Genomic DNA, 98858 nt, shown 5'->3' with positions numbered 1-98858 from the left:
GGCTCAAATCCGGGATCCCCTGGTTCATCCCGCCACCCCACCTCGACCCCCGCCAACACCCCAGACGCAACCACTACTTCCGACCCACAAATCCAGTCGCTGCGGCCTGACAGGGCGCCGCAGAACATGACGGCAGCATGACAGGCGCCGCAAGATAAGATGCCGCGGGACACGGTGGCGGGGGGATATGACGGCAGCGGGTCAGGGTGCAGCCGCCCAGGTGCCGCAAGGCAAGGTGGCGCAAAACAAGTTGGCGGGTGCATGACGGCAGCGAGCCAGACCGCCGCAGGACCGGCGCGGCGAATCACGCGGCGACGGCGACGGCGACGGCGATGGCCGAACGGCCCCGGGACCGCCGCAACCATTGCTTCCGGCCCGACGGCCTCATGACGGCCGTGTGTCTGCAGCCAGGGCTGCGACTGCGGCGCCCGCGGCATCACAACGTGGTTTCACAACGGCTACACGACTGCGGCCCCGGTCAGAGCCCGTGCATCCCGGAAAACGGCCCGCCCGCGCCGCCGGCCACCAGGAGAAACGCTCCTTGAGTTTCTCAGGTACGTGGGGCATATGGAGGAGTATTATTCCTTCCGGGGGGCGGGCCTGGAAAGAGAATAGCCATGCTCAAGGACAAGCAAGTCGGCGCAGTGCTACCGGCAGCGGACATCGCCCGTGCACGGGATTTCTACCGGGATAAGCTCGGACTCGAACCCGAAAACCCGGACGCCGACGACAACCTGCAGTACAAATGCGGCGGAGGAACCGCGTTCCTCCTTTACCAAACGTCCAATGCCGGAACAGCCAAGAACACGCAGATGGCCTGGTTGGTCGATGACCTTCCCGGAGCTGTTGCGGAATACCGTGCCAAGGGAGTCGTCTTCGAGGAATACGATTTCCCGGGTCTAAAAACCGAGGGCGGCATCGCCACCACTCCGGACGGAAGCTCGGCCGCATGGTTCCTGGACTCGGAGGGCAACATCCTGACGCTCGTCAACATGCCCTAGTGCCAACCGCTGGATGGGGGGCACGGCGTTGCCGGGGACTGAGTTGCCGGACACGGTGCCAGGCCACAAGCCCACGGCGGGGAACGGACCCAAACTCCCGACAAGGAGCCCAAACACAAAGCCCGAACACAAAGCCCGAACAGAAGGCACAAACACGAAGCCCGGCCGGATTGCGAAAACGCCTCCGGCCGGGCTTTGTGCGTCCCGGGCTTCGTAAGTCCCGGAGCTACGGGTCCGTGCGGGCTTCCGGTTCTTCTGACCACGCCATGCTGGGTCCAATCGCGTCGATCGCCTGGGACAGCGGGATTCCGGAGCCGTCGCGTCGGCCATGCTCGCCGGGGAGTGAGCGCGCCACGCCGGCCAGGGAGGAAGCCTTGGCCGGACCGTGGCCGGCCCAGCCAAGGAGCAGCATGTCCTCGCCCTTGAGGAAGCGGTGGGCGCGTACCCCGGCAGTGGCCCGGCCCTTGATCGGGTATTCGGCCAGCGCGGTGACCTTCGCAGCCCCGGGGGCCGTGCCCGGCAGGGCGCCGTCCGTCCCCGCGATGGTCACGACGACGGCGGCGTCGTCAGCAGGGCTGGCGGTCCCGAAGAACATCACCCGGTCGCCGGCGGCCAGCTTGATCCCGGCCATGCCGCCCGCGGTCCGTCCCTGCGGGCGGACGGCGGAGGCACTGAAGCGCAGCAGTTGGGCTTGGCGCGTGATGAAGACGAGGTCGTCGTCGTCGGACCCGGCGGGGGCAACGCCAACCACGGTGTCCTTGTCCTTGAGCGCGATCACTTCCCAGTCCTCGCGGTTCAGCGGATAGTCCGGTTGCACCCGCTTGACCACGCCTTGGGCGGTTCCAATTGCGAGGACCTGGTCAAGCGGCGCGAAGGCCACCAGAGACTCGCCCTTTAGCAGCGTGATGAAGTCCTTGGCCGCGACGCCGCCGGCCATATTCGGGGTACCCGATGTCGGGGGCAGCACGGGCATGTCCATGACCTGCAAGCGCAGCATGCGGCCCTGCGAGGTCACGGCTGCGATCTCGCCGCGGGCGGTGGTCTTGACCACGGAGGAGAAGACATCGTGCCGGGTCCGCGGACCGGCCTCGGCCAGGCTGTCCTGGTTGGCGGTGCGGGCGATCTGCCCGGACGCGGTGAGGATGGCCCAGCAGGGATCGTCCGCGATCTCAAGGGCAAGCGGTGCGGCTTTTCCCTTGGTGCCGTTGGCTGCGCCCACTGCGGCTGCCACGGTGGGGGAGACGGCCTCCGATTCCAGCAGTACGGTCCGGCGCGGCGTGCCGTACTTTTCCGCGATCTCGCCGAGTTCGTCCGACACCAGGGCGCGGAGCAGCACGGGAGAGCCCAGGATAGCCTCAAGCTCCGCGATCTCACGCCGGAGCTCCTCCTGCTCCTTCTCCAGCTCGACCCGGGAATACTTGGTCAGCTGCCGCAGGCGCAGTTCCAGGATGTAGTTGGCCTGGATCTCGGTGAGATCGTAAATGGACATCAGCCGTGTCCGGGCCGCGGCGACCTCGTCGGAGGACCGGATGATCTGGATGACCTCATCGATGTCCACGATCGCTACCAGCAGGCCCTCGACCAGGTGCAGGCGGTCTTTCTTCTTGCCCAGCCGGAAGGCGGTGCGGCGCCTGACGACATTGATCCGGTGGTCCACGTAGACCGTGAGCAGCTGGAGCAGCCCGAGGGTCTGCGGCTGACCGTCGACAAGCGTGACGTTGTTGATCCCGAAGGAGTCTTCCATCGGGGTGTAGCGGTAGAGCTGCTGGAGCACGGCGGTGGGGTTGAAGCCGTTCTTGAGCTCAATGACCAGCCGCAGGCCGTGTTTGCGGTCCGTGAGGTCCACGACGTCGCTGATGCCGGTGAGCTTCTTGCCGTTGACGGCGTCCTTGATTTTCTCGATCACCTTCTCCGGCCCCACCATGTAGGGCAGTTCCGTCACCACCAGGCCGGTGCGGCGGGCCGAGAGCTGCTCGATGTCCACCTTCGCCCGGGTCTTGAAGGAGCCGCGGCCGGTGGCGTAGGCGTCGCGGATGCCGTCCAGGCCTACGATCCGGCCGCCGGTGGGCAGGTCCGGGCCGGGGACGAACCTCATGACGTCCTCAAGGGTGGCGTCCGGGTTGTCGATCAGGTGCCGGGCGGCGGCGATGACTTCCACGAGGTTGTGCGGGGCCATGTTGGTGGCCATGCCGACGGCGATGCCCGTGGCGCCGTTGACCAGCAGGTTGGGGAACGCGGCCGGCAGCACCTCCGGCTGGGTCAGCTGGTTGTCGTAGTTGGGAACGAAGTCGACGACGTCCTCGTCGAGATGGTCCGTGAGGGTCAAGGCCGCGGCTGCCAGCCGGGCCTCCGTGTAGCGGGGGGCCGCGGGGCCGTCGTCGAGCGAGCCGAAGTTGCCGTGCCCGTCGATCAGCGGCAGCCGCAGGGAGAAGTCCTGGGCCATGCGCACCATGGCGTCGTAGATGGCGGCGTCGCCGTGCGGGTGCAGCTTGCCCATGACCTCGCCCACCACGCGGGCGCTCTTGACGTGGCCGCGGTCCGGGCGCAGCCCCATGTCGGACATCATGTAGAGAATTCGCCGCTGGACGGGCTTCAGTCCGTCGCGGGCGTCCGGGAGGGCCCGGGAGTAGATCACCGAATAGGCATACTCGAGGAACGAGCCTTCCATTTCGGAGGTGACATCGATATCGACGATGTTCTCTACGAATATTCCTGCGGAATCCGGGCTGGTTTCCCCTGCCGGGGGCGTTGTTTGGCGGCGTGCCATAAGGCTGGTGGATCCTTCTGAGGGGTGCTGAACGGGTACTTCGTAAGTTTATGACTAGGCTAAGCCTATGGTGGATCAGCCGGCGGACGGCGTATATCCGGAATATTGGGAAGCCGATGTTGTCCTGCGCGACGGCGGCACAGCGCATGTTCGCCCCATCCACCCCTCCGATGCAGATGCGGTCCAGGCTTTCCACGTGGGCCAGTCCCAGAAGTCCATCTACATGCGTTTCTTCGCCTTCAAATCCAAGCTTTCCAGCAAGGAACTCAAGCGCTTCACCGAGGTGGACTTCAAGGACCGGGTGGCCCTGGTGATCACCATCGGCGGCGAAATCCTGGGCATCGGCCGCTATGACCGGCTCGACGAACCCTCAGAGGCAGAAGTCGCCTTCAATATTGCCGACGCCCACCAGGGCCGCGGCATCGGCTCGATCCTGCTCGAACACCTCGCCGCCGCCGCCCGCGAAAACGGGATCCGCAAATTCAGCGCCGAAGTGCTCCCCGAGAACCGCAAGATGCTCATGGTCTTCTCCGATGCCGGCTACGACGTCAAACGGCACTTCGACGACGGCGTGATCAGCCTTGAGTTCAACATCGACCCCACCGACAAGTCCCGCGCCGTGATGGAATCCCGCGAGCACCGCGCCGAGGCCCGCAGCATCCAGGAACTGCTCGCCCCGTCCTCCGTGGCGGTGATTGGCGCCAGCCGCAAGTGGGGCACCGTGGGCTACCAGCTCCTCGAACACGTCATCGAAGGCGGGTTCAGCGGTCCGGTCTATGCAATCAACCCGGAGGCCCTGGAACTCGCCGGCATGCTCTCCTTCGCCCGGCTCTCCGAGGTCCCCGGCCCGGTCACCCTCGCCATCATCGCGGTCCCGTACGACGAGGTCCCTAAAGTGGTCCAGGAATGCGCCGCCGCCGGCGTCAAGGGGATCGTCGTGGCCAGTGCCGGTTACGCGGACGACGGCGAACGCGGCCTGGCGCGCCAGCGCGAGCTGGTGCGGCAGGCCCGCGCCAACGGGATGCGCGTGATCGGCCCGGCGTCGCTGGGCATCGTCAACACCAACCCGGCCGTGTCCCTCAACGCCTCGATGGCGCCCGCTTTGGCCCGCCGCGGCGGCCTGGGGCTGTTCAGCCAGTCTGCCGCGATCGGCGTCTCCCTCTACGCGGCCTCCAGTCGCCGTCGGGTGGGCATCTCGACCTTCCTCTCTGCCGGCAACCGGGCGGACGTCTCCGGCAACGACATGATGCAGTACTGGGAGGACGACGCCGACACCACGGCGGTGGGCCTGTACCTGGAATCGATCGGCAATCCGCGCAAGTTCTCCCGGCTGGCCCGCCGCCTGGCCCGGACCAAGCCCGTGATCGTGGCCAAGTCCGACGCCATGGGTCTGAACCTCCCGCCCGGGCACGCCGTCCGCACCACCCAGGCACCCCCGGAGGCGCTGGACGCCATGATGAGGCAGGCCGGGGTGATCCGGGTTGAGACGATCGAAGAGCTCATGGACGTCGCGCAGATCGTGTCGAGCCAGCCGCTGCCCAAGGGCGCCGGGATCGCCGTTTTCAGCAACTCGCGCGCCCTTGGCAAGGTGGTCGCGGACAGTTCCGCCCGTCAGGGGCTCGGGGTAGAGCGGATTGTTGCCGACGTCGACCTCGAAACCGGCATGTCCCGGGCGCTGCCAGCCCTGCGGCGGAGCCTGCAAGAAACCCTCACCCCGGACACCGTGCATGCGGCGGTGGTGGCGTTGCTTCCGGCACGCGGCCTCACCGTCGAAAAGATCGCCGGAGTGCTGGCGGAATGTTCCGCTGCGGCCGGCAAACCGGTCGTTGCCGCCTTTAGCGGAATCCTTGATCCCTCCATATACGTGGAAGGCATGGTCGGCGCGGAACCGGATCAGCCACACCAGCCGCCGCTTGCTCCGCCTGTTCCGTGCTACTCCAACCCGGGAGCGGCGGTGGCGGCCCTGGCCGCCGTCGTGCGTTACGCCCAGTGGCTGGACCGGGACCAGGGCCTATTTGTGGAACCCGAAGGTTGCCACCCGGAGGCTGCCCGGGCGGACCTGGAGCAGCTGCTGCACAATGTGGGCGGCGAGCAGCTCGTCCGGCTGGACCAGGACACGGCCGCGCGGCTGCTGGGCCACTACGGCATCCGGCTGGTTCCGTCCGTCGGGTTCGAGACGGCGGAGGAGGCCGTGGCAGCGGCGGAGCAGCTCAGCTGGCCTGTGGCTCTGAAGACCACGGATCCCGCGCTGCGGCACCGGCTGGACCTGGGCGGTGTGCGGCTGGACATCCAAGACGCTGATTCGCTGCGGCGCAACGTGCTGGAGATGCGCAAGTCGCTGGAGAGGTACGGCTCCCCGTCCCTCGAAGTGCAAACAATGGTGCCCGTGGGGCAGGCCTGCACATTCCGTGCCATCGAAGACCCGCTGCTGGGCCCGGTGATCTCCTTCGGCCTGGCCGGCGACGCCGTGAACCTGCTCGATGACTGGGCCCACCGCGTGCCGCCGCTCTCCGGTTCCGACGTCCAGGACTTTATCCGAGCGCCCCGGGCCTCGCGGAAACTCTTTGGGTATCAGGGCCTGCCCGCCGTAGACGTCGCGGCCCTGGAGGATCTCGCCGCCCGCCTCACGAGGCTGAAGGACAACCATCCGGAGATCGCGCTGGTGCACTTCAATCCAGTCCTCGCCGGGCCCGACGGCGCCTCGATCCTTGCCGCCGACGTCAGGATCGCGAACGCCGCCCAGCGGACGGACAGTGCGCGCCGGGCGATGCGCAGCTAGGCTCCCTGCTTGCGGTGTACCGCAGGCCGCCGCAGCCGGCGTCCGTTTCCGGGCCGGCAGTTAGCAAGTCCCCTACCGATCTGTGAAAATGGAGACTATGAGCTCCCAGCCTCCAACACCCAAGCCCCTGGCGACCGCCCCCGCACGCCAGACCGCGCACCACCACGGCCTCCATGACCACAGTGCGCAGGGCCAGAGCCTGGAAGGGGCCCTCCAGCAGGCCGGTTTCTACCCCCGGCTCGTGGCTGACGTCGTCGCCGATGCCCTGGACGGCCGCGACTGCGTGGCCCACCTGGTCCATCTTGAGACCCACTTTGATCGCGCCGAGGTCCGTCGCCACATCACTGTCCTGGTGTTGACCGATGACATGCTGGTCATCACCCATGTCGATGACCAGCAGCTCGACGACGCCGGTGAGCAGACCGTCGCCCAGGTGTCCACCGAGTCCGTCCCCGTGACCCAGATCCGCTCGGTGGTCCTGAGCTATGTCTATGCCCAGCCGCAGGACTATAAGCCCTCCGACCCTGTCCGGGAGCTGACTCTGTCCATCGCATGGTCCGGCGGCCAGCGCCTGGACATGGGCCCGGCCAGCTGCGGGGACCCGCAGTGCGAGGCCGATCACGGCTACAGCGGCACCATTGCGCAGGAAGACATCGTCCTGCGGATCAGCGCCGAAGCGGACGGTCTGCAGGCCGTGCAGGACGCCAAGCTGTTCGCCCGCGCCTTGCGTGCAGTGAACACCGGCTCCGCGGCCCCGGTCCCGCACAACGGGCCCGGTTTGCCGCCCCGACCGCGGATGGGTGTGTTTGGAAACCGCCTCAGCCGCGGCCACCAACGCTGACATGGCTCGCGTCCGCCAGCCTGAAGCCGCCCAAGATCAGCTGCCAGATCCGGTGCTAAGGCCCTCCCTTGCCGGCACCGGTGCCGCCTTGCCCGTCCCGGTGGCCGCTGGCGCCGGCCCCTCCCCGCTCCCTGCGGCCCCGGCGTTCGGACAGCGGTCCATCGCCGAGGTAATGACCAGCGCCGCGGCAAGCCTGGGCGTCCCCGGATTCGAGAACAAGCTGAATCTTCCGCCCGCCAAACGCGTGTGCGTGGTGCTGGCCGACGGACTGGGTCGGAACCTGTTGAAGCAGAAGATCGCCCACACCCCGTTCCTGCGGACTGTCCTGCAAGCCGGCCAAGGCCAGGTGCCCGTCTCGCTGGACTCCGCATTCCCGTCCACCACCGCGGCTTCCCTCGCCAGCTTTGGCACCGGACTGTCGGCGGGCCAGCACGGCATGGTGGGCTACGACGTCCTGGACCCGGATCAGGACCGCGTAGTGAACATGCTGAGCAACTGGGACGCCGGCGTGGACCCGCGGACGTGGCAGCCGTTCCCCACCGTGTTCGAAAGAGCCGCTGAGCACGTCGATGTCACCACCGTCAGCCTCCCGCAGTTCAGCACGTCGGCCATGACGGAGGCGGCGCTCCGCGGAGGCCGTTTCATCACCGGAACCACCTCGCATGCCCGGACCGAAGCGGCCGCCGAGGCCATGGCCGGCGCCGGGCCCTCGCTGATGTACTTCTATGTCAATGAGCTCGACAAGGCCGGGCACCGCCATGGCTGCCAGTCACCTCAATGGGAGTACCAGCTCGAAGAACTCGATGCCACGGTGCGGCGGCTCAGCGCCACACTGCCCGCCGGCACCACTGTGCTGCTCACGGCGGACCACGGAATGGTGGATGTGCCCGAGTCGCAGCGGATCGATTACTCCGCGGAGCCGGCACTCCTCGTGGGGGTCCGGCACACCGCGGGCGAGCCGCGGATGGTCCATCTGTACCTCGAGGATAGAAGGGACGACGCCGCCCGCGCCGGCCTGCTGGCGAACTGGCGGGCCCGATTCGGGGACAGGATATGGGCTTTCACCCGTGAGGAAGCGATCGCGGGCGGGCTTTTCGGCGACGTGCGGGCCGAGGCCGCCTTGCGGATCGGTGACATCATGATCGCCGCCCGGGACTCGCTGGCGCTCTACGATACGCGCAGGGTCCGGCCCACTGCCTTGGAGGTGGTGGGCCAACACGGGTCCCTGACGAAAGCCGAGCGGGAAGTCCCGCTGCTCTACTTCCAGGCAGACGGTAAGAGAGCGCCGCGCCGCTGACGTACCGGGCCCGAAATTCATGCCGTAAATTCTGGCCTAACACGGGCGGCTCAAACCCTGCAACGGTTCGCGGCTGGCGCCCTGACTATTGCTCTTACTGGTCGTTGCGGGTTCCGAAGACGATTTCGTCCCAGCTCGGAACGCTCGACCGCTTCGGCTTGGTGGGCTGGCGCTCCGGCTGCTCTGTGCTGGCGTCGATCCGGCCGGCGTCGTTCCGGCTGGCGCCGTGTGACTCGCGGTGCTGCCGTCGGGACGATCCGCCGCCGATCAATTCATCCAGGCCGGGACTGGGCGTGGGGGATTTGGCCACAGGGCGCAGTTGCGAGGCCGCGATGGTGACTTCCCGTGTCTCAGTGCTGACGCCGTCGTGCAGTTTCAGTGCATCGTCCTCCTCCTGGAGGCGCGGTGCGAGGGTTAGCCGGGAAAGCATTGACGGCCTGCCATCGCGGCGTCGCGTGAAGGCATCGGTTTCCGGGGCTGCGGCCTCGAGAGCCGGAACCTCCCGCTGCCCTGCATCTGATGTGGCGGAGTCGGATTCGGCGGGGACGGCTTCGGCGGAGTCGAGATCGTCAGCCGTAGCGGCTTCGGGGAAGGACTCCGGTTCCGACGCTTGTGGAACCTCGGGCACCTCAGACGGACGGGGGTGGGCCGCGGGAACGCCGGTGGTCAGGAGCGTGGCCAGGGCGTCGTCCGCGTCCTCGTCCACTCCGATCCGCTGTCCGCGGCGGGACCGCAGCATATCCAGCAGCCCGTCGGCGTCCTGCTCCTGGTGGATCCGGTCCTGCTGAAGCAGCATCTGGTGAATAATGCTGTGCTGGCCGGTCGCCGTGCGGGCCGCGGCCTCAGCATCAGTTTCAAAGTCGAAGGGCCGGTCGGAGACGGCCGTGAGGCGCCGCGTCGGCACGGGGCCTTCAAGCGGCTCGAGTTCGCTCAGCTGCTGCGCCCAGCGGTTGGCGTTCTGCAGGGACTTCCGGGCGGGATGGAAGGTCCACATTGCCGGCGGCTCCTCGCCGATCCCGGCGGGGCCGCCAGGCTTGGGCTCGAAGCGAGCCACAACGTTCCAGCTGCCGTCGGGACGTCGCCAGGAATCCCACTCCAGTGTTGAGGGTTCCACGCCGTAAGCCCTGAGGCGGTGCTCCACCATGTCGCTGAGGGATGCCGGGTTTTCGCCGAACACGGACCGGTAGACGTCTTGGCCAGGGGCGGGGGATGCCACCTCCACCTTGCGGGCCTGCTGGGCGATGTACTCGCGCTCAGCCAGGACCGGGCCCTCATAGCGCTGGACTTTCTCCAATGGAATTCCGGACAGCTCCGCCACCTCGGCGGCGGTGGCTCCGTTGCGAATCCTGGTCTGGATGTCGCGCGGAGACATGGCAATAGGAGGCGCGGCCGCGCTGGACGCGGTCTTCGCCGACATCCGGCTGGCTGCCACCCTAAGTGCTTCATCGATCGGCAGCTGGAACATCTCGCCGCCGGTGCCACTCAACAGGAGATGCTCTCCGTCGTCGTGGACGCCTACAAGCCGTAGATCCTGCATACAAATCCTCCACCCTGGCATTACTAACAATCGAAACTCTGCCACCAGCGGGACACATTTCGGGTTAGGACAGCAGGCGCGCCGTGATTTTCCGCGACTTTCCGCGACTTTTCGCCGAATTTTTCCCGTCTGCGGAAGAGATCGTGGAAGGGACACCGGCGGGCTCTGGCATTCGGGAGGCGCTTAAGCAAAAATGACCCGACACCGGGCACAAAAACCGCATGTCCGGTGTTGTCAACGGTGAACCGCTCCCGGAGCCCAGGGTTACCATCCCGGCGGGCCATCCTGAAACGGCGAATCAACCGAACGAATGCGGAGTGTGAGCAACAAATAATGGCGACTGATTACGATGCGCCGCGCAAGACCGAAGAGGACCTCAGTGAGGATTCGATTGAGGCCCTGAAGGCGCGGCGTACGGAGAAGCCTTCCGCCGTGGTGGATGAAGATGAGTCCGACCTTGCCGAAGGCTACGAGCTCCCCGGCGCTGATTTGTCCGGGGAGGAACTGCTGGTCCGGGTCCTGCCCGCCCAGGCAGATGAATTCACCTGTGCCTCCTGCTTCCTCGTTCGCCACCGTTCGCAGATTGCCCGCGAAAGAGACGGCCTTAAGTACTGCAAGGATTGCGAGGGGTAGGCAGGCGGCAGCCCTGATTGTGAAACCCGACGGTTTAAGGGCGGTGAGGAAACGGGCAGGAACTAGGAGTTGAGCGCGGCGATCAGTTGCTCCGGGTGCCGGGTGGACGTGAGCCAGTACGGGGTGCGATCCGAGGGGTCCTCGATCTCGATCCGGACCACCGGATCCACCCAGCCGCGGATACACAGGAACGCCAGCCCGTTGAGCCGCGTGCCCCGTTCCGCCGTCGCTTCCTTGCCGCGGAACGCCGTGATTTTGCCCAGGAACCCGCGTTCAATCGAGGCCCTGCCCACCTTCAGGGTGGTCCTGGTGACAGTGATTGACGGTGTGGACAGCACCAGCAGTACGGCGATGACGATGAAGATCACGATGGCCGCGGTAATGCCGGCCCAGATGCTGATGGGCGCCAGCATGAGGATCCCTGCGCTGGCGAACAACGCCGACACCAGCCAGATCCAGAAGTTCGGCCAGAGCTTCTCGGCGTAAAGGACAATGGAGTCGCTCGGGGCGCTCTTCGGGGCAGGCGCAGCTGCGCTGGATTCGGGCATAAGCACAGCTTTTCATCTTTCCCTGGCTATTTCACCTCGGCGCCGCTCCGGCGCCCACGCCCTACCATCCCGCATCAGGGCCCGCTGGAATCGCGCGGGCGGCGGGCGCGGGAAGGCCGGCGGCGGCTAGGACGAAGTTCCGTGCGGGCGTTAGAGTGAGGGACTGTGACTGAAGAAAACACCGCCGTCGCCAGTGCCGCCTTGACGGCCAGCGACGCAGCCTACGGAACGCCCACCTTGACGGTACAGCTGAAAATGCTCGACGACGGGCTCGAGCCGCCGTCGTACGCGCACCCGGGCGACGCCGGAGCCGACCTTCGCGCCCGTGAGGACGTGGTCCTCGCACCGGGGGAGCGCCGCCTCGTTCCCACCGGTGTATCGATTGCGCTCCCGGATGGCTTCGTAGCGCTGATTCACCCCCGGTCCGGCCTCGCCACCAAGCACGGACTGACGGTTGTGAATGCTCCCGGCACGGTGGACGCCGGCTACCGCGGAGAAATCGCGGTGACACTGCTCAATACGGACCGGGACGAGGCGATCGAGCTCCGTCGCGGCGATAGAATTGCACAAATGGTCATTCAGCGTGTGGAGTATGCCAGGTTCCTCCCGGTCGATCAGCTCGACGGCTCGGTTCGCGGCGGGGGAGGCTTCGGCTCTACCGGCGGTTTCGGCGGACCGGCCTGAGCGCAGGCCCCGGCCTGGCCACGGGAGCCATTCGGGATTTTCAGCGCCGCACGGGCACTGAAGCAACACGGGCACTGAAGCAACACGGACTTGAAGCAAGATGGGCACTGAAGCAGGACAGGCGCTGAAGCAAGATCAGCGGTGCAGGAAAAATGAGCAGGCGGCCGCAGGGTAGCGGGCGGTCACGCGGACAGGCGCCAGGATGGCGCCGGGCGGCGGCACAGGATCACAACTGAAGGAGACACCCCATGGTTTTTGGGCGCGGCAAGAAAGCCAAGCAGGAGCAGCCGACGGAGCCGGGCGAGGCCACGGAAGCTGCCGTTGACGCCGCCGCGACGCCGGCCGGGAACGCAGCCAAAAGCGCCGGCCGGGCCGCGACTGGTCCCTTCGACGTCTCGGAAATCGATGACCAGGACGGGTACGTGGACCTCGGTGCGTTGCTGATCGCACCCCGTGAGGGCCTCCAGCTCCGCCTGGAAGTTGAAGAGGCGAGCCAGCGCGTCGTCGCCGTCACCATGGACCTGGAAGGCTCGAGCCTGCAGCTGCAGGCCTTCGCCGCACCCCGTTCCGAGGGCCTGTGGGATGAAATCCGTGAGCAGATCGGCCAGTCGGTCGGCAGCCAGGGAGGCCAGGTCGAGGAGGTCGAGGGCAGCTTCGGCACCGAGCTCGTGGCGAAGCTCCCCGCCGGCGGCGGCGACGGCAGCCAGGGGTACCGCGTGGCCCGCTTCATCGGCGTCGACGGCCCGCGCTGGTTCCTCCGTGGCGTCTTCGGCGGCGAGGCGGCACTGGACCGCGACGCCGCGGCCGGGCTGGAAGGGCTTTTCCGGCAGATCGTCGTGGTCCGCGGCGAGAATCCGATGCCGCCGCGTGATCTGCTGCAGCTTCGCCTGCCCAAGGACACCTCGCCCGCCCCGTCGCCGCAGGCGGCGCCCGAATTCGAACAGCCGGAACGCGGACCGGAGATAACCCAGATTGGCTGATGCCGCCGGCAGGAAAGCCGCCGCCGCTATGTCGGTCCGGGACCTGCCGGACCGTGGGCGGGTGCTGTGCCACGGCTTCATCGAGTCCGTCACATACGTGCCCGCCACCCAGGTGGCATCCTTCATCGCGATCCTGATCGATCGCGATACCCCTGCTCCCGTCACCCGCTTCCCGGGTCTTGGTGCCAAGGCCGGAGCCGCAGCGGCCAGCAGCGTGCCCGCGAACGGCGTGTCCACCCACCGGGTGCGTCCGGGCGCGCAGCGCCAGCGGCCCACTGGCCCCAAAGAGCGGCTGCGCGTTGTTTGGCTGGGCCGGCGCCGGATCCCCGGTGTCGATGCCGGCACGGAGCTCAGGCTCGAGGGCATGGTCACCATGCGCGACGGGCTGCCCACGATCTTCAATCCCCGTTACGAAATACTGTCCCGCCAGGAGGAGCAATGACCTTGCCCGAACACCCCGAGCGGGCCCGCCCGGACTGGACACAACCGGACGGGACACACCAGGACGGGACAGGAGAGAACCGGACACAACAGGACGGGACACAACAGAACCCAGGCCAGCAGGAACCGCGGGAAACCACAGGCGGTAACCGGGACATGTCCCCACCTGTTGCTTCCCAGCCCTCCCAGCCCACGGTCGCCCGGCCCACAGTCTCGCAGCCAAGCGTCGCCCAACTTGCCGAAGACTATGCGGCCAAGGCCGGTCTGCACCGCTCAAGCAACGGCAACATCGACGTGCTCAAGAGCGCCGGCGGCATCCAGGGCATCGCCGAGAGCATCCTGCCGGGCCTCGTCTTCCTGATTGCCTTCACCATCGACAGGGAAAACCTGACCCTGGCCGTCATTGCTTCCCTGACGGTGGCCGCCGTCTTCACCGTGGCACGGCTGGTGCAGCGCAAGCCGCTGACACAGGCGCTGGCGGGGTTCATCGGCGTCGGACTCTCCGCATGGCTTGCCACCTCGACCGGCAAGGCAGAGAACTTCTACGTGCTGGGGTTCTTCACAAATGTCGGCTACATCCTGGCCATGTCCATCTCCGTGGCCGTGCGCTGGCCGATCGCCGGACTGCTCTTCGGCTTCATCCGCAACGAGGGCGTGGAATGGCGCAAGGACCCGAAGCGGGTCAGGGCCTACAGCGTCGGCACCTGGGTGATTGTTGCCGTGCTGGTCCTGCGGCTCGTGGTGCAGGTGCCCCTGTACTTCATGGGGGAGCAGGGCCTGGCCGCCCTCGCCACCACCCGGCTCATCATGGGCGCACCGCTCTACATCCTGGGGATCTGGATTGCCTGGCTGCTCACCCGGCCGGCCCCGGTGCCCGCCGGCGCAAAAGAGCCCAACTGACCCGGTGCTCTATCAGATATGGCCGTCCCCAGCTCTGGGAACGGCCATATCTGATAGAGCAACTGTGGAGCGGACGGCCCTAGCCGTCGAAGCCGTCGTCCCCGGCCGGCTGGGTGCCGTGGCCGTGCTGGTCCGAGGTCACCGGGTGCTGATCCTCGAGCGGGGATTCGGGTGCCAGCAAAGCGCGGAGTTCGTCCTCGGCCGCGATCGTGGTGACGAAGAACAGTTCGTCGCCGCCGTCGATCACGTCATCGCGGCTCGGCGTGATGGGCGCCTGGTCCCGTAGGATCGCCACGAGCGTGGAGTCCTCGGGCCACTCGACGTCGCCCACGGTCAGGCCGATCACGTGGGAGTCGTGCGGGACCGTGAACTCCACCAATGAGGACACCCCGGTCTGGAGCGTCAGGAGCCGGACAAGGTCACCGATTTCCACCGCTTCCTCCACCAGCGCGGTCATGAGCTGCGGGGTGTTAACCGCGACGTCGACGCCCCAGGAGTCGTCGAACATCCAGTCGTTCTTGGGGTTGTTGACCCGGCCGACGGTGCGCCCGACGCCGAATTCCGTCTTGGCCAGCAGCGAGACCACCAGGTTGACCTTGTCGTCACCGGTGGCGGAGACCACGACGTCGGCGTCCTCGAGTTTGGCGTCCTGCAGGGTGCTCAGCTCGCAGGCATCACCGACCAGCCAGTGCGCGCCGCGCAGGCCGCTGCGGCCGATTACTTCCGGCTTCTCGTCGATCAGCAGGATTTCGTGCTTGTGGGCCAGCAGCTCGCGGGCGATCGAGGAACCGACGCTTCCGGCACCGACGATGACGACTTTCACTCAGGACTCCTTGGCGGGGGATTTGGCGAGAACATGGCCGATCTCGGAGCTGCGGTCCACGTTCAGCATGGCGTGGACGGTGTCGCCGTCCTGATAGGACGTGCCGGCAGCGGGCAGCATGCCCTCGCCGAACCGGGTCAGATACGCGATCCGGATGCCGGCCGCCTTCTCGATCGAGGAGATCGGGTGCCCGATCCAGTCGGGGTTGAGGTCAACCTCGGCGAGGACCAGCCGGCCCGAGGGCTCCCGGTAGTCGCCGGCGATGTGCTGTTCGGGCAGGATGCGGCGCAGCACCTGGTCGGCGCTCCAGCGGACCGCGGCGACCGTGGGAATGCCTAGACGCTGGTAGATTTCGGCGCGGCCCGGGTCATAGATCCTGGCCACCACATGAGGAACGTGGAAGGTCTCCCGCGCCACCCGGGTGGCGAGGATGTTTGAGTTGTCGCCGCTGGAAACGGCGGCGAAGGCATAAGCTTCCTCGACGCCAGCCCGCTTCATCGTCTCGCGGTCAAACCCGACCCCGGTGACCTTCCGTCCGGAAAACCCTGTGCGGAGCCGCCGGAAGGCGCGGTCATCCTGGTCGATGATGGCCACCGAATGGCCGGCGTCCTCGAGCGTGTGTGCCAGGGTTGACCCAACTCGGCCACAACCCATGATCACGAAGTGCGCCACATGGGCCTCCTCTTGGTTCTGCGTCTGATACTGGGTAAAACTCTACCGGCCAGACGGCGTCGGGAGACCAAGGCCACGGGGCGCCGGGCAGCGTGCTTGCGGACGCCAACATCGCCGTCATGACATCGCGTCCGAATCAGACTAGTTTTGTCTGGTGCTGACAATTTTCAATGCCGTGAAGCGGGTGCTGGTAGGCAAGCCCTTCCGGAACGACCGTCTGGCCCACACGCTCTTGCCGAAGCGCATCGCGTTGCCCATTTTCGCCTCGGACGCCCTGTCTTCGGTGGCTTATGCCCCGGATGAAATCCTCCTGACCCTGGCCTTGGCCGGCGTGAGCGCGGTGGCCATCGCGCCGTGGGTGGGCCTCGCCGTCATAGTGGTGCTCCTGACCGTTGTGGCCTCCTACCGCCAGAACGTCCACGCCTACCCCTCCGGCGGCGGCGACTACGAGATCGCCAACGTCAACCTCGGCAAGTATGCAGGCCTCACCGTAGCCTCGGCGCTACTGGTTGACTATGTGCTGACCGTGGCCGTGTCCATGTCGTCGGCCGCGACGTACCTGACCACCGCCGTGCCCTCCCTGCACGGGAAGCAGGCAGCGATTGCCACGATCGGCGTCGTGATCCTGGCCCTCGTGAACCTGCGCGGCATCAGGGAGGCCGGCAGTGTCTTCGCCGTCCCGACCTACATCTTCATGGCCTCGATCCTCGGCATGACCGCCGTCGGTGTCTTCCAGGCCGTCACCGGCCAGCTGGGGCAGGCGCCGTCGGCAGCGTTCGAGATCGTGCCTGAGCCCGGCTTCGACGAAGGCCTCGTCGGGCTGGCCGGCGCGTTCCTGCTGCTGCGCGCTTTCTCCTCCGGCGCCGCGGCCCTGACGGGCGTCGAGGCCATCAGCAACGGTGTGCCCAACTTCCAGAAGCCCAAGAGCAAGAACGCGGCCACCACGCTGCTGCTGCTCGGCGTGATTGCTTCCGCCATGCTCGCCGGCATCATCTACCTGGCCAACGCCACCAAGGTGCACATCGTGCTGGATCCGGCCACGGAGTTCCTCCTGAACGGCAATCCGCTGCCAGAGGGGTATATCCAGAACCCGGCCATCAGCCAGATCGCGCAGACCGTCTTCGGTGCGGGCTCCATCCCTTTCTATATCGTGGTCGCCGCCACCGGTGTCATCCTGGTGTTCGCCTCCAACACGGCGTTCAATGGCTTCCCGGTGCTCGGCTCCATTCTGGCCCAGGACGGCTACCTGCCGCGCCAGCTGCGCACCCGTGGCGACCGGCTGGCCTTCAGCAACGGCGTCCTGGCTCTGGCCGCAGGCGCCCTCGTCCTGATCATCGCGTTCAACGCGGACGTCACGAAGCTCATCCAGCTCTACATCGTGGGCGTCTTCATCTCCTTCACGATGAGCCAGCTGGGCATGATCCGGCACTGGGGCCGGGAACTGAAACTGTCCAAGGAACCTGCCGTGCGGCTGCGCATCATCAAGTCCCGGACTATCAACACCCTGGGCTTCTGCATGACCGCCCTGGTTCTGGTCATCGTCTTGATCACCAAGTTCTCCCAGGGCGCCTGGATCGCGCTGCTGGCCATGTTCGTGCTGTTCCTGATCATGTGGAGCATCCGGGCACACTATGACAACGTGGCCAAGGAACTCGCCGTGGACGAGGACTCCTCGCCGCGCGCCCTGCCCACCCGCGTGCACGCCGTGCTGCTTGTCTCGCACGTGCGCAAACCGGTCCTGCGTGCCCTCGCCTACGCCCGCGCCTCCCGCCCGTCGCGGCTGGACGCCATCACCGTGGACATCAGCTCCGAGGAGACCGAGGCGGCTGTGGCGGACTGGGAAAAACTTGAAATCCCGGTACCCCTGACCGTGCTTGCCAGCCCGTTCCGCGAAACGGTGACACCGATCATGGAGTACATCAAGAACATGCGCCGGGATTCGCCCCGCGACCTGATCGTGGTTTACATCCCGGAGTACGTCGTGGGCAAATGGTGGGAGCAACTGGTCCACAACCAGACCGCGCTGCGCATCAAGACCCGGCTGCACTTCGAGCCTGGCGTCATGGTGTGCAGTGTGCCGTGGCAGCTGAAATCGTCCGAAGAAGCCCAGAAACTGCAGGATATCCAATGACCCCCGACACCCAGACGCCCACCCACACCGATCTCGTCGTCGACGTCGGGCCCGTCGCCCACGGCGGGCACTGCGTGGCCCGGCATGAAGGACGCGTCGTGTTCGTCCGGCACGGCATTCCCGGCGAAAAGGTCCGGGTCAGGCTCACCGACGACGGCCCCGCCGCCAAGTTCTGGCGGGCCGATGTGGTGGAGGTCCTGGAGCCCTCACCGGACCGCGTGCCGCACTTCTGGGACATCGCCGATTCCGCGCGCTCCTGGTCGCACCGGCATCCACCCGTCGGCGGCGCCGAACTCGGCCACATTTCACTGGCCCGGCAGCGCAGCCTCAAGGCCGACGTCCTGGCCGAACAGCTCAAGCGGCTGGCTGGCGTCGAACTTCGCCCCGACGTGGAAGCTGTCGGCCTGGCCGCCCACCACGGCACCACTGACGACGCGCCCGAGAGCGGCGCTGCCGTGTCCGGCCTGGGCTGGCGGACACGTGCCGGCTTCGCCGTGACACCGGCCGGCAAGCTGGGCATGCACGCCCACCGCTCCGATGCCATCCTGCCCGTGCGCGAAATGCCGCTGGCCGTGGCGGGCATCAACGCGCTCCGGCTCTGGGAAATCGACTTGCAGGGCATCGACCGCGTTGAGGTCGCCGCCCCGGCGAACGGGTCCAGGCCGCTGGTGCTGCTGGTCCCCGCCCCGGGCACCCGGTCCAAGCGGCTAAGCGGGATCCTGGCCCAGTTGCCGGACGACGTCTCGGTGGCCAGCTTGGACCCGGCCACCGGCGAGGTGCTGCAGCTGCGCGGCCGCACCTACGTCCAGGAGACCGCGGCGGGCCACGACTACCGGGTTACCGGCGACGGCTTCTGGCAGATCCACCGGGATGGCCCGGAGACGCTGGTCGGGGCCGTCACCAGTTTCCTGCACGACGGCGGCTTCCTCGCCCCGGGCTCGGTGGTGGCCGACCTGTACGCCGGTGCCGGGCTGTTCACGGCACCGCTGGCCGATGCCGTGGGCGTGACCGGGTCCGTGCTCTCGGTGGAGGGGGCGCCCGGTACCAGCCGTGACGCACGCAAGAACCTGCACGACGCCGCCCAGGTGGAGATCGTGCAGGGTCGCGTGGAACGGGTGCTGCGGCAGAAACCGCGCAACTTCGACGCCCTGATCCTGGACCCGCCGCGCGCCGGAGCCGGCAAGGCGGTAGTCAAACAGCTGATCGACGCCGGCCCGCGGGCCGTCGCGTATGTCTCCTGCGATCCGGCGTCGTTCGCCCGCGACCTCGGCTACTTCCGGCAGGGCGGCTGGGGGATGGCCGGGCTGCGTGCCTTCGACCTGTACCCGCACACCCATCACATGGAGACTGTGGCGTTACTGACTCCCCAACCGTGATGCCACTAGGATGGGCCTAGTAGTCCGTCGTCGCGCTCCATCTCCACTGGCGTATTAGCGGCCGTTCCCTGCGTTTCGTACCTGCATTGCGTACCACGATGTACTGATGCCTGTATTAGTTAGGCCGACCTAACTAGCAAGGGTCCTGCGGCGCGACAAAGATGAAACTGTTGCGAGAGGAGTCCTGCGAATGAGCATTGTGGACAGTTTCGGTTCAAAAGGCAAACTTAATGTAGCCGGAACCGAATATGAAATTTTCCGGTTGAACTCCGTCGAAGGTGCAGAAAACCTTCCGTTCAGCCTCAAGGTATTGCTTGAAAACCTGTTGAGGACCGAGGACGGTGCCAACATCACGGCCGACCACGTCCGTGCGCTGGCAGGCTGGGATCCCAGCGCCGAGCCCGACACTGAGATCCAGTTCACGCCGGCGCGTGTGATCATGCAGGACTTCACCGGCGTGCCCTGCATCGTCGACCTCGCCACCATGCGTGAGGCCGTCAAGGAGCTCGGGGGAGACCCCAAGCGGGTCAACCCGCTGGCACCGGCCGAAATGGTCATTGACCACTCGGTCCAGATTGACGCCTTCGGCAACTCCGGCGCACTGGAGCGCAACATGGAGATCGAATACCAGCGCAACGGTGAGCGTTACCAGTTCCTGCGCTGGGGCCAGACGGCATTCGATGACTTCAAGGTCGTCCCGCCGGGCACCGGCATCGTGCACCAGGTCAACATTGAGTACTTGGCCCGCACCGTCATGACCCGCGAAATTGACGGCGTTCTCCGCGCTTACCCGGACACCTGCGTCGGCACCGACTCGCACACCACCATGGTCAACGGCCTGGGCGTGCTGGGCTGGGGCGTCGGCGGCATCGAGGCCGAGGCTGCCATGCTCGGCCAGCCCGTCTCCATGCTCATCCCGCGCGTCGTGGGCTTCAAGCTCACCGGCTCCATCCCGGCCGGCGCCACCGCCACGGACGTCGTCCTGACCATCACCGAGCAGCTGCGCAAGCACGGTGTGGTCGGCAAGTTCGTCGAGTTCTACGGTGAAGGCGTTGCGGCTGTGCCGCTGGCCAACCGTGCAACTATCGGCAACATGAGCCCGGAGTTCGGCTCCACTGCCGCGATGTTCCCGATCGACGATGTCACACTCGACTACCTGCGCCTCACCGGCCGGTCCGACGAGAACGTCGCCCTCGTGGAGTCCTACGCGAAGGAACAGGGCCTCTGGCACGATCCCTCCCACGAGATCAAGTTCTCCGAGTACCTCGAGCTGGACCTGTCCACGGTTGTTCCGTCGATCTCCGGCCCGAAGCGCCCGCAGGACCGCATCATCCTCACCGAGTCCAAGGCCCAGTTCCGCGAGGACCTGCGCAACTACGTGAAGGAAGACCTGGCCGACGGAACCCTCGACGAAGCGATCGACGAAAGCTTCCCTGCTTCGGACTCGCCCTCGTTCACCGCCTCGGCGTCGCACCTCAGTGACGTGGCCCCGCACGCGCATGGCCCGAAGTCCAACGGCCGCCCGTCCAACACGGTCAGCGTCAAGACCGCGGACGGACGCGAGTTCGAGCTGGACCACGGCGCAGTGTCGATCGCCTCGATCACCTCCTGCACCAACACGTCCAACCCGTCCGTGATGCTGGCCGCCGCACTGCTGGCCCGCAACGCCGTCGACAAGGGCCTGACGTCCAAGCCGTGGGTCAAGACCTCGGTGGCGCCCGGTTCCAAGGTAGTCACCGACTACTACAACAAGTCGGGCCTGACCCCGTACCTGGAGAAGCTCGGCTTCTACATCGTGGGCTACGGGTGCGCCACCTGCATCGGCAACTCCGGTCCGCTCGACGCGGAGATCTCCGAGGCCATCCAGGCCAACGATCTCTCCGTCACCGCCGTGCTCTCCGGTAACCGCAACTTCGAAGGCCGGATCAACCCGGACGTGAAGATGAACTACCTGGCCTCCCCGCCGCTGGTCATCGCCTACGCCCTGGCCGGCTCCATGGACTTCGACTTCGACAACGACGCCCTGGGCCAGGACGAGGCCGGCAACGACGTCTTCCTGAAGGACATCTGGCCGAACCCGGTCGAGGTCCAGCAGGTCATCGATTCCTCGATCGACAAGGAAATGTTCGCCCGCGGCTACGAAGGCGTCTTTGAGGGTGACGATCGCTGGAAGGCGCTCGACACCCCCGCCGGCGACACTTTCGCCTGGGACGAGAAGTCCACGTACGTCCGTAAGCCCCCGTACTTCGAGGGTATGAAGGCCCAGCCGGAGCCGGTCCAGGACATCACCGGTGCGCGCGTGCTGCTCAAGCTCGGCGACTCCGTCACCACGGACCACATCTCCCCGGCCGGTTCCTTCAAGTCGGATACCCCCGCCGGCCAGTACCTGCTGGCCAATGGTGTGGAGCGCAAGGACTTCAACTCCTACGGCTCACGCCGTGGCAACCACGAGGTCATGATCCGCGGCACGTTCGCGAACATCCGCATCAAGAACCAGCTCCTGGACGGCGTGGAGGGCGGCTTCACCCGCGACTTCAGCCAGGCTGACGGCCCGCAGGCCTACGTCTACGACGCCGCCCAGAACTATCAGGCCGCCGGCACCCCGCTGGTGGTCCTGGCAGGCAAGGAGTACGGCTCCGGTTCGTCCCGTGACTGGGCTGCCAAGGGCACGGCGCTCCTGGGCGTCAAGGCTGTGGTGGCAGAGAGCTACGAGCGTATCCACCGCTCCAACCTGATTGGCATGGGCGTCCTGCCGCTGCAGTACCCGGCCGGCCAGAACGCTGCCAGCCTGGGCCTGACCGGCACGGAAACCTACGCAGTTGAGGGCGTCACCGCCCTGAACGACGGCACCACGCCGAAGACCCTCAAGGTCACAGCCACGGCCGAGGACGGCACCGTCACGTCCTTCGACGCCGTGCTGCGCATCGATACCCCGGGCGAGGCGGACTACTACCGCAACGGTGGCATCCTGCAGTACGTCCTGCGCCAGATCTCCGCGCACTAGGCGGAGCCGCCGGCAAGGTCCGGCAACGCATGCGAAGGCCCCGGCCGGTCACTGACCGGCCGGGGCCTTCGCGTTCCCGGTTCACGGACCGGTTCCGGGACACCGGGACGGGTGGGGCAGGGCTCCGGCGCGGCGGCCCGCCCGGAGGCGTTAGAGTTAAAAGGATGTCTACCACCCGAAGGAGGGGCCGTTGGGAATCTTGGACACCATCCGGAATCCGCAGGACCTGAATAAGTTGTCCGGGGCGCAGCTGGATCAGCTGGCAGCCGAGGTCAGGGATTTCCTGATCGGCAACGTCTCCCAGACGGGAGGGCACCTGGGCCCCAATCTCGGCGTCGTCGAGCTCACCATCGCGGTGCACCGGATCTTCGATTCCCCCCGCGACAGCATCGTCTTCGACACCGGTCACCAGTCCTACGTGCACAAGCTCCTCACCGGGCGGCAGGATTTCAGCACGCTCCGCCAGCAGGGCGGCCTCTCCGGCTACCCCGACCGCGCCGAATCCGAGCACGACATCGTCGAAAGCTCGCACGCGTCCTCGTCCCTGTCCTGGGCCGACGGCATCTCGCGCGCCCGGCAACTGACCGGCGACGGCGACCGCTTCGTCGTCGCGGTGGTGGGCGACGGCGCCCTGACTGGCGGCATGGCCTGGGAGGCCATCAACAACATCGCCGCGGACAAGAAACGTCGCGTCGTGATTGTGGTCAACGACAACGGCCGCTCCTACGCCGCGACAGTGGGCGGTTTCGCTGACTACCTCGCCTCCCTGCGCCCCACCATCGATTCCCTCCGCGCCGCCCCCTCCTACGAGGGCACGCTGGAGTGGTGGAAGCGCAAACTGCAGAACGGCGGCCCCGCGGGCCAGTTCACCTACAAGAGCCTGCACGCCATGAAGAAGGGCCTCAAGGACTGGTGGGCCCCGCAGGGCATGTTCGAGGACCTCGGCATGAAGTACATCGGTCCCGTCGATGGCCATGACCTCCAGGCCATGGAAAACGCGCTCTCCACGGCTAAAAACTACGCCGGCCCCGTGATCGTGCACGCCATGACGGAAAAGGGCCACGGCTACGCGCCGGCCCGCGCCCATGAGGCGGACCAGTTCCACGCCGTGGGGATCATCGATCCGGAGACCGGCGCACCCACCGAGGCTGGCGGCGCCAAATCCTGGACCGCCGTGTTCGCCGACGAGATCGCCGACATCGCCGACGAGCGCAAGGACATCGTTGGTATTACCGGGGCCATGCTGATTCCGGTTGGGCTGCACAAGTTCGCCGCCCGGCACCCGGAGCGCGTGTTCGACGTCGGCATCGCCGAGCAGCACGCCCTCACCTCAGCTGCCGGCATGGCGTTCGGGGGACTGCATCCGGTGGTCGCGGTCTACGCGACGTTCCTGAACCGTGCCTTCGACCAGTTGCTGATGGATGTGGCCCTGCACAAAGCCGGCGTCACGATCGTGCTGGACCGGGCCGGCGTCACCGGACCCGACGGCGCGAGCCACCACGGCATGTGGGACATGGCCATGGTCCAAATCGTCCCGGGGCTTCACCTCGCGGCACCGCGCGACGCCACCCGGCTGCGGGAGGAACTTCGCGAGGCCGTGGCCATCGAAAACGCCCCCAGCGTGCTCCGCTACTCCAAGGGCAGCGTCGGCGCCGAAGTCGAGGCGGTCGAACGCCTGGACGACGGCGTGGACGTGCTGGCCCGCCGGCCCGCGGGATCCAGCGAGAACGACGTCCTGATCGTCAGCGTGGGCGCCATGTCCGAGCTCGCGCTGGACGTCTCCAACCGGCTCGGGGCTCAGGGCATCAGTTCCACGGTGGTGGATCCCCGCTGGCTCCTCCCGGTCCGGCGGTCCATCATCGATCTCGCCGCACGCCACCGCCTCGTCATCTGCATCGAGGACGGTGTGCGGGCCGGCGGTGTCGGCTCCCGGATCCGCCAGGAGATGCGGGCCGCGGGTGTGGACACCGCCCTCAACGAGGTCGGGCTCCCGGTGGAGTTCCTCGATCACGGCACCCGCAACCAGGTGCTCGAACGCGTCGGGCTGACCGCACAGCAGATCACCCACGACGTCGTCGCCCAGGTCCTGGGCACCAAGGTGCCGTTTGCGCGCCCCTTGCCCGGCCAGGAACACCCCAGCACCGGCAGCCTGCCGCTGCTGTAGCCAGCACATCTTTGAGCAATACCCCGTCCTGCGCCGCTCTTTGGGCACCGGACGGTCCCAGGAAGGAACTGGCATATGAGTGGAATTATCCGGGTTTACAAGCGCGACGAAGAGGGCACCCTGCAGTTCAGGGAAGCCTGGTTTGATGAGGACTACAGCCAGTTCGTGATGAACCACGGCGTCGTCGGACATCAGAGCAGCACAGACGAGACCGACGTCGAAAACGCCGAAGCCGCCGAGCGCCTCATGGACGCGTTCGCCGTGCAGTGCGCCGAGGACGGGTACGCCGAAATCCCCGAGCAGGAACAGTTCTGGGTGGTGGCCCAATACGCGCTGAAGACCAAGGACGGGACCAGCCGGGACCGGTACCTCGAGGAAAAGGCCAAGGACGCCCTGATCAGCCACCTCGCCTGGCGTGGCCTGGGGATTGTGGACCGCAGCGAGTTTTCCGACGCTAAGCTCAATATCTTCTGCCTCACCCCGGACGTTAACAAGACGGTCGGCGCCATCAAGGTCTGTATCCGCGGCGAGGACCTGGACTTTACCAAGCTGAGCATTGGCGCCGCGCCGTTTGGCGAGGACACTTTTAAGCTCAAGCACTCACCGAAACCGGCCAACAGCTTCACGCTCTAGGCAACACCGGTAAGGAGCCGGGGGACGGCTCACATCAGTTTGGGGGAATCCGACTGGAAGGCAACGCAGTGACGCGAAAATCCTCTCGACCAGGCAGCACTCCACTCCCCGCAGGACTGGCGGCGCCCGCGCGCAAGTCACTTGCACACGCAGGGGTCGAAACCCTCGAACACCTCGTGCAGCTTGGCCGGCGCCGGCTTGCCGGAATGCCGGGCGTCTGCCCGCGCACCATGGCGCAACTCCAGGACGCCATGGACGAGCACGGGCTGGAACTGCCCGCAGGCTAGCTGCAGTCGCCGGCGGCAGGCTTGGACGGGACGCGCGGGCGGGCTTGGACGGGCCGCAGGCCGGGGCGATATAGGCTGAATCCATGACTGAATACCGCCGCGTAGGAAATTCCGGACTGTCCGTCTCGGTTGTGGGACTTGGCTGCAACAACCTGGGCCGTTCCGGGACCGTGACCGAATCGCAGGAAGGCACCGACGCCGTCGTCCATGCGGCCCTCGACGCCGGGATTACCTTCTTTGACGTCGCGGACACCTACGGCCGGGAGCCGGGCCTCAGCGAGACCATGCTCGGCAAAGCCCTGGGCGCCCGCCGCGGCGACGCGGTCATCGGCACCAAGTTCGGCATGGACATGCGCGGCGCCAATGGCGAGGACTTTGGGGCGCGCGGATCCCGCCGCTACATCATCAAGGCAGCGGAAGCCTCGCTGCGCCGGCTCGGCACGGACTGGATCGACCTCTACCAGTTCCACACCCCGGACCCGCTCACGCCCGTCGAGGAGACGCTCTCGGCCCTCGATGACCTCGTCACCAGCGGCAAGGTCCGCTACATCGGCCACTCCAACCGCGCCGGCTGGCAGATCGCCGAGGCCGAATACGTGGCCCGCGCCCGCGGGGGAGCCCGCTTCATCTCCAGCCAGAACCACTACAACCTGCTGGACCGCCGCGCCGAGCTCGAGGTAACACCCGCGGCCGAGGCTTACGGCCTGGGCGTCCTGCCGTACTTCCCGCTCGCCAACGGCCTGCTGACCGGCAAATACTCGGCAGGCAAGGCCCCTGAGGGATCCCGACTCAGCCACACCCGCACCAACCTGGTCCACGACGCCGACTGGGAGCAGTTGGGTGCCTTCGGCGAGTTCGCCGCCGCGCGGGGGCTCAACGAAGTCCAGGTGGCGTTCTCCTGGCTTGCCGCCCAGCCGTCCGTCAGCAGTGTCATCGCCGGTGCCACCACGCCGGAGCAGGTGCGCCAGAATGCCGCTGCCGTGGCCTGGATCCCCAGCCAGGCCGACCTGGCCGAGCTGAATGATCTCTTCCCGCGCACGCCCAAGGTGGCACTGTTCTGAACGAGCGGGCCCTGAACGGTCCGGCCCTGAACGGTCAGGCTGTGGGCGCCCCCGCGGCCGGCCCGGCCGTCACGCACTCGATCCTGATGGACGTCGACACCGGGATTGACGATGCCCTGGCGCTGGTCTATCTGCTGTCCAGGCCCGAGGTCCACCTCCAGGCAATCACGTGCACCGCCGGGAACGTCGGGGCCAGCCAGGTGGCGCTGAACAACCTGGCCCTGCTTCAGTTGTGCGGCCGCGAGGGCATCGAGGTGGCCACTGGCGCCGAAATCCCACTGGAGATCCCGCTGGTCACCACCGAGGAGACCCACGGGCCGCAGGGGATTGGCTACGCTGAGCTGCCGCCGCCGCGCCAGCAGATCTCGGCGCGGCACGCCGTCGACGTCTGGGTGGAGGAGGTGCGGGCGCACCCGGGCGAGATCACCGGGCTGATCACCGGCCCGCTGACCAACTTCGCCCTGGCCCTTCGCCGCGAGCCGGAGTTGCCCCGGCTGCTCAAGGGACTCGTCATCATGGGCGGCAGCTTCTACTACCAGGGCAACACGACCCCGACGGCCGAATGGAACACCTCGGTGGACCCGCATGCCGCCAAGGAGGTGTTTGCCGCCTACCGGGGGATGCCCGAGGACAAACTGCCGGTGCTGTGTGCCCTGGAAATGACCGAGCGCATCGAGATGCACCCGGAGCACCTGCGCCGCCTCGGCGAGGCCGCGGGTGCGGCGCCGGAACTCGTCCTCCCGGAGCAGCCCGAAGGCCAGCGCAGCCAGTCCCGCAACCCCCTCGTCGCGTGCCTCTCCGATGCACTGCGCTTCTATATGGAATTTCACCGGCTCTACGACCAGGGCTACGTGGCGCACGTGCACGACGCCTTCGCGGCCTGCGCGGCCGCGGGACGCACACCGTTCGCCACCCGGCTGGCCACTGTCGACGTCGAAACGGACTCCCCGCTGCTGATGGGCACCACAGTGGCCGACTACCGCGGGCTGTGGGGGATGCCGCCGAACGCGTGGATTGTCTCTGACAACAACCCCGAACACTGCTTCGACGAACTGATTTCCTCGGTCGGCGCCCTCGCCCGCGCTGTAGGCCCCAGTTCCTCGACGCCCTGACGCCGGGCATCTTTGTTCAGTCACGGCGGGGAGTTCCCGGGCGGGTCCGCAGATCGCCAGAAAGGGCAGCTGCTCGCTAGAATGGTAGCTGCGCCGAGGTGACATGAGGCGGAACTTGTTGCACCCAGCCAAAGGAACAACCCCCATGTCACAGCCAGCCCTCACCATCACTGCCCCTGGACAGGCGGCCGGCCGCAGGCGCCGCCTGCTCGAAATCGCAGGCGCGGCCTCCATCGCCGCCACGTACATCTTCCTGGTGCTGACCCAGCCCGCGGACATTGCTAACGGCCCGGCCAGTTTCTCGGCCCTCGTGGCCCTGGGCGGCTTCCTGCTCGGCGCGGTGCTGCTGCTTGTGGCAGTCCTGCCCGTTCTCCCCACTTCCACCGTTGTCCTCATCCCGGTGGCGCTGGTTCTGAACGTGGTCCTCGGACAGTTGATGGGCAGCACGGGCCTGCCGTTCTACATCGACGCGATCGGCACCGTCCTGATCGCTGTTCTCGCCGGCCCCGCAGCCGGTGCCGCCACGGGCGCGCTCAGCAGCATCGTCTGGTCCTTCTTCAACCCCACCGTCCTGCCCTTCGCCGCCGGCGCAGCCCTCATCGGTTTCCTCGCCGGCATGGCCGCCCGCGCCGGCTTGTTCCGCCGCTTCTACTTCGCGCCCATCGCCGGCTTCGTCACCGGCATCCTGGCCGGCGTCGTCTCCGCCCCGATCGCCGCGTTCGTCTTCGGCGGCACATCAGGCCTGGGCACGGGGGCGATCGTCAGCGCCTTCCGTGCCATGGGGGACACGCTCCTGGCCGCGATTACCAAACAGGCACTGATTTCCGATCCCATGGACAAAGCGATCGTCTTCGCGATCGCAGCGCTGCTCGCCTACGCCCTGCCCCGCCGCACCACCTTCCAGTTCCCCTTCGTGCGCCGCTACCGGGTGCTCGCCGGCAAGGCCCCGGCAGCGCCGGACGCCTGACTCCTCTGCTGTGACTGCTGTGACAGTGTGGTAGTGACACTCCGACCCCACGACCATGACATGAAACCGCCTCTCCACCCCTTCACCGCACTGTCCGCTGCCGCCTGCGCCGCCGTCGTCGCAACGGCGGCCGCGTACTGGCCGCTGTCTGTCGCCGTGGCCCTCGCCGCGGTGCTCCTCGCGGTGCGCCGTGGAGTGGCAGGGCGAGTCCTGCCCGCCGCGGCGGTGATCCTGACGCCCCTGTGCCTGTCCCTGCTGGTGCTGCACGGCTTGTTCTTCCCCGAAGGCCAGACCGTGCTCGCCCAGTGGGGGCCGGCCAGGGTCACGGCCGAGGGCCTTGGCTTCGCGCTGGAACTCGGAACCCGGACCACCGCCTGCGTCCTGGTTTTCCTGCTCTTTTCCTTCACCGTCAGCGTTCCCGACCTCGTCTCCGCCCTCGCCGGGCGGAGGATCCCGCCGCAGTTCGGCTTCGTCCTGGCCTCCACCCTCACCCTCCTGCCCGCCGTCGCGGTCCGCCTGGACCGGATCCGGCAGGCGCAGGAAACGCGCGGGATGGTGGTCCGGCGCGGCTTGTTGTCGCGGCTCGGTGCCCTCCGCCTGCAGATGGTGCCGCTGGTCCTGGCCCTGATCGACGACGCCGGCAGCCGCGCCCAGGCGCTCGACGCCCGCGGCTTCGGCACTCCGGGACCCCGCACCAGTTACCGCGAAGTCGGCGACCCGCCCGCCCAGCGCCGCTTCCGGGCTGCCGCCCTGCTGTTCGCGGCAGCCGCCGTCGCGGCGCGGATTGTGGCCTCCTGGCCTGCCGGAGTGCCGTCATGACGGCGACCACCCGGACCGCGCTGCAGATCCGGATCGAGGCGTTCACGTTCCACGGCGAGAACACCCCGGTGCTCAGCGGAATGGCGGTCTCGGTCGCGCCGGGCTCCCTGACCGCCGTCCTGGGCGGCTCAGGGAGCGGAAAATCCACACTGGGCAAACTCATGGCCGGCTGGCTCCGCGCCGGTCACGCCGGAGAATTCCGCGGCAGCCTGGAGCTCGGCGACACTCTGCTGGAATTCCACGGCACGCCCGACGATCCCCGGATCAACCCCGCCGAATGGTCCCGGCGCGTGGCGTTCGTCCCGCAGGACGCGGCCGCGATGCTCTCCTCCGTGCGCGCCACGGTCGCCGAAGAACTCGCCTTCGGCTTGGAAAACCGTGCGACGCAGCGCGATGACATGCTCCGCGCGGTGGAACGCACCGCCGCGCGCACGGGACTCTCGGACCTGCTGGACCGGGATCCGGCCACGCTCTCCGGAGGAGAGCTGCGAAGGCTCGCCATGGGCTGCGCCGTCATCACGGAACCGGACATACTCATCCTGGACGAGCCGCTGGCATCGCTGGACGCGGCCGGAGCCGCGCAGGTTGAGGAGCTGATCCGCAGCCTCAGCGGCGCCGGGACCGGCGTCGTCCTGCTGAGCCAGGCGGCGGACCGCCTCGCCGCCGAAGCGACGCACTGGATAGTGCTCGACGGCGGGACGGTCACCGCTGCGGGAACGTCGGCGCAGCTGGCCGGCTCGGCCGAGCTGCAGCGGGCCGGGGTGATTGGTGTTAGCTGCCCCGGCGCTGCTGGGCCGAGCGTTGGTGGCTCTTCTGCAACTGGTCCCGGCGCTGCTGGGCCGAGCGTTGGTGGCCCTGCTGCAACTGCCCCCGGCGCTATTCTGCTCAGCCTCGCTGCCGGAGCCCGTGGTCCCGGTCGGGTTCCTGTCCCGGCGCCCGGCCCCGGGCCGGCATCGCTGGAATTGCGCGGGGTAGGGTTCGGCTACGGCGCGGACCCGCGGCGTCGAGGCGCCCCCGACCCCGCGCGGGCCCGGATCCTCCGGGACGTGGACTTGGCCGTGAATCCGGGCGAGATCATTGCCGTGACCGGGCCCAACGGCGCGGGCAAATCGACACTGCTGCGCCACTTCAACGGACTTCTGCGGCCCTCGGAGGGGGATGTGCGGGTCTGCGGGCGCAGCATTACCGGCGTGCCGGTGGGAACCGTCGCGGCCTCCATGGGCCTGTTGTTCCAGCACCCCCGGGACCAGCTGTTCGAACGGACTGTCCTGCGGGAGGCAGCGTTCGGACTCCGGCAGCTGTTCGGGAAAGCCGATGCCGAGGGCAAGGCCCGGGCGGCGCTGGCCGCGGTGGGACTCTCCGGCACGGAGGCCGCCCACCCGGCCGAACTCTCTGCCTCCCGGCAGCGCCTCCTCGCCCTGGCCACGGTCCTGGCCCGCGAACCGGCGGTGTTGGCCCTGGACGAGCCCAGCGTGGGCCTGGACCGGCACGGACTCGCGGCGCTGCAGTCCGCCGTCGCCCGCGCCGCCGAAACGGGCACCGCCGTCGTCATGGTCACCCATGACCTGGCCTACGCCCGGCTGAACGCGCACCGGGTCCTGGAACTCAGGGACGGCCGGCTGAGCAGGATCTAACTCCGGACGCGCGGCACCGGCACGCGCCGCCTGAACACGCGCGGCGCCACAGGGCAGTAGGCGGCCTCCCGCCGGGGCAGGTCGGCGGGAGGCCGCGCAGGCCAGCTTTAAGCCGGCTCGGACGCCACGCCTGCCGCCAGGAATTTCTTCCCGTTGACCCGCTCCGATGCGCCTACCCGGTCCAGGTACGGGGTAATGCCGCCCAGGAACATCGGCCAGCCCGCACCGAGGATCATGCAGAGGTCGATCTCCTCGGGGCCGGCGACGACGCCCTCCTCGAGCATGAGCCCGATTTCCTGCGCCAGCGCGTCCTGCGTCCGGCGCAGCACCTCCCCGCCGGTGGACGGTTTGCTGCCGAAGGACATCAGCGCCAGGGTTTCGGCCGGGACGAATGGCTTGCCGTCCGGGCCTGGCACCGGCGTCCCACTCTGCGCGGCCCAAATGGACGTCACGCCGTTGTCGATCAGGGACTGCAGGTTCTTCGAGACCCTGAAGCGGTCCCCGAACGCCGTGTGCAGCGATTCCTGGACGTGCTGGGCCACCGGCAGTCCCACCATGGCACCGAGCACGAAGGGAGTCATGGGCAGGCCCATCGGCCGCAGTGCGTTATCCGCCACGTCGGCGGGCGTGCCCTCGTCGAAGGCCGCGGTGACTTCGCCCATGAGGCGCAGCAAGACGCGGTTGACCACGAACGCCGGGGCGTCCTTGACCAGCACTGCGGACTTCTTGAGCCCCTTGGCGAGCTCGAACGCGGTGGCCAGCACGGCGTCGTCGGTCTTCGGCGCGCGCACGATCTCCAGCAGCGGCATCACGGCCACCGGGTTGAAGAAGTGGAAGCCGACCAGGCGCTCAGGGTGCTCCAGGTCCTCCGCCATCGCGGTGACGGACAGCGAAGAGGTGTTGGTCGCGAGGATGCACTCTGCCGAGACAATGGCCTCGACTTCCTTGAAGACCTGCTTCTTGACGTTGAGTTCCTCGAAGACGGCCTCGATGACGAAGTCGGCGTCGGCGAAGGCCTCCTTGTCAACAGATCCCGTGACGAGCGCGCGGGTGCGGTTGGCGGCGTCGGGGCTGATCCGCCCCTTGGCCAGGAGCTTGTCCACCTCGGCGTGGACGTAGGCCACGCCCTTGTCTACGCGGGCCTGGTCAATGTCCGTCAGCACCACCGGAAGCTTGAGTTGGCGGGCGAAGAGCAGGGCCAGCTGGCTCGCCATCAGCCCGGCGCCCACGACGCCGATCTTCGTCACCGGGCGGGCGAGCTTGCGGTCGGGGGCGCCGGCGGGACGCTTGGCGCGCCGCTGCACGAGGTCCAGGAAGGCGTAGACGGTAGAGCGGAACTCGTCGGTCTGCATGAGGTCCGCCAGAGTTTCGCATTCGAGCTCGGCGGATTGCGCCTGGGTCAGGGTGCGGTTGGCTTCCATGACGTCCAGGACCTTGGCCGGCGCCGGTGAGGCATTGGAGGTCTTGGCCTCCACAAATGCCCGGCCCTTGGCGACGGCGGCCGCCCAGCGTGCGGTGACCTCCGGAGCGGACGGGTCCACGGCGTTCGCCCGCTCCGGCGCCGCCGCGCCGGCGATGACTTTCGCGGCCCACGCGAGGGACTGTTCCACAAAGTCGGCCGGCTCAAACATCGCGTCCGCCATGCCGAGCTCGTAGGCCTGCGGCCCGGTGAGGGTGCGGTTGTTGGTCAGCGGGTTTTCGATCATGACCTTGAGTGCGTTCTCTGGCCCGATCAGCCTCGGCAGGATGTAGACGCCGCCCCAGCCCGGGATGAGCCCGATGAAGGCCTCGGGAAGCGCCAGCGCGCCGGCGCCGGTGGAGACCGTGCGGTAAGTGGACTGCAGCGCGATCTCCAGGCCGCCGCCCAGGGCCAGGCCGTTGATGAACGCGAAGCTCGGCACACCCAGGTTGGCCAGGGTGGAGTAGACGTCGTGGCCGAGCTGGGCCATCCACAGGCCCTGCTCGCGTCCGCTGACCGACTTGACCGTGGAGAGATCGGCGCCGGCCACCAGGAAGTACGGCTTGCCGGTGACGCCGACGCCGGCAATCTCGCCGCGGGCGGCGCGTTCCTTCAGCCTTTCCAGGACCGTGCCGAGCTCGATCAGGGTGTTGGGCCCGAGCGTGGTGGGCTTGGAGTGGTCCAGGCCGTTGTCGAGGGTGACCAGTGCGAAGGTGCCGGGGCTCTTGCCGTCGACGGCGGGCAGTTCGATGTCCTGGACATAGGAATGGGTGACCGTCTCAGTCGGGAAGAGATCGGCAAGCTTGCGGAAATCAGCGGCGCTCATGCTGTTGCTCCAGTCTCGGTGGTCGTGGTCTGCCGGGCGTCGGTGGTGGGTGCTGCGGTGCCGGGTGTTTCGGTGCCGTAGTCCGCGTGAAGCGGGTTTTCCCAGATTACGGTGGCCCCCGTGCCCAGGCCGATGCACATCGTGGTCATGCCGAAGCGGACCGAGGGGTCCTCTTCGAACTGCCGGGCCAGTTGGTTCATCAGCCGGACCCCCGAGGACGCCAGCGGGTGCCCGACGGCGATCGCGCCGCCGTAGCGGTTGACCCGGGGGTCGTCGTCGGCTATCCCGAAGTGGTCCAGGAAGCTGAGGACCTGGACGGCGAAGGCCTCGTTGATTTCGAAGAGGCCGATGTCCCCGATGCCGAGTCCGGCGTTCTTCAGGGCCTTCTCGGTCGCCGGGACCGGGCCGATGCCCATGACCTCGGGTTCCACGCCGGCAAAGGCGTAGGAGACCAGGCGCATCCTGACCGGCAGTCCGAGTTCCTCGGCGGCCTCGGCGGAGGCCAGCAGGGCGGCCGTTGCGCCATCGTTCAGGCCCGCGGCGTTGCCCGCCGTGACCCGGCCATGGGCGCGGAACGGGGTCTTGAGGGCGGCCAGGTCCCCGAGTGAGGTCCCGGGGCGCGGGGGTTCGTCCACGGTGTTGACGGTCCAGCCCTGGCCCGGCTTCATGGTGGCGACGGGCACGAGGCCGGGCTGGATCTGGCCATTGGCGTAGGCGGCGGCGAGCTTGTCCTGCGAGGCGACGGCGTAGGCGTCCGTGCGGTCCTTGGTGATGGCCGGGAAGCGGTCATGCAGGTTCTCGGCCGTGTTGCCCATGTTGAGGGCGGCAGGGTCCACGATCCGTTCGGACATGAAGCGCGGATTGGGGTCTGCGCCGGCGCCCATTGGGTGGTTGCCCATGTGTTCCACGCCGCCGGCGATCACGACGTCGTACGCACCGAAGCCGATGCCGCTCGCGGTCGTGGTTACGGCGGTCATGGCGCCGGCGCACATGCGGTCGATTGCGAAGCCGGGCACGGTCCGGGGGAGTCCGGCCAGCAGCGCGGCGGTGCGGCCGATGGTCAGGCCCTGGTCGCCGGTCTGGGTGGTGGCGGCGATCGCGACCTCGTCGATCCGGTCCGCAGGAAGGGAGGGGTTGCGGCGCATCAGTTCGCGGATGCACTTGACAACGAGGTCGTCGGCGCGGGTGCCGGCGTAGATGCCTTTTTCGCCCGCGCGGCCGAACGGGGTGCGGACGCCGTCGACAAAGACGACGTCGCGCACAGTGCGGGGACCGGCGGCGCGGGGAATCGCGCTGCTGGTGCTCTGGGCTTGGCTCACGTGCTTCTCCTCATTGAGACATGGTTGCCGGATCCGGGCCTGTGGCAGGGCTTGCCTCAGGCAGGCGGATCCGAACGACATCATGAATAATGTTACTCGCCAGTAACATAGCTGGCAAGGAGGGAAGGAGCGGCCCGGAAAATATCTGCTAGACGGTGGAATCCGATGGCGCCTCGGCGGGGGCCTTGGGCTCCTTCGCGGGCAGCGGCGCCGGGTGCAGGAAGGCCTGGGCAATCAGCGGCGCAGTAATTTCGATCTGCCACTGGCGCGCCCCGAGGTTCGCCAGTTCCTCGGCCACGCCTTCCTCGCTGAGCTCTGCCGGGGGACGCCACGCCACCCGCCGAAGGTAGTCCGGAGTCAGCAGGTTTTCCACTGGCAGGTTCAGTTCCTCGGCCCTGGCCTGCAGTTTCGGGCGGGCGGTGGCAAGCCGAGCGGCCGCCTCCGGGTCCCGGTCCGCCCAGACGCGCGGGGGCGGGGGAGCGTTGGTGGCCAGATGCAGCGGCGGCAGGTCCTCGAGTGCCCTGGCCATGCTGATGCAGCGCAGCCAGCGGGGCGCCTCGCGCTGGGCGGCGCGGCCGTGGAAGCCTTTGGTGCCGAGGAGCTGGGGAACCGTGGAGGGCATCGCCTTGGCGGCGGCCACGAGGGCGGAGTCGGGGATCAGCCGGCCGGGGGCGACGTCGCGCTTCTGGGCCAGGGAATCGCGTTCCAGCCACAGTTCCCGCACTGCGGCCAGCTGGCGGCGGTCCCGGATCTGGTGCAGTCCGGACGTCTTGCGCCATGGATCAACGCGCGGCGGGGCCTGTCCGGCCTCGAGGATGGCGGCGAATTCCTGCTCGGCGAATTCCAGTTTTTCGTCTGCCACGAGGAGTTCGATCAGTTCCTCGCGCAGTTCGGTGAGGACTTCGACGTCGAGCGCCGCATAGCGCAGCCACGGTTCCGGCAGGGGACGGGTGGACCAGTCGGCCGCGGAGTGTTCCTTGGCCAGGCCGAAGCCCAGGAGCTGTTCGATGACGGCAGCGAGGCCCACCCGGGGCAGTCCGGCCAGGCGCGCGGCGAGCTCGGTGTCGAAGAGCTTGTCCGGCCACATGCCGAGTTCGGACAGACAGGGGAGGTCCTGGCTGGCGGCGTGCAGGATCCATTCGACGCCGCGCAGTGCGTCATTGATGATGCTCAGGTCCCCGAAGGGTTCTGGATCGATCAGCCAGGTCCCGGAGCCTTCGCGCCGGATCTGGACCAGGAAGGCGCGCTGGCCGTAGCGGAAACCTGAGGCCCGCTCCGCGTCCACGCCCGCCGGGCCGTGGCCGGCTGCGAGGGCTGCGGCGCAGCGTTCGAGTCCGGACTGGGTTTCAATGACCAGGGGCACGCCGTCGCGGGGTACGTCGAGGTCGATCACTTCAGGGACCAGGCTGTCGAAGCCTTCCACGGTGATGTGGGCTGTGGTGTCGGCAGCCTCGGCCGTATTGCGGATGGCGCCGGCCGTGCTGATTTCCGGATTCTGAGGGGTCATGGTCTCTACAGTTTACCGACAACATGGCGGCTAAGGCCGTGACCGTGGCCGAACAGGCGCCTCATGCGTGTCCGCGGGGGCGCCGGGGAAGGGGTGTCACGCCCTCGGGCAGCGGCGGCAGTCCGGCGAAGGTGCAGACCATGTCCGACCACGCTTCCAGATGGAGGGTGATGTCCGGGGTGGCCGGGGTCCAGGAGGCCCGGAGCTCAATGTCGATGGAATTCGGCCGGTCGGATAATGTGCCAAAGCTCTCCGAGAGCACCCTGGTGGCGGTGCCGCCGGCGGAGCGGTACGGGGCTTGGTGGTTATCGAGCGCCTCGACCAGCCACGTCCAGGCCACGGACCCCAGGAGTTCGTCGTTGCCCATCTCGGGCTCCAGCTGGGCGCGGATGTAGGTGACGATCCGGAACTCCCCGTCCCACACGGCAGAGCCGTCGGGATCGTGGAGCAGAATGAAGCGGCCGGTGGCCAGTTCGACGTCGTCACTGCCGGACGCGCGGGCGAGGGCCGCGGCAGCCGGGCCGTGTACCGGCGCGCCGGCTGGGGGCTCGCCCGGTCCGATCACCTCGGCCCCGAGGGCCACCGCGAACGGCGCCAGCCGTGAAGGGGCCGGGATTTCGTCCAGGTGCAGCTCGCTGCGGCAGCGTGCCTGTCGAAGGGTCCCCAAGGCGAAGAGGAAATCTGCCGGAACCTGATCGAGGGAGCTCACCTTGGAAGGTTATGCAACGGTCTGGCCCCTGCCCGGCAGGCTCGCCGCCGGGCAGGGGAAGCCGGGCTGGGCTCAGGCAGCGGCGAGCTCGCGCTTGATGGCCGCAATGAAGGAATCAACGTCTTCCTCGGTGGTGTCGAAGGAACACATCCAGCGGACCTCGCGGGCCGCCTCGTTCCAGTCGTAGAAGCGGAAGGTCTTGCGCAGCCGGTCCGCTACGCCGGCAGGCAGGACGGCGAAGACGCCGTTGGACTCGGTCTTCTGGCTCAGTTCGACGCCGGGGATGCCCTCGACGCCGGCGCGCAGCCGGGCGGCCATGGCATTGGCGTGTGAGGCCGACCGCAGCCACAGGTCACCCTCGAGGAGGGCAATGAACTGGGCAGACATGAACCGCATCTTGGAAGCGAGCTGCATGTTCATCTTGCGCAGGTAAACCAGTCCGTGGGCGGCGTCGGGGTTCAGGGCGACCACAACTTCGCCGAACAGCAGGCCGTTCTTGGTGCCGCCGAAGGAGAGGATGTCCACGCCGGCGTCGCGGGTGAAGGCCCGCAGCGGGACGCCCAGGTGGGCGGCGGCGTTGGCCAGCCGGGCGCCGTCCATGTGCAGTTTCATGCCCTTTGCGTGGACATGCTCCGCGATGGCCCGGACCTCGTCCGGGGTGTAGCAAGTGCCGAGCTCGGTGGTCTGGGTGATGGAGACGGCCAGCGGCTGGGCGCGGTGCTCATCTCCCCAGCCCCAGGCTTCCTGGTCGATCAGTGCAGGGGTGAGCTTGCCGTCATGGGTGCCGACTTGCAGCAGCTTGATGCCGCCGATCCGCTCCGGTGCACCGTTTTCGTCCATGTTGATGTGGGCGGTGGAGGCGCAAATGACGGCACCCCAGCGCGGCAGCAGAGACTGCAGCGACAGGACATTGGCGCCGGTTCCGTTGAACACCGGGAAGCATTCGATGCCTTCGCCGAAGTGCCCTTCCATCAGCTGCTGCAGGCGCGCGGTGTAGTCGTCCTCGCCGTAGGAGACTTGGTGGCCTTCGTTGGCGGCGGCCAGGGCCGCGAGAACCTCGGGGTGCACGCCGGAATAGTTGTCCGAGGCGAAGCCGCGGACGGAAGGATCGTGGAGCCGCACCGCAGTGCCGGCAGGGACAGTTTCAACTGTGCTGGTCATCGTTTTGCTCACGCTTTCAGTCTAAGAGGTCGGGCCCAAGTGGCTAAGTCGCGGGTTAAGTCAGGCGGCTAGGCCAGGGGAGAGCCGGGGCGCTGTGTGTGGGGCCGTTGGCCCGGGCCGTAGTAGCAGGGACAGCTCAGCGGCTGAGCAGCAGCCGCTGCCCGTTCAGCTCGCCGGCAGGAGTGTTGAAGAGCCCGGCGGCGGCAGCCGCCAGGTCTGCGACGTCCGTGAAGCCTGGGAACGACCGTTCCGGGGCCTTCGCCCGCATGCCCGGGTCAACGAGGGCCTTCACCACAAAGATGGCGGCGGCGCTGCGCAGCTCCGGTTGTTCGCGCTGGGCGCTGTCCTGGTCCGCGCTTCCCTGTCCGGTGGAGCCCGCGCCGGCGGTCGCCGCGTGGGCCCGCCGGAATCCGTCAGCGACCGCCAATGTCCAGGCTTCCGCGGCGGCCTTGGCCGCGATGTAGCTGGCCCCGCCCGCCGTCGGCGCGCTGACGGCCGTGGAGGACACCATGGCGAAGCGTCCGTTGTCCGAGGCGGCGAGGTCGTCGAAGAAGATGCGAGTGACGTTCCGCAGCGTGGTGACGGCATTGCGTTCCAGGAAGTCCCAGTCGTCGTCGCTCTGGTCCGTGATGCCTGTCGCACCGCGCCAGCCACCCACTAAGTGGATGACGCCGTCGACGTGCCCGGCGATGCCGGCAACGCTCGCCCGCAAGGCTTTTACGTCCGCCAGGTCTGCGAGGTCGCAAACAAGTGCGGTGACGCCGCCACCGGCTTCGGCGGCGGCGGCCTCGATGCGGCCGGCATCAGAACCGACCGTGAAGACCCGGTGGCCGGCGTCCCGCAGGGCCCTGGCCGTGGCGATCCCGGACGGCCCGCTGCCGCCGGTGACCAGCACGTTCAAGGTGCGTCCATTGCTCATCCGGCGTTCAGCGCCTGGACGCCGCTGGCCCCGCCGGCGACCGTCCCCGTATCCGAGGAACCCGTGATGCCGGCGGTGGATTCGATAACGGGCCGCATCTTCTTCTCCAGCGCCTCATAGAACATGGAGAGCGGGAACTCGTCGTCCAGGACCTGATCCGTGAGGCCCCGGGGCGGGCCGTCCAGGGGCAGCGCGTCCGGGCCCTTGGCCCAGACCGAGGCCGGGTTGGGCGTGACCGTGCCGGAGATGAGTTCGTAGGCAGCGAGCCAGTGGGCCATCTTGGGACGGTCGATCGAGCGCCAGTACAGTTCCTCGATCTTCGCGCCGAGTTCAACCACGACGCCGGCGGCCTCGTCCCAGTCGATGCTGAGTTTGCTGTCGGTCCAGTGCAGGACGTGGTGCTGGTGCATCCAGGCGAAGAGCAGCTGGCCGCCAAGACCGTCGTAGTTTCGGACGCGGGTGCCCGTGATGGCGAAGCGGAAGATCCGGTCGAAGATCACCGCGTACTGGACCAGCTTGGCGTGCCGGCGTGCCTCCGGGTCAGCGTCCTCGTCTTTCTCGATCTTCACCGATTCGCGGAAGGCGGTGAGGTCGCAGCGCAGTTCCTCCAGGGAGTACAGGAAGAACGGCATGCGCTGCTTGATCATGAACGGGTCGAAGGGCAGGTCCCCGCGCATGTGGGTGCGGTCGTGGATGAGGTCCCACATGACGAACGTTTCCTGCGTCAGCTCCTGGTCCTCAAGCAGTCCGGCGGCGTCGTCGGGCAGCTGCAGGGAGGTGATCTCGGCGGCGGCGCGCAGGACGCGGCGGAAGCGGGCGGCCTCGCGGTCGGCGAAGATCGCGCCCCACGTGAACGTTGGGGTCTCGCGGACAGCGACGGTCTCCGGGAAGAGGACCGCGGAGTTGGTGTTGTAGCCCGGGGTGAAGTCAAGGAAACGGATGGGGACGAACAGCTTGTTGGAGTATTCGCCAGTCTCCAGGCCGCCGATGAACTCCGGCCAGATGACCTCAATCAGCACGGCCTCGACGAGGCGGCTGCTGCTGCCGTTCTGGGTGTACATCGGGAACACGACCAGGTGCTGGAGCCCGTTGACCCGGTGCTGCTGCGGCTGGAAGGCCTGCAGGGAATCCAGGAAATCCGGGACGCCAAAGCCGCCGTCGGCCCACCGGCGGAAGTCGGTGACGAGCAGGTCAAGGTAACGGGCATCGTGCGGGAACGACGGGGCCAGGGCCGCGACCGCCGCGGTGATGGTTTCAACGTGGCCGGCCGCTGCGTCGTGGGCTTCGGCATCCGGCACGGATCCGTCCTTGACCTGGAGGGCTTGCAGGGCCGTTGCGGCAGCTTTGAGCCGCAGCCATTCCTGGTTGCCGGCAGTGATCGGGGCGGGGGCGGTGAGAGCGGTGGTGGTCATCGTCGCCTTTCTGGTTGCTGTGGAGCGTGTCGCTGGAACTAAACCGAGCGTAGCAAGCAAACAGATGCTCTAATGCAAAATTGCCTTGAGCATAAGAAAGTCTGTGGCAATTGATTCCGAAAAGCCGTTCCAGCGGAAGCAGGGGAAGGGCTGCCGGCTTACTGCCCGGCGTCGTCCGTGGGAACGAGCTTCAGGGAGACCGAGTTGATGCAGAACCGCTGGTCCGTGGGGGTGCCATAGCCCTCGCCGTCGAACACGTGCCCCAGGTGGGAATCGCACGTGCCGCAGCGGACCTCCACCCGGTCCATGCCCATGGTGCGGTCATGGATGTAGCGCACGGTGCCGTCCGCCAGCGGCGCCCAGAAGGACGGCCAGCCGCAATGCGAGTCGAACTTTTCGTTGCTGGTGAAGAGTTCGGTGCCACAGGCACGGCACTGGTAGAGGCCCCGCGTGTGGGTGTCCCAATATTCGCCGGTGTACGGCCGCTCGGTGCCGGACTGGCGGAGCACGCGGTACTCTTCCGGGGTCAGTTCCTCGCGCCACTGGGCATCGGTCTTTTCAACCGGCTTGTGGGCTGTCGGCTGTTCGCCAGAGGGCTGTTCCAGCGTTGCGGCGGCCTCGGGGGCGGGTACTGCCGAGGGCATGGATTTGGACCTGTTAAAAATGCTCATGCTTCAACAACGCTCAGGAGTCCCCGATAAATCCCGAACCGGCGTAGAGATGCAGGACGGGCAGCCCCAGCTTGTCCTGCGCCTTGGTGGCCCAGTCGGTGTGGAATGTGTCTGCGACAGCGTGCGGGCGGGTGATCACCACGGCCTGGCCGGCACTGAGTTCCTTGACCTTGGCAACCAGGCCGTCCACAGCCTTGCCCTCGACCACTTCGCCCGAGACGCCGCCGCCCAGGCCGGACAGTGCGGCCAGCGAGGCGGCCAGGGTGTCGGCGGCTTCGGCCCGCTCTACGGAGGGGTCGGAGTGTGCCGTCAGTTCACGGAAGGCTTTGGCGATTTCAAGCAAGGAAAGGTTCTCCAGGAAATCCACCACCAGGTGCCGCTCGGTGTTGGCCGGCACCAGGATCAGCACGGGCGCATCACCGCCGGCAATCAGGGTTTCAATGTTGACGCGGTCATCCGCACCGAGGGGCTCTTCTGTCAAAATGACGATTGGATCACTCATGACCCCAGCCTAGTCGCGCTCGTGGTGCCCTGCATGGTTGTGTCCCGCGGCGCCCGTGCGTGTTCGCGCCGACTTAGCCATGCAATGCCATGGTTGGGCTGCGGTTCAGTAAGAATGGTGCCATGGCAACCACCTTGCGCCTCCGCCCTGACCGCCGGACTGTCCCAGTTGCGGCGGGCACCGCCACTGCCCCGTCCGGAAGCGCCAAGTGGGCCCTGGGGGGCATCATCGGCGGCAGCGCCGCAGCGGGCGTGCTCGCCGCCGGGTCCTCCGCCCTCGCGCTCTATTTCGCCCGCCGGGTCATCACGCCGGCCCGGTTCCGCGCAGAGGACCAGGAAGTGCTCGCCGTCATCCGCGAGGGGCGGGCGCTGCAGGTCATCCTCGCCGCCACCCCGGATTCCACGGTGGACGGGGTCTACGGTTTCTTCTTCGACGGCGGCCGTGGCCATGCGCGGATCGGCCGGATCCTGTCATACTCGCCGGCCGAACGGACCGTGCTGCGCGAGGTTGAGCACGTCTACAGCGGGGACATTGCCACCGCACGGCGCGGCTGGTGGAGCGGGGCGGCCTATCCGGATCCGGCCGCGCTGGGGCTTCCAGTGGAGGACGTGCTGATCGACGTCGATGCCGGTACCGCGCCGGCCTGGCTGGTCCGGGCCACGTCGGCGGCTGAGGATCTAACCCCGGACGTCTGGGCGATCATGGTGCACGGGCGCGGCGCCACCCGGCAGGAGGGCCTCCGGGCCCTCCGGACCGCCGGGGAACTGGGCATGTCCAGCCTGCTGATCTCCTACCGAAACGACGGGCTGGCACCGTCGGCGAGCGACGGGCGCTACGGCCTGGGCTCCACCGAATGGCGCGACGTCGAGGCCGCGATCGGCTATGCCCTCGGACACGGCGCCCGCGAGGTGGTCCTGTTCGGCTGGTCCATGGGCGGCGCGATCTGCCTCCAGACGGCCGACCTCTCCCGGCATCGCCACCTGATCCGGGCTATGGTCTTGGACGCGCCGGTGATCAACTGGGTCAACGTGCTGGCGCACCACGCGGAGCTGAACCGGATCCCGTCGTCCGTGGGCCGCTACGGACAGTTGATGCTCAGCCACCGCCTGGGCCGGCGGCTGACCGGGCTGGCCGCGCCCGTTGACCTCAAAGCGATGGACTGGGTCTCGCGGGCCGTGGAGCTGCGGACACCGACCCTCATTGTGCACAGCGTGGACGACGAATACGTCCCTTTCGGGCCCTCGGCCGCGCTGGCCGAGAAGAATCCGGAGATGGTCACGTTCGAGCCCTTCGACAAGGCCCTGCACACCAAGGAATGGAACGTCGATCCGGAGCGCTGGGAGCGGCAGGTCGCGGCCTGGCTCCGGCAGCAGCTGGCGCCGCGTGCCAACCCCGGCGACCAGGAGCCGGCGGCCGGGAACGCCACATCCAACTAGGGGTTCACGGCACTGTTTTTTCGCGCAGTCGGCCGCGAGCTCTCGTCTCGAGAGGGACAGCAAGTCTGAGGCAGTGGTTTGAGAACGTAGTTTGAGCCCGTGGTTTGCGACCGTGGCTTGAGACCGCGTCAGTCGCACCGGGTCCCGATTCTGGCGGTGCGGGCCGCCGTGAGCCGAATGAGCTCGGCCGGATCCAGCTCGATGTCCAGGCCCCGCCGTCCGCCGGAAACGAGGATGGTCTCCAGCCCCAGGGCGCTGTCATCCACCACCGTGGGGGAGGACTGGCGCTGCCCGAGCGGTGAGATGCCCCCGAGCACGTATCCGGTCCGCCGCTGAGCCGCTGCCGGGTCGGCCATTTCTGCCTTCTTGCCGCCCAGGGCTGCGGCCATCGCCTTGAGGTCCAGGTTTCCGCTCACGGGCACGACGCCGACGGCGAGCCGGCCGTCGACGTCCACCATCAGTGTCTTGAAGACCCGGGCAGGGTCGACGCCGAGCACTTCCGCCGCTTCCAGGCCATAGCTGGCCGCCGCAGGGTCATGGGTGTAGGGGTGGGCGACAAAGGGAACCCCGGCGGCCGCGAGTGCTGCGGTGGCCGGAGTTCCCTGCGACGCGTGTTTGCGGGCCATGTCCCGTGGCTGTCCGAGCGTTAGGTCAGGACTGCGCCGGCGACGGCCGGGCTCCGGACGCGACCACTTTGCGCTTGATCCGGCCCAGCATGGCCGTCATCCCGCGCATGCGCAGCGGAGTGATGGCCCGGGTGAGGCCCAGCAGATCGGGCATGTCATCCGGGACGGCCAGGATTTCCGCGGCACTGAGCCCGTCGAGTCCCTCATGGAGCACCCCGGCGAAGCCCCGGGTGGTCGGGGCCTCCCTGGGTGCCTTGAAGTAGAGCCGGACGCGTTCCGGCGCGACGCCGTCGGCCGGTTCCGTCTCGATGGCGAGGAAGAGCGGCGTCTGGCATTCCACTACCTGCTCCAGCAGTTCCGGGTGGTCCCGGAGGCGCTCCGGAAGTTCCGGCAATCCCTGCGAGAACTCGAGCAGCAACTGCAGGCGCTCTGCTTCGGTCAGGGCCTGGAAATCATCGACAATGTCCGCCAGCGCGGCGGGGAGGGCTGAAGTATTCATCATTCCCAGCTTACGCACGCGCGGCGATTGTGTCCCTGTCCCGTACCCTGTCGCTGACCTTTCCGGGCCATGCAGCCGGTCACTAACGGCCGGCCGGAACCGCGCCGCGCTCTGTGCCCTTGGCGATCGGGACGCGGACGGCGTTGCCCCATTCGGTCCAGGAACCGTCGTAGTTCCGGACCGTTTCGAAGCCGAGCAGGTACTTCAGCGCAAACCAGGTGTGGCTGGACCGCTCGCCGATCCGGCAATACGCCACGACGTCGTCGCCTGCCTTCAGGCCGGCCTCACCCAGGTACAGGGCCTCGAGTTCGCCGCGGTTGCGGTAGGTGCCGTCGCCGGCCGCCGCGCGGGCCCAGGGGATGGAGGCCGCTGTGGGGATGTGGCCGCCGCGCAGCGCGCCCTCCTCCGGATACGCGGGCATGTGGGTCCGCTGTCCGGTGTATTCCTCGGGCGAGCGGACGTCGATCAGCGGCTTGCCGAAGTGGGCCAGAACGTCGTCCTTGAAGGCGCGGATCGGGGAGTCGTTGCGCTCCACGACGGGGTAATCAGCGGGGGAGGCGACGGTCGTTTCGGTGGAAAGCGCCCGGCCCTCCGCGATCCACTTGTCCCGGCCGCCGTCCAGGAGCCGGACGTCCTCGTGGCCGAAGAGCGTGAAAACCCACAGGGCGTACGCGGCCCACCAGTTCGACTTGTCGCCGTAAATCACCACGGTGGTGTCCCGGGAGATGCCCTTGGCACCGGCCAGCGCGGCAAACGCCTTGCCGTCAACATAGTCACGCATGACCTCGTCGTTGAGGTCCGTATGCCAGTCAATCTTCACTGCGCCCGGGATGTGGCCGGTCTCGTAGACCAAGACATCCTCGTCGGATTCCACCACCACCAGGTTGCCGCCGTCGAGGGCCCCCTCCTCAATTGCCGTGGCCAGCCATTCCGTGGACACCAGGCGGTCCGGGTGGGAATAGGCGGCGAATTTCTCGTTCTCTTCAACGGGGTAGGACATTGCGATGGCCTTTCACTGGAACGGTCAGGAGGCCGGGCGCGGAAAGTGTGCGCGGCGCCGGGCCTGTTACAACACTAGTCACGGGCCGGCGGGAATGCTCCGCAGGGTTCACACGGGGAAATGTGGTCTTCCTCACGCCGGCAGCGGGTCCGCAAGCGGGCACGCGGGCCCGGCGAGCTTTGCCGGTATTCTTGCTGGGGACAAGAGACCAGCAGAACGGACCACCTTGGTACAGATCGAACAGCTCGCCGCCCGTACGCCGGCAGTTTCCGTGGACGAACTCCTCAAGGGGTTCTACCCGTCGCCGCGGTTCGGTGAGGTGTCGTTTTCCAGCTACCGGCCGGATCCCTCCCAGCCCAGCCAGGCCCGTGCGGTCCATGCCCTGGAGCATTTCGCGGCGGGCGTGGGTGCCCGTGACGGCGACGGCCTGTTCAAGCGGCTCTTCGGCAAGAAGGATACGTCCCGGGCCGGGATCTACCTCGACGGCGGATTCGGTGTGGGCAAGACCCACCTGCTGGCGTCGCTGTGGCACGCCGCCCCTGGGCCGAAGGCGTTCGGCACGTTCGTCGAATACACCAACCTCGTCGGTGCCCTGTCTTTCCGTAAAACCGTCGAGGCCCTGAGCCACTACAAGCTTGTATGCATCGATGAATTTGAGCTCGATGACCCGGGCGACACCGTGCTCATGTCCCGGCTCATGCGCGAACTTGCCGACGCCGGTGTGAAACTTGCCGCAACGTCGAACACGCTGCCGGGCTCCCTCGGCGACGGGCGCTTCGCCGCCGTCGACTTTGCCCGCGAAATCCAGGTGCTGGCTGACCAGTTCGACGTCGTACGGATCGACGGCGAGGACTTCCGCCACCGCGGCCTGCCGGCCGCGCCCGCGCCGCTGCGCAATGATGACCTGACCCACCACATGCATGCCGAATTCGACGGCAAGACCGTGGCCCGCGATGAGTTCAGTACTTTGATCAACCACCTGGCCGGCGTGCACCCGAGCCGTTACCGCCAGCTGCTGGAGGGGATCGAAGGCGTCGTGTGGAAGAACGTGCACACGATTACCGAGCAGGCCGTTGCGCTGCGCTTCGTGGTGCTGGCGGACCGGCTGTACGACAAAGACGTGCCCATCCTCGCCAGCGGTGTGCCGTTCGACCAGCTCTTCACCGAGGAAATGATGACCGGCGGGTACATGAAGAAGTACTTCCGCGCCGTCTCCAGGCTCACCGCCCTGGCCCGCGAGGGCCAAAACCACGAGCCGTCCTAACACCGAGCCCCCAACTCCACACCCCACTCCAACGCAGGCCCCCAACTCCAACGCGGGGTCACTTAGCGCCCATCCTGAGGCACCGGATGGGCGCTAAGTGACCCCGCGTTGCTTCGTTAAGTGCTGCTGGGAGGCCTGCGGCATGACGCCGGGGCCGCCGTTAAATGCCGGAGGTGCCGGCGCCACCTCTCGGCGGGACCGGCACCTCGCTGACGTATCTGGGTCAGAGGCCTGGCTGGCGGGGCTCCCCGGTTACGGGGGGTTCCCCGGCTGCGCGGGGCTCGCCGGCTACGGGGGGCTGATCGGCAACGGGGGCCGTGTCCGGCCGGTCGTTCGCCTTGTCCACGAAGTCGGAGGCGCCTCGCTGCACGGCATCGATCTTGTCGGCGTGCTTTCCGCCGGTCTTAGTGTCGACGAAATCGCCGGCCTTTTCGATGCCGTCCTTGATGGCTTGTTCGTTGCCACCAATTACTTGCTGAGCCTTGCCCTTTAGATCGTCAAGTAAACCCACGGGCACCTCCCTTCGGTCGCGGAGCCAGATCGCTCCTAGCGACTTCTACCCTAGCGGGCGCTGGCGGGGGTGCCAAGGGTGTCCGCCCAGAGGATAAAAGACGCCAGGGCCGGACGCACAGGGTAGAAGGACCTGAAATGCACAAAAAAAGAGCGGCTCCGGGGGAGCTGCTCTTGTGAGTGGGCGATACTGGGATCGAACCAGTGACCTCTTCCGTGTCAGGGAAGCGCGCTACCGCTGCGCCAATCGCCCGCAACCGGAAGGATCCGGAGTGGAGTTGTAATGAAGAGAGCGGACGACGAGATTCGAACTCGCGACATCCACCTTGGCAAGGTGGTGCTCTACCAGCTGAGCTACGTCCGCATTTTTAGTCCATGCCGGCTGGGCCGGTGGTACTGCATCAAGCAAGTTGCCTTGCTTTGGTGGGCGATACTGGGATCGAACCAGTGACCTCTTCCGTGTCAGGGAAGCGCGCTACCGCTGCGCCAATCGCCCCTTGCATCCGGCCTGAACCGGAAACCAGGGTTTTCACCGAGGTGGGTACGGGATTCGAACCCGTGTATACGGCTTTGCAGGCCGCTGCCTCGCCTCTCGGCCAACCCACCGTGTAGACAGGATTCCGAAGAACCTTTGCCGTGACAGTGTCCTGCGAGCGGACGACGAGATTCGAACTCGCGACATCCACCTTGGCAAGGTGGTGCTCTACCAGCTGAGCTACGTCCGCAGTGTTGGCGTGCGTTTCCGTGCCGCATTGGGCATTTCCTCGCGTTCCAACGAGTAAGAACTCTATAGGAGGTTCTGGGAATCTACAAATCGAGGCGCATTCGGCCCCTTTCCATGGCCCTACTTCATTGAGTTCTAGGGGATTTTGCTAATTACAACGCTGTAATTAGGGTCCGTTTCAAGCCGGGGCTCGAAGCGGCGCCGGGACCATTGCGTGGGGCGGGGGTCGAGCTGGTGGACAGGACCCGAGCGCAAGACCGCTGCGGGGGAGTGCTGAGGAGAGATCGGCGCAGGCGCCAGCGGCGGAGCCGGGTTCCGTGGACCGATTTCTGAAATCCGCCCGGGTGGGCTAGCATTCAATGTCGTTAGGGCGATTGGCGCAGTGGTAGCGCGCTTCGTTCACACCGAAGAGGTCACTGGTTCGAACCCAGTATCGCCCACTAACGAAATGGTCTGTTCCGCTGACTCAGCGGGGCGGGCCATTTTGCTTTTCACCATTGTCTGACCCCCGTGAAAGAGTCTTTCCATGACCGCTCCACTCCTCGCCCACGCCACGGACTATGGCCGTATGTACGCCCGCTCTACATCGGCACAGTTCTCCGTCCCCTCGATCACCACGGTGATCGGCCAGCAGCCGCACGGCCTGGATGGCTGGTTCGGATACATGGGTGCGAACAGCCTTGCCCAGGATCCCGGGCTCCCCGGCATCCTGGGGAGCCCGGCCAAGCTGCGCCAGGCGGTCAGCCGGGCTGCCAAGGCAGCGGAGTCATACCGGGACGATGCCGCCAAGCGCGGCGACCGGGTCCACAACTACTGCGAGCAGGTTGCGCTGCGCGCGCTCGGCCGGCCGCACCAAATGAAGGAAACACGGGAGGCCCTGGCCGCCAACGGCGAGGAAGCCTTCGCGGCGCGCTTCGACGAATGGTGGGAGCTCTTCGACGTCGAACCCATCGCACCGGAGATCACGGTGTGGAACAAGACGGTCGGCTACGCCGGCACCCTGGACCTCGTGGCAAAGATCAATGGCAGGACCTGCCTTATCGACTACAAGACCAAGGGCACCAGCCGGGACGGCACCATCAAGCCGCTCGATGACAAGGTGGTGATGCAGCTGGTCGCCGGTATGAAGGCAGAGGAAAGCCTCGTGGATCCTGTGGCGGGGGAGTGGGAGGCGTGGCAGCACGGCGAATCGCCCATCCTCCTGGCCGTTGCGGTGGGCGAGACCGAAGTCCGTCCGCAGCGGGCCAACCCCGAGGTCCTGAAACACCACTGGTGGAAATTCTGTGCGCTGCGCCGTGTGTGGGAGATGTCAGCCGACACGGCGACCGCCGGAGCAGCACTGCTCCCGCTGGCACCGCCCGTGAAGCGCTGAGCGGGCAACGCTGCACGGCAGCAGTGAACCGGCCCACGCTGAACCGGTAGCACTGCACGGCAGCACTGAACAGGTACCCCAGCGCAGGAGCCCGGCAGCTGCAACTAAACTGGACTGGATCCCTAGCCGCTCACCGTGAGGACAGAATGCACATGGCCATTTTGAATATCCGCATCATCGGGGATCCTGTGCTGCGCACAGTCGCCGATCCCGTGACGGAATTCGGGCCCGAACTGGCAAAGCTCGTCGCAGACATGACCGAAACCATGGAGGACGTGGAGGGCGCAGGCCTGGCCGCACCCCAGGTCGGAGTCAGCCTGCGCGTCTTCACGTACCGGATCGGCGGCGTCGAGGGTCACATCATCAACCCCGTGCTGGAAAACAGCGAGGACTTCCAGCCGGACCAGGTCGAGGGATGCCTGTCCATCCCGGGCCTCGGCTTCCCGGTCCGCCGCTACCGCCATACCCGGGTGACCGGCGTGGACCTCCTTGGCAACCCCGTCGCCGTTGAGGGCGAGGCCATGCTGGCCCGCTGCTTCCAGCACGAGACCGACCACCTCGATGGCATCCTGTACACCGACCGGCTCGAAGGCGATGACCGCAAGGCCGCCCTGCGCGCCATCCGCAATGCCAACTACAACGCCATTACGGAACAGACAACGTCGAAGCGTGAGAAGAGCGTCGGGACGAGCTTTGGCGGTTCCAGTTTCGGAATCAATCCGTGAGGGTCCTTTTCGCGGGGACCCCGGCCGTCGCCGTGCCGTCACTGGATGCCCTGATTGACGCTGGGTTCGACGTCGTCGCGGTCCTCACACGCCCGGACGCGCCGCTGGGACGCAAGCGGGTCCTGACGCCGTCGCCCGTGGCTGCCCGGGCCGCCGAGCTCGGCATCGAGATCATTCACGCCGCCAAAGTCGATGCCGGGGTCACCGACCGCATTGCCGCTGCCGCGCCGGACGTCGCGGCGATCGTTGCCTACGGCGGCCTGATTCCCCGGGCTGCCCTCGCTGTTCCCCGCCACGGCTGGGTGAACCTGCACTTCTCCCTGCTGCCGGCCTGGCGCGGCGCCGCCCCCGTTCAGCGTGCCGTCATCGGCGGCGACGACGTCACCGGCGCCGTAACCTTCCGTCTCGAAGAGGGGCTGGACACCGGTCCGGTCTTCGGCACGCTTACCGAAACCGTGCACGCCGGCGATACCGCCGGGGCGCTGCTCGAGCGGCTTTCCCACAGCGGTGCGGTCCTGCTGGCCCAGACGCTGTCCGCCATCGACGCCGGTAACGCCGCCGCGCTGCCGCAACAGGGCGAGGTCAGTCTGGCCCCCAAACTGAGCCTCGAAGACGGCCGGCTCGACTGGCAGCAGCCAGCATTGGCGATCGGCCGGCGCGCCCGCGGGGTCACACCGGAGCCCGGCGCCTGGACCATGCTCGATGGCCAGCGGATCAAGCTGGAGCCGGTGCTGCCGGCCCCGGAGTCCGCCACGCTTCGGCCCGGACAGCTGGCCATGGATGGGAAACGGGTCCTCGTAGGGACGGGTTCGCACCCGGTGGAATTGACGCGGGTCCAGCCCGCGGGCAAGAAAATGATGGCCGCCGCTGATTGGGCGCGTGGGCAGGCAACACTTGAAAGCGTGGTATTCGAATGAGCGAGTCCGGGACCAGCGGCAGCAGCCGAGGCAGTGGCCAGGGCGCCCGGCAGGGTGGTAGCCAGGGCGGCCGGGGACGTGACGGCAGCATCCGCAACGCGCAGGGCAGGGAACGCAACCGCGGCCCGCAGCGCGGCTTCACGGAGAGTGCCCCGTCCCAGCGGACCCGCCGCGCCGATCCCGCCCGGCTGGTCGCCTTTGAGGTGCTCCGAGCCGTGGAGGCCGAGGACGCCTACGCGAACCTTGTGCTGCCAGCCCGGATCCGGCATCACGGGCTGGACAAGCGCGACGCCGGCTTCGCCACCGAGCTCAGCTACGGCGCCCTCCGCGGTCAGGGCACGTACGACGCCATTCTGGCGCGCTGCGTCGACCGCCCGCTGGACCAGCTGGATCCCGCGATCCTGGACGCCCTGCGGATCGGCGCGCACCAGCTGCTCGCCATGCGCGTGCCCGCCCACGCCGCCCTGGACCAGACTGTGGGGCTGGCCCGCGCCGTGATCGGGGCCGGTCCCTCGGCCCTGATCAATGCCGTGCTGCGCAAAGTCTCCGCCCGCACCCTCGACGAGTGGCTCGAGCTGCTGCTCAGCACCGAGACCGATGCCACCACCATCGCCTCCATCCGCTACGCCCACCCCGAGTGGATTGTCCGTGCGCTCCGCCAGTCGCTCGTAGCCCACGGCCGCCCTGCCGCTGAGATTGACGGGCTCCTCGAAGCCGACAACGCCGCGCCCGTGGTGAACCTCGTCGCGCTGCCCGGCATCGGCAGCCTTGAAGAGGCCCTGGAAATTGGGGCCACCCCGGGTGAACTCGTCGAGGGGTCCGCGCTCTCCAGCGGCGGCGACCTCGGCCGGCTCGCCTCGGTCCGGGACGGAAGCACCCGTGTCCAGGACGTGGGATCGCAGCTCGTGGCCCGGGCCATGGCCGCCGTCGATCTCGGCACAGGCCCGGGCACAGAAACCGGCGCGGGCACCGGCACCAAAACCAGCACGGACCCCGGCGGGGAAGCCGGGACCGACAGCGGGAGTGCGGGGGAGCGCTGGCTGGACCTCTGTGCCGGCCCGGGCGGCAAGGCCGCCTTGCTCGCTGCCCTCGCCCGGCAGCAGGGTGCTCACCTGCTGGCCAACGAATCCGCCGCGCACCGAGCCAAACTCGTACGCCAAGCCCTGTCCGCGGTCCCGCGGGATGCCTGGGAGGTCAGGACCGGCGACGGCCGCGACATCGGCGCCGAGCAGCCCGAATCCTTCGACCGGGTCCTCGTCGATGTCCCGTGCACCGGCCTGGGTGCCCTGCGCCGGCGTCCGGAGTCGCGCTGGCGCCGCACGCCCAAGGACCTCGTGGACCTTGGCCCGCTGCAGCGCCAGCTGCTCAACTCAGCGATCGACGCCGTCAAGCCCGGCGGCGTGGTGGCCTACGTGACCTGCTCGCCGCACCCGGCAGAGACCACCGCCGTCGTCAGTGATGTCCTGCGCAAGCGCGAGGACCTCGAGTTGCTCGACGCCGGCGCCGTGCTGGACAGTGTCAGCCTCACCGGCCACCTCGAGGCCGGACACGAGCTCACCGCCCAGCTCTGGCCGCACGTGCACCAGACGGACGCCATGTTCCTGGCGCTGATCCACAAAAAGGCCTGAGCTTCACCGATACTGGGGCGCTGCAACCTAGGAACGAACCAGCTAAGTACGAACGAGAAGGAAATCCATGGCCCAGTGCTGCATCAACCCGAGCATCCTTTCGGCTGACTTCGTCAATCTTGAGGCCGAACTGCGCCGCATCAGCAATGCCGATGCGGTGCACGTGGATGTCATGGACAACCACTTCGTGCCCAACCTGACCATCGGGCTGCCCGTGGTGCAGCGCATCCAGGCAGTCAGCCCGGTGCCGCTGGACGCCCACCTGATGATCGCCGACGCCGACCGCTGGGCGCCGGGCTTCGCCGACGCCGGGGTGGCCTCCGTGACGTTCCATGCCGAAGCCTCGATCGCGCCGATCAAACTCGCGCGGGAACTGCGAGCCCGCGGCGCCAAGGCCGGCATGGCGCTGCGACCGGGCACTCCCGTGGAGCCGTACCTGGACATGCTCCCTGAACTGGACCTGCTGCTGATCATGACGGTGGAGCCCGGGTTCGGCGGGCAGTCATTTTTGGACCTGACACTGCCCAAGATCAGGCGGGCCCGCGCGGCCATTGACGGCTCCGGCGTCAACGTGGCGCTGCAAGTCGACGGCGGGATCACCGAGGAGACGATCGTGCGTGCCGCAGAGGCGGGAGCGAATGTCTTTGTGGCGGGCTCAGCCGTTTACGGCGCCTCGGATCCGGCGGAGGCCATCGAAAGGCTCCGGGCGGCCGGGAACCGCTGAGACCACGACGGTCCCGGCAGGGAACTGCGGCCAAGATGACTCAGGCCGTAATGTGCGCGGCCGGGAATAGCCCGGGCAGGCCGGCAGTTGTGTCAGAATAACAACACACATACGTGCTCCGGGGTCGGTGTAAGTCCGAACCGGCGGTGACAGTCCGCGACCCGCGCGCCAGCGCCTTCCTTTGGGAGGGTTGCCGGCAAACGGTTGAATCGGTGAAATTCCGGTACCGACAGTTAAAGTCTGGATGAGAGAAGCACGTACAGCTGTTACTGCGGCGCCCAGAAGGCGCTGCATAATTGTGCTGTCGTATACCCCCGGAGCCATCGCGGTTCTTGAGGGAAGGAACGACACACGCATGGACCCCTTGCGATGGCTCTTCGAAGCGCAGATCCCGGTAGGCGGATCTGTCCTGATTCTTCGTGAAGTGCTAGGCAACATCTTTGGCCTCGCCAGCGCCGTCGGCGGCATGCGCCGCCGGGTGTGGGCATGGCCGGTCGGCATCGCCGGCAACTTACTGCTCCTGACGGTGTTCCTGGGCAACGTCTTCGGCTCCGCCACGCCCGCCACGCTGTGGGGCCAGGCCGGACGCCAGGTCATGTTCATCGGCGTCGCCCTCTATGGCTGGTACCGCTGGCAACAGGGCAGGCAATCCGCCGGCGGCGGGGCAGCCGTCGCGCCGCGCTGGGCCAGCAACAAGACCCGCGTCATCCTGGGTCTCAGCCTTGTGGCCGGGACCGCCGCGCTGACGCCGCTGTTCGACTCACTGGGCTCCTACCCGCCGGTCTGGGCCGATGCCTGGACGTTCATGGGCTCGCTGCTCGCCACCTACGGCATGGCCCGCGGCTGGACGGAGTTCTGGCTGATCTGGGTGGCGGTGGACATCGTCGGTGTGCCGCTGCTGTTCAGCGCGGGCTACTACGCCAGCGCTGTCATGTACCTCTTCTACGGTTTCTTCACGCTCGCCGGATTCTTCGTATGGTGGCGTGCCTCGACGCTGGCAAACCGGCCGGTCACGGTCGAAACCGCTTTCCCCGACCCGGTGGTGGCCAAGTGAGCGCCCCCAACAGTGCCGGCCTGAGCGCCGGATTCAGCGCTGCCCCGCCCAACCCATCCCCATTCAGCGCAACCGATTTCAGCGCCGCCGATTTCAGCCCTGCCGAGAATGCGGCAATGCAGGCTGCCCTCGCCGCCGCGGCGCAAGGCCCGCGGGGCGCCAACCCGCTCGTGGGCGCCGTCGTCGTTGGAACCGACGGAACACTCCTGGCCACCGGATACCACCGCGGGGCCGGGACGGCCCACGCCGAAGCGGACGCCATCGCCCAGGCGAAGGCGGCGGGCCTGGACCTTCGCGGCGCCGCGATCGTGGTGACCCTGGAGCCCTGCAACCACTGCGGGCGCACCGGACCCTGCGCGCAGGCGATCATCGACGCCGGCATCACCGACGTCATCTACGCCGTCGACGATCCCCATGATCCGGCCGCCGGCGGGGCCGGGACGCTCCGCGCCGCCGGCGTCCGGGTCCGTTCCGGGCTGGCGGCCGACGCCGCGCTGGACCTGAACCGGCGCTGGTTCGAGGCCGTCGCCGCCAAACGGCCCTTCGTCACCCTGCATATCGCGCAGACCCTCGACAGCCGCATCGCTGCCAGCGATGGCACCAGCCAGTGGATTTCGAGCCCGGAATCGCTTGCCGACAACCACGCCCTGCGGGGACGGATTGACGCCATCCTGGTGGGCACCCAGACGGTGCTGATCGACAACCCCCGCCTCACCGCCCGGAACGCCGACGGCGAAGCAGACGGCAAGCAGCCCCTGCGCGCGGTCATGGGGTACCGGGGCATTCCCGAGGACGCCGCCATCCACGGGGCGGACGGCAACGTCCTGCATCTGGCCACGCGCGATCCCCGCGAGGCCCTGGACCAGCTGTTCGCAAGCGGCGTCCGGCACCTCATGGTGGAAGGCGGCTCCCGGATCCTGAGCGCGTTCCTTGCGGCCGGCCTGGTGGACGAACTGATCGTCTACCTGGCTCCGACACTGCTCGGCTCCGGCACGGCCGCCTTAGAGGATCTGGGCATCACCACCCTGGCCGAAGCCCAGCAGTGGGAATGGGACGCGGCATCCGGGGGCGCCGTCCAGGTCCTCGGCCGCGACCTCCGGCTCCATCTCCGCCCGGCTACCCCGTCTGCCTCGGCCGGGCCGGCCACTCCGTCTGCCCCGGCCGCCACATCTACTTCATCCGATACAACCCCGCACCGCACCGGCGCGGACACCGCCGCAGGAGGCAATTGATGTTTACCGGAATTATCGCCGAGCAGGGGAAGGTGCTCTCCGTTGAGCGCAACGGTGACAGCAGCGCCACAGTTCGGCTCCACGCGCCCGGCACCACGGACGGCTTAGCCCTGGGCGGTTCCATCGCAGTCAACGGCGTCTGCCTCACCGCGACGCAGATCGATGGCAGGGACTTCAGCGTCGACGTCATGGGCGAGACCCTTGACCGCAGCACCATCGGAGAACTCGCCGCGGGCGATCCGGTCAATCTGGAACGCTGCGTGCCCGCCGGGGGACGGCTGGACGGTCATGTCGTGCAGGGACACGTCGACGGCGTCGGCCAACTCCTGGAGCGCGAAGGGCTTGGCAACTGGGATCGGCTCCGGTTCGCCGTGCCGGCCGGACTCGCGCGGTACATCGCCGAAAAGGGATCCATCGCCGTCGACGGCGTCTCCCTCACCGTCGCGGCCGTCAGCCCGGCCAACGAACCCGCCCCCTGGTTTGAAGTGGGGCTGATCCCCACCACCCTCGCCGAGACCGGCCTGGGCCAGAAGCCCCTCGGCGGCCACGTCAACCTTGAAGTCGACGTCCTGGCGAAGTACACCGAGCGCCTCCTGTCCTTTGCCGGCGGATCGTCGCCCGCAGCGCACAGGGCGCCAGAAGTTCCCGCCGGAGAATCCGCACCCACGGAAAGGGCCGCGAAATGAGCCGCGTCACAGACCACGTCAAAGACCAAGCAGGCCTGCCAGAGGCGTTCCGCGCCGCCGACGCCGGCCGGTTGGGTCTCGATCCGATCGAGGATGCCATCAGCGCCATGGCAGCCGGGCGCCCCGTCCTGGTGGTGGACAACGAGGACCGCGAGAACGAAGGCGACATCATTTTCGCCGCCGAGCACGCGACCCCGGCCCTGATGGGCTGGACTGTCCGCTACAGCTCCGGCGTGATCTGCGTACCGCTCGACGGCGACCGGGCCGATGCCTTGGCCCTGCCGCCGATGGTGGCCGTCAACGAAGACGCCAAGGGCACCGCCTACACCGTGTCCTGCGACGCCGCGGTGGGGATCAGCACCGGAATCTCCGCCACGGACCGCGCCCTGACGGCCCGGATCCTGGCGGACCCGGAAAGCCAGCCAAATTCATTGACCCGTCCCGGGCATGTTTTTCCGCTCCGCGCCGTTAACGGGGGAGTGCGGGAACGTCCCGGCCACACAGAGGCGGCCGTGGACCTGTGCCGGCTGGCCGGACTGGAGCCCGTGGGAGTGATAGCAGAGGTTGTGTACGACAACGGAGAAATGATGCGGCTGGACGGATTGCGAGGCTTCGCCCTTGAGCATGGTTGCCCCCTGATTTCGATTGCGGATCTGGTGGCGTACCTTGAAACTGAACAGCACGGCAGCCACGCAACGGACCCCGTCTGATGGAGGAGAAATAGTGACGACTTCGGAGACCCGAGAAGAGATGGCCATGGCGCGCCAGCCGCATCCGGTCAGCGCCGGACCCATCGTTCAGCTGCCTACCGCCTTTGGCGATTTCGTGGCGCAGGCCTGGACCGATCTGGCCACCGGCGCGGAACACCTGGCTGTCAGTTCACCGTTGGCCCCGGCTGATGGCCTGCCCCCGCTGGTCCGCCTCCATTCGGAGTGCCTCACTGGCGATGTGTTCGGTTCCTACCGCTGCGACTGCGGCGAACAGCTGGCCTATGCTCTTGAGCTGATCAACGAACTCGGCGGCACCCTACTCTACCTGCGCGGCCAGGAGGGCCGCGGGATCGGCCTGGCGAACAAGATGAAGGCCTATGCCCTGCAGGAGGCCGGGTTCGACACCGTGGAGGCCAATGAGCAGCTCGGGCTGCCGGTCGATGCGCGCTGCTACAAGGCCGCCGCCCAGATCCTCGCGGAGATGGGACTCCACGAGATCAGGCTCCTGAGCAACAACCCGGACAAGCAGGACCGGCTCGCCCAGGCAGGCGTCAGGGTGGTTGAGATGGTCCCCACGGAGGTTCCCTCCCGCGAACAGAACATCCGCTACCTGCAGACCAAGAAGGACCGGATGGACCATCTCCTGGTCCTGGACGGTGAACCCGCGCCGGCCGCCAGCCTGCCCGGGTTCGAGCCCGACCAGGATTGACCGGGCGGCGCTGCAGGCTGCCCCAACCCGCTTCGCCCCGTTTCCTGCCAGCTTGTCCGGCCGTCCTGCCCAGGACGCCGGACAGCGAGGCTGCCAGGCCAGCGGCCCAACCACCAGACTTAACAGCAAGGATTACCCTATGAGCGGCCACGGCGCCCCCCAGATCGACCTCAGCACCTTCAAGCCGGAGGAAACTTCACAGCTCAAGCTGGCCATTGTGGCCGCAAGCTGGCATACCCGGATCATGGACGGACTGCTCGACGGCGCCCTGCGCGCCGCCAAGGACGCCGGGATCAATGAGCCGACGGTCCTGCGCGTGCCCGGCACATTTGAGCTCCCCGTCGCTGCGGCCCGGCTGGCACCGCACTTCGACGCCGTCGTGGCGCTGGGCGTCGTCATCCGGGGCGGCACGCCGCACTTCGAATATGTCTGCGAGGCAGCCACCCTGGGCCTGACCGAGGTCAGCGTCCGCACCGGTGTTCCCGTGGGCTTCGGCGTGCTGACGTGCGACACCGAGCAGCAGGGGATCGACCGGGCCGGCCTGCCGGGATCCACTGAGGACAAGGGGCACGAGGCGGTTACCGCTGCTTTGGCCACCGCAGTGACCCTCAAGCAGTTCGGCTAAGCCCTCAAGCTGCGGCCCTAAGCTGCGGGCCCAGGCTGCAGCCGGGGCCGGCGCGGGCGCCATCCTGGCCGCCCTGGCCGCCCGCGCCGGCTGTGTTCGCTGTGTTGTATGTGTGTCGCCTCACTTCCCCTCCGTCATGCAACGGCACGGCGGGCGTTCCCGCGCCGGGAGCAAGTAGGCTTGGGGGCGTGAAGAATTTCGAGTCGCTGTTCGCAGAACTGAGTGAAAAGGCCGCCGTCCGCCCGGAAGGCTCCCGCACCGTCGCTGAACTGGATTCCGGAGTCCATGGCATCGGCAAGAAGGTCGTGGAGGAAGCAGCCGAGGTCTGGATGGCTGCCGAGTATGAGTCCGATGAAGCCGCGGCCGAGGAAATTTCGCAGCTGCTGTACCACCTGCAGGTTCTGATGCTCGCCAAAGGACTCACCCTGGAAGACGTCTACAAGCATCTCTAGCCGCGCCCGCACCGGAAACCGCCGTGACTTCGCTGGCGGATCCCGTGCACCGCGTGGCCGATGTGCCCCCACAGATCCTTCCGAACCCAAGAAAGACTTTTCCCATGCTGAGAGTTGCCGTCCCGAATAAGGGATCCCTGTCCGAAGCTGCCGCGGCCATGCTGGCCGAGGCCGGCTACCGCCAGCGCCGCGATACCCGCGAGCTGGTCATGGTGGACCCCGACAACGATATTGAGTTCTTCTTCCTCCGCCCCCGCGACATTGCCGTGTATGTGGGCCAGGGAACGCTCGACGTCGGTATCACCGGCCGCGACCTGCTGCTGGACGCAGAGGTCGAGGCTGAGGAGCTGCTGCCGCTGGGCTTCGCCGCTTCGACCTTCCGCTTCGCCGGCCCGATCGGCGACTTCAGCAACGTCACCCAGCTCGAAGGCAAGCGCCTGGCCACGAGCTACGACGGGCTGCTGCGCGGCTACCTGGCCGAGCGCGGGATCAACGCCAAGGTGGTCCGCCTCGACGGCGCCGTGGAATCCTCCGTCCGCCTCGGCGTCGCGGACGCGATCGCCGACGTCGTTGAGACCGGCACCACGCTGAGGGCCGCCGGCATGGAGATCTTCGGCGAGCCGATCCTGAATTCCGAGTCGGTGCTGATCGGCCGCAAGGGCGAGCAGAACCCGGCCACTGAGGTCCTGATCCGCCGGCTCCAGGGAGTCCTCGTGGCCCGGCAGTACGTGATGATGGACTACGACATCCGCAAGGAACTCGTGGAACAGGCCGCAGCACTCACCCCGGGCCTGGAATCGCCCACGGTCTCGCCGCTGCGCGATTCGGACTGGGTGGCCGTCCGCTCAATGGTGCCCAAGCGGGAAACCAACCGGATCATGGACGAGCTCTACGACCTCGGCGCCCGCGCCATCCTGGTCAGCAGCATCCACGCCTGCCGCATCTAGGCGCCCCCGCCGGGTCCGGCCAGCGGGTTCCTCCGGAAATCACCCCTGCCGCAATTAGCCTCCAGCAAAACATCAGGAGAAGTCATGACTGTTGCCGTGCGCGTCATCCCGTGCCTCGACGTCGATGCCGGCCGCGTGGTCAAGGGCATCAACTTTGAGGGTCTCCGTGACGCCGGGGACCCGGTGGAACTGGCACACCGCTACGACAACAGCGGCGCCGACGAGCTGACCTTCCTTGACGTCACGGCGTCCTCCGGCAACCGGGAGACCACGTTCGACGTCGTCCGCCGCACCGCCGAGGAAGTCTTCATCCCGCTGACGGTCGGCGGCGGCGTCCGCGGCGTGGCTGAGGTGGACAAGCTCCTGCGCTGCGGCGCGGACAAGGCCGCCATCAACACCGCGGCCGTGGCCCGGCCGGACGTGATCGACGAGATCACCCGGCACTTCGGTTCCCAGGTCCTGGTGCTCTCCCTCGACGCGCGGCGCACCCGTCCGGGCTCGCAGCCCACGGCGTCCGGCTTCGAGGTCACCACGCACGGCGGACGGCAGGGGACCGGGATCGATGCCATCGCCTGGGCTCGGGAAGCTGCGGACCGCGGGGTGGGTGAAATCCTGCTGAACTCGATCGACGCCGACGGCACCAAGGACGGCTTCGACCTGGAACTGATCCGTCTGGCGCGGGGCGGGGTCAAGGTCCCGCTCATCGCCTCCGGCGGCGCGGGCAAGCCGGAGCACTTCCCGCCGGCCGTGGCAGCAGGGGCAGACGCCGTCCTGGCGGCCTCGGTCTTCCACTTCGGCCCGCTGGACATGATCGCGCAGGTCAAGGCCGCGATCCGCGAGGCAGGCTTCGAAGTCCGCTGATTCCATCGGATCAAAGCAACGCGGGGTCACTTACCGCCCATCCCGGAAGGGTTTATGGGCCGTAAGTGACCCCGCGTTGTTTGGTTCTGCGGAGGTCCTGCGGAGGTTCGGGAGGAGTTAGAGGCCGACTTCGGCGGACTGCAGGAGCGCGACGGCGTCGGGCTGGCCCTCGAACGTCACCAGGGCGTGGCGGGTGCGGCCGTGGGCGTGCATGAGCAGCTCGCCCGGCTCGCCGACGATGGCCACGGACACGGGAGCGCGTTTGGCCACATGACGCGGACCGGACGGGCTCACCAGCACAATGCCCAGATCCACGCCGCGGTACAGGATGGCGGCGCGCTTGACTAGCTCATCCCACAAAGCGTCCGAGTAGGCCTGGTCCAGAGCCCGCGGGGCCCAGCGGTCCACGGCGCGGCGGACGTCCTCGGTGTGCACAAAATACTCGATCAGGTTGGAGCTCTCGTCCAGGGCCTTGATCCGCAGCGGCGAGAGCGCCGGGGGGCCGGAACGGAAGTCGTTGATGAGCTTGGCGTAGTCCTCGGGGGTCTTCAGAGAGCTCGCCAGTTCGGCTGTCGCATGGTCTGAGGCCTTGGAGAGGCGTTTGATCAGCAGGCCGAGTCCGACGGCGATTTTCCGCTCGCGCAAGTACAGGTGCGCCGCAAGATCGCGCGTGAGCCAGCCTGCGCAGAGCGTGGCGGCATCAGGGCCGGCCGCAAGCAGGGTTTCGGCCAGGACTTCTCGGGACGGTTCGACGAAATGCATCACTTGTGAAACTAGCACGAGACGGCCGCGAGTGGGCACAGGAATCGCCGCCGTGACCGTGCCTGGCGGCATGATCCGGCGGGTGAGCACTGCAGGCGCCGCGATTGGGCCACAGTGTTAAGCGACGGGACGGCCCGCAGGCCGCCGGCACGCCCGGAGGCACTAGACTTGATCTGATGTCTGAGCAGCCCGCCCCCGCCCCCAGCCCCGTCAATGACAGTGCCATCCCCGTCACCAGCGCTGTCGGTGGCAGTCCCGTCAACGGCAGCCCCCTGCCGGCCGGACTGGCGGACGCCCTGAAGCGGGACAGTGCAGGACTGGTGGCCGCGATCGTCCAGCAGTTCGATACTCACGAGGTCCTGATGCTGGGCTGGATGGACGATGAGGCGTTGCACCGCACCATGACCAGCGGCCGCGTGACGTTCTTTTCGCGGTCCCGCCAGGAGTACTGGCGCAAGGGTGACACCTCCGGGCATGTGCAATGGGTCAAGTCGCTCGCCATGGACTGCGACGGCGATGCCCTGCTGGTCCGCGTCGACCAGGTCGGCGCAGCCTGCCACACGGGAACCCGGACCTGCTTCGACGGCCGCGAGCTCGACGCCGTCGTCGGCCACGGGGGCTAAGCCCCTGCAGTAGGAGACCCGCAACAGGACACACAGCTTCACGAACCGGACCCACACAGATCCATGACCGGATCCGGGACCGGTCCACCTAAAGAACAGGCGGAAAGCACAGCCATGCAGGACCTTGGAATCATCAGCCCCGGCCTCGAAGAGTTCCGTGAACTCGCAGGCCACAGCCGCGTCATCCCCGTCCGGCTCAAGGTGCTGGCTGACGCCGAAACCCCGATCGGGCTCTACCGCAAGCTCGCCCAGGGCCAGCCTGGCACGTTCCTGATGGAATCGGCGGCGGTCGGAGGCGCCTGGTCCCGCTATTCCTTCATCGGCTCCCGCTCCCGGGCGACCCTCACCACCAAGGACGGCAGTGCGCACTGGCTGGGCGAGCCCCCGGTCGGTGTGCCGCTGGACGGCAGCCCGGTGGACGCCATCCGCGACACCGTTGCGGCGCTCCGCACCGAACGCTTCGACGGCCTCCCGCCGTTCACGTCCGGCCTGGTCGGATTCCTCGGCTGGGAAACAGTCCGGCACTGGGAGAAGCTGACCACCCCGCCGGAGGACGACCTCCAGCTGCCGGAAATGGCCCTCAACCTCGTCACGGACATGGCGGTCCACGACAACATGGACGGCACCGTCCTGCTGATCGCCAACGCCATCAACTTCGACAACAGCACCGAACGCGTCGACGACGCCTGGCACGACGCCGTCGCCCGCGTCAAAGCCCTGCTGGACAAGATCAGCCGCCCCGTGGAACAGCCTGTCTCCGTGCTCGAAACGGCCGCCCTGGATTTCGCGTCGAGCGTGCAGGAACGCTGGGACGAATCCGAATACCTGGCTGCCCTGGACCGCGGCAAGGAGGCGATCGTGGACGGCGAGGTCTTCCAGGTGGTGATCTCCCGCCGCTTCGAAATGGAGTGCGGCGCCGACCCCCTCGACGTCTACCGGGTCCTGCGGAACACCAACCCCAGCCCCTACATGTACCTCTTCAGCTTCGAGGACGCCGCGGGCCGCGAATACACAATCGTCGGCTCCTCGCCGGAGGCCCTCGTCACCGTCACCGGGGACGAGGTCATCACGCACCCCATCGCCGGGTCACGGCCGCGCGGCAAGACGGTGGAGGCGGACAAGGCGCTGGCCGAGGAACTGCTGGCGGACGAGAAAGAACGCGCCGAGCACCTCATGCTGGTGGACCTGTCCCGCAATGACCTCTCCAAGGTCTGCGTCGCAGGATCCGTCGACGTCACCCAATTTATGGAAGTGGAACGCTTCAGCCACATCATGCACCTGGTGTCCACGGTGGTGGGCGAGCTGGCCCCGGCCGCCAAGGCCTACGACGTCCTCAAGGCCACATTCCCGGCCGGTACCCTCTCCGGTGCCCCGAAGCCGCGGGCCCTGCGTCTTCTGGACGAACTTGAACCGCACCGGCGCGGCATCTACGGAGGCGTGGTGGGCTATTTGGATTTCGCCGGGGACATGGACATGGCGATCGCGATCCGCTCCGCCCTGCTCCGGGAAGGACGCGCCTACGTCCAGGCCGGCGGCGGGATCGTGGCAGATTCGGTCAACCCCACCGAGGCCCAGGAAACCGTCAACAAGGCCGCCGCCCCGCTCCGGGCTGTCCACACGGCCAGTTCGCTGCACAACATCAACGGTGACGCCGTCACCGACTCAGCACCCGACGCCGGGGCGGATTCCTGATGGGACAGCCGGAAGGAACCGTGAAGAGCACCACTCGTCCAGCCGTCCCCGGATGGGCCCGCAAGTCCACCCTGGTCCTGGTGATCGCCGCCCTGGCGCTGGCCGTGTTCGGGACCACCACCCAGACCTGGCTCACCGTGCACCTGGACCCCGCTCAGCTCGGCGCGGCCGTGGCCAGCCAGGACGGGCTGCAGGTCCAGGGCAGCAAGGCTGCCACCACTGTGACGGCCCTGGCCCTTGTCGCCCTCGCCGGCGGCCTCGCGGCCTCCATCGCCGGCCGCGTGGCCCGCTGGGTTATCACGGCGATCATCCTCCTCACGGCCGCGGGGATCGTGGCCGCGGCGGCCGTGGTGCTGGCGGACCCGCTGTCCGCCGCGCAGGGATCGATCGCTGCCGCCACCGGGATCAGCGGCAGCACCGTGCAGGTGGACGTGACAGTGTTCCCCCTTCTCGCCGTCGTCGCCGGTGCCCTGTTGGGAATTAGCGCCTTTGCGATCGTGCCGGCCGGCCGTTACTGGAAGAGCCGCACCAAATATGACGCGGCAGCCGCCGGCGGAACTGCAGCCGGTGGTGCTGCCTCGGCCGCGCCCGCGGACGAGATTGACAGCTGGGACCGGTTGTCCCGCGGTGACGACCCCACCTGAGCCGATGCCGCGGCGAGCAACGGTGCCGGCAACGGTGCCAATAACGCCGCCAAAAAATGGCAGAATGTAAGCAGTATTCATCCTGAGGAGATTTCAATGAGCAAAGCCACTGTTTCCGCATCCACGTCCGCTGCGCCGAAGGGCGTCTACGACGACGTCGATCACAGCGAAGCGCCGGGTCACGGCAACAGCCCGGCCGCATGGACTTGCGTGATCGTGATGCTGGTCGGCGCCCTCATTGCGTCCATCGCCTTCGTCATCGCCAACACCCCCATCTTTGTCGCGGGTGCGGCAATCATGGTGATCGGCCTGCTCGCCGGCTGGGCCATGCGCAAGGCCGGCTACGGCGTCGGCGGCAGCAAGCTGAAGAACTCCGGCCACTGAGCGTGAGCGTTCTCGACGACATCAACGCCGGTGTCCTGGAGGATATGCAGGCACGCCAGCGCCTGGTCACGCTCGCGGAACTGAAGGAGCGCGCCGCCGCGGCAACGCCCGCCCGTGACGCCTGGGCCGCCCTGGGCGGGACCTCCAGCACCCGGGACCAACTCAAGGTCATCGCCGAAGTCAAGCGCCGCAGCCCGTCCAAGGGCAGGCTCGCGGACATCGCCGATCCCGCGTCCCTCGCCGCGCAGTACGCCGACGGCGGGGCGGCAGTGATCAGCGTCTTGACCGAGGAACGCCGCTTCGGGGGCTCCCTCGCGGACCTCGACGCCGTCCGGGCCGCAGTGGACATTCCGCTGCTGCGCAAGGACTTCATGGTGGACGAGTACCAGATCTGGGAGGCCCGGGCCCATGGTGCCGACCTGATCCTGCTGATCGTGGCCTCGCTCTCTGACGCCCAGTTGCGCGAATTCACGGCCCTCAGCCGCGGGCTCGGCATGAACGTGCTGGTCGAGACGCACACCGCCGAGGAAATCGAGCGCGCGGTCGCCGCGGAGGCCCGGATCATCGGCGTCAACGTGCGCAACCTCAAGACGCTCGACGTCGACCGTTCCGTTTTTGCGGAGCTGGCCGGCGGCATTCCCGCCGGCGCCCTTGTGGTGGCCGAATCCGGTGTGCGCGACGTGGAGGACGTCAAGCATTACGCGGCCCGCGGCGCCAACGCGGTCCTGGTCGGCGAGGCGCTGGTCAGTGACGCGACGCCCCGCGAGCGGATCGCCGAATTCATGGCTGCCGGCGCAACGGCGATCGCCGCCCGCGCCTGAGCCCGGCCGGTCCTGGCGCCTCCGTCCGGACCGTATGCGGTACCGGGCCCGCAATTTGCCCGGACAATGAGCGGATCTCGTCTGCAGATCCGCAAAGCTAGCAGTGGAACAGGATGGTGAGACTGATGGTCGATGCGCCAGCAGCCGGCTCTGACGAAAGTGCCGTGGACGCGTTCCTGCAGGGCGGCCGCCCCCAGGAGCCTACGGCACAGGGCGAACCGTCTCTGCGGCACGCCCCGGGGCCCTACTTCGGAGGCTACGGCGGGCGCTGGATGCCCGAGTCGCTCATCGCGGCCCTGGACGAGCTCGAGGACACCTTCGAGAAAGCCAAGGCCGACCCCGACTTCACGGCGCAGATCTCCGACCTGAACAAGAACTACTCCGGCCGCCCGTCGCTGCTGACCGAGGCCAAGCGCTTCGCCGAGCACGCCGGCGGGGTGCGGATCTTCCTCAAGCGCGAGGACCTCAACCACACCGGCTCGCACAAGATCAACAACGTTATCGGCCAGGCCCTGCTCGCCAAGCGGATGGGCAAAACCCGCGTCATCGCCGAGACCGGTGCCGGTCAGCACGGCGTTGCCAGCGCCACGGCGGCAGCCCTGCTGGGCCTGGAATGCGTGGTCTACATGGGCGCCGAGGACTGCCGCAGGCAGTCCCTCAACGTGGCCCGGATGGAGCTCCTCGGCGCCACGGTCATCCCGGTGACCAACGGATCCCAGACGCTTAAGGACGCCATCAACGAGGCCCTGCGCGACTGGGTCGCGAACGTGGGCAACACGCACTACCTCCTGGGCACCGCCGCCGGCGCGCACCCGTTCCCGGCAATGGTCCGCTACTTCCACGAGGTGATCGGCGAGGAAGCCCGGGGCCAGATCCTGGATCAGACGGGCCGGCTTCCGGACGCCGTTTGTGCCTGCATCGGTGGCGGCTCCAACGCGATCGGCATCTTCCACGGCTTCCTCGATGACCCCTCGGTCAAGATCTACGGCTTCGAGGCCGGCGGCGAGGGCGTCGAAACCGGACGCCACGCGGCCACCATCACCCTCGGCAAGCCCGGTGTGCTGCACGGTGCGCGCTCCTACCTCATGCAGGACGACGACGGCCAGACCATCGAGTCCCACTCCATCTCGGCGGGCTTGGACTACCCCGGGGTCGGCCCCGAGCACTCCTACCTCGCCGACATCGGTCGGGTCAGTTACGAGCCCATCACGGACAGCGAAGCCATGGAGGCCTTCCGGCTCCTGTGCCGCACCGAGGGCATCATCCCCGCCATCGAATCTGCCCACGCCCTCGCCGGCGCCATCAAGGTGGGGCAGCGGCTCGCCTCCGAGGATGCCAGCACGGCGTCCGAGAAGATCGTGATCGTGAACCTCTCCGGCCGCGGCGACAAGGACGTGGCGACCGCCGCGGAATGGTTCGACCTGTTGGACAAGGACTCACCCGAAGCCGAAATCGCCAAAGAGGGGGAACAGCTGTGAGCACCAGCCAGGACGGCACGCAGAACGCCGCCGAGCACGCCAGCAAGTCGGCAGCGGCCATTGACCGCGCCCGCGCCCAGGGTCGGGCGGCCTTGATTGGCTACCTGCCCGCCGGCTACCCGAGCGTTGCAGACACCATTGCGGCCGGCATCGCACTGGCCGAGAACGGCGCCGACCTCATCGAGATCGGCATCCCGTACTCCGATCCGGTCATGGACGGCCAGGTCATCCAGGCGGCCACGACGGAGGCCCTGGCGAACGGTTTCCGCGTCCGGGAGGTCTTCGACGTGGTCCGCGGCATCACGAGCAAGACCGACGCCGCCGTGCTGGTCATGACCTACTGGAACCCCGTGGTCCGGATGGGCGTGGATGAGTTCTCCCGCCGCCTGGCCGAGGCCGGGGGAGCCGGGCTGATTACGCCCGACCTCATCCCGGACGAGGCCGCCGAATGGATGGCAGCCTCGGAGAAGTACGGACTGGACCGGGTGTTCCTGGTGGCCCCCTCGTCTTCCCCCGAACGCATGAAGCGCACTGTCGACGCGAGCCGCGGCTTCGTGTACGCCGTCTCCATCATGGGCGTCACCGGCGCCCGGACCTCGGTCAGCTCGGCGGCCAGGAATGTTGTGGCCGCCGCGCACGCCGCCGGCGCCGAACGCGTCTGCGTGGGCCTGGGCGTCTCCAACGCCGGCCACGTCCGGGAGATCGCCGAGTATGCGGACGGTGTGATTGTGGGCACCGCCCTGGTCGCGGCAATCCGGGACGGCGGCGTGGATGCGGTAGCCTCCCTGACGAAAGACCTCAGCACCGGCCTTACCAAGGAAGAAGCGTAAGCAATGCAGTCAGTCCTCCACGCGGCGGCGATGATTCCCGCGAGCATTCCGAGCCCGAGCTGGTCCGGATTCGACATCCCGCTGCCGTGGGGAGCACTGCGTATCCACGCCTACGCCCTGTGCATCCTCGCCGGCATCATTGCCGGCCTGTGGCTCACGTCCGTCCGCTGGGCGCGTCGCGGCGCACCTGAGGGCAGCGTCTGGGACATTGCCATCTGGGCCATCCCGTTCGGCATCATCGGCGGACGGCTCTACCACGTGTTCTCCTCGCCGGATGCCTACTTTGGTCCCGGGTTCGATGGCACGGGCGACCTGTCCCTGATTCCGCAGATCCAGCGTGGCGGCCTGGGCATCTGGGGCGCCGTCCTGCTGGGCGCCGTGGGCGCCTGGATCGGGTGCCGGCGCGCCGGGGTGAAGCTGACCGCCTTCATGGACGCGGCGGCCCCCGGGCTGCTGCTGGCCCAGGCGATCGGCCGGTGGGGCAACTACTTCAACCAGGAGCTCTTCGGCGGCCCCACCACGCTTCCGTGGGGGCTGCAGATCGATCCCAACAGCCCGAACTTCCCGGCGGGCATGCCGCCAGAGACGCTCTTCCACCCGACGTTCCTCTACGAGTCGTTGTGGAACCTGGCCGGCGTGCTGATCCTGCTGGCCCTGGACCGGCGATTCAGCTTCCGCCGCGGCCGCCTCTTCTGCGTCTACGCCATGTACTACACCCTGGGCCGTGTCTGGATCGAGGCCATGCGGATCGACGACGCCGAGCAGATCAGCCTCTTCGGGATCACCACCAGGCTCAATGTCTGGACCAGCATCATCGTCTTTGCCGGTGCCCTGCTCGCCTTCATCCTTCTCGGCCTCCGCAAGCGCTCCGAGCCGGACACTGTGTTCCTGCCGGGCCGCGCACCGGCGGAGACTAAGCCGGTTGAGGCAGAGACGGACGCTGAAGCGGCCGACGTCGACCGCCCCGCCGACGTCCACCGCACCACCGACGCCGGGCGCACCACCGACGCCGGGCGCACCACCGACGCGACAGGCGCCGCAGGTGCGGGAGGCACCACCGCCGGACCGGCCGCCGTCGTCGGGACGAACGAAGTGCGGGCGAATGACGCCGAGGGAGAACGCAGCACCGTTCCCGCGGAAGCAACAACCATCCGCCATGCGGACTCTGCTGTCTCAGATAGTGAATCCCGTGCTAATCTCCGGAATAACCAAAGCGGACCAGTTCGCGCATCCGAGGATGCGGACAAGGACTCCACCGGCGGCACCGCGCCCGCCACAGGAGCTCCGGCAGCCGGAGTATCCGGACGCCAGGGAACTGGAAGCGCGCCGGAGGCTGAGGGCACCAAGTAGCTCAGCAGCGGTATCTCGGGTTGCGGAGCCACCGCTCGCAGGACCCGAACCCCCACAGCGTCGTGGCAAGAAGGCTTGCTGCGGACAGCAGATCGACGCTGTCCGTGCAAGCCTGGGCCAGCACCTGCGTAACTGTTAGTACAGGAGGCCGGGCTGGCCTACAATTCCAGTTAGAAAAACACTCTGTTGCGCCCATCACACCGGCCTGCTGAGTGGGGCCAATGTTGTCCCTCCCATACGCACGATCAGGAGGAAGGACGTCTCCAATGACCCAAACTCTTCACAGCCCCAGCTGGTCCGATCCGGACCCGACTTCGGCTGCCGAGTCACCCTTCAGCCGGTTCGCGGCGATTCCGGCAGCTGCCGGTCTCTACAACCCGGAGAACGAGAAGGACGCCTGCGGCCTGGCCATCATCGCCACGCTCCGCGGCGAGCCCGGCTATGACATCGTCGACGCCGCCCTGACCGCCCTGCGCAACCTCGAGCACCGAGGTGCCGTGGGCGCCGATGAAGGTACCGGTGACGGCGCCGGCCTCCTCATGCAGGTGCCGGACGAATTCTTCCGCGCGGTTACCGACTTCGAACTTCCGGCCCCCGGCCAGTACATCGTGGGAACCGCCTTCCTGCCCGCCGAGCAGCGCGAATCCGACGCCGCACGCGCCGGCATCGAAGGCCTCGCCGCAGATGAGGGCCTGACAGTCCTGGGCTGGCGCGACGTCCCGATCGTGGCCGACCTGGTCGGGGCCATGGCCCGGGCCTGCATGCCGCACTTCTCGCAGCCCTTCTTCGCCTCCAGCACCGGCGAAACCCTCGAGCGCAACGAGCTCGATTCCCGCGCCTGGCGGATCCGCAAGCGCGCCCAGAACAAGTTCGGCGTGTACTTCCCGTCGCTGTCCTCGCGGACCATCGTCTACAAGGGCATGCTCACCACTGCGCAGCTGGAGCCGTTCTACCCGGACCTGTCGGACAAGCGCTTTAAGACCAAGCTCGCGATCGTCCACTCGCGCTTCTCCACCAACACGTTCCCGTCCTGGCCCCTTGCCCAGCCGTTCCGCACCATCGCGCACAACGGCGAGATCAACACTGTCAAGGGCAACCGGAACTGGATGCGGGCACGCCAGTCGCAGCTGGCCAGCCCGCTGCTGGGGGACTCACCCGAAGAGCTGTTCCCGATCTGCACCCCGGGTGCCTCGGACTCCGCCTCGTTCGACGAGGTCGCGGAACTGCTCTGGCTCTCCGGCCGGCCCATCACGCACTCGATCATGATGATGATCCCGGAGGCGTGGGAAAACCACGCCACCATGGATCCGGCCCGCCGTGCCTTCTACGAGTACCACTCGATGCTCATGGAGCCGTGGGACGGACCGGCGGCCGTCTCCTTCACCGACGGCAATCTGGTCGGCGCCACCCTGGACCGCAACGGTCTGCGCCCTGGCCGGTACTGGATCACCGAGGACGGCCTCATCATCTTCGCCTCCGAGGTCGGCGTGATCGACGTCGAACCCTCCAAGGTGGTCAAGAAGGGCCGCGTCTCGCCGGGCAAGATGTTCCTGGTCGACACCGAGGCAGGTCGGATCATCGACGACGCCGAGGTCAAGGCAGAGGTCGCCGCCGCGAACCCGTGGGCCGAATGGGTCAAGGACAACCTGATCGACCTCAACCACCTGCCCGAACGCGAGCACGTGGTCCACACCGCCGCCTCAGTCAACATCCGCCAGCGGACCTTCGGCTACACCACCGAGGAACTGAAGATCCTGCTGGGCCCGATGGCCCGCACCGGCGCCGAACCTCTTGGTGCCATGGGTTCCGACACCCCGGTGGCCGTGCTCTCCAAGCGGCCGCGGCTGCTCTTCGATTACTTCGTGCAGTCCTTCGCGCAGGTCACCAACCCGCCGCTGGATGCCATCCGTGAAGAGCTTGTCACGTCCCTGATGTGCGCGATCGGCCCGAACGGCAACCTGCTGGACACCACCCAGGTCCGCCAGCCGCAGGTCTCGCTGCCGTTCCCCGTGATCAACAACGACCAGCTCGCCAAGATCGCGAACATCGAGAGCGCCGACGGCGGCAAGGTCGCCATGAAGGTCCGCGGACTGTACCGCCCGGAAGGCGGCGAGAACGCCCTCCGCGCCCGGCTCACCGAAATCTGCGAGCAGGTCTCCGGCGCCATCAACCGCGGCGTCCAGTACGTGGTGCTCTCGGACCGCGACTCGAACGCCCAGTGGGCCCCGATCCCGTCCCTGCTGCTCGTCAGCGCCGTGCACCACCACCTCCTGCGCAGCGCCAACCGGACCAAGACCGCCCTCGTGGTGGAGGCCGGCGACGTCCGCGAGACGCACCACGTCGCCGTACTCATCGGCTACGGCGCCTCCGCCGTGAACCCATACCTGGCCATGGAATCCGTGGAACAGCTCATCGCCACCGGCGACGTCGTGGGCGTCACAGCGCAGGACGGCGTCTACAACCTGATCAAGGGCCTCGGCAAGGGCGTCCTGAAGATCATGTCCAAGATGGGCATCTCCACCGTGGCCTCCTACACGGGCGCCCAGACCTTCGAGGCCCTCGGCCTCGGCCAGGACCTGGTGGACGAGTACTTCTCCGGCACACATTCCCAGCTCGGCGGCGTCGGCCTCGAAGTCATTGCCGCCGAAGTCCTGGCCCGCCACCGCATGGCCTACCCGGAGAACGGCATCGAACTGCCGCACCAGCCCCTGCTCGGCGGCGGCGAATACCAGTGGCGCCGCGACGGCGAACCCCACCTGTTCAACCCCGAGACCGTCTTCCGGCTCCAGCACGCCACCCGTGAACGCCGCTACGACATCTTCAAGGCCTACACCCGCGGCGTGGACGATCAGTCCGAGAACCTCATGACCCTGCGCGGGCTGCTGAAGTTCAAGTCCGGTTCGCGTCCCGCGGTGCCGCTTGAGGAAGTGGAACCGGTTTCCAGCATCGTCAAGCGGTTCTCCACCGGCGCCATGAGCTACGGCTCCATCTCCAAAGAGGCCCACGAGACCCTCGCGATCGCCATGAACCGGCTGGGCGGCAAGTCCAACACCGGTGAAGGCGGCGAGGACGTGGACCGCCTGCTCGATCCCACCCGCCGTTCCGCGGTCAAGCAGATCGCCTCCGGCCGCTTCGGCGTCACCAGCCTGTACCTGTCCAACGCGGACGACATCCAGATCAAGATGGCGCAGGGTGCCAAGCCCGGCGAAGGCGGCCAGCTGATGGCGCAGAAGGTCTACCCCTGGGTGGCCCGCACGCGGCACTCCACCCCCGGCGTCGGCCTCATTTCGCCGCCCCCGCACCACGACATCTACTCGATCGAGGACCTCGCGCAGCTGATCTACGACGCCAAGCGCGCCAACCCCTCGGCCCGGGTGCACGTCAAGCTCGTCTCCGAGGTCGGGATCGGCACCGTGGCGGCAGGCGTCACCAAGGCCAAGGCCGACGTCGTGCTGGTTTCGGGCCACGACGGCGGTACCGGCGCCTCGCCGCTGAACTCGCTCAAGCACGCCGGTGTCCCCTGGGAACTCGGCCTCGCCGAGACCCAGCAGACCCTGATGCTCAACGGCCTGCGCGACCGTGTGGTGGTGCAGGTCGACGGCCAGCTCAAGACCGGCCGCGACGTCGTCATTGCCGCGCTGCTCGGCGGCGAGGAGTTTGGTTTCGCCACGGCTCCGCTGGTGGTCTCCGGCTGCATCATGATGCGCGTCTGCCACCTGGACACCTGCCCAGTGGGAGTCGCAACCCAGAACCCCGAGCTGCGCTCCCGGTTCAACGGCAAGCCCGAGTTCGTGGTGAACTTCTTCGAATTCCTTGCCGAGGAAGTACGCGAAATCCTCGCGGAACTGGGCTTCCGCAGCATCGAGGAGGCGATCGGCCATGCCGAGATGCTCGACTCCCGCGACGCGATCAACCACTGGAAGGCCGAGGGGCTGGACCTGGATCCGATCCTGCATGGCCTCGAGTTCGACAAGGATGCGCCGCTGCGCAACCTCACCGGCCAGAACCACGAACTCGACAAGCACTTCGACCAGCGCCTGATCGCCATGGCAGCCGAAGCGCTCAGTGACCGCACACCGGTGAAGATCTCCGTGAACGTCATCAACACGGACCGCTCCGTCGGCACCATGCTCGGCCACGTGGTCACGAAGACCTTCAGCACCGACGTCCTGGCCACGGACACCATTGACATCACGCTCAGTGGCACCGCCGGCCAGTCACTCGGGGCGTTCCTGCCGGCTGGCATCACGCTGCGCATGTTCGGCGACTCGAATGACTACGTCGGCAAGGGACTGTCCGGCGGCCGCATCATCGTCCGGCCGGACCGCACCAACGTGTTCCCGGCCGAGCGGAACGTGATCGCGGGCAACGTGATCGGCTACGGCGCCACGAGCGGTGAAATGTTCCTGCGCGGCCAGGTGGGCGAACGCTTCCTGGTCCGCAACTCAGGGGCCACCGCGGTGGCCGAAGGCATCGGTGACCACGGCTGCGAGTACATGACCGGCGGCCAGACGCTGATCATCGGCCGCACCGGCCGCAACTTCGGTGCCGGCATGTCCGGCGGCACGGCCTACGTGCTGGACCTGCAGACCGAACGCGTCAACAAGCAGGCCCTCGAGTCCGGTGAGCTGAAGCTGGTCGAGCTCGACGCCGAGGACCGCGACATCGTCCACGGGCTGCTGGTCAAGCACGTCGAGGAAACCGAGTCGCTGCTTGGGGCCCGGCTGCTCGAGAACTTCGATGACACCGCAGCCCGCATAACCAAGGTGCTGCCGCGCGACTACGCGGCCGTCCTGCAAACCCGTCTTGACGCCATCGAAGAGGGCCTGGACCCCGACGGCGAAGAAGTTTGGTCTCGAATCCTGGAGGTGACCGGTGGCTGATCCACGCGGATTTCTGAAAGTACGTCAGCGCGAAACCCAGCCCCGCCGTCCCGTTCCGGTCCGCATCATGGACTGGAAAGAGGTCTACGAGGCCCAGGAAAAGGGTGTCCTGAAGAGCCAGGCCGGCCGCTGCATGGACTGCGGCATCCCGTTCTGCCATCAGGGCTGCCCGCTGGGCAACCTCATTCCGGAATGGAACGACCTCATCTGGCGGGACAAGGGCGAGGAAGCGATGGAGCGGCTGCACGCCACCAACAACTTCCCCGAGTTCACGGGCCGGCTGTGCCCGGCCCCCTGCGAGGCGTCGTGCGTGCTGGGCATCAACCAGCCCGCGGTGACCATCAAGCAGGTTGAGGTGTCCATCGTGGACCAGGCCTTCGAGAACGGCTGGGTCAACCCCCTGCCGCCGGCGCGACTGACCGGCAAGACGGTCGCCGTCGTCGGTTCCGGGCCCGCCGGGCTCGCCGTCGCCCAGCAGCTGACCCGGGTGGGCCACACTGTGGCTGTTTACGAGCGCGACGACAAGATCGGGGGGCTCCTGCGCTACGGGATCCCCGACTTCAAGATGGAAAAAGAGCAGGTGGACCGCCGGCTCGAGCAGATGAAGGCCGAGGGCACCAGGTTCCGCACCGGCGTGGCCGTCGGCACGGACGTGACGTGGGAGCAGTTGCGCCGCCGGTACGACGCCGTCGTGATCGCCACCGGCGCCACCGTCCCGCGTGACCTGCCGATCCCGGGCCGCCAGCTCGAGGGCATCCACTTCGCGATGGACTACCTCGTGCCGGCCAACCGGGTGGTGGCGGGGGAGACCGTGGAGAACCAGATCAACGCCGCGGGCAAACACGTCGTCATCCTCGGCGGCGGCGACACCGGCGCCGACTGCCTCGGCACCGCGCACCGGCACCAGGCCGCATCAGTGACCACCCTCGCGATCGGCAAGCAGCCGCCCGTCGAGCGTGCCGGCCACCAGCCTTGGCCGACGTTCCCCACCTTGTTCGAGGTCGCCAGCGCGCACGAGGAAGGCGGCGAACGCACCTATCTCGCCTCCACCGTGGAGTTCGTCGGGGAAAACGGCAAGGTCACGGGCGTCAAGGTGGCGGAGACGGAATTCGTCGACGGCAAGCGCCTCCCGAAGGCCGGTACCGAGCGGATCGTCCCCGCGGACCTCGTCCTGCTGTCCCTGGGCTTCACCGGCCCCGAGCCTGCAGGGATCACCGCCCAGGTCCAGGCCGACTTCGACGGCCGCGGCAACGTGGCCCGGGACGGTTACTACATGACCAACACTGAGGGCATTTTCGTAGCCGGCGACGCCGGACGCGGCCAGTCGCTGATCGTCTGGGCCATCGCCGAAGGGCGCGCCTGCGCGGCCGCGGTGGACAAGTTCCTGATGGGCAGCACCATACTGCCGGCACCCGTGGCGCCGACCGACCGTGCGATGGCTGTTCTGTAGTTCAACAGCTCGAGTCCAGCAGGTCGAGTCCAACAGCTCGTCCGGGATTCATTTTCACTTCAACTTAATCCATGCAACAGACCACTAGGGTAGGTATATGAGACGCGCTAAAATCGTGGCCACTTTCGGACCGGCAATCGCAAGCTTCGAGAACACGCTGGCGGTGCTGGAAGCCGGCGTCGACGTGGCCCGTATGAACATGAGCCACGGCGATTACTCCGTGCACGACACCACCTACGAGAACGTCCGCAAGGCAGCGGGACAGCTCGGCAAGGCCGTGGCCATCATGGCCGACCTGCAGGGCCCGAAGATCCGGCTGGGCCGCTTCGTCGACGGACCGCACCTCCTTGAGGTCGGTGACACGTTCACGATCACCACCGAGGACGTTCCCGGTACCAAGGACATCTGCTCCACCACGCTCAAGTCCCTCACCGAGGACGTCAACCCGGGCGATGCCCTGCTGATCGACGACGGCAAGGTCGCGCTCCGCGCGATCGACGTCGACGCCGTCAAGGTGGTCGCCCAGGTGATCGTCGGCGGCTGGGTCTCGAACAACAAGGGCATCAACCTGCCCGGCGTGGCCGTCAACGTGCCGGCGCTGAGCGAAAAGGACGAGGACGATCTTCGCTGGGCCATGCGCCGCGGCGTGGACATGGTTGCCCTGTCCTTCGTCCGCGACGCTTCGGACATCGTCCGCGTGCACGAGATCATGGACGAAGAAGGCCGCCGCGTTCCGGTGATCGCCAAGATCGAGAAGCCGCAGGCCGTGGAGCAGCTCCCCGAGATCATCGACGCCTTCGATGCCATCATGGTGGCCCGTGGCGACCTCGGTGTGGAACTTCCCCTCGAGGAAGTGCCGATCGTGCAGAAGCGCGCCATTGAACTGGCGCGCCGCTGGGCCAAGCCGGTCATCGTGGCCACCCAGGTCCTCGAGTCCATGATCGAGAACCCGCGTCCGACCCGCGCCGAGGCCTCCGACTGCGCCAACGCCGTGCTCGACGGCGCCGACGCCGTCATGCTCTCCGGCGAGACAAGCGTGGGCAAGTACCCGATCGAGACCGTCAAGGTCATGGCCCGGATCATCGAGTCCACCGAAGAGCACGGCCTCGAGCGCGTCCCCCCGCTGGGCACCAAGCCCAAGACCCGCGGCGGCGCCATCACCCGCGCCGCCGTCGAGATCGCCGACCAGCTGGAAGCGAAGTACATCTGTACCTTCACCCAGTCCGGTGACTCGGCACGCCGCCTCTCGCGCTTGCGCCCCATCAAGCCGGTCTTCGCCTTCACCCCGGTGGAGCACGTCTGGAACCAGCTCGCACTCACGTGGGGCATCCAGCCGGTGCTGGTCCCGATGGTGGGCCACACCGACGAAATGACGGCCCAGGTTGACCGCAGCCTGCTCGAGCTGGACGTCGTCGAGGACGGTGACCTGGTGGTCATCGCCGCCGGTTCGCCTCCCGGAAAGGCGGGCTCGACGAACCTGCTGAAGGTTCACAAGGTGGGCGACCTTGCCGACATCGGCGGCCAGGGCGAAGCAGCCGTGACCAAGGACAAGGTCGGCCCGTGGCCGGAAAAGAAGAAGAAGAACCGGGCCCAGGCCTAGTTCTGAACGCTTGAAAGCTTGAACGCAAAAGGGAGGATCCCCGCCGGTTGGCGGGGATCCTCCCTTTTGCTTTGTGGCTTCGGTGCTTTGGGCCGGGCCGCTACTAGTTGACCTGGTTGATGATGGTCTCGGCCACCTCGCGCATGCTGAGGCGGCGGTCCATCGAGGTCTTCTGGATCCAGCGGAAGGCTTCCGGCTCCGTCAGACCCATCTTGGTGGTGAGGAGGCTCTTGGCGCGCTCCACGAGCTTGCGGGTGGCGAACTGCTCCTGCAGGTCAGTGACCTCGCTCTCGAGGGCCTTGATTTCCTCGTGGCGGGACAGCGCGATCTCCAACGCCGGGATGAGGTCCGCCGGGGTGAACGGCTTGACCACGTACGCCATGGCGCCGGCGTCGCGGGCGCGCTCCACGAGTTCCTTCTGGCTGAAGGCCGTCAGCAGGACCACTGGGGCGATCCGGGCCTTGACGATCTTCTCAGCGGCCGAGATGCCGTCCATGACGGGCATCTTGACGTCCATCAGGACCAGGTCGGGCTTGAGCTCCTCGGCAAGCTGCACGGCCTTTTCGCCGTTGTCCGCCTCGCCGACGACGTCGTAGCCTTCGCCGCGCAGGATCTCGATGATGTCCAGGCGAATGAGTGTCTCATCCTCTGCGACTACAACGCGGCGAGCCGGCTGGGAAGTGGGGGATGACTCCGTCTGTTCTGACACGGGAACTCCTTGGAAAGGTACGGCGGGAACTACACCATCATAGGTTTCGTCCGCCGATGTACTTGGACCGGCTTGGTTCGATGCGGCGTCACTGGCGCGATTCTGGAATTCAGCCTATCTGCATGTAGAGTAATTTCGCGCACTGGAAGCAATCGCGTTGCTCACAGCACTGTGGTTGAGTGATTGTTACAGGTGTACTCCGCGCCCGAGTGGCGGAATTGGCAGACGCGCCGCACTCAAAATGCGGTATCGAAAGGTGTGTGGGTTCGAGTCCCACCTCGGGCACGTGTTTTCCCTGTTCAGGGGCTTGTGAGCCTCTGACTGTGTACAAATCTCCTTTTATGGGCCCCTGCGGGGGCTCATTTTGTGGTGGCGTTGCGGTCTGGCAGCTCCTTCACTTGGCTTGGACAGCGGTTGCTGGGTACTCCTTCATGGCCGGGAGCGCTTGGAGCTGCATGACTTGCGGCCACTAGGGGTCAAATCCTCGTGGTCATCCCTGTTAGTGGTTGGAACTCCTGGAAACTGTCGTCATGACCTCGTTGATGTTCTCGAGCACCGGACAGGGCCGGGCAAACCGATGGAGTTTCGTAGCCACCCGGTTGCGGCCGGCCCGGACAGCCGCTAGGGCTTCGTTCATCCCCGGCCGTTCCCGTTCCTTCCGGTCACGCCGTGGTCACCATTGACCAGTGCACCGGGGACGACCAGACCCGCAGGCGCCTTGCGCTGCGGTGCCAGGCCCTGTTCGTTGGTGGAGATCCGGGCGTAGCCGATGGTCTGCGCGGGCAGGTGCAACTCTCGCGATTGTCCAACTTGAGAACAAACACTGAGCGCATTAACGCGATCGTCGTGGCGGTCACCCTGTTGCGGGCCCCGAGGATGCTCCATGGCTGCCCCCGCCATGCCGACGCGGACGGGCAGGTCGGACCCACGCGGCGTTTTGCGGGTACTCGAGCGGGTTCCTTTGGGCCGACGGCCGTCACAGGAGATGGGCATTCGTCGACGCGGTTCAGACCGACCCCCGGCCGGACGGAAGCTTTGGAAGCCGCACACTTCCAAAGTGGTTGTTCTCAGTCGTCGAGAGCCGCTGGGGGGCGCATTGCCTAACGAAGTAAGCGTCAGACAGCCCAAAAAAGACGCCGCATTTCGAGACGCGTCCAGGTTGAGTCGTCGTCCGACTCCCAGAAACGTGGTGCTCGGGTCCATGTATGGCAGGATGACCTGGGAACCTTGGCGTGCGGACCGTCCGCCGGCTGCGGAGGTTGATTTGCACTTGAAGGGGGCGCAGGATGCAGGCTGAACCTGTGAGGACAGTGTCTGCTGTCCTGGAACGGTTCGGCTCGACCTTTTCAGAGTTCACCACCGCCTTCAACGCAGGCCAATACATCCTGTGGCTTGGTTCAGGCATCTCTCGCGAGAGGGTGCCGAATGTCTATGCACTCCTCGAGCGTGTTGTCGAGCACATCCGTTCGAACATCGTCGATGGCATCGCGGATTGTGCGTACCGCACCGCGCTCAACGAGATGTTGCAGCTCGCTGGCCTGAGCCACGAAGAATTGGAGAGCATCGACTTGTCGATAGCGGTCGAGGACTGGCCGCTGCGGAGCCGAATCATTTCACCGTTGGTAACTAATTACTCGAAAGTTCTCGATGTGCTCGTCGGCGATGACAACCCCGACGACTATTTGGTCTGGACGGGTCTCGACGTTCCGAACACGTATGGGTCGCCGGATCTTGAGCCCGATGTGGAGCACTACTGTATCGCGGTCCTCATGCTTGAGGGGCTGGTCGAATCGGCGGTCACCGCAAATTGGGACGGGCTCCTTGAGAAGGCTATGGATAAACTAACGCCGGCGTTCGGTTCGCTGGTTCGGGTTGCCGTGAAGCCGACTGATTTCCGCATTGTTGGGCCCCGTATCGACGTCATTAAGTTTCATGGCTGTGCGGTGCTCGCCCGAGAAGCGGAGACCGAGTACCGGGACTTGCTCATCGCACGTGAATCACAGATTTCGGGGTGGACGGAGCAGCCAGAGAACAGATTGATGCGCAAGCGCCTTGAGGCGCTGTATACGGACCGGTTGACGTTGATGGTTGGCCTGTCCGCGCAGGACGCGAATCTCCATACGGTTTTCGCAGGCGCTATCCAAGACCTCGCTCGGCCGTGGCCAGCATCGCCGCCTGCGGTTGTTCTCAGCGAAGAACACCTTGAGTCGTATCACCGGAACCTCCTTCGGCTCACGTACGGTTCGGATTACCGGGGGAATTCCGGCGCGATAGCGCAGTCCGCACTTCTGGGTGCGTACGGCAAGCCAACGTTACTGGCCTTGGTCCTAGCGTCGCTGACCGAGAAGTTGAGCTTCTTGGTTGATTATGGAGTTGGGACTGCATGGAATTCGGCCTCTGTGAAAGAGTTGCAGGCTGACCTACTTAGTCTCCGTGATTTGGCAGGGAACCTTGCTGGCCCTAAAGACCAAGAAACGCTTGATTCTTCAGTGATTTCGGAGTTCCAGCGCAAGTTTCTCGCGCGTCTCATCGACGTATTGAACCTGGCTCTGACTGTTTTTCGTACGGGCCGCATGCCAGCGGCGGGTGAAGGCCGCTATGAACCGCTGTCGGACCGTCCTGTCACCCTGGCGGTTCACAACGCGGATTTCCCTTCGGAACAGTTCGGGCGGCTCGGCGTTGCACTGGCGTTGATTGGTCGGGGACTCGCCTCGGGGCATTGGTCGGCCGTGCCGGGCGAGAGCGAGGCACCAGGGGGCGGTGTAGTTCGTCTGGTCGCTGATCAGCGGGATGCTCGGGTGTTTTTCGTGAAGGACGCCGCGACGCTGACGAAGCTTGAGTTGCACGGTTCGTTCGACGACGGCGATGGGAATGTTCTGGTCGTCGTTGCTGATGAGGAGCCTCCTGCCTTGACCCGGTCGCCGAGGTCCCGTTTCGGCCGTGACGGCAGGACCGGTGCAGGGCGGTTCAACGTCGCATCGAGCATCGCTGAGACGGCCTCAGCCGATGACCTGTATGAGGCGTTCAAGCTGGCAGGAGGGTTCTGATGACAAGTGTTCTGGAAGTCCTCGCTGTCCTGGAGCACGCCGGTTTTGAGCGTCTTCCGAGGCCGCTGACGGTTGTTGGCACAGAGTTTGACTTTGAGGCGGCAGCTCGTGGGACGCATACTTCGCATGACTTGGTTCTGGTTGCGACCGACCAGGTTCCCCGTAGGCGTTTGCAACGTCTCGTTGCGGGTCTGGCTCGTTCTCTTGACCTGGCTGCGTCGCGCCGACCTGTGAGTCTCATACTTTTGGGCGGAGTCCCCGCCGCTGACCGCTTCGAGTTGGAGCGCTACGCCCGCGTCCTTCCCATCGCGTCCACCACACCCGATGTCACCGAGATCGAGAAGGCTATTGGTGTCCTTCTGCCGCTGAAATTGCCGAACGCGGACCTGGTCCACGGAAGCGACCCGGTCAACGAAGTGTTGGCGGCGCTCGGTCCGCTGAAGACGACACGGGACCACATCGCGCTTATTCGGGTTGCTGCCGACGGACCCGATGCAGTGCGGGAAGCTCTTCGCGAATACGCGAACGAGGGGGCAGGCTGGACCGATGAAGTAGATGATGACGATGAGTGACGTCCCCATCCGTCGCCTGATGGTCTCGGACTTCCGCCGTATCGAGGGCACCCGTGAACTGCCCTTCGATGCCCCTGTCGTCCTCATCCACGGCCCGAACGGCACAGGCAAAACGAGCGTCTTGTCCGCGCTAGAGCTTGCCTTGACCGGCGGTATTCGGAGTATGGAACGACAATCTGACCGCTACCGTGCGCACCTTCCGTTCTTCGGGCAGTCATACGCGACTGTTCGAGCCGATGTCGCAGAGGACCTGCGGGCGGGACAGCCCGGTGTTCCGTTGACCGTAGGCGGCGCGCGTCTGGAAGGTACGCCCGCGTTCAACGACGCCGCCGCGAAGTTCTACGCTGAACGGTGCTATCTGGACCAGGCATCGCTCGGTCGCCTCCTCGACTTGTACCAAGCCCGCGTGGGCAACGAACAGACGGCGCTCGAGAAGTTTGTGAACGAAGTTCTCGGCCTTGAGAAACTGGATGCACTTCGGGGTGGGCTCAGCGACGCAAATGATCTCCGACTCCTGAAGAGACTCGCAGTCGGTGTCGACGAAGCCGACCGTGAAGCGAAGGCAAAAGCGACCCAGCTCAAGGAACACAGCGCTCAGCTCGCCGAGCTACGGAAGGCAGTTTCCAATACACGGGCCGCGACCCGGGACGCTATCTCTGGCTTCCACCCCGGAACAACCGACGCCATGGCCGACGGGGACCTTCTTGGCTTCGTCCGGTCGGCGCTCAACGACGAAACCGCCCGGGCGGAATCTGCGGCTGCCGTGAAACTCCACCAGGAACTCATCGGCTTGGGCGGTCGTATTTCAGCGTTGGTGGAACGCCCGACCACGCAACGAATTCAGGAGACCCGGACCTCACTTGCGGCTGCGACAGCCGACAAAGAGGCGTGGGAGGCCACGGATGGAGCGAAGGTTCGGGCATGGGAACTGGCTGCGCAGGCTGCTGGAGTCAACCTTTTCAGCGAACCCCGCATCGCTGTCGAGCACGCCACGAGTCTGGCCCTCCACGACCTGGAAAATGCCGCCGACGTTCGCGCCCGGGCGGAATCGGTTAGAACGCAGCTACAAGCCCACCGAACTGAGTTGGACGAGCTACAGGCCCGACTCGCAGATGCACAAGAGTATTCAAGTGCCCTCGTCGAGAGTCTGGCTGCACTCCGCACCGTCATCGACAACAGCAACATGTGCCCGGTCTGCGACCGTGACTTTACTGAGACTGGTCACCGCAGCCTCCCAGCGCACATCAACACAAAACTGGCCGCACTCACCACTCACGGACAGCAACTCGTCGACCTTCGGAACGAGCGCGATCGACTAGCGGCACGTGTGACGCGGGCGGAAGTCGAGTACGCTCAGCTCACGGCCCAGCTCCTACCCACCGACCAGCAGCAGGCCGTCGTAAAGCGTCACGCGACCCTGGTCGAACTCAGTACCCAAGTCGGCGGAATCGAAGATGCCAAGTCCAACGGGGCCGATCTCACCCGACGCGTGAGGGACCTTCAGCAATCACTCGACAGCATTGAAGCGGCTTTTTCAGAACAGCGCTACGTCAGCAGTGAGCTCGCCAGATACGCGGCCCTCCTGCAGGTCAACGTGTCTCCGGCGGTCGACTCGTTCCAGGCGGCATCGACCGAACTGCTCCAACAAGCCGAAGCTCAAGTCGCTCGGCTTACCGACGAAGCCAATCAATACCGGAAAGCAAACGACGAAGCAGATCGCCTCACAGTCGCCCTCGAACGTGAAACCGAAGCTGTTCAAAGCCTCGCCGGCATCGCCGAACACAAAAAGAAATGGGACGACCGTGTCGCTGAAGCAAAGCGCCGCCAAGGGATCGCAAAGGAAGTTCACGAAGCCGCAACACATGCGCGCGCCACCATCGTCAACCGTGTCTTCACCGAATCCCTGAACGAGGTATGGAAGGACGTATTCAGCAGGCTAGCCCCGGACGAGGAGTTCATTCCCAGTTTCGGCATCCCCAACGCCACCAAGAAATCGTTCGACATCAAGCTGGAGACCACCCACCGCAACGGCGAAGCCAGCGGACCGCCCCAAATGATGCTCTCAGCGGGCAACCTGAACACGGCAGCACTGTCTCTGTTCCTCGCGCTCCACCTCGCCGTCGAACCTATCGTCCCGTGTCTTGTATTCGACGACCCCGTCCAAGCTATGGACGAAGTGCACGTCGCACAGTTCGCTGGCCTCGTCCGACTCCTCTCGAAACAGAACCGGAGGCAAGTCATCATCGCCGTCCACGAACGCGAACTGTTCGATTACCTAGCCCTCGAGCTCAGCCCCGCCTACGAAGGCGACGAACTCATCACCATTGAACTGGGCGAACGCGCGACCGAGGAAGACCAAGGCATCACCCGCTACCTTTGGACGCCGGATCTCGCAATAGCCGACTAGTCCGGACCCACATGTTGCAGCGCCGGACGATGACAAGGCCTGCGCAGCACGGGCGCTGTCAAGAGGGCAGACCGGCGGCCTGGCCCAGCGATCCGACATCGCAAGGATGGCTGTGCAGGACTACACCGTTCTTTACCCCTTATCTGCGTTGCAGGACTCCTACGATTAAGCGGTCTCACACAAACTCGACGAGCGCAGTTCCTCGAGCCAGTGGCGTCCGCGGATCTGATCTCTGCCGCCGGATCAGCAATGAGCCACGATGAGTTTCTGTCCGTCGCAGATACATCCAAGTCACGACGGCGGATCAAAGAATCTGGTGGCGGGAAGAAAGGCCTCGAGAGGCTATTGAAACTTGAGGCCGACGCGATCAGCACTTCATTGGACGCGCACGGGGTCAAGGACGCCCCTGTGGTCAGGGCCACGGGCCCCTTCTTTATCTATGACACGGAATCAAGTCCCCATAAACCTTGAAGAGATACAAGCCCCTTAAGGTCAGTGGGCGGCTGCGGTACCACTCAACTGGCATACGGGTCCGCGATGCCGATGGATTGCGTAGTGGTGCATTCGGCGATGGCTTCGGAGCCACCTTAGCGGCCGAGGCCGGATTGCCTCACGCCAGCGTGTTCAAGGCATCCACGAGTGAGGGGCTTGTAGCTAGTGCCGTACACGACTCTTGGCCCTGAACGTCGAATCTATCGTCTCTTGAACGGCCAAGAATGCGTGCTCGCCGGCCTTCTATTTGGCCCGTTATGATTACTTTTTCTGGTCGTTCGTTTCAACGCTCCGTTGTTGCGGAAGGTCTCTGATGCCGGTCCAACTGTCCAAGTCTTGGCTAAGTATCTCCTCTAACCGGGTGAGTACTTTCTTGCCGACTTCGTCGGTTGCTCCTTCACTTGCTCTCAAGAATTCAGCCTCACGCCGGAGTCTTTGGAGCTCAGAGGTCACAGCGCTACGTTGTACCCACATCTCGCGATGTCTGAAGAGCGCGTCCCAACGCTCTATCACGCCTGCGGCGCCAGCCACTGCAGTACTCACAATGCCCAACCACGCCAAGTTCAACACAGCCGTGAGCGCACCTAGAACAGCAATCAAAGCTGTGAGGATCGCAGTTGAAACAACTACGTTGCGGGCGCGGCCTTTGACAACTCGGCGAGCCCGTGTGAACTCATTTTCAAAAAAAGTAAGGTAATGCATTGCGACCTCAAACGGGGAAGAATTCTCCGGAGGCTTTCCCGGGGCACGAAGCCCCGATTCTCGCGGCTTGTTTCTCGTTCTCCCCATCAAAAATTCACCTTCCGTAGCCAGCACGCACTGAGTAGCAACAGCGTATCCCGGCTTTGAGCCGCTGGAGCTCCCACGCGTCAGGGATATCCTGGCGCCGACTTTGACTGAGACGATGACCCGCCTTGAGGAAGCATCTGAGACCGCCCCGTCGCGGCGTGTCCGCCGGGGCTTTCGGTGAGTGAACGCCGACCTGTGGAACGACGAAGCATTCCCCACTTGTTCATGCGGAGGCAGGGCCGAGTGAAGGTGCGGCGGTCTGATAAGTCGTGAGTGGGTCTGGACGTATTGCCCATCTTCCGTGTGGCAGTTGCGGTGCATTCAAAACCGGAAACGTGGCTCCGAGTGAGGTAAGGGGGCAGTCTGAATGTAATTGCGCCCGGAAAGGCACCCCGGGGTGTCCGTGGGTGCCGGTCGGGGTTGGGTGCATCCGGGGCATTAACGGAGGTGTTCTCCGGCAGGGTGATCGCAGATCAGGATTCTTGCAGCGTCGCTTGGGTTCAAATGCAGGATGGTACTGGTCTGGTACCATGGAATTATGGCTATGAATCTGCGTGTTCCCGAAGACCTGGACCGGCGTTTGGACAAGCTGGCTGCCGAGGAACATACATCCAAGTCCGCGTTACTGCTCCAGGGTGCGGAGCTTGTGCTGCAGCGTCACCGACGCAGCCGTGACATTGGCGAGGGTTTGGATTTCGTCATGAGCCATGACGCGGAGCTTCTGACACGGCTTGAGGATGCGTGACCGCGTACCTCGAAATGGAGGATGCGCTGCAGGTCGTTGACCGGTACGGGTTCCGTATCCGTGACATCGGGCTCTTGGCCGCGGCTTTGGCGCGGCCGGGAACAACGGTCCTGGGAGCAGAGGCTTATCCGCAGCTGCCGATGAAGGCAGCAGCCCTGCTGGAGTCGGTGGCGCGGTTCCACGCGCTGATCGACGGTAACAAACGCACGGCGTGGACGCTGATGGTTCTGATGCTCTGGATCAATGGCTACCGGCATGACTTCAGCACGGATGCGGCATTTGATCTCGTCGTGGGGGTGGCTGCCGGTGATGTCTCGCTTGAAGTCAGCGCCGGGTTGATTGCCACGCATCTGGTCAGGCGCTAGCTAGACGCCGGGTCCGTGGGCTTTCCCGGTTGGCTGCTTCCTGACCCGTCAGGCGAGCCTGTGCCGGCCGGATCATGAGCTGACTGAAGGGAGGTGGCAGCGGCCATGAAGATCCGGGAAGCCGGCCAGGAGGCTGGACGAGCCTCTGGCTCTTTTAGCGGCGTCCGGTCGGTTCCGGAGTTTGAAATCCCGAGACTGCCTCAAGCTGAGCAAAATCTGTCAGGACAAAGAAGGACCGCATCCCTTGTGAGGGGGTGCGGTCGTTGGACTGAGAGCTTTGAAGCGGCCAAATTTGGGGTGTGTACAAAGTACACACTTTGGGCTGCGGATCAGGTCGTACTGGTGTCGGTTCGGGCCGGATTCCGTATGTTTCCGGGGGAGTCCAGTGTTTGCGGGGGAGGGAATGCAGTTCGAGTCCCACCTCGGGCACAGCATTCCCCCTCGTCAGAGGGGGTTCTTGCTTTAACGTGTGGACATTGACCCTGCCCGGGTCCCTCTGACGCTTGTCGCGGGCTGTTGCCTGGCCGCCGCGGTGGCCTATGGAGTTATGTGCGTGGCGGGGTCAGGGCCCTGGCTGGTGGGCCCTCCACCTGCTGGGATGTGGGGTCATTCGGGTCTCCTTGGTGGCTGGTTCTGGTGGACGTGGTTGGTCCTGCACCTATTCATGCCGTGGGGTTGTGGCGACGACATGACCTGCGCGAAATTCTTTCCAGATTCTTGGCCTCGACTGGCTGTTTCTTGGGGCCTGGGCAGAAGCTGGCGACCGATTGTCCGGCCAAAGGGGGTGTGCACAGTGTCCACACCCGTGTGCGTGGGATGCCGTTGCTCATCAGCGACCCTTTTCTTACCTGCTTCTGCTGACGCCAGTTCATGCAGGCGCTGCTTCTGGATGACATGACCTTCGGCTTGGTTCTTGCCTTCTTTTCTTAGGAGTCATGGCCTGTCCGAATGTACGGGCGGCGGCCTGCCCTGGATTGCGTCAATTGTGCCAGCAGCTTTCGCGGCATGGCGGTGGACGGCGGCCTTCCGCCGCCCTTGGCCTTGGCGACCTGCATGCCTTCGCGGGTGCGGGCGCGGATGACGTCGGATTCGACCAGCATGGTGTCGTCGGCACGGAAAGGGGCAAGGCTTACTCAAAGGCGGTCGTTTTCCTGGTCCCACCGCTCAGACCGTGGTCGACATAGATCCGGTCTGCGGGAACACCGATGGGCGTCGCGCGCGTTCCGCTGGGCGGTCAGGTACTGCTCCTTTGCGGTCACGCGGGCGTGGCCGTTAATGTTCACGCTCATGGGCGCAGCTGTAGCGATTGAGCTACCTAGCCGGGACAGTTTTGCGGCGGGGAGCCGGCGGAAGGTGTCGCGGTGGGGGACCGGCTTGCGGGCAGTGTGAGTGTCGCATCGTCCTATTACGGTGGTGCTATGACCCTTGCGAATGTTGGAACAGTTGGCGCCGTCTCAGGTAAGCGCGACGGGTTGGTGCGTCATTTGATTCGGCCGCAGCGATACCCTCCGGGAGATCGGCTGCCTCGCTTACGAGGTTGGCGTGAACGAGGACGACCCGGACACCGTGTTTGTAGTGGAACTGTGGGAGAGCGAGGATGGGATGCGCATCAGTCTTCCCTCGGGCCGCGCGAGTTCCCTAGCGCGGTCCCGGCGTTGCTTCCTCGCACAGTCGGACGCGGGCGCCGGGAATCCCGATGAGCGAGGCGTGTGCCCCGTCGTCTGACTCCAGATCGAGGTGGACCAGCCGGTGTCGGCGATGTTTGGCCACGACGGCGAAGCTCGAATCGGCCAGTCGCAGGACCTGCCCTTCCCGGATTTCGCGGAGCTTGTACTGGACGAGTGGCTGGGGGACTACCGGTTTGGCCATGGTGTTCAATCCCCTTCAGGAGGCGCTGTCGGTGCGGATTCGTGGCAAAGGCGTCCCATTCACGGACCCAAAGCCCTTCATGGGCGCCATTCGGGCGAGTGACGAGCCCTTTTTATTTCGGGGGACCATCTATGCCCGGCTTCGGCGGCCGGCAACGGCGCCATAGATCAGAAGCACGATAACGGCCCCGAGAATCGAAAGGAGCCAGGTGCGCAGATCAAAGAAGTCAGCGAGGCCTCCGCCGAAGATCAACGAACCTATCCAGCCTCCGAGGATTGCGCCCACGACGCCGACAACGAGTGTGATCAGCCAGCCGCCTCCCTGCCGGCCGGGAAGGATCGCCTTGGCGATAGCTCCTGCGATAAGGCCGAGAATGAGGAATGCAAGAATTCCCATTACTGTACTTCCTTTCGGTAGACCGGTCGTCGACTACGCCCGTCATGGAGATTTAATCAGCATGCTTAGTAACATTCAAGCACCGTCGCTGCAGGGCCCGGCGAATTGTCCACAACTGCCCGTCAGGCGCGCACGGGAGCACAACAGGTCAGTCTGCAGAACGCTTCCGCCAACGGTCCGCAGCCGTACGCCACATGATCGGACGGGGCCCGGCCTGCCTATACTGCCTCGGGGGCCGGCGTCGGCCTTCGATGGAGGAACGGGCCCCGGTCCCACCCGGGCGCATAGCCGGCAACTCCGGGCTGGAGGCGGGGACCATATACCGCGCTGTCACATGGGTGAACCCGGTGGGATTCGAACCCACCACCAGGGGATTAAAAGGCCCCTGCTCTTCCGGCCGAGCTACGGGTGCGGAGTGGGTGTGCGTTCCTGATCGGTCGGTGCGGAACCGGTGCTGTGGGCGCGGCCGTGCCGGCGGGGGCGGTGGCCTTGTCACGGTGCGTCAGATCCTGCGTGGCGTCCGGGTCGAGGACCGGGCGGCCGAGTCCTGGCCCGGCTGTTCTGCTGCAGCTTCCTTGTGATGATTGTTCTTAGGCGGCTGCTATGTTGCGGGGGTTGATTGTGGGATGTTGGAGCCGTGGAACGAGCAGGGACGGGGAAGAGGCAGATGAGCGGCACGGGTCGGGACGCCATTCCGGCGGAGGTCAGGAGGCCGGGGCCGGAGTCAGGGACCGGCAGCCGGTTGACGAGGTGGTTGCTGGAGGACCGGGTCCAGCCCGTCGTCGGACCCGAAGCAGCTGAGGACCACGGCCGCCCCCAGGCCTGGTGGAAGGTCATGTGCCTGACAGGGGTGGATTACTTCTCCACGCTGTCTTACCTTCCGGCGATAGCTGCCCTGGCGGCCGGGGCGTTGTCTCCGCTCGCCACGCTGCTGATTGTGGCCCTGACCCTTCTGGGTATGCTGCCGATGTATCGCAGGGTCGCCGAAGAGAGCCCGCACGGCCAGGGGTCGGTGGCGATGCTGGAACACCTCCTGCCGTTCTGGCGCGGAAAAATTTTCGTCCTGATCCTGCTCGGGTTCGTGGCCACCTCTTGGATCATCACCATCACCCTCTCCTCGGCGGATGCCACGGTGCACATGCTGGAAAACCCGTATCTGCCCGGTTTTTTGCTCGGTCAGGCCGTGCCAATCACCGTGGTGCTGCTGTTGATCCTGGGCGGTGTGTTTCTCCTCGGCTTCAGCGAGGCCGTCGTCGTCGCCATCCCTTTGGTGGCCGTGTTCCTCCTGCTGAACGCCGTCGTCATCGGTGCCGGAGTGATCACGGTGGTCAATGACCCTGCCGCCCTGGCGGCCTGGACCGGGGACCTGTCCGCACTGGGTGGCCCCGGAGCCATCCTGGGACCGGCGCTGATTGCCTTCCCGCTGCTCGTCCTCGGGCTCTCCGGCTTCGAGACCGGAGTCAGCATGATGCCGCTGGTCGCGGCCCAAGGCAAGACCGCCGAGGAACGGCTCGCCTCCCGGATCAAGAACACCCGCAAGTTACTGACGGCAGCGGCGGCCATCATGAGCGTGTACCTGCTTGGCAGCAGTTTCGTCACCACGGTGCTGATCCCCGCACAAGAGTTTGAGCCCGGAGGCCAGGCCAACGGACGCGCCCTGGCGTATCTCGCCCACGAGATGCTGGGCAGCACCTTCGGGACTGTGTATGACATCAGCAGCATCCTGATCCTCTGGTTCGCCGGGGCCTCCGCCATGGCGGGGCTGATCAACATTGTTCCGCGTTACCTTCCCTCCTACGGCATGGCCCCCGAATGGGGCCGGGCGGTCCGGCCCGTGGTGCTCGTCTACACGGCCGTCTGCATCCTGATCACCATTGCCTTCCACGCCGACGTCAACGCCCAGGCCGGCGCCTACGCCACCGGGGTCCTGGCCATGATGGTCTCCGGCTCAGTCGCCGTGACCATCTCCGCGCACCGGCGCCGACAGCGCCGGGCAACCCTGGCCTTCGCTCTGCTCTGCCTGATCCTGCTCTACGCGTTAATCGCCAACATCATCGAAAAACCCGACGGACTCACCATCTCTGCCTTCTTCATCCTCGGCATTGTGGCCATTTCCCTGGTCTCCCGCATCGCCCGCACGACCGAGCTCCGCGCCGACGTGATCCGGTTCGATGACAACGCCCGCCGCTTCATCAACGACTCCCTGGACTACGACGGCGCGCTGAACCTGATCGCCAACCGCCGCCAGGCCGGGGGCGTGCAGGAATATGCGGAGAAGGAACGGGACCAGCGCGGCCAGAACGCAGTTCCCGGGGCCGCGGACATCATCTTTCTCGAGATCGACATCATCGATCCGTCCGACTTCGGCAGCGTGCTCGACGTCAAAGGCGTCGAAGTCAACGGGTACCGGGTACTGCGGGCCGAAAGCCCGGCGGCGCCTAACGCCATCGCCGCCATCCTCCTGGCGCTCCGTGACATCACAGGGGTCATTCCGCACGCGTATTTTGAGTGGTCCGAGGGCAGCCCTGTGGCGCACCTGATGCGCTACCTCCTCCTGGGCCGCGGCGACACGGCGCCCGTGGTGCGCGAGATCCTGCGCAAGCACGAACCCGATCCGGCCCGCAGGCCACGTATCCACGTCGGCTGACCACGCCCCGCGGCAGCCACAAGCGTTGTTCAATCAGTAGAAGGGCCCCTGTTCGGGTAGCCGTCCCTCTGACATTGCCTGATCGATTGGGTGGCTGTGAGCCCGAGTCTGTCACTGACTTTGTTGCTGTCGACGATGAAGGGTTCCTTCGAACCGTGAGGGCTGGGCACGGTCACCGCAGTTTGTACTAGGTCGGAGACGCCAAAGAAGACGGAACCGAAAGAACCGAAGACAGGGAACTTGACGGTGAGTATCCCCGCCGCGCATGCGGAACCGGCCGCGGGCCGCGTACCGCGCGACCAGCTACGCCGAAAGGGATAACACGTGGAGTCTCTTCGTGGCGAAAGCCCTTGAAGCCGAGACGGCCCGCCGCCAAGGCGAACACAATGACGGTGCGATGTACCAGTCCGGGGTGAAAATCTTTCCGAGGGGCGGCGGCTCAAAGACAGCTGAAGCAGTACGGCCCGCTTAGCCCTCGCAATCGATGCATGATGCGTGAGCGCCCTGCTACCGGGCAATCTGGGAACGGTCGCCGGTCCCAAGCTCGGGGCACCACTCGAAGGCTGACTGTCACCGCTGGCAGCCCCGCTTTGGCGGTTCCGGACAGCCGCTCGAACTGGGTTGTTGTGCAGCATTCAATTCTTATTTCTTCGACGGCCGCCCCGGACCGCCTCCCCATGGGCGCCGCAGTTGGCCATGAACTACGGCCCTGGCCGGCGGGGTCTACTTCCTGCCGACCTTGAGGTCGGCCACCACCTTGGCGATTCGGCGCGAGCGGGTATCGTCCGTTTTGGCTTCTGCGATCGGCTCCACATAACGCCGTTGGCTGCTGTAGGGCAGCGTCGCATAGAAGGCCTTCGCTTCGGGTTGGGGGCGGCTTCCAAGGTGGCCGCGAGGTCTTCGGGGACGTCGATGACCCGCGGCTGCGCATCCAGTTCGACGTCGACCTCCACGGTGTCCCCGGCCGCGGCGCCGGTCAGTTCCCGGTTGGCGGCGCTGACGCCGATCATGTTCTGGCCGCCCATCACCGCGATGCTGCTGCGGTAGCTTTGGCCGTCGATGGTCACAACCACCGGCGCCCGCCTGCCGGCACCGAGTGCGTTGACGAGCTCCTGTTTGAAGCGGACAACACGGTACGGGCTACTGGAGTGCGTGGACCCGCCAGCTTGCCAACTTTGCCGGTGATTGGCGCTCCAGTTGGAGATGATGCGCGCGACGTTGGATCCGGCGAGGACCCGGTCCGACTAGGTTCCTGTGAGGCGGGCGATGACCGGGGCACCATAGGTAACCCATACGACTATCCCAGCGGCGATCAGCACCAGGAGAATGGCGACGCCCAGGAGCATCAGGGGAACATTTTGACGGTTCCAGAAGCGTCGTTCCCGTTTTGGTGACATCGTTGGCCCCTCGCTGTTCGAGGATAGTTAGCTGGCGTTGCGTGTCTGACTGACAGCCTTGTTACAGGTGCCAGTTTCTCTTGCGGCGAATGATCATGCCGCTCGTCACCGACGCTCCAATAAGTCTTATTGGCCGTTATGTTCCGGGCATCTCTGGTTTGAATAACAGTGGGCTCGGCGACTGTGTTCAGAATAGCGATCGCCTGTGAGATTGCTGTGAGACGGTTTGCGCGTCCCGGATGTGCCCTACTCAATGGTCTTTTGTTGGCAGGAGACCGGCGCGGCAACGCCCGTCGGCCATCCTGTCCCGGCGCCTTGTGTGGCTGGGCGTCATCGATGATCTTCCGGCACCTGCCGACCGTCGGACAATCCGGCGCCGGCGGGATCGTCGTTCGTATTTAGACGCGGGACCTGCCGCGGAGGAAGTGGAAGATCAGGACGACCACGGCGATTACCAGAAGCAGGTGAATGAACCCGCCGCCGATGCCTCCGAGCAGGCCGAGAAGCCAGAGGACGGCGATGACGATGGCTATCCAAAGCAACATGAGAGTCTCCCTTGTTTGTCCGCGGATGAAAAATGCTGATTCTGTGCCCTGGCCGGTCTGCGTATTTTTGTGCGCGGGCGTTCCCTGTAAGGGGGTCGCGCAGGTTCGGTCCGGGCTCCGTGCGGCCTGCAGCCGGCGCCTGCCCGTCTCCGGGTGCGGCGTAACGCTGGGCTGGTGTGGACGGTTAGACATCTGGGGATTTTTCTGTGGCCGGGGGGTGTTCTGCGGCCAGGTGGTGTGCTTCCTTGAGATGGCGTGCGAGCTTTTCTTCGGCGGCCGCTCGCCGTTGCCCGATGGTGCGCATCTGGTGTGTGGTCAGGTCCTCTCGGCGCGTCCACGGGGCGGCACGTTGTGCGGGCCCGGGTTCGATGTGTTCGCTCATGACCGCATCGTCGCACACGATTTTTCGGGGCGAAAGGCACAATTTTGCAACGGTCCGGAAGTGCCGGCGTTCCCCGCTGGATCGAGGAACCGGCCAGGGGTTCAGCAGTCTGGTCCTATGGATATGTCGGTATCGCGATGTACTGGTTGATGTTCGTGGACCGGAAGGTCTCAAACGACAGCGTCTTTTGGCCTCCCTCCGGATCCGCCACCACGACGGTTTGGTTAGAGGAATTCACGTCCAGCAATGCGTAGGCGTGGTTGGATACCAGCTTGCCCTGGGAGTTGGAGGTCCCCAGCGCTACGAGGCCGTTCTTAAAGTCCTGCTGTATCTGCTCAAAGCTCACTCCCGTCATCGGGCCGCCCGGGTTGCGGTCGATGGGCACCTCGCCGGTGATGGCATAGAGGGCGTTATGGACATCGTGATCCTGAATGTCGCTGAGGTCGGTTCCCTCGATGCCCTTATAGCTGTTGCCGTTAACCGCCGCCCATCCTTTTTCGATAATCGCCGCCCATGACACGTTCTTGCCGTCGATATTTTCGATGCCATTTTGGAAAGGCTTGCCGCGGCGGTACGGAAGGTCACCGTTGACCGTCACCTTTACCGGAAAGGGCACGCCGTTGTACCTGCTGTGGAACGAAACGGTGTAGGTGCCGTCGCCGTTCTCATGAACCATGTTCAAGATGGTGTCGGGCGCTTTGGCGGCCACTGTCAGTAGCGCTGCCAGGAAATAGCAGTCTCCGGTGTCGCCCTGGGCGACGTTGGTCAGATTGCCGGAAATGTTCGGCTTACCGGCGCTGTCGAGCGCAAACAGCACCTGATTCGGGACTGCCTGGTAGGCAGTGCGCCCGGTCACCGCAGGACTGCTTACTGCGGCCTCGGCCTCCTCCGGAGGATTACTCACTGGGGGCGCTGACGCCTCCGGAGGATTGCTCGCCGGGGGGGCCGACGGTACCGGAGGCGATGTAGGGGTCGGACTCGGCGTCACGTCCGGCCGGGAAATAAAAAACGTCATTCCAAGAATTACGATCACGGCAATCAAAGAGTAGATGCCGATGGCGCGAAACTTGGCCGGCCCGGATACTGTGCGGGGGGCCTTTCCACGGCGGGCCGCGTCAGTGTCAGGAGACGCCAAGTCCGGCTGGTCGTCGATGAGTCCCATTGGCTAAGGCTACGGATCTAACCCTTGGTTAAACTTGGCCGCCTGTGGGGCTGCGTTCGTGTAGTGGAACGTGTCCGCGTTCACCTGAGCGGCTTCCGCAGGTGTGTCGCCCCATACTGCTGATGCCCTGCGGACGAGGTGGCCGCGGTCGATGTCGTTGCGTGCGTAGACCGCCTCGCCGGTCTGCTGGTCCGGGCGCAGCCGAGGATCCAGTCTCCACTGGATCCCTGACCGGTCCAGATCGATCAATTTGGTGCCGTCCATTCCGAGCGCGGTGACGGCGGCCAGGCGTTTGTCCAGCCGCATGAGGACGGAAAAGTGGGTGTAGGGGAGCAGGACCGACGCGACGCCGGCGAGGGCCGGAATGCCAACCCAGGCACCCAGAAACTGTTCATCGAACCCCGGACGCCCGGAAAGATCCTCGACATTCAATGCGTGCCGGCCTTGCACTATTTCATCCATGGGCAGACCGTTTCAGGGCCCGGCGACAGAGGCGGGTACACGTCTCGACTACTTTCGGGGCTTCCCGGTTCCTTCTCGAAACTCGAATAGTGTCCGGGGCCGGCGGCGGACTGGGCTAGACAGCCGAGCCTGGAGGGCGACCGCCGCCGGCCCGATCATTGTCCCAGTGCGACCTTGGAAAAAACGGGAGCGAATCTTCGACTACGGTGCGACAACTCCATTGCCGCACTTGTCTAAACGTCCGGACCCGGTAGATCCGGCTGCCTTCTGCGCGTTGGCCAGGGCGGGCGTGCCTGAAGCGGGGTCGCTTACAGACAGCGTTCAGGGACAAGCCGGGGTGCGAGGTGCTGCCACGAAAGGACTCGGGATCGCCCATCAACTGCGCACGCTCAGGGGCCGGGCGCCGGAAAGGGAGATTCTGCACGGTTGGTGTTTAGTTGATTTTTCCTTCATAGGTGATGGCGAAGGCATCCAGACCCGGCTTCCATCGACTTTCCCGGTTCCAAGGGTCTGAGATTGCCCGGTCAGAGCTCCGGTGCCACAGTCACCATAGCCACTGAGGAAGATGTCCGGCGGATCTGCCGTGGACTGCATGAGGGTTAGCGAGAGGCCCAGCTGGGGCCAGCCGGCGTGGTTCGAAAAGACCCTGATGGCACGCATCTGGGAAGACGGCGTCCTCACCGTGAAAACCGAGGAACGGGAAGCACTTGCAGGGACCGGTTCAGGCACCTACTTCTGGACGCCCCACCACGAACGGTCCCCGAAACTGGTGCTGGTCCGCTTGGAAAGGATCGATGTCGAGGAACTGGATGAGCTGCTGCAGGAGTCCTATCGCTTGGCTGGCGGCGGAGCTGGCAGGTAAGCGCCGGGTCTTCCCGTCAGGTTCTCCTGACAGTCAGCGTCAGGGACCTGACGCTGACGAACTTGGATCGTGCACGCCCCGCTGTCGTGGACTCCCCGCCTGATAAAGCAGCCGGCCATTTAGTGCTGCGGACACGACGCCATTTAGCGCTGCGGTTTGATCTGCAGCTCACTGCACTCGATGCCGCCGGCGCTGCGAGGATCTTTGCCGACCCTGGCGTCAGTGGTCCGCGACGGAACGCCCTCAACTCTCCAAGGCCCTGGAACGGCTGGAGATCGGTGACGTGCTCGCGGTATGGAAGCTGGATCGCCTGGGACGGAACACCCGGAACGTGCGGGACGTGACGCAAAGGAGCTCAAGTATGGCCGCCGCCGACGGAGGGGAGCCGCTTCCATGGCCCACCTACCGGATCCTCGGCGTCGCAGCCCGACTTGAGGAACTGAGGATCAACCGGCGACTGGCGCACCTGCACCTGACTCAGGGCTCGCTCGAGGCGCTGGAATCCGTCGCCGACCTCGAACCCGCTAAAATCTCCGACCTGGCGGTCCTAATGTCGGTCAGCAAGCAAAGCCTCGGCAAGGTTCTGCGCAGGCTTGAAAGCCTGGGCCTCCTGAGCAAAGAACGCGGCAGCGACGCCCGAAGCACCAGCATCACGCTCACGCCGCGCGGCCGCACAGTCCTGGCCACCGCGGAAGATCTGCTGGCCGCCATGGCCCAGCCCGGTGCCGGTGAAGACGCGGCACTACGGCGTAGTCTCCAACAGCACCTCAACGAACTCCGGAAGAACTAGGCAACTCAGATCTCACGGGAGAATGGCCCGGCATTGCATTCTTCTCCGGCGAGCCCGTCGGAGGCCGGCTTCAGGTGGCGGGACCGGGGTGGTTGTTCCCGATTCTGTTATCTCAACCGATATGGACTTCCTGGACTGCCAGGCAATCTGACATGCAGGTTAAGTCAGCATGATGACCAGCGCGGCGTTGTGGGAGCCGAATCCAAATGAACGGGGATTGCCCATGAGCGTCCGTCACGGCCGCCGTGCGGGGTGCCGTTGAAATGCGTCTCTCAAATACTGACCTGCGTACAGGACTCCCGCAGGCAGGTGTCAGGTAGACCTTCAGCGGTGCCCCCGAGGAAGCCCGGCGCTCTTTGTTGCTGCGGCCGGGAGGGGCCTGTTTCGACGACGCTGGCCGCCGTAGGCTATGGGGATCCACCAACATCGAGGAGGCACTCATGCGCACGGCAACACCCACCGCCCAGACCGATCAGGTCCGCCAGCTTTCAGAGAATCTCATGTCCCAGCTCACCAAGGGGAGGGAATGGGCCACTCCCGGCGTCGAGGCCGCACTACAAAGAGTGGTGGCGGGGCTCGATACCGGGATTGAATCTGCGTCCCCGAGGATCCAGAGCGGTCTGCGGCGGCTCGCGGACGAGCTCGCCGGTGGAGTGGAAACTCTGGCTCCCCGTGTTCACGAGGGCCTGAAGCGGGCTGCACCGAAAGTTGCCCCGGCAGTGACGGCTAAGCCGCGGCGGACGGCGTCCGGGAAGGCATGGTTGATTGCCGGGGTGGTGGCCGTAGCGGTGAGTGGGGGAGTCGCGGCCTGGCTCTCTTTTCGGCGGGCGGATGACGAGCCGGTGTCGGTGGATGTGCGGCGTACCGGCGGCGCGGACCCCGGCGCGGACCCGGCCCCCGCAGCAGCCCGGACCTGATGCAATCAAGGCTGCCTAGGGTCGCCGGTCCCAAGTTAGGGGGCACCCCGTAAAGGGTGTGGCTGTCGCCGCTGGCGGCCCCGGTTTGGCTGATCTAGACAGCGCTCAAGCTGGATTGGTGTGCAGCCCTCATTTCTTGGTTCCTCGGTACGTGCCCGGTTTGCCTCCCCCAGAGGCTGGCAGCTGGCCGTCGGATACAGCCCGGGCCGGCGTGGGCTACTTCTTGCCCGCCTTGAGGTCGGCCACCACCTTGGCGATTCGGCGCGAGCGGGTGTCGTCCGTTTTGGCATCTGCGATCGGCTCCACGTAACGCCGCTGGCTGCTGTAGGGCAGCGTCGCATAGAAGGCCTTCGCTTCGGGTTCCGCCTCCAAGGCGGCCGCGAGGTCTTCGGGTACGTCGATGACCCGCGGTTGCGTGTCCAGTTCGACGTCGACCTCCACGGTGTCCCCGGCGGCCGCGCCGGTCAGTTCCCGGTTGGCGGCGCTGACGCCGACCATGTTCTGGCCACCCATCACCGCGATGCTGCTGCGGTAGCTTTGGCCGTTGATGGTTACCACCACCGGCGGCCGCCTGCCGGCACCGAGTGCGTTGACGATGTCCTCGGGGACCTCGATGCCCGCTTTGTTGCCGCTGCCCTGGATGGTCGTGGTGAATTTCATGCTCACAGTATGCCTCCCGTTGGCAGGTACGCGCTGGTCGATCGGCGGCGTCCCACAAAGAAGTTAGGCCAGGACCCAGGAAGATGTCGCGGTGGAGACCGTCATGCAGGACACGGGAAGGATGGCCCGGCTCTGCATTCTCTTTCGGAGGGGTTCGTGACCGCGGATTGGTCCTCCGGCCAGGGGTTGTAGCCGGTCCGGCTGCGGCCTGTGCTCCTCATCCGCCAGGGCGCCCTTTTGGCGCGAGTTGATGGTTGAGCGCTGCCCGCAGTTGGTGCAGGTAGTGGCGTAGGTCTTGGACGTGGTGAACGTAGGAATGAGGAAGAGGGTGAGTTTGGTGGCCCGCTACTGCAGCGGGTGAATTGGCCGCAGTTCCGGCACGTTGTCACGCGTCCGGCCAGGTCGAGCGGGAGCGTTTTGAGGCCGAAAACGAGGAACATAGGGTGGGGTTTTCGAAGTGGTGGGTGCCACGCCTTGGTCACGTAGCTTTTCGGGCGCATCCGGCTGGCTGGCTGCCGGCGCGCAAGGGCGGGGGACCCTGTGGTCGAGGGCTTAGCCCAGCAGGGAGACGGCGTGGGCGATCACGAGGGCCAGGAGAACGAATCCTCCGGCGGCTTCGAGTCCCATCATCATTTTGGCGCGGGGAGACAGGGGCATGGTGTCGGTGGGACTGAAGGCCATGGAGTTGGAGAGGGAGAAGTAGGTGTAGTCGACGAAGGAAGCGACCCAGCCGCTCTTGACTGAGGACCGCGTCGCAACTTCCGTGACGGCGTCGTGGTCTTCGTCCTGGGGAAACCGGAAGTCAGCAGCCGGGAGGTCGTCGCGGTGGGTATTCCGCCGTGCGACCGG

89 protein-coding genes, 8 tRNA genes, 2 pseudogenes and 1 riboswitch are annotated in these 98858 nt (G+C 66.4%); of the genes and pseudogenes, 59 read left to right on the top strand and 40 right to left on the bottom strand.

Features of this window, described 5'->3' with window-relative positions; all coding sequences use genetic code 11:
- The first annotated feature begins 617 nt into the window (after positions 1-617).
- On the top strand, positions 618-1001 hold the full coding sequence (locus AC1DEM_RS19035; protein ID WP_476885844.1) for a VOC family protein: 384 nt from the start codon (positions 618-620) through the stop codon (positions 999-1001).
- Positions 1002-1227: 226 nt separating this feature from the next.
- On the opposite strand, the gene AC1DEM_RS19030 is transcribed toward AC1DEM_RS19035, so the two are convergent.
- Positions 1228-3768 carry a DNA gyrase/topoisomerase IV subunit A gene (locus tag AC1DEM_RS19030; protein WP_476885843.1) on the bottom strand — a complete coding sequence of 847 codons (2541 nt, stop codon included), beginning with the start codon at positions 3766-3768 and terminating at the stop codon, positions 1228-1230.
- Between the two features lie 67 nt (positions 3769-3835).
- Here AC1DEM_RS19030 and AC1DEM_RS19025 point away from each other — a divergent pair, with 67 nt between their 5' ends.
- The 3 genes from AC1DEM_RS19025 to AC1DEM_RS19015 all read left to right on the top strand — a co-directional run bounded on the left by AC1DEM_RS19025 (position 3836) and on the right by AC1DEM_RS19015 (position 8685).
- Positions 3836-6547: a bifunctional acetate--CoA ligase family protein/GNAT family N-acetyltransferase gene (locus AC1DEM_RS19025; protein WP_476885842.1), complete on the top strand. Its 2712-nt coding sequence runs from the start codon at positions 3836-3838 to the stop codon at positions 6545-6547.
- A 97-nt stretch (positions 6548-6644) separates the two neighbouring features.
- Entirely contained in the window at positions 6645-7388 is a 744-nt protein-coding gene (locus AC1DEM_RS19020) for a DUF5998 family protein (protein WP_476885841.1), read from the top strand.
- A gap of 1 nt (position 7389) precedes the next feature.
- The gene (locus AC1DEM_RS19015; protein WP_476885840.1) at positions 7390-8685 is read left to right on the top strand and encodes an alkaline phosphatase family protein; all 1296 of its coding nucleotides are present in this window, start codon (positions 7390-7392) and stop codon (positions 8683-8685) included.
- Positions 8686-8779: 94 nt separating this feature from the next.
- Here the strand turns inward: AC1DEM_RS19015 and sepH are convergent, their stop codons facing one another.
- Positions 8780-10222, bottom strand: coding sequence for a septation protein SepH (sepH, locus tag AC1DEM_RS19010; RefSeq protein WP_476885839.1), 1443 nt, complete (start codon positions 10220-10222; stop codon positions 8780-8782).
- A 333-nt stretch (positions 10223-10555) separates the two neighbouring features.
- Here sepH and AC1DEM_RS19005 point away from each other — a divergent pair, with 333 nt between their 5' ends.
- Positions 10556-10855 carry a DUF4193 domain-containing protein gene (locus tag AC1DEM_RS19005; RefSeq protein WP_476885838.1) on the top strand — a complete coding sequence of 100 codons (300 nt, stop codon included), beginning with the start codon at positions 10556-10558 and terminating at the stop codon, positions 10853-10855.
- Between the two features lie 62 nt (positions 10856-10917).
- Here the strand turns inward: AC1DEM_RS19005 and AC1DEM_RS19000 are convergent, their stop codons facing one another.
- On the bottom strand, positions 10918-11403 hold the full coding sequence (locus AC1DEM_RS19000) for a DUF3093 domain-containing protein (RefSeq protein WP_476885837.1): 486 nt from the start codon (positions 11401-11403) through the stop codon (positions 10918-10920).
- A gap of 165 nt (positions 11404-11568) precedes the next feature.
- Between AC1DEM_RS19000 and dut the strand changes: the two genes are divergently transcribed.
- The 4 genes from dut (at position 11569) to AC1DEM_RS18980 (ending at position 14408) form a co-directional block, all read left to right on the top strand.
- Positions 11569-12087 (top strand): dUTP diphosphatase, encoded by a 519-nt coding sequence (gene dut, locus AC1DEM_RS18995; RefSeq protein ID WP_476885836.1) that lies wholly within the window; start codon positions 11569-11571, stop codon positions 12085-12087.
- 248 nt (positions 12088-12335) lie between these two features.
- Positions 12336-13067: a DUF3710 domain-containing protein gene (locus AC1DEM_RS18990; protein ID WP_476885835.1), complete on the top strand. Its 732-nt coding sequence runs from the start codon at positions 12336-12338 to the stop codon at positions 13065-13067.
- The gene (locus AC1DEM_RS18985; protein WP_476885834.1) at positions 13060-13509 is read left to right on the top strand and encodes a hypothetical protein; all 450 of its coding nucleotides are present in this window, start codon (positions 13060-13062) and stop codon (positions 13507-13509) included. Before AC1DEM_RS18990 ends, AC1DEM_RS18985 begins: the two co-directional genes overlap by 8 nt.
- Positions 13510-13664: 155 nt before the next feature.
- Complete coding sequence (locus AC1DEM_RS18980; RefSeq protein WP_476885833.1) at positions 13665-14408, top strand: DUF3159 domain-containing protein; 744 nt, start codon at positions 13665-13667, stop codon at positions 14406-14408.
- A 79-nt stretch (positions 14409-14487) separates the two neighbouring features.
- Here the strand turns inward: AC1DEM_RS18980 and AC1DEM_RS18975 are convergent, their stop codons facing one another.
- Positions 14488-15231: a potassium channel family protein gene (locus AC1DEM_RS18975; RefSeq protein WP_476885832.1), complete on the bottom strand. Its 744-nt coding sequence runs from the start codon at positions 15229-15231 to the stop codon at positions 14488-14490.
- Positions 15232-15903, bottom strand: coding sequence for a potassium channel family protein (locus AC1DEM_RS18970; RefSeq protein ID WP_476885831.1), 672 nt, complete (start codon positions 15901-15903; stop codon positions 15232-15234).
- Between the two features lie 154 nt (positions 15904-16057).
- Here AC1DEM_RS18970 and AC1DEM_RS18965 point away from each other — a divergent pair, with 154 nt between their 5' ends.
- The 11 genes from AC1DEM_RS18965 to AC1DEM_RS18915 all read left to right on the top strand — a co-directional run bounded on the left by AC1DEM_RS18965 (position 16058) and on the right by AC1DEM_RS18915 (position 31091).
- Positions 16058-18034 (top strand): APC family permease, encoded by a 1977-nt coding sequence (locus AC1DEM_RS18965; protein WP_476885830.1) that lies wholly within the window; start codon positions 16058-16060, stop codon positions 18032-18034.
- Positions 18031-19410, top strand: a complete 1380-nt coding sequence (locus tag AC1DEM_RS18960; RefSeq protein ID WP_476885829.1) for a class I SAM-dependent RNA methyltransferase — start codon at positions 18031-18033, stop codon at positions 19408-19410. The genes AC1DEM_RS18965 and AC1DEM_RS18960 overlap by 4 nt, the downstream gene beginning before the upstream one ends.
- A 190-nt stretch (positions 19411-19600) precedes the next feature.
- Complete coding sequence (locus AC1DEM_RS18955) at positions 19601-22414, top strand: aconitate hydratase (RefSeq protein WP_476885828.1); 2814 nt, start codon at positions 19601-19603, stop codon at positions 22412-22414.
- Between the two features lie 190 nt (positions 22415-22604).
- Positions 22605-24578 (top strand): 1-deoxy-D-xylulose-5-phosphate synthase, encoded by a 1974-nt coding sequence (dxs, locus tag AC1DEM_RS18950; protein WP_476885827.1) that lies wholly within the window; start codon positions 22605-22607, stop codon positions 24576-24578.
- A gap of 75 nt (positions 24579-24653) precedes the next feature.
- A complete protein-coding gene (locus AC1DEM_RS18945; RefSeq protein WP_476885826.1) occupies positions 24654-25211 on the top strand; it encodes a hypothetical protein in 558 nt (185 codons plus the stop codon).
- A gap of 68 nt (positions 25212-25279) precedes the next feature.
- On the top strand, positions 25280-25498 hold the full coding sequence (locus AC1DEM_RS18940) for a helix-hairpin-helix domain-containing protein (protein ID WP_476885825.1): 219 nt from the start codon (positions 25280-25282) through the stop codon (positions 25496-25498).
- 83 nt (positions 25499-25581) lie between these two features.
- Positions 25582-26559, top strand: a complete 978-nt coding sequence (locus tag AC1DEM_RS18935; protein WP_476885824.1) for an aldo/keto reductase — start codon at positions 25582-25584, stop codon at positions 26557-26559.
- Positions 26560-26645: 86 nt separating this feature from the next.
- Positions 26646-27671 carry a nucleoside hydrolase gene (locus AC1DEM_RS18930; RefSeq protein WP_476885850.1) on the top strand — a complete coding sequence of 342 codons (1026 nt, stop codon included), beginning with the start codon at positions 26646-26648 and terminating at the stop codon, positions 27669-27671.
- Between the two features lie 145 nt (positions 27672-27816).
- A complete protein-coding gene (locus AC1DEM_RS18925) occupies positions 27817-28638 on the top strand; it encodes an ECF transporter S component (protein WP_476885823.1) in 822 nt (273 codons plus the stop codon).
- Between the two features lie 60 nt (positions 28639-28698).
- The gene (locus tag AC1DEM_RS18920; RefSeq protein WP_476885849.1) at positions 28699-29457 is read left to right on the top strand and encodes an energy-coupling factor transporter transmembrane component T; all 759 of its coding nucleotides are present in this window, start codon (positions 28699-28701) and stop codon (positions 29455-29457) included.
- Positions 29454-31091 carry an ABC transporter ATP-binding protein gene (locus AC1DEM_RS18915; RefSeq protein WP_476885822.1) on the top strand — a complete coding sequence of 546 codons (1638 nt, stop codon included), beginning with the start codon at positions 29454-29456 and terminating at the stop codon, positions 31089-31091. The genes AC1DEM_RS18920 and AC1DEM_RS18915 overlap by 4 nt, the downstream gene beginning before the upstream one ends.
- 107 nt (positions 31092-31198) lie before the next feature.
- On the opposite strand, the gene AC1DEM_RS18910 is transcribed toward AC1DEM_RS18915, so the two are convergent.
- The 9 genes from AC1DEM_RS18910 to AC1DEM_RS18870 form a co-directional block, all read right to left on the bottom strand.
- Positions 31199-33376 (bottom strand): 3-hydroxyacyl-CoA dehydrogenase NAD-binding domain-containing protein, encoded by a 2178-nt coding sequence (locus AC1DEM_RS18910; RefSeq protein ID WP_476885821.1) that lies wholly within the window; start codon positions 33374-33376, stop codon positions 31199-31201.
- Positions 33373-34695: a thiolase family protein gene (locus AC1DEM_RS18905; RefSeq protein WP_476885820.1), complete on the bottom strand. Its 1323-nt coding sequence runs from the start codon at positions 34693-34695 to the stop codon at positions 33373-33375. The genes AC1DEM_RS18910 and AC1DEM_RS18905 overlap by 4 nt, the downstream gene beginning before the upstream one ends.
- A gap of 148 nt (positions 34696-34843) precedes the next feature.
- Positions 34844-36202 carry an HRDC domain-containing protein gene (locus tag AC1DEM_RS18900; RefSeq protein WP_476885819.1) on the bottom strand — a complete coding sequence of 453 codons (1359 nt, stop codon included), beginning with the start codon at positions 36200-36202 and terminating at the stop codon, positions 34844-34846.
- 61 nt (positions 36203-36263) lie between these two features.
- Positions 36264-36911 (bottom strand): DUF3000 domain-containing protein, encoded by a 648-nt coding sequence (locus tag AC1DEM_RS18895; RefSeq protein WP_476885818.1) that lies wholly within the window; start codon positions 36909-36911, stop codon positions 36264-36266.
- 72 nt (positions 36912-36983) lie between these two features.
- Positions 36984-38072 (bottom strand): threonine aldolase family protein, encoded by a 1089-nt coding sequence (locus AC1DEM_RS18890; protein ID WP_476885848.1) that lies wholly within the window; start codon positions 38070-38072, stop codon positions 36984-36986.
- Between the two features lie 136 nt (positions 38073-38208).
- The gene (locus tag AC1DEM_RS18885; RefSeq protein ID WP_476885817.1) at positions 38209-38991 is read right to left on the bottom strand and encodes an SDR family oxidoreductase; all 783 of its coding nucleotides are present in this window, start codon (positions 38989-38991) and stop codon (positions 38209-38211) included.
- Positions 38988-40403, bottom strand: coding sequence for a DUF6421 family protein (locus tag AC1DEM_RS18880; protein WP_476885816.1), 1416 nt, complete (start codon positions 40401-40403; stop codon positions 38988-38990). Before AC1DEM_RS18880 ends, AC1DEM_RS18885 begins: the two co-directional genes overlap by 4 nt.
- Positions 40404-40561: 158 nt before the next feature.
- The gene (msrB, locus tag AC1DEM_RS18875) at positions 40562-41074 is read right to left on the bottom strand and encodes a peptide-methionine (R)-S-oxide reductase MsrB (protein WP_476885815.1); all 513 of its coding nucleotides are present in this window, start codon (positions 41072-41074) and stop codon (positions 40562-40564) included.
- A 13-nt stretch (positions 41075-41087) separates the two neighbouring features.
- The gene (locus tag AC1DEM_RS18870) at positions 41088-41576 is read right to left on the bottom strand and encodes a hypothetical protein (protein WP_476885814.1); all 489 of its coding nucleotides are present in this window, start codon (positions 41574-41576) and stop codon (positions 41088-41090) included.
- Positions 41577-41698: 122 nt separating this feature from the next.
- Here AC1DEM_RS18870 and AC1DEM_RS18865 point away from each other — a divergent pair, with 122 nt between their 5' ends.
- Positions 41699-43012 (top strand): alpha/beta hydrolase family protein, encoded by a 1314-nt coding sequence (locus tag AC1DEM_RS18865; RefSeq protein WP_476885813.1) that lies wholly within the window; start codon positions 41699-41701, stop codon positions 43010-43012.
- Positions 43013-43140: 128 nt separating this feature from the next.
- On the opposite strand, the gene ybaK is transcribed toward AC1DEM_RS18865, so the two are convergent.
- From ybaK to AC1DEM_RS18850, 3 genes are all read right to left on the bottom strand, one after another.
- A complete protein-coding gene (ybaK, locus tag AC1DEM_RS18860; RefSeq protein ID WP_476885812.1) occupies positions 43141-43638 on the bottom strand; it encodes a Cys-tRNA(Pro) deacylase in 498 nt (165 codons plus the stop codon).
- A gap of 25 nt (positions 43639-43663) precedes the next feature.
- Positions 43664-44137 carry a SufE family protein gene (locus AC1DEM_RS18855; RefSeq protein ID WP_476885811.1) on the bottom strand — a complete coding sequence of 158 codons (474 nt, stop codon included), beginning with the start codon at positions 44135-44137 and terminating at the stop codon, positions 43664-43666.
- Between the two features lie 82 nt (positions 44138-44219).
- On the bottom strand, positions 44220-45137 hold the full coding sequence (locus AC1DEM_RS18850) for a sulfurtransferase (protein ID WP_476885810.1): 918 nt from the start codon (positions 45135-45137) through the stop codon (positions 44220-44222).
- Between the two features lie 226 nt (positions 45138-45363).
- On the opposite strand from AC1DEM_RS18850, the gene zapE reads away from it, so the two are divergent.
- Positions 45364-46401: a cell division protein ZapE gene (gene zapE, locus AC1DEM_RS18845; RefSeq protein ID WP_277524478.1), complete on the top strand. Its 1038-nt coding sequence runs from the start codon at positions 45364-45366 to the stop codon at positions 46399-46401.
- 223 nt (positions 46402-46624) lie between these two features.
- On the opposite strand, the gene AC1DEM_RS18840 is transcribed toward zapE, so the two are convergent.
- The 6 genes from AC1DEM_RS18840 to AC1DEM_RS18815 all read right to left on the bottom strand — a co-directional run bounded on the left by AC1DEM_RS18840 (position 46625) and on the right by AC1DEM_RS18815 (position 47636).
- A complete protein-coding gene (locus AC1DEM_RS18840) occupies positions 46625-46912 on the bottom strand; it encodes an antitoxin (protein WP_476885809.1) in 288 nt (95 codons plus the stop codon).
- 180 nt (positions 46913-47092) lie between these two features.
- Positions 47093-47164: transfer RNA gene (locus AC1DEM_RS18835), tRNA-Val, on the bottom strand.
- 38 nt (positions 47165-47202) lie between these two features.
- A tRNA-Gly gene (locus tag AC1DEM_RS18830) sits at positions 47203-47275 on the bottom strand.
- Positions 47276-47332: 57 nt separating this feature from the next.
- Positions 47333-47407 (bottom strand) — tRNA-Val (locus tag AC1DEM_RS18825).
- Between the two features lie 39 nt (positions 47408-47446).
- Positions 47447-47517: transfer RNA gene (locus AC1DEM_RS18820), tRNA-Cys, on the bottom strand.
- 46 nt (positions 47518-47563) lie between these two features.
- A tRNA-Gly gene (locus AC1DEM_RS18815) sits at positions 47564-47636 on the bottom strand.
- Positions 47637-48003: 367 nt separating this feature from the next.
- Here AC1DEM_RS18815 and AC1DEM_RS18810 point away from each other — a divergent pair.
- The 15 genes from AC1DEM_RS18810 to hisF all read left to right on the top strand — a co-directional run bounded on the left by AC1DEM_RS18810 (position 48004) and on the right by hisF (position 60277).
- Positions 48004-48075, top strand: a tRNA-Val gene (locus tag AC1DEM_RS18810).
- 86 nt (positions 48076-48161) lie between these two features.
- Positions 48162-49007: a cytochrome gene (locus AC1DEM_RS18805; protein WP_476885808.1), complete on the top strand. Its 846-nt coding sequence runs from the start codon at positions 48162-48164 to the stop codon at positions 49005-49007.
- A gap of 152 nt (positions 49008-49159) precedes the next feature.
- Entirely contained in the window at positions 49160-49732 is a 573-nt protein-coding gene (gene def / locus AC1DEM_RS18800) for a peptide deformylase (RefSeq protein WP_476885807.1), read from the top strand.
- Positions 49729-50649 (top strand): methionyl-tRNA formyltransferase, encoded by a 921-nt coding sequence (gene fmt / locus AC1DEM_RS18795; RefSeq protein ID WP_476885806.1) that lies wholly within the window; start codon positions 49729-49731, stop codon positions 50647-50649. The genes def and fmt overlap by 4 nt, the downstream gene beginning before the upstream one ends.
- Positions 50646-52277, top strand: a complete 1632-nt coding sequence (locus AC1DEM_RS18790) for an RsmB/NOP family class I SAM-dependent RNA methyltransferase (RefSeq protein ID WP_476885805.1) — start codon at positions 50646-50648, stop codon at positions 52275-52277. The genes fmt and AC1DEM_RS18790 overlap by 4 nt, the downstream gene beginning before the upstream one ends.
- A gap of 67 nt (positions 52278-52344) precedes the next feature.
- Positions 52345-53001 (top strand): ribulose-phosphate 3-epimerase, encoded by a 657-nt coding sequence (rpe, locus tag AC1DEM_RS18785; RefSeq protein ID WP_476885804.1) that lies wholly within the window; start codon positions 52345-52347, stop codon positions 52999-53001.
- A gap of 109 nt (positions 53002-53110) precedes the next feature.
- Positions 53111-53262: riboswitch (FMN riboswitch) on the top strand.
- 94 nt (positions 53263-53356) lie between these two features.
- Positions 53357-54055: a nicotinamide riboside transporter PnuC gene (gene pnuC / locus AC1DEM_RS18780; protein WP_476885803.1), complete on the top strand. Its 699-nt coding sequence runs from the start codon at positions 53357-53359 to the stop codon at positions 54053-54055.
- 116 nt (positions 54056-54171) lie between these two features.
- Complete coding sequence (ribD, locus tag AC1DEM_RS18775) at positions 54172-55287, top strand: bifunctional diaminohydroxyphosphoribosylaminopyrimidine deaminase/5-amino-6-(5-phosphoribosylamino)uracil reductase RibD (RefSeq protein ID WP_476885847.1); 1116 nt, start codon at positions 54172-54174, stop codon at positions 55285-55287.
- Positions 55287-55973 (top strand): riboflavin synthase, encoded by a 687-nt coding sequence (locus tag AC1DEM_RS18770; protein ID WP_476885802.1) that lies wholly within the window; start codon positions 55287-55289, stop codon positions 55971-55973. Before ribD ends, AC1DEM_RS18770 begins: the two co-directional genes overlap by 1 nt.
- Complete coding sequence (ribB, locus tag AC1DEM_RS18765) at positions 55970-56683, top strand: 3,4-dihydroxy-2-butanone-4-phosphate synthase (protein WP_476885801.1); 714 nt, start codon at positions 55970-55972, stop codon at positions 56681-56683. Before AC1DEM_RS18770 ends, ribB begins: the two co-directional genes overlap by 4 nt.
- A gap of 46 nt (positions 56684-56729) precedes the next feature.
- Positions 56730-57392 (top strand): GTP cyclohydrolase II, encoded by a 663-nt coding sequence (gene ribA / locus AC1DEM_RS18760; RefSeq protein ID WP_476885846.1) that lies wholly within the window; start codon positions 56730-56732, stop codon positions 57390-57392.
- A gap of 139 nt (positions 57393-57531) precedes the next feature.
- Positions 57532-58017, top strand: coding sequence for a 6,7-dimethyl-8-ribityllumazine synthase (gene ribH / locus AC1DEM_RS18755; RefSeq protein WP_476885800.1), 486 nt, complete (start codon positions 57532-57534; stop codon positions 58015-58017).
- Between the two features lie 188 nt (positions 58018-58205).
- Entirely contained in the window at positions 58206-58469 is a 264-nt protein-coding gene (locus AC1DEM_RS18750; RefSeq protein WP_018772463.1) for a phosphoribosyl-ATP diphosphatase, read from the top strand.
- 104 nt (positions 58470-58573) lie between these two features.
- Positions 58574-59416 (top strand): ATP phosphoribosyltransferase, encoded by an 843-nt coding sequence (gene hisG, locus AC1DEM_RS18745; RefSeq protein WP_476885799.1) that lies wholly within the window; start codon positions 58574-58576, stop codon positions 59414-59416.
- A gap of 84 nt (positions 59417-59500) precedes the next feature.
- Positions 59501-60277, top strand: a complete 777-nt coding sequence (gene hisF / locus AC1DEM_RS18740) for an imidazole glycerol phosphate synthase subunit HisF (protein ID WP_476885798.1) — start codon at positions 59501-59503, stop codon at positions 60275-60277.
- 117 nt (positions 60278-60394) lie between these two features.
- Here the strand turns inward: hisF and AC1DEM_RS18735 are convergent, their stop codons facing one another.
- Positions 60395-61039: a TIGR03085 family metal-binding protein gene (locus AC1DEM_RS18735; RefSeq protein ID WP_476885797.1), complete on the bottom strand. Its 645-nt coding sequence runs from the start codon at positions 61037-61039 to the stop codon at positions 60395-60397.
- A 176-nt stretch (positions 61040-61215) separates the two neighbouring features.
- Here AC1DEM_RS18735 and hisI point away from each other — a divergent pair, with 176 nt between their 5' ends.
- The 11 genes from hisI (at position 61216) to pyk (ending at position 76794) form a co-directional block, all read left to right on the top strand.
- On the top strand, positions 61216-61662 hold the full coding sequence (hisI, locus tag AC1DEM_RS18730; RefSeq protein ID WP_476885796.1) for a phosphoribosyl-AMP cyclohydrolase: 447 nt from the start codon (positions 61216-61218) through the stop codon (positions 61660-61662).
- 114 nt (positions 61663-61776) lie between these two features.
- The gene (locus tag AC1DEM_RS18725) at positions 61777-63354 is read left to right on the top strand and encodes an anthranilate synthase component I (protein ID WP_476885795.1); all 1578 of its coding nucleotides are present in this window, start codon (positions 61777-61779) and stop codon (positions 63352-63354) included.
- A complete protein-coding gene (locus AC1DEM_RS18720; RefSeq protein WP_476885794.1) occupies positions 63354-63998 on the top strand; it encodes a Trp biosynthesis-associated membrane protein in 645 nt (214 codons plus the stop codon). The genes AC1DEM_RS18725 and AC1DEM_RS18720 overlap by 1 nt, the downstream gene beginning before the upstream one ends.
- Positions 63999-64094: 96 nt before the next feature.
- The gene (locus AC1DEM_RS18715; protein WP_229995248.1) at positions 64095-64382 is read left to right on the top strand and encodes an HGxxPAAW family protein; all 288 of its coding nucleotides are present in this window, start codon (positions 64095-64097) and stop codon (positions 64380-64382) included.
- Positions 64383-64384: 2 nt separating this feature from the next.
- Positions 64385-65203: an indole-3-glycerol phosphate synthase TrpC gene (gene trpC / locus AC1DEM_RS18710; RefSeq protein ID WP_476885793.1), complete on the top strand. Its 819-nt coding sequence runs from the start codon at positions 64385-64387 to the stop codon at positions 65201-65203.
- Between the two features lie 125 nt (positions 65204-65328).
- Positions 65329-66681: a tryptophan synthase subunit beta gene (gene trpB / locus AC1DEM_RS18705; protein ID WP_476885792.1), complete on the top strand. Its 1353-nt coding sequence runs from the start codon at positions 65329-65331 to the stop codon at positions 66679-66681.
- A complete protein-coding gene (gene trpA / locus AC1DEM_RS18700) occupies positions 66678-67511 on the top strand; it encodes a tryptophan synthase subunit alpha (RefSeq protein ID WP_476885791.1) in 834 nt (277 codons plus the stop codon). The genes trpB and trpA overlap by 4 nt, the downstream gene beginning before the upstream one ends.
- Positions 67512-67514: 3 nt before the next feature.
- A complete protein-coding gene (lgt, locus tag AC1DEM_RS18695; protein ID WP_476885790.1) occupies positions 67515-68861 on the top strand; it encodes a prolipoprotein diacylglyceryl transferase in 1347 nt (448 codons plus the stop codon).
- Between the two features lie 266 nt (positions 68862-69127).
- Positions 69128-73744, top strand: a complete 4617-nt coding sequence (gltB, locus tag AC1DEM_RS18690; protein WP_476885789.1) for a glutamate synthase large subunit — start codon at positions 69128-69130, stop codon at positions 73742-73744.
- Positions 73737-75194 carry a glutamate synthase subunit beta gene (locus AC1DEM_RS18685; RefSeq protein WP_476885788.1) on the top strand — a complete coding sequence of 486 codons (1458 nt, stop codon included), beginning with the start codon at positions 73737-73739 and terminating at the stop codon, positions 75192-75194. The genes gltB and AC1DEM_RS18685 overlap by 8 nt, the downstream gene beginning before the upstream one ends.
- A 97-nt stretch (positions 75195-75291) precedes the next feature.
- Positions 75292-76794 carry a pyruvate kinase gene (pyk, locus tag AC1DEM_RS18680; RefSeq protein WP_476885787.1) on the top strand — a complete coding sequence of 501 codons (1503 nt, stop codon included), beginning with the start codon at positions 75292-75294 and terminating at the stop codon, positions 76792-76794.
- 103 nt (positions 76795-76897) lie between these two features.
- Here the strand turns inward: pyk and AC1DEM_RS18675 are convergent, their stop codons facing one another.
- Positions 76898-77503 carry an ANTAR domain-containing response regulator gene (locus tag AC1DEM_RS18675; RefSeq protein WP_090581781.1) on the bottom strand — a complete coding sequence of 202 codons (606 nt, stop codon included), beginning with the start codon at positions 77501-77503 and terminating at the stop codon, positions 76898-76900.
- 203 nt (positions 77504-77706) lie between these two features.
- Here AC1DEM_RS18675 and AC1DEM_RS18670 point away from each other — a divergent pair.
- A tRNA-Leu gene (locus AC1DEM_RS18670) sits at positions 77707-77788 on the top strand.
- Positions 77789-78136: 348 nt separating this feature from the next.
- Here AC1DEM_RS18670 and AC1DEM_RS18665 read toward each other — a convergent pair.
- A complete protein-coding gene (locus AC1DEM_RS18665) occupies positions 78137-78295 on the bottom strand; it encodes a hypothetical protein (protein WP_476885786.1) in 159 nt (52 codons plus the stop codon).
- Positions 78296-78789: 494 nt separating this feature from the next.
- On the opposite strand from AC1DEM_RS18665, the gene AC1DEM_RS18660 reads away from it, so the two are divergent.
- The 3 genes from AC1DEM_RS18660 to AC1DEM_RS18650 all read left to right on the top strand — a co-directional run bounded on the left by AC1DEM_RS18660 (position 78790) and on the right by AC1DEM_RS18650 (position 83529).
- Positions 78790-80550, top strand: coding sequence for an SIR2 family protein (locus AC1DEM_RS18660; protein WP_476885785.1), 1761 nt, complete (start codon positions 78790-78792; stop codon positions 80548-80550).
- A gap of 230 nt (positions 80551-80780) precedes the next feature.
- On the top strand, positions 80781-81122 hold the full coding sequence (locus AC1DEM_RS18655) for a hypothetical protein (RefSeq protein WP_476885784.1): 342 nt from the start codon (positions 80781-80783) through the stop codon (positions 81120-81122).
- Positions 81115-83529 (top strand): AAA family ATPase, encoded by a 2415-nt coding sequence (locus AC1DEM_RS18650; RefSeq protein WP_476885783.1) that lies wholly within the window; start codon positions 81115-81117, stop codon positions 83527-83529. The genes AC1DEM_RS18655 and AC1DEM_RS18650 overlap by 8 nt, the downstream gene beginning before the upstream one ends.
- Positions 83530-84282: 753 nt before the next feature.
- Here the strand turns inward: AC1DEM_RS18650 and AC1DEM_RS18645 are convergent.
- The gene (locus AC1DEM_RS18645) at positions 84283-84723 is read right to left on the bottom strand and encodes an SLATT domain-containing protein (RefSeq protein WP_476885782.1); all 441 of its coding nucleotides are present in this window, start codon (positions 84721-84723) and stop codon (positions 84283-84285) included.
- 625 nt (positions 84724-85348) lie between these two features.
- Here AC1DEM_RS18645 and AC1DEM_RS18640 point away from each other — a divergent pair.
- Together AC1DEM_RS18640 and AC1DEM_RS18635 are read left to right on the top strand one after the other, a co-directional pair.
- Positions 85349-85555: a ribbon-helix-helix protein, CopG family gene (locus AC1DEM_RS18640; protein WP_476885781.1), complete on the top strand. Its 207-nt coding sequence runs from the start codon at positions 85349-85351 to the stop codon at positions 85553-85555.
- Positions 85552-85920, top strand: coding sequence for a type II toxin-antitoxin system death-on-curing family toxin (locus AC1DEM_RS18635; protein ID WP_476885780.1), 369 nt, complete (start codon positions 85552-85554; stop codon positions 85918-85920). The genes AC1DEM_RS18640 and AC1DEM_RS18635 overlap by 4 nt, the downstream gene beginning before the upstream one ends.
- 926 nt (positions 85921-86846) lie before the next feature.
- On the opposite strand, the gene AC1DEM_RS18630 is transcribed toward AC1DEM_RS18635, so the two are convergent.
- Positions 86847-87020, bottom strand: coding sequence for a hypothetical protein (locus tag AC1DEM_RS18630; RefSeq protein WP_476885779.1), 174 nt, complete (start codon positions 87018-87020; stop codon positions 86847-86849).
- Between the two features lie 442 nt (positions 87021-87462).
- On the opposite strand from AC1DEM_RS18630, the gene AC1DEM_RS18625 reads away from it, so the two are divergent.
- The gene (locus tag AC1DEM_RS18625; protein ID WP_476885778.1) at positions 87463-87645 is read left to right on the top strand and encodes a hypothetical protein; all 183 of its coding nucleotides are present in this window, start codon (positions 87463-87465) and stop codon (positions 87643-87645) included.
- On the opposite strand, the gene AC1DEM_RS18620 is transcribed toward AC1DEM_RS18625, so the two are convergent.
- From AC1DEM_RS18620 to AC1DEM_RS18610, 3 genes are all read right to left on the bottom strand, one after another.
- A complete protein-coding gene (locus tag AC1DEM_RS18620) occupies positions 87559-87789 on the bottom strand; it encodes a hypothetical protein (protein WP_476885851.1) in 231 nt (76 codons plus the stop codon). The two genes, AC1DEM_RS18625 and AC1DEM_RS18620, sit on opposite strands and share 87 nt — an antisense overlap.
- Before the next feature lie 129 nt (positions 87790-87918).
- A complete protein-coding gene (locus tag AC1DEM_RS18615) occupies positions 87919-88185 on the bottom strand; it encodes a GlsB/YeaQ/YmgE family stress response membrane protein (RefSeq protein WP_476885777.1) in 267 nt (88 codons plus the stop codon).
- 339 nt (positions 88186-88524) lie between these two features.
- A tRNA-Lys gene (locus tag AC1DEM_RS18610) sits at positions 88525-88597 on the bottom strand.
- A 255-nt stretch (positions 88598-88852) separates the two neighbouring features.
- On the opposite strand from AC1DEM_RS18610, the gene AC1DEM_RS18605 reads away from it, so the two are divergent.
- The gene (locus tag AC1DEM_RS18605) at positions 88853-90832 is read left to right on the top strand and encodes an APC family permease (protein WP_476885776.1); all 1980 of its coding nucleotides are present in this window, start codon (positions 88853-88855) and stop codon (positions 90830-90832) included.
- A 723-nt stretch (positions 90833-91555) separates the two neighbouring features.
- On the opposite strand, the gene AC1DEM_RS18600 is transcribed toward AC1DEM_RS18605, so the two are convergent.
- The 7 genes and pseudogenes from AC1DEM_RS18600 to AC1DEM_RS18570 all read right to left on the bottom strand — a co-directional run bounded on the left by AC1DEM_RS18600 (position 91556) and on the right by AC1DEM_RS18570 (position 94780).
- A complete protein-coding gene (locus AC1DEM_RS18600; RefSeq protein WP_476885775.1) occupies positions 91556-91645 on the bottom strand; it encodes a hypothetical protein in 90 nt (29 codons plus the stop codon).
- A gap of 188 nt (positions 91646-91833) precedes the next feature.
- A pseudogene (locus AC1DEM_RS18595) lies at positions 91834-92037 on the bottom strand (DUF1905 domain-containing protein); the annotation flags it as partial.
- Positions 92038-92076: 39 nt separating this feature from the next.
- On the bottom strand, positions 92077-92229 hold the full coding sequence (locus AC1DEM_RS18590; RefSeq protein WP_377986957.1) for a hypothetical protein: 153 nt from the start codon (positions 92227-92229) through the stop codon (positions 92077-92079).
- Positions 92230-92627: 398 nt separating this feature from the next.
- Positions 92628-92774: a lmo0937 family membrane protein gene (locus AC1DEM_RS18585; RefSeq protein ID WP_476885774.1), complete on the bottom strand. Its 147-nt coding sequence runs from the start codon at positions 92772-92774 to the stop codon at positions 92628-92630.
- A gap of 184 nt (positions 92775-92958) precedes the next feature.
- Positions 92959-93156, bottom strand: a complete 198-nt coding sequence (locus tag AC1DEM_RS18580) for a hypothetical protein (protein ID WP_476885773.1) — start codon at positions 93154-93156, stop codon at positions 92959-92961.
- Between the two features lie 115 nt (positions 93157-93271).
- Positions 93272-94318 (bottom strand): C2 family cysteine protease, encoded by a 1047-nt coding sequence (locus tag AC1DEM_RS18575; RefSeq protein ID WP_476885772.1) that lies wholly within the window; start codon positions 94316-94318, stop codon positions 93272-93274.
- Positions 94319-94327: 9 nt separating this feature from the next.
- Positions 94328-94780, bottom strand: a complete 453-nt coding sequence (locus AC1DEM_RS18570) for a DNA/RNA non-specific endonuclease (protein WP_476885771.1) — start codon at positions 94778-94780, stop codon at positions 94328-94330.
- A gap of 565 nt (positions 94781-95345) precedes the next feature.
- Between AC1DEM_RS18570 and AC1DEM_RS18565 the strand changes: the two genes are divergently transcribed.
- The 3 genes from AC1DEM_RS18565 to AC1DEM_RS18555 all read left to right on the top strand — a co-directional run bounded on the left by AC1DEM_RS18565 (position 95346) and on the right by AC1DEM_RS18555 (position 97349).
- Positions 95346-95642 carry an MmcQ/YjbR family DNA-binding protein gene (locus tag AC1DEM_RS18565; RefSeq protein ID WP_476885770.1) on the top strand — a complete coding sequence of 99 codons (297 nt, stop codon included), beginning with the start codon at positions 95346-95348 and terminating at the stop codon, positions 95640-95642.
- Between the two features lie 361 nt (positions 95643-96003).
- Positions 96004-96432: a MarR family winged helix-turn-helix transcriptional regulator gene (locus tag AC1DEM_RS18560; RefSeq protein WP_476885845.1), complete on the top strand. Its 429-nt coding sequence runs from the start codon at positions 96004-96006 to the stop codon at positions 96430-96432.
- 440 nt (positions 96433-96872) lie between these two features.
- On the top strand, positions 96873-97349 hold the full coding sequence (locus AC1DEM_RS18555) for a hypothetical protein (RefSeq protein WP_476885769.1): 477 nt from the start codon (positions 96873-96875) through the stop codon (positions 97347-97349).
- 216 nt (positions 97350-97565) lie between these two features.
- Here AC1DEM_RS18555 and AC1DEM_RS18550 read toward each other — a convergent pair whose 3' ends face one another.
- On the bottom strand, positions 97566-98009 hold the full coding sequence (locus tag AC1DEM_RS18550; protein WP_476885768.1) for a DUF1905 domain-containing protein: 444 nt from the start codon (positions 98007-98009) through the stop codon (positions 97566-97568).
- 552 nt (positions 98010-98561) lie between these two features.
- Positions 98562-98858, bottom strand: a pseudogene (locus tag AC1DEM_RS18545) (hypothetical protein); the annotation flags it as partial.

The sequence above is a fragment of the Arthrobacter sp. 05T420 genome (assembly GCF_056396305.1).
The sequence above is the reverse complement of the archived record's forward strand: the minus strand, read 5'-3'. Positions and strand labels throughout refer to the sequence as shown.

Bases quoted from the DNA above. Each gene is read 5' to 3' on its own strand.
- lgt (WP_476885790.1), top strand. From the start codon at position 67,515: ATGCAGTCAGTCCTCCACGCGGCGGCGATGATTCCCGCGAGCATTCCG.
- AC1DEM_RS18585 (WP_476885774.1), bottom strand. From the start codon at position 92,774: ATGTTGCTTTGGATAGCCATCGTCATCGCCGTCCTCTGGCTTCTCGGC.
- AC1DEM_RS18790 (WP_476885805.1), top strand. From the start codon at position 50,646: ATGAGCGAGTCCGGGACCAGCGGCAGCAGCCGAGGCAGTGGCCAGGGC.
- AC1DEM_RS18620 (WP_476885851.1), bottom strand. From the start codon at position 87,789: ATGGCCAAACCGGTAGTCCCCCAGCCACTCGTCCAGTACAAGCTCCGC.
- AC1DEM_RS18575 (WP_476885772.1), bottom strand. From the start codon at position 94,318: ATGGGACTCATCGACGACCAGCCGGACTTGGCGTCTCCTGACACTGAC.
- ribH (WP_476885800.1), top strand. From the start codon at position 57,532: ATGAGCGGCCACGGCGCCCCCCAGATCGACCTCAGCACCTTCAAGCCG.
- AC1DEM_RS18570 (WP_476885771.1), bottom strand. From the start codon at position 94,780: ATGGATGAAATAGTGCAAGGCCGGCACGCATTGAATGTCGAGGATCTT.
- AC1DEM_RS18605 (WP_476885776.1), top strand. From the start codon at position 88,853: ATGAGCGGCACGGGTCGGGACGCCATTCCGGCGGAGGTCAGGAGGCCG.
- AC1DEM_RS18725 (WP_476885795.1), top strand. From the start codon at position 61,777: ATGCAGGACCTTGGAATCATCAGCCCCGGCCTCGAAGAGTTCCGTGAA.
- msrB (WP_476885815.1), bottom strand. From the start codon at position 41,074: ATGAGCATTTTTAACAGGTCCAAATCCATGCCCTCGGCAGTACCCGCC.
- AC1DEM_RS18865 (WP_476885813.1), top strand. From the start codon at position 41,699: ATGGCAACCACCTTGCGCCTCCGCCCTGACCGCCGGACTGTCCCAGTT.
- AC1DEM_RS18630 (WP_476885779.1), bottom strand. From the start codon at position 87,020: ATGCTGGTCGAATCCGACGTCATCCGCGCCCGCACCCGCGAAGGCATG.
- AC1DEM_RS18980 (WP_476885833.1), top strand. From the start codon at position 13,665: ATGTCCCCACCTGTTGCTTCCCAGCCCTCCCAGCCCACGGTCGCCCGG.
- AC1DEM_RS18645 (WP_476885782.1), bottom strand. From the start codon at position 84,723: ATGCATTACCTTACTTTTTTTGAAAATGAGTTCACACGGGCTCGCCGA.
- AC1DEM_RS18925 (WP_476885823.1), top strand. From the start codon at position 27,817: ATGTCACAGCCAGCCCTCACCATCACTGCCCCTGGACAGGCGGCCGGC.
- AC1DEM_RS18870 (WP_476885814.1), bottom strand. From the start codon at position 41,576: ATGAGTGATCCAATCGTCATTTTGACAGAAGAGCCCCTCGGTGCGGAT.
- AC1DEM_RS18880 (WP_476885816.1), bottom strand. From the start codon at position 40,403: ATGACCACCACCGCTCTCACCGCCCCCGCCCCGATCACTGCCGGCAAC.
- AC1DEM_RS18615 (WP_476885777.1), bottom strand. From the start codon at position 88,185: ATGGGAATTCTTGCATTCCTCATTCTCGGCCTTATCGCAGGAGCTATC.
- AC1DEM_RS18555 (WP_476885769.1), top strand. From the start codon at position 96,873: ATGCGCACGGCAACACCCACCGCCCAGACCGATCAGGTCCGCCAGCTT.
- AC1DEM_RS19005 (WP_476885838.1), top strand. From the start codon at position 10,556: ATGGCGACTGATTACGATGCGCCGCGCAAGACCGAAGAGGACCTCAGT.
- hisF (WP_476885798.1), top strand. From the start codon at position 59,501: ATGACTGTTGCCGTGCGCGTCATCCCGTGCCTCGACGTCGATGCCGGC.
- AC1DEM_RS18580 (WP_476885773.1), bottom strand. From the start codon at position 93,156: ATGAGCGAACACATCGAACCCGGGCCCGCACAACGTGCCGCCCCGTGG.
- AC1DEM_RS18660 (WP_476885785.1), top strand. From the start codon at position 78,790: ATGCAGGCTGAACCTGTGAGGACAGTGTCTGCTGTCCTGGAACGGTTC.
- AC1DEM_RS18930 (WP_476885850.1), top strand. From the start codon at position 26,646: ATGGACGTCGACACCGGGATTGACGATGCCCTGGCGCTGGTCTATCTG.
- AC1DEM_RS18560 (WP_476885845.1), top strand. From the start codon at position 96,004: ATGGCCGCCGCCGACGGAGGGGAGCCGCTTCCATGGCCCACCTACCGG.
- AC1DEM_RS19000 (WP_476885837.1), bottom strand. From the start codon at position 11,403: ATGCCCGAATCCAGCGCAGCTGCGCCTGCCCCGAAGAGCGCCCCGAGC.
- AC1DEM_RS19030 (WP_476885843.1), bottom strand. From the start codon at position 3,768: ATGGCACGCCGCCAAACAACGCCCCCGGCAGGGGAAACCAGCCCGGAT.
- AC1DEM_RS19020 (WP_476885841.1), top strand. From the start codon at position 6,645: ATGAGCTCCCAGCCTCCAACACCCAAGCCCCTGGCGACCGCCCCCGCA.
- AC1DEM_RS18640 (WP_476885781.1), top strand. From the start codon at position 85,349: ATGGCTATGAATCTGCGTGTTCCCGAAGACCTGGACCGGCGTTTGGAC.
- AC1DEM_RS18945 (WP_476885826.1), top strand. From the start codon at position 24,654: ATGAGTGGAATTATCCGGGTTTACAAGCGCGACGAAGAGGGCACCCTG.
- pnuC (WP_476885803.1), top strand. From the start codon at position 53,357: ATGGACCCCTTGCGATGGCTCTTCGAAGCGCAGATCCCGGTAGGCGGA.
- ribD (WP_476885847.1), top strand. From the start codon at position 54,172: ATGCAGGCTGCCCTCGCCGCCGCGGCGCAAGGCCCGCGGGGCGCCAAC.
- gltB (WP_476885789.1), top strand. From the start codon at position 69,128: ATGACCCAAACTCTTCACAGCCCCAGCTGGTCCGATCCGGACCCGACT.
- rpe (WP_476885804.1), top strand. From the start codon at position 52,345: ATGGCCCAGTGCTGCATCAACCCGAGCATCCTTTCGGCTGACTTCGTC.
- AC1DEM_RS18550 (WP_476885768.1), bottom strand. From the start codon at position 98,009: ATGAAATTCACCACGACCATCCAGGGCAGCGGCAACAAAGCGGGCATC.
- AC1DEM_RS18590 (WP_377986957.1), bottom strand. From the start codon at position 92,229: ATGTCACCAAAACGGGAACGACGCTTCTGGAACCGTCAAAATGTTCCC.
- AC1DEM_RS18885 (WP_476885817.1), bottom strand. From the start codon at position 38,991: ATGAGCAATGGACGCACCTTGAACGTGCTGGTCACCGGCGGCAGCGGG.
- def (WP_476885807.1), top strand. From the start codon at position 49,160: ATGGCCATTTTGAATATCCGCATCATCGGGGATCCTGTGCTGCGCACA.
- trpB (WP_476885792.1), top strand. From the start codon at position 65,329: ATGGTCGATGCGCCAGCAGCCGGCTCTGACGAAAGTGCCGTGGACGCG.
- AC1DEM_RS18720 (WP_476885794.1), top strand. From the start codon at position 63,354: ATGGGACAGCCGGAAGGAACCGTGAAGAGCACCACTCGTCCAGCCGTC.
- AC1DEM_RS19025 (WP_476885842.1), top strand. From the start codon at position 3,836: ATGGTGGATCAGCCGGCGGACGGCGTATATCCGGAATATTGGGAAGCC.
- AC1DEM_RS18920 (WP_476885849.1), top strand. From the start codon at position 28,699: ATGAAACCGCCTCTCCACCCCTTCACCGCACTGTCCGCTGCCGCCTGC.
- AC1DEM_RS18935 (WP_476885824.1), top strand. From the start codon at position 25,582: ATGACTGAATACCGCCGCGTAGGAAATTCCGGACTGTCCGTCTCGGTT.
- AC1DEM_RS18805 (WP_476885808.1), top strand. From the start codon at position 48,162: ATGACCGCTCCACTCCTCGCCCACGCCACGGACTATGGCCGTATGTAC.
- AC1DEM_RS18990 (WP_476885835.1), top strand. From the start codon at position 12,336: ATGGTTTTTGGGCGCGGCAAGAAAGCCAAGCAGGAGCAGCCGACGGAG.
- AC1DEM_RS18900 (WP_476885819.1), bottom strand. From the start codon at position 36,202: ATGACCCCTCAGAATCCGGAAATCAGCACGGCCGGCGCCATCCGCAAT.
- AC1DEM_RS19015 (WP_476885840.1), top strand. From the start codon at position 7,390: ATGGCTCGCGTCCGCCAGCCTGAAGCCGCCCAAGATCAGCTGCCAGAT.
- AC1DEM_RS18565 (WP_476885770.1), top strand. From the start codon at position 95,346: ATGTCCGGCGGATCTGCCGTGGACTGCATGAGGGTTAGCGAGAGGCCC.
- ribB (WP_476885801.1), top strand. From the start codon at position 55,970: ATGAGCCGCGTCACAGACCACGTCAAAGACCAAGCAGGCCTGCCAGAG.
- AC1DEM_RS18715 (WP_229995248.1), top strand. From the start codon at position 64,095: ATGAGCAAAGCCACTGTTTCCGCATCCACGTCCGCTGCGCCGAAGGGC.
- AC1DEM_RS18850 (WP_476885810.1), bottom strand. From the start codon at position 45,137: ATGTCCTACCCCGTTGAAGAGAACGAGAAATTCGCCGCCTATTCCCAC.
- ribA (WP_476885846.1), top strand. From the start codon at position 56,730: ATGGCGCGCCAGCCGCATCCGGTCAGCGCCGGACCCATCGTTCAGCTG.
- AC1DEM_RS18770 (WP_476885802.1), top strand. From the start codon at position 55,287: ATGTTTACCGGAATTATCGCCGAGCAGGGGAAGGTGCTCTCCGTTGAG.
- AC1DEM_RS18910 (WP_476885821.1), bottom strand. From the start codon at position 33,376: ATGAGCGCCGCTGATTTCCGCAAGCTTGCCGATCTCTTCCCGACTGAG.
- AC1DEM_RS18960 (WP_476885829.1), top strand. From the start codon at position 18,031: ATGACCCCCGACACCCAGACGCCCACCCACACCGATCTCGTCGTCGAC.
- AC1DEM_RS18890 (WP_476885848.1), bottom strand. From the start codon at position 38,072: ATGACCAGCACAGTTGAAACTGTCCCTGCCGGCACTGCGGTGCGGCTC.
- hisG (WP_476885799.1), top strand. From the start codon at position 58,574: ATGCTGAGAGTTGCCGTCCCGAATAAGGGATCCCTGTCCGAAGCTGCC.
- hisI (WP_476885796.1), top strand. From the start codon at position 61,216: ATGTCTGAGCAGCCCGCCCCCGCCCCCAGCCCCGTCAATGACAGTGCC.
- pyk (WP_476885787.1), top strand. From the start codon at position 75,292: ATGAGACGCGCTAAAATCGTGGCCACTTTCGGACCGGCAATCGCAAGC.
- AC1DEM_RS18855 (WP_476885811.1), bottom strand. From the start codon at position 44,137: ATGAATACTTCAGCCCTCCCCGCCGCGCTGGCGGACATTGTCGATGAT.
- sepH (WP_476885839.1), bottom strand. From the start codon at position 10,222: ATGCAGGATCTACGGCTTGTAGGCGTCCACGACGACGGAGAGCATCTC.
- AC1DEM_RS18915 (WP_476885822.1), top strand. From the start codon at position 29,454: ATGACGGCGACCACCCGGACCGCGCTGCAGATCCGGATCGAGGCGTTC.
- AC1DEM_RS18955 (WP_476885828.1), top strand. From the start codon at position 19,601: ATGAGCATTGTGGACAGTTTCGGTTCAAAAGGCAAACTTAATGTAGCC.
- AC1DEM_RS18735 (WP_476885797.1), bottom strand. From the start codon at position 61,039: ATGCATTTCGTCGAACCGTCCCGAGAAGTCCTGGCCGAAACCCTGCTT.
- AC1DEM_RS18650 (WP_476885783.1), top strand. From the start codon at position 81,115: ATGAGTGACGTCCCCATCCGTCGCCTGATGGTCTCGGACTTCCGCCGT.
- AC1DEM_RS19035 (WP_476885844.1), top strand. From the start codon at position 618: ATGCTCAAGGACAAGCAAGTCGGCGCAGTGCTACCGGCAGCGGACATC.
- ybaK (WP_476885812.1), bottom strand. From the start codon at position 43,638: ATGGCCCGCAAACACGCGTCGCAGGGAACTCCGGCCACCGCAGCACTC.